At 42.4% G+C, this 115,343-nt stretch carries 110 protein-coding genes, 2 tRNA genes and 5 pseudogenes (2 of these 117 running past the window's edge); 60 read left to right on the top strand and 57 right to left on the bottom strand.

The window, feature by feature from the left end; translation table 11 throughout:
• From IHE35_RS10115 to IHE35_RS10105, 3 genes are all read left to right on the top strand, one after another.
• Positions 1-13 carry the end of a hypothetical protein gene (locus IHE35_RS10115; RefSeq protein WP_180129916.1) on the top strand. Its footprint begins 368 nt before the window's first position, so 13 of the gene's 381 nt are visible here — the last part of the coding sequence; the start codon falls outside the window, past its left edge; it ends in the stop codon at positions 11-13.
• A gap of 481 nt (positions 14-494) precedes the next feature.
• Positions 495-3,470, top strand: a complete 2,976-nt coding sequence (gene gyrA / locus IHE35_RS10110; RefSeq protein ID WP_242787264.1) for a DNA gyrase subunit A — start codon at positions 495-497, stop codon at positions 3,468-3,470.
• 67 nt (positions 3,471-3,537) lie between these two features.
• A complete protein-coding gene (locus IHE35_RS10105; RefSeq protein WP_242789994.1) occupies positions 3,538-3,954 on the top strand; it encodes a DUF4878 domain-containing protein in 417 nt (138 codons plus the stop codon).
• Positions 3,955-3,979: 25 nt separating this feature from the next.
• On the opposite strand, the gene IHE35_RS10100 is transcribed toward IHE35_RS10105, so the two are convergent.
• Genes IHE35_RS10100 through IHE35_RS10085 form a run of 4 tightly spaced genes read right to left on the bottom strand, consistent with a single transcriptional unit; the run spans position 3,980 to position 8,761 of the window.
• Positions 3,980-5,074 (bottom strand): ABC transporter permease, encoded by a 1,095-nt coding sequence (locus IHE35_RS10100; protein ID WP_242787263.1) that lies wholly within the window; start codon positions 5,072-5,074, stop codon positions 3,980-3,982.
• Positions 5,071-6,201 (bottom strand): ABC transporter permease, encoded by a 1,131-nt coding sequence (locus tag IHE35_RS10095; RefSeq protein WP_242787262.1) that lies wholly within the window; start codon positions 6,199-6,201, stop codon positions 5,071-5,073. Before IHE35_RS10095 ends, IHE35_RS10100 begins: the two co-directional genes overlap by 4 nt.
• Complete coding sequence (locus tag IHE35_RS10090) at positions 6,201-7,286, bottom strand: biotin/lipoyl-binding protein (RefSeq protein WP_242787261.1); 1,086 nt, start codon at positions 7,284-7,286, stop codon at positions 6,201-6,203. Before IHE35_RS10090 ends, IHE35_RS10095 begins: the two co-directional genes overlap by 1 nt.
• Before the next feature lie 11 nt (positions 7,287-7,297).
• Complete coding sequence (locus IHE35_RS10085) at positions 7,298-8,761, bottom strand: TolC family protein (RefSeq protein ID WP_242787260.1); 1,464 nt, start codon at positions 8,759-8,761, stop codon at positions 7,298-7,300.
• A 108-nt stretch (positions 8,762-8,869) separates the two neighbouring features.
• Between IHE35_RS10085 and IHE35_RS10080 the strand changes: the two are divergent.
• The 3 genes and pseudogenes from IHE35_RS10080 (at position 8,870) to serC (ending at position 11,306) form a co-directional block, all read left to right on the top strand.
• Positions 8,870-9,806 (top strand): annotated as a pseudogene (locus tag IHE35_RS10080) (IS5 family transposase).
• A 39-nt stretch (positions 9,807-9,845) separates the two neighbouring features.
• Positions 9,846-10,091 carry a hypothetical protein gene (locus IHE35_RS10075; protein WP_242787259.1) on the top strand — a complete coding sequence of 82 codons (246 nt, stop codon included), beginning with the start codon at positions 9,846-9,848 and terminating at the stop codon, positions 10,089-10,091.
• Positions 10,092-10,223: 132 nt separating this feature from the next.
• Complete coding sequence (gene serC / locus IHE35_RS10070; RefSeq protein WP_242787258.1) at positions 10,224-11,306, top strand: 3-phosphoserine/phosphohydroxythreonine transaminase; 1,083 nt, start codon at positions 10,224-10,226, stop codon at positions 11,304-11,306.
• Positions 11,307-11,363: 57 nt separating this feature from the next.
• Here the strand turns inward: serC and IHE35_RS10065 are convergent, their stop codons facing one another.
• Together IHE35_RS10065 and IHE35_RS10060 are read right to left on the bottom strand one after the other, a co-directional pair.
• Complete coding sequence (locus IHE35_RS10065; RefSeq protein ID WP_242787257.1) at positions 11,364-11,504, bottom strand: hypothetical protein; 141 nt, start codon at positions 11,502-11,504, stop codon at positions 11,364-11,366.
• A gap of 409 nt (positions 11,505-11,913) precedes the next feature.
• A complete protein-coding gene (locus IHE35_RS10060) occupies positions 11,914-12,843 on the bottom strand; it encodes a hypothetical protein (RefSeq protein ID WP_242787256.1) in 930 nt (309 codons plus the stop codon).
• 259 nt (positions 12,844-13,102) lie between these two features.
• Here IHE35_RS10060 and IHE35_RS10055 point away from each other — a divergent pair, with 259 nt between their 5' ends.
• A complete protein-coding gene (locus tag IHE35_RS10055; protein WP_242787255.1) occupies positions 13,103-13,576 on the top strand; it encodes a YaiI/YqxD family protein in 474 nt (157 codons plus the stop codon).
• Positions 13,577-13,591: 15 nt separating this feature from the next.
• Positions 13,592-14,494 (top strand): EamA family transporter, encoded by a 903-nt coding sequence (locus IHE35_RS10050; RefSeq protein WP_242787254.1) that lies wholly within the window; start codon positions 13,592-13,594, stop codon positions 14,492-14,494.
• 10 nt (positions 14,495-14,504) lie between these two features.
• Here the strand turns inward: IHE35_RS10050 and IHE35_RS10045 are convergent, their stop codons facing one another.
• Positions 14,505-15,071: a PilZ domain-containing protein gene (locus IHE35_RS10045; RefSeq protein WP_242787253.1), complete on the bottom strand. Its 567-nt coding sequence runs from the start codon at positions 15,069-15,071 to the stop codon at positions 14,505-14,507.
• A gap of 26 nt (positions 15,072-15,097) precedes the next feature.
• Here IHE35_RS10045 and IHE35_RS10040 point away from each other — a divergent pair, with 26 nt between their 5' ends.
• The 3 genes from IHE35_RS10040 to IHE35_RS10030 all read left to right on the top strand — a co-directional run bounded on the left by IHE35_RS10040 (position 15,098) and on the right by IHE35_RS10030 (position 19,559).
• Entirely contained in the window at positions 15,098-16,333 is a 1,236-nt protein-coding gene (locus IHE35_RS10040; protein ID WP_242787252.1) for a lipoprotein-releasing ABC transporter permease subunit, read from the top strand.
• A complete protein-coding gene (gene lolD / locus IHE35_RS10035; RefSeq protein WP_004815072.1) occupies positions 16,326-17,009 on the top strand; it encodes a lipoprotein-releasing ABC transporter ATP-binding protein LolD in 684 nt (227 codons plus the stop codon). Before IHE35_RS10040 ends, lolD begins: the two co-directional genes overlap by 8 nt.
• Before the next feature lie 96 nt (positions 17,010-17,105).
• Positions 17,106-19,559: a DNA internalization-related competence protein ComEC/Rec2 gene (locus IHE35_RS10030; protein WP_242787251.1), complete on the top strand. Its 2,454-nt coding sequence runs from the start codon at positions 17,106-17,108 to the stop codon at positions 19,557-19,559.
• Here the strand turns inward: IHE35_RS10030 and IHE35_RS10025 are convergent.
• Positions 19,546-20,556 carry a lysophospholipid acyltransferase family protein gene (locus IHE35_RS10025; protein WP_242787250.1) on the bottom strand — a complete coding sequence of 337 codons (1,011 nt, stop codon included), beginning with the start codon at positions 20,554-20,556 and terminating at the stop codon, positions 19,546-19,548. The genes IHE35_RS10030 and IHE35_RS10025 overlap by 14 nt on opposite strands.
• A 128-nt stretch (positions 20,557-20,684) precedes the next feature.
• Between IHE35_RS10025 and sppA the strand changes: the two genes are divergently transcribed.
• Both sppA and IHE35_RS10015 read left to right on the top strand, forming a co-directional pair.
• Positions 20,685-21,707, top strand: coding sequence for a signal peptide peptidase SppA (sppA, locus tag IHE35_RS10020; RefSeq protein WP_242787249.1), 1,023 nt, complete (start codon positions 20,685-20,687; stop codon positions 21,705-21,707).
• On the top strand, positions 21,704-22,510 hold the full coding sequence (locus tag IHE35_RS10015) for an alpha/beta hydrolase (RefSeq protein ID WP_242787248.1): 807 nt from the start codon (positions 21,704-21,706) through the stop codon (positions 22,508-22,510). Before sppA ends, IHE35_RS10015 begins: the two co-directional genes overlap by 4 nt.
• Before the next feature lie 57 nt (positions 22,511-22,567).
• Here IHE35_RS10015 and purN read toward each other — a convergent pair whose 3' ends face one another.
• Positions 22,568-23,197: a phosphoribosylglycinamide formyltransferase gene (gene purN / locus IHE35_RS10010; protein ID WP_242787247.1), complete on the bottom strand. Its 630-nt coding sequence runs from the start codon at positions 23,195-23,197 to the stop codon at positions 22,568-22,570.
• Positions 23,198-23,201: 4 nt separating this feature from the next.
• The gene (purM, locus tag IHE35_RS10005) at positions 23,202-24,272 is read right to left on the bottom strand and encodes a phosphoribosylformylglycinamidine cyclo-ligase (RefSeq protein ID WP_242787246.1); all 1,071 of its coding nucleotides are present in this window, start codon (positions 24,270-24,272) and stop codon (positions 23,202-23,204) included.
• A gap of 134 nt (positions 24,273-24,406) precedes the next feature.
• Between purM and cxpE the strand changes: the two genes are divergently transcribed.
• The 4 genes from cxpE (at position 24,407) to IHE35_RS09985 (ending at position 30,798) form a co-directional block, all read left to right on the top strand.
• A complete protein-coding gene (gene cxpE, locus IHE35_RS10000) occupies positions 24,407-25,627 on the top strand; it encodes a chloramphenicol efflux transporter CxpE (RefSeq protein ID WP_242787245.1) in 1,221 nt (406 codons plus the stop codon).
• Positions 25,628-25,641: 14 nt separating this feature from the next.
• On the top strand, positions 25,642-26,346 hold the full coding sequence (gene hda / locus IHE35_RS09995) for a DnaA regulatory inactivator Hda (RefSeq protein WP_242787244.1): 705 nt from the start codon (positions 25,642-25,644) through the stop codon (positions 26,344-26,346).
• Positions 26,347-26,467: 121 nt separating this feature from the next.
• On the top strand, positions 26,468-28,336 hold the full coding sequence (gene rbtA / locus IHE35_RS09990) for a rhombotarget A (RefSeq protein WP_242787243.1): 1,869 nt from the start codon (positions 26,468-26,470) through the stop codon (positions 28,334-28,336).
• A gap of 14 nt (positions 28,337-28,350) precedes the next feature.
• Positions 28,351-30,798: a CSLREA domain-containing protein gene (locus IHE35_RS09985; protein ID WP_242787242.1), complete on the top strand. Its 2,448-nt coding sequence runs from the start codon at positions 28,351-28,353 to the stop codon at positions 30,796-30,798.
• A gap of 91 nt (positions 30,799-30,889) precedes the next feature.
• Here the strand turns inward: IHE35_RS09985 and IHE35_RS09980 are convergent, their stop codons facing one another.
• The 5 genes from IHE35_RS09980 to IHE35_RS09960 all read right to left on the bottom strand — a co-directional run bounded on the left by IHE35_RS09980 (position 30,890) and on the right by IHE35_RS09960 (position 34,177).
• Entirely contained in the window at positions 30,890-31,288 is a 399-nt protein-coding gene (locus tag IHE35_RS09980) for a DUF3106 domain-containing protein (protein WP_242787241.1), read from the bottom strand.
• Positions 31,278-31,595, bottom strand: a complete 318-nt coding sequence (locus IHE35_RS09975) for a hypothetical protein (protein WP_242787240.1) — start codon at positions 31,593-31,595, stop codon at positions 31,278-31,280. The genes IHE35_RS09980 and IHE35_RS09975 overlap by 11 nt, the downstream gene beginning before the upstream one ends.
• A complete protein-coding gene (locus IHE35_RS09970; protein ID WP_242789993.1) occupies positions 31,592-32,206 on the bottom strand; it encodes an RNA polymerase sigma factor in 615 nt (204 codons plus the stop codon). Before IHE35_RS09970 ends, IHE35_RS09975 begins: the two co-directional genes overlap by 4 nt.
• A 168-nt stretch (positions 32,207-32,374) precedes the next feature.
• Positions 32,375-33,151, bottom strand: a complete 777-nt coding sequence (locus IHE35_RS09965; protein WP_242787239.1) for a TrmH family RNA methyltransferase — start codon at positions 33,149-33,151, stop codon at positions 32,375-32,377.
• Between the two features lie 51 nt (positions 33,152-33,202).
• The gene (locus tag IHE35_RS09960; RefSeq protein WP_242787238.1) at positions 33,203-34,177 is read right to left on the bottom strand and encodes a class 1 fructose-bisphosphatase; all 975 of its coding nucleotides are present in this window, start codon (positions 34,175-34,177) and stop codon (positions 33,203-33,205) included.
• Positions 34,178-34,358: 181 nt separating this feature from the next.
• Between IHE35_RS09960 and IHE35_RS09955 the strand changes: the two genes are divergently transcribed.
• Complete coding sequence (locus IHE35_RS09955; protein WP_004815102.1) at positions 34,359-34,544, top strand: NF038105 family protein; 186 nt, start codon at positions 34,359-34,361, stop codon at positions 34,542-34,544.
• A gap of 76 nt (positions 34,545-34,620) precedes the next feature.
• Here the strand turns inward: IHE35_RS09955 and pal are convergent, their stop codons facing one another.
• The 9 genes from pal to IHE35_RS09910 form a co-directional block, all read right to left on the bottom strand.
• The gene (pal, locus tag IHE35_RS09950; protein ID WP_242787237.1) at positions 34,621-35,193 is read right to left on the bottom strand and encodes a peptidoglycan-associated lipoprotein Pal; all 573 of its coding nucleotides are present in this window, start codon (positions 35,191-35,193) and stop codon (positions 34,621-34,623) included.
• Between the two features lie 40 nt (positions 35,194-35,233).
• Complete coding sequence (gene tolB / locus IHE35_RS09945) at positions 35,234-36,517, bottom strand: Tol-Pal system beta propeller repeat protein TolB (RefSeq protein WP_242789992.1); 1,284 nt, start codon at positions 36,515-36,517, stop codon at positions 35,234-35,236.
• Between the two features lie 204 nt (positions 36,518-36,721).
• The gene (tolA, locus tag IHE35_RS09940) at positions 36,722-37,927 is read right to left on the bottom strand and encodes a cell envelope integrity protein TolA (RefSeq protein ID WP_242787236.1); all 1,206 of its coding nucleotides are present in this window, start codon (positions 37,925-37,927) and stop codon (positions 36,722-36,724) included.
• Positions 37,928-37,930: 3 nt separating this feature from the next.
• Positions 37,931-38,380: a protein TolR gene (gene tolR / locus IHE35_RS09935; protein WP_242787235.1), complete on the bottom strand. Its 450-nt coding sequence runs from the start codon at positions 38,378-38,380 to the stop codon at positions 37,931-37,933.
• The gene (gene tolQ / locus IHE35_RS09930; protein ID WP_242787234.1) at positions 38,380-39,078 is read right to left on the bottom strand and encodes a protein TolQ; all 699 of its coding nucleotides are present in this window, start codon (positions 39,076-39,078) and stop codon (positions 38,380-38,382) included. Before tolQ ends, tolR begins: the two co-directional genes overlap by 1 nt.
• A 27-nt stretch (positions 39,079-39,105) precedes the next feature.
• Complete coding sequence (gene ybgC / locus IHE35_RS09925) at positions 39,106-39,513, bottom strand: tol-pal system-associated acyl-CoA thioesterase (protein WP_004892182.1); 408 nt, start codon at positions 39,511-39,513, stop codon at positions 39,106-39,108.
• 575 nt (positions 39,514-40,088) lie between these two features.
• Positions 40,089-41,090: a Holliday junction branch migration DNA helicase RuvB gene (gene ruvB / locus IHE35_RS09920; RefSeq protein WP_242787233.1), complete on the bottom strand. Its 1,002-nt coding sequence runs from the start codon at positions 41,088-41,090 to the stop codon at positions 40,089-40,091.
• Between the two features lie 219 nt (positions 41,091-41,309).
• Positions 41,310-41,912: a Holliday junction branch migration protein RuvA gene (gene ruvA, locus IHE35_RS09915; protein WP_242787232.1), complete on the bottom strand. Its 603-nt coding sequence runs from the start codon at positions 41,910-41,912 to the stop codon at positions 41,310-41,312.
• A gap of 117 nt (positions 41,913-42,029) precedes the next feature.
• Positions 42,030-43,370 carry a deoxyguanosinetriphosphate triphosphohydrolase gene (locus IHE35_RS09910; protein ID WP_242787231.1) on the bottom strand — a complete coding sequence of 447 codons (1,341 nt, stop codon included), beginning with the start codon at positions 43,368-43,370 and terminating at the stop codon, positions 42,030-42,032.
• A 502-nt stretch (positions 43,371-43,872) separates the two neighbouring features.
• Here IHE35_RS09910 and purL point away from each other — a divergent pair.
• The 3 genes from purL to IHE35_RS14675 all read left to right on the top strand — a co-directional run bounded on the left by purL (position 43,873) and on the right by IHE35_RS14675 (position 48,743).
• Entirely contained in the window at positions 43,873-47,706 is a 3,834-nt protein-coding gene (gene purL / locus IHE35_RS09905; RefSeq protein ID WP_242787230.1) for a phosphoribosylformylglycinamidine synthase, read from the top strand.
• A 173-nt stretch (positions 47,707-47,879) separates the two neighbouring features.
• Complete coding sequence (locus IHE35_RS09900) at positions 47,880-48,350, top strand: hypothetical protein (RefSeq protein ID WP_242787229.1); 471 nt, start codon at positions 47,880-47,882, stop codon at positions 48,348-48,350.
• 267 nt (positions 48,351-48,617) lie between these two features.
• Positions 48,618-48,743, top strand: a complete 126-nt coding sequence (locus tag IHE35_RS14675) for a KGW motif small protein (RefSeq protein WP_275975166.1) — start codon at positions 48,618-48,620, stop codon at positions 48,741-48,743.
• A gap of 488 nt (positions 48,744-49,231) precedes the next feature.
• Here the strand turns inward: IHE35_RS14675 and IHE35_RS09895 are convergent, their stop codons facing one another.
• A complete protein-coding gene (locus tag IHE35_RS09895) occupies positions 49,232-50,977 on the bottom strand; it encodes an FAD-dependent monooxygenase (RefSeq protein WP_242787228.1) in 1,746 nt (581 codons plus the stop codon).
• A gap of 170 nt (positions 50,978-51,147) precedes the next feature.
• On the opposite strand from IHE35_RS09895, the gene IHE35_RS09890 reads away from it, so the two are divergent.
• The 3 genes from IHE35_RS09890 (at position 51,148) to IHE35_RS09880 (ending at position 53,981) form a co-directional block, all read left to right on the top strand.
• Positions 51,148-52,029 carry a LysR substrate-binding domain-containing protein gene (locus IHE35_RS09890; RefSeq protein ID WP_242787227.1) on the top strand — a complete coding sequence of 294 codons (882 nt, stop codon included), beginning with the start codon at positions 51,148-51,150 and terminating at the stop codon, positions 52,027-52,029.
• Positions 52,030-52,046: 17 nt separating this feature from the next.
• Positions 52,047-52,364, top strand: a complete 318-nt coding sequence (locus IHE35_RS09885; protein WP_242787226.1) for an NGG1p interacting factor NIF3 — start codon at positions 52,047-52,049, stop codon at positions 52,362-52,364.
• A 147-nt stretch (positions 52,365-52,511) separates the two neighbouring features.
• The gene (locus IHE35_RS09880) at positions 52,512-53,981 is read left to right on the top strand and encodes a carotenoid oxygenase family protein (protein WP_242787225.1); all 1,470 of its coding nucleotides are present in this window, start codon (positions 52,512-52,514) and stop codon (positions 53,979-53,981) included.
• 223 nt (positions 53,982-54,204) lie between these two features.
• Here the strand turns inward: IHE35_RS09880 and IHE35_RS09875 are convergent, their stop codons facing one another.
• Positions 54,205-54,966: a nitroreductase family protein gene (locus tag IHE35_RS09875; RefSeq protein ID WP_242787224.1), complete on the bottom strand. Its 762-nt coding sequence runs from the start codon at positions 54,964-54,966 to the stop codon at positions 54,205-54,207.
• Positions 54,967-55,042: 76 nt separating this feature from the next.
• Entirely contained in the window at positions 55,043-55,843 is an 801-nt protein-coding gene (locus IHE35_RS09870; protein WP_242787223.1) for an enoyl-CoA hydratase, read from the bottom strand.
• Between the two features lie 102 nt (positions 55,844-55,945).
• Between IHE35_RS09870 and IHE35_RS09865 the strand changes: the two genes are divergently transcribed.
• A complete protein-coding gene (locus IHE35_RS09865; protein ID WP_242787222.1) occupies positions 55,946-56,518 on the top strand; it encodes a nicotinate-nicotinamide nucleotide adenylyltransferase in 573 nt (190 codons plus the stop codon).
• Positions 56,519-56,554: 36 nt separating this feature from the next.
• Here the strand turns inward: IHE35_RS09865 and IHE35_RS09860 are convergent, their stop codons facing one another.
• Entirely contained in the window at positions 56,555-57,451 is an 897-nt protein-coding gene (locus IHE35_RS09860; RefSeq protein ID WP_242787221.1) for a LysR family transcriptional regulator ArgP, read from the bottom strand.
• 105 nt (positions 57,452-57,556) lie between these two features.
• On the opposite strand from IHE35_RS09860, the gene IHE35_RS09855 reads away from it, so the two are divergent.
• Positions 57,557-58,156 carry a LysE/ArgO family amino acid transporter gene (locus tag IHE35_RS09855; protein WP_242787220.1) on the top strand — a complete coding sequence of 200 codons (600 nt, stop codon included), beginning with the start codon at positions 57,557-57,559 and terminating at the stop codon, positions 58,154-58,156.
• Positions 58,157-58,209: 53 nt separating this feature from the next.
• Here the strand turns inward: IHE35_RS09855 and IHE35_RS09850 are convergent, their stop codons facing one another.
• The 5 genes from IHE35_RS09850 to dapD form a co-directional block, all read right to left on the bottom strand.
• Complete coding sequence (locus tag IHE35_RS09850) at positions 58,210-58,671, bottom strand: peroxiredoxin (RefSeq protein ID WP_242787219.1); 462 nt, start codon at positions 58,669-58,671, stop codon at positions 58,210-58,212.
• A gap of 82 nt (positions 58,672-58,753) precedes the next feature.
• A complete protein-coding gene (locus tag IHE35_RS09845; protein WP_004892225.1) occupies positions 58,754-59,161 on the bottom strand; it encodes a hypothetical protein in 408 nt (135 codons plus the stop codon).
• Between the two features lie 16 nt (positions 59,162-59,177).
• A complete protein-coding gene (gene queC / locus IHE35_RS09840) occupies positions 59,178-59,846 on the bottom strand; it encodes a 7-cyano-7-deazaguanine synthase QueC (protein WP_242787218.1) in 669 nt (222 codons plus the stop codon).
• Positions 59,847-59,876: 30 nt separating this feature from the next.
• Entirely contained in the window at positions 59,877-60,587 is a 711-nt protein-coding gene (gene queE / locus IHE35_RS09835; RefSeq protein ID WP_242787217.1) for a 7-carboxy-7-deazaguanine synthase QueE, read from the bottom strand.
• A 124-nt stretch (positions 60,588-60,711) separates the two neighbouring features.
• Complete coding sequence (gene dapD, locus IHE35_RS09830) at positions 60,712-61,533, bottom strand: 2,3,4,5-tetrahydropyridine-2,6-dicarboxylate N-succinyltransferase (RefSeq protein ID WP_004815162.1); 822 nt, start codon at positions 61,531-61,533, stop codon at positions 60,712-60,714.
• 376 nt (positions 61,534-61,909) lie between these two features.
• On the opposite strand from dapD, the gene carO reads away from it, so the two are divergent.
• Positions 61,910-62,647 (top strand): ornithine uptake porin CarO, encoded by a 738-nt coding sequence (gene carO, locus IHE35_RS09825; protein WP_242787216.1) that lies wholly within the window; start codon positions 61,910-61,912, stop codon positions 62,645-62,647.
• Between the two features lie 113 nt (positions 62,648-62,760).
• Here carO and IHE35_RS09820 read toward each other — a convergent pair whose 3' ends face one another.
• From IHE35_RS09820 to IHE35_RS09790, 7 genes are all read right to left on the bottom strand, one after another.
• Entirely contained in the window at positions 62,761-63,684 is a 924-nt protein-coding gene (locus tag IHE35_RS09820; protein WP_242787215.1) for a CysB family HTH-type transcriptional regulator, read from the bottom strand.
• Between the two features lie 54 nt (positions 63,685-63,738).
• A complete protein-coding gene (locus tag IHE35_RS09815; RefSeq protein ID WP_242787214.1) occupies positions 63,739-64,800 on the bottom strand; it encodes a sulfate ABC transporter ATP-binding protein in 1,062 nt (353 codons plus the stop codon).
• 11 nt (positions 64,801-64,811) lie between these two features.
• Positions 64,812-65,705 (bottom strand): sulfate ABC transporter permease subunit CysW, encoded by an 894-nt coding sequence (gene cysW / locus IHE35_RS09810; RefSeq protein ID WP_004892240.1) that lies wholly within the window; start codon positions 65,703-65,705, stop codon positions 64,812-64,814.
• Positions 65,702-66,535 carry a sulfate ABC transporter permease subunit CysT gene (gene cysT / locus IHE35_RS09805; RefSeq protein WP_242787213.1) on the bottom strand — a complete coding sequence of 278 codons (834 nt, stop codon included), beginning with the start codon at positions 66,533-66,535 and terminating at the stop codon, positions 65,702-65,704. Before cysT ends, cysW begins: the two co-directional genes overlap by 4 nt.
• 86 nt (positions 66,536-66,621) lie before the next feature.
• On the bottom strand, positions 66,622-67,227 hold the full coding sequence (locus tag IHE35_RS09800; protein WP_242787212.1) for an alpha/beta hydrolase: 606 nt from the start codon (positions 67,225-67,227) through the stop codon (positions 66,622-66,624).
• A gap of 31 nt (positions 67,228-67,258) precedes the next feature.
• Positions 67,259-68,272 (bottom strand): sulfate ABC transporter substrate-binding protein, encoded by a 1,014-nt coding sequence (locus IHE35_RS09795; RefSeq protein WP_242787211.1) that lies wholly within the window; start codon positions 68,270-68,272, stop codon positions 67,259-67,261.
• A gap of 178 nt (positions 68,273-68,450) precedes the next feature.
• A complete protein-coding gene (locus IHE35_RS09790; protein WP_242787210.1) occupies positions 68,451-69,458 on the bottom strand; it encodes a sulfate ABC transporter substrate-binding protein in 1,008 nt (335 codons plus the stop codon).
• Between the two features lie 159 nt (positions 69,459-69,617).
• Between IHE35_RS09790 and pabC the strand changes: the two genes are divergently transcribed.
• The 6 genes and pseudogenes from pabC to IHE35_RS09760 all read left to right on the top strand — a co-directional run bounded on the left by pabC (position 69,618) and on the right by IHE35_RS09760 (position 74,608).
• On the top strand, positions 69,618-70,430 hold the full coding sequence (pabC, locus tag IHE35_RS09785) for an aminodeoxychorismate lyase (RefSeq protein WP_242787209.1): 813 nt from the start codon (positions 69,618-69,620) through the stop codon (positions 70,428-70,430).
• A gap of 3 nt (positions 70,431-70,433) precedes the next feature.
• Positions 70,434-71,486, top strand: a complete 1,053-nt coding sequence (gene mltG, locus IHE35_RS09780; protein ID WP_242787208.1) for an endolytic transglycosylase MltG — start codon at positions 70,434-70,436, stop codon at positions 71,484-71,486.
• 9 nt (positions 71,487-71,495) lie between these two features.
• Entirely contained in the window at positions 71,496-72,101 is a 606-nt protein-coding gene (gene tmk, locus IHE35_RS09775) for a dTMP kinase (protein ID WP_242787207.1), read from the top strand.
• Between the two features lie 70 nt (positions 72,102-72,171).
• Positions 72,172-72,593: pseudogene (locus IHE35_RS09770) on the top strand (PaaI family thioesterase).
• Positions 72,594-72,761: 168 nt separating this feature from the next.
• The gene (locus IHE35_RS09765) at positions 72,762-73,727 is read left to right on the top strand and encodes a hypothetical protein (RefSeq protein ID WP_242787206.1); all 966 of its coding nucleotides are present in this window, start codon (positions 72,762-72,764) and stop codon (positions 73,725-73,727) included.
• Positions 73,728-73,738: 11 nt separating this feature from the next.
• The gene (locus IHE35_RS09760; protein WP_242787205.1) at positions 73,739-74,608 is read left to right on the top strand and encodes a histone deacetylase; all 870 of its coding nucleotides are present in this window, start codon (positions 73,739-73,741) and stop codon (positions 74,606-74,608) included.
• Between the two features lie 42 nt (positions 74,609-74,650).
• Here the strand turns inward: IHE35_RS09760 and nadB are convergent, their stop codons facing one another.
• The gene (nadB, locus tag IHE35_RS09755) at positions 74,651-76,294 is read right to left on the bottom strand and encodes an L-aspartate oxidase (protein WP_242789991.1); all 1,644 of its coding nucleotides are present in this window, start codon (positions 76,292-76,294) and stop codon (positions 74,651-74,653) included.
• 228 nt (positions 76,295-76,522) lie between these two features.
• On the opposite strand from nadB, the gene IHE35_RS09750 reads away from it, so the two are divergent.
• The 11 genes from IHE35_RS09750 to IHE35_RS09700 all read left to right on the top strand — a co-directional run bounded on the left by IHE35_RS09750 (position 76,523) and on the right by IHE35_RS09700 (position 85,827).
• Positions 76,523-77,908 (top strand): Do family serine endopeptidase, encoded by a 1,386-nt coding sequence (locus IHE35_RS09750; RefSeq protein WP_242787204.1) that lies wholly within the window; start codon positions 76,523-76,525, stop codon positions 77,906-77,908.
• 121 nt (positions 77,909-78,029) lie between these two features.
• Complete coding sequence (locus IHE35_RS09745; protein ID WP_242787203.1) at positions 78,030-78,485, top strand: thioesterase family protein; 456 nt, start codon at positions 78,030-78,032, stop codon at positions 78,483-78,485.
• A 234-nt stretch (positions 78,486-78,719) separates the two neighbouring features.
• On the top strand, positions 78,720-80,537 hold the full coding sequence (gene lepA, locus IHE35_RS09740) for a translation elongation factor 4 (RefSeq protein WP_242787202.1): 1,818 nt from the start codon (positions 78,720-78,722) through the stop codon (positions 80,535-80,537).
• A gap of 20 nt (positions 80,538-80,557) precedes the next feature.
• Complete coding sequence (gene lepB, locus IHE35_RS09735; RefSeq protein WP_242787201.1) at positions 80,558-81,385, top strand: signal peptidase I; 828 nt, start codon at positions 80,558-80,560, stop codon at positions 81,383-81,385.
• Positions 81,386-81,412: 27 nt separating this feature from the next.
• On the top strand, positions 81,413-81,784 hold the full coding sequence (locus IHE35_RS09730; protein ID WP_242787200.1) for a DUF4845 domain-containing protein: 372 nt from the start codon (positions 81,413-81,415) through the stop codon (positions 81,782-81,784).
• The gene (gene rnc / locus IHE35_RS09725; protein WP_242787199.1) at positions 81,744-82,454 is read left to right on the top strand and encodes a ribonuclease III; all 711 of its coding nucleotides are present in this window, start codon (positions 81,744-81,746) and stop codon (positions 82,452-82,454) included. The genes IHE35_RS09730 and rnc overlap by 41 nt, the downstream gene beginning before the upstream one ends.
• Positions 82,454-83,482, top strand: a complete 1,029-nt coding sequence (gene era, locus IHE35_RS09720) for a GTPase Era (protein ID WP_242787198.1) — start codon at positions 82,454-82,456, stop codon at positions 83,480-83,482. The genes rnc and era overlap by 1 nt, the downstream gene beginning before the upstream one ends.
• 17 nt (positions 83,483-83,499) lie before the next feature.
• Positions 83,500-83,697, top strand: a complete 198-nt coding sequence (locus IHE35_RS09715) for an NF038104 family lipoprotein (protein ID WP_163165494.1) — start codon at positions 83,500-83,502, stop codon at positions 83,695-83,697.
• 11 nt (positions 83,698-83,708) lie between these two features.
• Positions 83,709-84,419 (top strand): DNA repair protein RecO C-terminal domain-containing protein, encoded by a 711-nt coding sequence (locus IHE35_RS09710; protein WP_242787197.1) that lies wholly within the window; start codon positions 83,709-83,711, stop codon positions 84,417-84,419.
• 13 nt (positions 84,420-84,432) lie between these two features.
• Positions 84,433-85,158, top strand: a complete 726-nt coding sequence (gene pdxJ, locus IHE35_RS09705) for a pyridoxine 5'-phosphate synthase (RefSeq protein WP_242787196.1) — start codon at positions 84,433-84,435, stop codon at positions 85,156-85,158.
• Between the two features lie 15 nt (positions 85,159-85,173).
• Positions 85,174-85,827, top strand: a complete 654-nt coding sequence (locus IHE35_RS09700) for a tRNA-(ms[2]io[6]A)-hydroxylase (protein WP_242787195.1) — start codon at positions 85,174-85,176, stop codon at positions 85,825-85,827.
• Between the two features lie 323 nt (positions 85,828-86,150).
• Here the strand turns inward: IHE35_RS09700 and IHE35_RS09695 are convergent.
• Positions 86,151-86,226 (bottom strand) — tRNA-Asn (locus IHE35_RS09695).
• Between the two features lie 236 nt (positions 86,227-86,462).
• Between IHE35_RS09695 and IHE35_RS09690 the strand changes: the two genes are divergently transcribed.
• Entirely contained in the window at positions 86,463-86,906 is a 444-nt protein-coding gene (locus IHE35_RS09690) for a hypothetical protein (protein ID WP_242787194.1), read from the top strand.
• A gap of 22 nt (positions 86,907-86,928) precedes the next feature.
• On the opposite strand, the gene IHE35_RS09685 is transcribed toward IHE35_RS09690, so the two are convergent.
• Positions 86,929-87,360, bottom strand: a complete 432-nt coding sequence (locus IHE35_RS09685) for a PaaI family thioesterase (RefSeq protein ID WP_242787193.1) — start codon at positions 87,358-87,360, stop codon at positions 86,929-86,931.
• A gap of 144 nt (positions 87,361-87,504) precedes the next feature.
• Between IHE35_RS09685 and IHE35_RS09680 the strand changes: the two genes are divergently transcribed.
• Entirely contained in the window at positions 87,505-87,915 is a 411-nt protein-coding gene (locus IHE35_RS09680; RefSeq protein ID WP_242787192.1) for a GFA family protein, read from the top strand.
• A 110-nt stretch (positions 87,916-88,025) separates the two neighbouring features.
• Here the strand turns inward: IHE35_RS09680 and IHE35_RS09675 are convergent, their stop codons facing one another.
• Positions 88,026-89,261: a pyridoxal phosphate-dependent aminotransferase gene (locus tag IHE35_RS09675; protein WP_242787191.1), complete on the bottom strand. Its 1,236-nt coding sequence runs from the start codon at positions 89,259-89,261 to the stop codon at positions 88,026-88,028.
• 254 nt (positions 89,262-89,515) lie between these two features.
• Positions 89,516-90,343, bottom strand: coding sequence for a type I methionyl aminopeptidase (gene map, locus IHE35_RS09670; protein ID WP_242787190.1), 828 nt, complete (start codon positions 90,341-90,343; stop codon positions 89,516-89,518).
• 207 nt (positions 90,344-90,550) lie between these two features.
• Here map and rpsB point away from each other — a divergent pair, with 207 nt between their 5' ends.
• From rpsB to IHE35_RS09655, 3 genes are all read left to right on the top strand, one after another.
• Positions 90,551-91,297: a 30S ribosomal protein S2 gene (gene rpsB, locus IHE35_RS09665; protein ID WP_004892292.1), complete on the top strand. Its 747-nt coding sequence runs from the start codon at positions 90,551-90,553 to the stop codon at positions 91,295-91,297.
• 141 nt (positions 91,298-91,438) lie between these two features.
• Positions 91,439-92,317 carry a translation elongation factor Ts gene (tsf, locus tag IHE35_RS09660; RefSeq protein WP_242787189.1) on the top strand — a complete coding sequence of 293 codons (879 nt, stop codon included), beginning with the start codon at positions 91,439-91,441 and terminating at the stop codon, positions 92,315-92,317.
• Between the two features lie 87 nt (positions 92,318-92,404).
• Positions 92,405-92,914 carry a DUF3465 domain-containing protein gene (locus tag IHE35_RS09655; RefSeq protein ID WP_242787188.1) on the top strand — a complete coding sequence of 170 codons (510 nt, stop codon included), beginning with the start codon at positions 92,405-92,407 and terminating at the stop codon, positions 92,912-92,914.
• A gap of 32 nt (positions 92,915-92,946) precedes the next feature.
• Here the strand turns inward: IHE35_RS09655 and IHE35_RS09650 are convergent, their stop codons facing one another.
• From IHE35_RS09650 to IHE35_RS09620, 7 genes are all read right to left on the bottom strand, one after another.
• Positions 92,947-93,402 carry an Mpo1-like protein gene (locus IHE35_RS09650; protein WP_242787187.1) on the bottom strand — a complete coding sequence of 152 codons (456 nt, stop codon included), beginning with the start codon at positions 93,400-93,402 and terminating at the stop codon, positions 92,947-92,949.
• A 240-nt stretch (positions 93,403-93,642) separates the two neighbouring features.
• Entirely contained in the window at positions 93,643-94,254 is a 612-nt protein-coding gene (locus tag IHE35_RS09645) for a septal ring lytic transglycosylase RlpA family protein (RefSeq protein WP_242787186.1), read from the bottom strand.
• Positions 94,255-94,542: 288 nt separating this feature from the next.
• On the bottom strand, positions 94,543-95,544 hold the full coding sequence (gene mltB / locus IHE35_RS09640; RefSeq protein WP_242787185.1) for a lytic murein transglycosylase B: 1,002 nt from the start codon (positions 95,542-95,544) through the stop codon (positions 94,543-94,545).
• A gap of 294 nt (positions 95,545-95,838) precedes the next feature.
• Positions 95,839-96,489, bottom strand: a complete 651-nt coding sequence (locus IHE35_RS09635) for a hypothetical protein (RefSeq protein ID WP_242787184.1) — start codon at positions 96,487-96,489, stop codon at positions 95,839-95,841.
• Positions 96,490-96,508: 19 nt separating this feature from the next.
• Entirely contained in the window at positions 96,509-97,324 is an 816-nt protein-coding gene (queF, locus tag IHE35_RS09630) for an NADPH-dependent 7-cyano-7-deazaguanine reductase QueF (protein ID WP_242787183.1), read from the bottom strand.
• Positions 97,324-98,097 carry an ABC transporter permease gene (locus IHE35_RS09625; protein WP_242787182.1) on the bottom strand — a complete coding sequence of 258 codons (774 nt, stop codon included), beginning with the start codon at positions 98,095-98,097 and terminating at the stop codon, positions 97,324-97,326. The genes queF and IHE35_RS09625 overlap by 1 nt, the downstream gene beginning before the upstream one ends.
• Positions 98,094-99,029 carry an ABC transporter ATP-binding protein gene (locus tag IHE35_RS09620; RefSeq protein WP_242787181.1) on the bottom strand — a complete coding sequence of 312 codons (936 nt, stop codon included), beginning with the start codon at positions 99,027-99,029 and terminating at the stop codon, positions 98,094-98,096. Before IHE35_RS09620 ends, IHE35_RS09625 begins: the two co-directional genes overlap by 4 nt.
• A 180-nt stretch (positions 99,030-99,209) precedes the next feature.
• Here IHE35_RS09620 and IHE35_RS09615 point away from each other — a divergent pair.
• The 3 genes and pseudogenes from IHE35_RS09615 (at position 99,210) to IHE35_RS09605 (ending at position 102,063) form a co-directional block, all read left to right on the top strand.
• A tRNA-Arg gene (locus IHE35_RS09615) sits at positions 99,210-99,285 on the top strand.
• Between the two features lie 162 nt (positions 99,286-99,447).
• Positions 99,448-100,680, top strand: coding sequence for an integrase arm-type DNA-binding domain-containing protein (locus IHE35_RS09610; protein WP_242789990.1), 1,233 nt, complete (start codon positions 99,448-99,450; stop codon positions 100,678-100,680).
• Positions 100,681-100,913: 233 nt separating this feature from the next.
• Positions 100,914-102,063: pseudogene (locus IHE35_RS09605) on the top strand (tyrosine-type recombinase/integrase).
• 162 nt (positions 102,064-102,225) lie between these two features.
• On the opposite strand, the gene IHE35_RS09600 reads toward IHE35_RS09605, so the two are convergent.
• A complete protein-coding gene (locus IHE35_RS09600; protein WP_242787180.1) occupies positions 102,226-103,137 on the bottom strand; it encodes a hypothetical protein in 912 nt (303 codons plus the stop codon).
• A gap of 178 nt (positions 103,138-103,315) precedes the next feature.
• Here IHE35_RS09600 and IHE35_RS09595 point away from each other — a divergent pair, with 178 nt between their 5' ends.
• On the top strand, positions 103,316-104,572 hold the full coding sequence (locus IHE35_RS09595; protein WP_242787179.1) for a hypothetical protein: 1,257 nt from the start codon (positions 103,316-103,318) through the stop codon (positions 104,570-104,572).
• On the opposite strand, the gene IHE35_RS09590 is transcribed toward IHE35_RS09595, so the two are convergent.
• Positions 104,534-105,624, bottom strand: a protein-coding gene (locus IHE35_RS09590; RefSeq protein WP_085940648.1) for an IS4-like element ISAba1 family transposase whose coding sequence is annotated in 2 segments (ribosomal slippage) — positions 104,534-105,084 and positions 105,084-105,624 — 1,092 coding nt in all. Because the reading frame shifts where the segments join, the coding sequence is not laid out codon by codon here. The genes IHE35_RS09595 and IHE35_RS09590 overlap by 39 nt on opposite strands.
• 78 nt (positions 105,625-105,702) lie before the next feature.
• Here IHE35_RS09590 and tet(X) point away from each other — a divergent pair.
• The 4 genes and pseudogenes from tet(X) (at position 105,703) to IHE35_RS09570 (ending at position 109,544) form a co-directional block, all read left to right on the top strand.
• The gene (gene tet(X) / locus IHE35_RS09585) at positions 105,703-106,839 is read left to right on the top strand and encodes a tetracycline-inactivating monooxygenase Tet(X) (RefSeq protein WP_031944380.1); all 1,137 of its coding nucleotides are present in this window, start codon (positions 105,703-105,705) and stop codon (positions 106,837-106,839) included.
• Positions 106,840-106,987: 148 nt separating this feature from the next.
• A complete protein-coding gene (locus IHE35_RS09580) occupies positions 106,988-107,725 on the top strand; it encodes a recombinase family protein (protein ID WP_001366550.1) in 738 nt (245 codons plus the stop codon).
• Positions 107,722-107,946 (top strand): hypothetical protein, encoded by a 225-nt coding sequence (locus tag IHE35_RS09575; protein WP_000743213.1) that lies wholly within the window; start codon positions 107,722-107,724, stop codon positions 107,944-107,946. Before IHE35_RS09580 ends, IHE35_RS09575 begins: the two co-directional genes overlap by 4 nt.
• 210 nt (positions 107,947-108,156) lie before the next feature.
• A pseudogene (locus tag IHE35_RS09570) lies at positions 108,157-109,544 on the top strand (IS91 family transposase).
• Positions 109,545-109,719: 175 nt separating this feature from the next.
• Here IHE35_RS09570 and IHE35_RS09565 read toward each other — a convergent pair.
• The gene (locus IHE35_RS09565) at positions 109,720-110,022 is read right to left on the bottom strand and encodes a phosphoglucosamine mutase (protein ID WP_000251875.1); all 303 of its coding nucleotides are present in this window, start codon (positions 110,020-110,022) and stop codon (positions 109,720-109,722) included.
• An 86-nt stretch (positions 110,023-110,108) separates the two neighbouring features.
• Complete coding sequence (gene sul2, locus IHE35_RS09560) at positions 110,109-110,924, bottom strand: sulfonamide-resistant dihydropteroate synthase Sul2 (protein WP_001043260.1); 816 nt, start codon at positions 110,922-110,924, stop codon at positions 110,109-110,111.
• 89 nt (positions 110,925-111,013) lie between these two features.
• On the opposite strand from sul2, the gene IHE35_RS09555 reads away from it, so the two are divergent.
• A protein-coding gene (locus tag IHE35_RS09555; protein WP_085940648.1) for an IS4-like element ISAba1 family transposase occupies positions 111,014-112,104 on the top strand; the annotation gives its coding sequence in 2 pieces (ribosomal slippage) (positions 111,014-111,554 and positions 111,554-112,104; 1,092 coding nt in all).
• Positions 112,105-112,121: 17 nt separating this feature from the next.
• On the opposite strand, the pseudogene IHE35_RS09550 reads toward IHE35_RS09555, so the two are convergent.
• Positions 112,122-112,199, bottom strand: a pseudogene (locus tag IHE35_RS09550) (Fic family protein); the annotation flags it as partial.
• Between the two features lie 853 nt (positions 112,200-113,052).
• On the opposite strand from IHE35_RS09550, the gene IHE35_RS09545 reads away from it, so the two are divergent.
• Positions 113,053-114,519 (top strand): cytosine permease, encoded by a 1,467-nt coding sequence (locus IHE35_RS09545; RefSeq protein ID WP_242787178.1) that lies wholly within the window; start codon positions 113,053-113,055, stop codon positions 114,517-114,519.
• A 203-nt stretch (positions 114,520-114,722) separates the two neighbouring features.
• Positions 114,723-115,343: the beginning of a 4-hydroxyphenylacetate 3-hydroxylase family protein gene (locus IHE35_RS09540; RefSeq protein ID WP_242787177.1), read on the top strand. The gene runs 939 nt beyond the window's last position; 621 of the gene's 1,560 nt are visible here — the first part of the coding sequence; it begins with the start codon at positions 114,723-114,725; the stop codon falls past the right edge of the window.

Below are 115,343 nucleotides of genomic sequence, written 5' to 3'. Positions count from 1 at the left end.
AATGCATAATTAAGATTTTATTTAAAAAAAATAAAATTCTGTTTGATTGTTTGTTGAGGTGTCTAAGTTGAAATTCTGATTGATCAATCAAGGTCTAATCAGATATCCCTGTTTTAAGCGAGCGAAATCATAATCTTCGATGACATTCATTTCGCTATTAAAGATTCGAAATATCCCTGTAACGATCACTTATTCATCATGCATATGTTAAAGCGTTCACACTTTAGTCAGGGTTTTTAAATGGCATAAAAATGGTGCAAAAAAAGACATCTAGAGAAAGCATCTTTTTGGACATTAAAAAGTGAAGAAGTGATTAAAATTCCTGCGAAATTCCTAGGTGAGATTCAGTCTAAAACAGGTTAATTTGGGTGCTTTTATGCTATACTGTCTGACTGAATTTTAAATATTGGTTCAGCATTTTTTGGACCAATTTATAGCTGGATTTACGACATATAAATACAGGCTAAACAGAGCCTGTAGAATAAGGAGTATGCATGAGCGTATCGGAAATTAGACCGATTGCCATTGAGGATGAACTTAAAAGCTCATATCTCGATTATGCAATGAGCGTGATTGTGTCACGTGCATTGCCAGATGTACGAGATGGTTTAAAACCGGTTCATCGTCGTGTGCTTTTCGCAATGCACGAATTAGGCAATGACTATAACAAAGCATATAAAAAATCTGCACGTGTAGTCGGTGACGTGATCGGTAAATATCACCCGCATGGTGATTTTGCCGTTTATGAAACGATTGTCCGTATGGCACAAGAATTTAGCTTGCGTTACCAGTTGGTAGATGGCCAGGGTAACTTCGGTTCTGTCGATGGTGATAGTGCAGCGGCAATGCGTTATACCGAAGTGCGTATGCGTAAGCTGACCCATGAGCTCCTTGCTGATCTTGAAAAAGATACAGTGGAATGGGAAGACAACTACGACGGTTCTGAGCGCATTCCGCAAGTAATGCCTACGCGTATTCCTAACCTGTTGATTAATGGTGTTGCTGGTATTGCCGTAGGTATGGCGACCAATATGGCACCGCATAACATGACAGAAGTCATCAATGCCTGCCTGGCCTATGCCAATGATCCAAATATCAGCATTGAAGGGCTGATGGAACATATCTCAGGTCCAGACTTCCCTACAGGCGGTATTATTTACGGTAAATCTGGCATTGTAGACGCTTACCGTACCGGTAAAGGCCGTTTGCATATCCGTGGTAAATACCACATCGAAGAAGATGCAAAATCTGGCCGTAGCACGATTGTATTCACTGAAATTCCTTATCAGGTCAACAAAGCGAGAACCATTGAGCGTATCGCTGAGCTGGTGAAAGAAAAAAAACTCGAAGGGATCTCTGAACTTCGTGATGAGTCAGATAAAGAAGGCATGCGTATTGCGATTGACCTGAAGCGTGGTGAAAACGCTGAAGTGATCGTGAATAACCTGTTCCAGAATACACAGTTAGAAAACTCATTTAGCATCAACATGGTTTGTCTGGACAATGGCCAACCGAAGTTGATGAACCTGAAAGACATCATTGCGGCGTTTATCCGTCACCGTCAAGAAGTCGTGACACGTCGTACCATGTTTGAGTTACGAAAAGCGCGTGAACGTGGTCATATCTTGGAAGGTCTGACAGTTGCACTTGCAAATATCGATCAGATTATTGAAACCATCAAAACATCTGCAAACCCACAAGAAGCGCGTGAGCGTTTACAAGCGGGCGAGTGGGCAGCAGGCGGTGTAGCAGCATTACTTGAAAAAGCAGGTGCTGTTTCTGTACGTCCTGACGAAATTGAAGGCGAAGATCCTAGCCGTCCATTCGGTATTGATGGCGATGTATATCGCTTATCACCGACGCAAGTTAATGCGATCATGGAACTGCGTTTGCATCGCTTGACTGGTCTTGAGCAAGATAAACTTCAAGCTGAATATTCTGAAATTCTTGCGCAGATTGCTGAATACACAGCTATCTTAAATGACTTCAACCTATTGATGAACGTGATTCGTGAAGAGCTTGCACTGATCCTTCAGCAATATGGTGATGCACGTAAAACCGATATCGTTGAATCGCGTATCGACTTCTCGCGTGAAGATTTGATTCCTGAAGAACAAATGGTACTGACGGTTTCTAAAGCGGGTTATGCGAAAACTCAACCACTGTCTGACTATGCAGCACAGCGTCGTGGTGGTCGTGGTAAATCAGCAACCAGCATGAAAGAAGACGATTACATCCAGCATATGGTGGTCACGTCGAACCATGCAACAGTACTGTGCTTTACCAACGTGGGTAAAGTGTATCGTCTGAAAGTGTATGAAGTGCCTCAAGCATCACGTGGTGCCAAAGGTCGTCCAATGGTCAACTTGTTGCCACTTGATGACAACGAAACAATTACTGCAATCTTGCCAGTGATTGATGCGCCGAAGAAATTCAAAGAACGTTTGGCAGACTTCAAGGCATTTGTAAAAGCAAATGCAGCACAATTGCAAAGTAATGAAGTGATCAACAGTCATTTTGCTGCGCTAGAAGCTGCACTGGCTGAATCTGAAGATGGTGCAGATGACATTTCTGATGCACTCCGTGTTCAGTTAAAAGAATTGGGTCTAGAACTTTCTGCTACAGATCTTGATGATGACATCATCAATGATTTTGCTCAGCAGGCAGAAGCTGTTCGTAAAAACTTCTATGTGTTTATGGCAACCGAATACGGTACGATTAAACGTGTAGAGCTTGAACAGTTCTCGAATGTTCGCTCAAACGGTTTACGTGCACTTGAATTGGTAGATGGTGATACCTTAATTGGTGTGGCAATTACTGACGGTGAACAGCAAATTATGTTGTTCTCGAACGAAGGTAAGGCAATTCGCTTCGCAGAAACTGACGTGCGTTCAATGGGTCGTTCGGCCAAAGGTGTACGCGGTATGCGCGTGACCATCGGTGCAGCAGCACAGCTTGAAGATCAAGACGATACTGACGTTGATTCTGATGATGAAGATGGTTCGGATTCAGCAATGGTCAGCCGTATTGTGTCGTTAGTCGTTGTGCCTGAAACAGGTGAAGTCCTTTGTGCTTCTGAAAATGGTTATGGTAAACGTACTCCTGTAGATGACTTCCCAACCAAGAAACGTGGTGGTAAAGGTGTCATTGCCATTAAAACCTCTGAACGTAATGGACAGTTGGTGGGTGCAGTTGCTATTGATGAAACCAAAGAGTTAATGTTGATTTCTGATGGTGGTACTTTGGTTCGTACACGTGCGTCTGAAGTAGCACAAACCGGTCGTAATGCACAAGGTGTTCGTCTGATTCGTTTGGGTAATGAAGAGCTTCTTGTTGGTGTAGTGTCAATTGAAGCTGTTGAAGAAGATGAGTTTGTTGAAGAACTTGATGCTGCAACAGTGAGTATTGAACAGGCAGAAACTGATGCATCAGCGCCTTCGGAATCATCAGACAACACAACTGAAGAATAAGTAAATCGAAATATAAAAAAGGGCGCTTCGGCGTCCTTTTTTACAGACTTTACTGGAAATGACCATGATGAAAACTAAATTGATGTTACTTGCTGGGCTAACAGTTCTTGCTGGTTGTAGTACTACCGAGCAGGTAGCAGATCCAAGTGTAGCCCAAGCTCAAGCAGCAGAAACTGCCTATAACGACTTGCGTGATGGTAAATATGAAGAATTTCTAAGTTATCTGGATCCGAAATTACAGCAGTATTTTCAGGAAAATCAGAAAACCATGAAGAAGTTTTCGCATTCCATTCCTGAAGGTGAATATAAGTCTAAAACCTTGATGGTAAAAACTTTTGTGGAAAATTCAGGTCAGCCAAGTGAATACAAGATCAGCTATGAAATTGCTTATCCTAATAATCTAGTGCAATACGATGTCAGCTTTGATAAGCCCAATGGCAGCAGCAAAATCCAGAACTTTTATATCCGCGTATATGGGGAATAAGCTTTTAGCTTAACATGGTTCAAGCTTATTTAATGCGTGGACATAGACGATAATAGCCTAAGCTAAAACAAAAAAATCCAACAATCAGCAGATAGGCGAGTTTCCCCAAAATCATGCTGGTCGGTACGCCCATCTGATTCAGTTGAATAAACATCTGTACGATCTGTGTGGAAGGCAAGGCCTGTCCAAACATTTGCATCCAGACGGGCATCGCAGCATGTGGCCAGGCGACCCCGGACAGTATAAACAAGGGAATTGAGGTAAAGACAATAACATGTCCGGCACGTTCTGGCATATCCAGAAAACTGGCGAACAGGGTCGTGATACCGATCATGCAGAATACAAAAACCGGAACAGCCAGCAGCATGCCCCAGAAATTCCCGCCACGTGGATAGTCAAACAACCAGAAGGTGAAACCAAACAGGTAGTAGCACCCCAGACAGCCAATGGTCAAAATTGCCAGACTGATTCCACATAAGGTCGTCAAATTGATCACCTGTTTATTTTCACGATACAGCGCAATTAACATGCTCAGTCCCAGAAAAATCGTCTGATGAATAATCAGTGGGGCAACCGCTGGAAATATATAGCTTCCATAGCCAGAAAGTGGATTAAATAGTGGAATCTGGTGAATCGATAGGACAGGAGAGAAATGCGAAATTTCGCTAAAGCGTTCTGCATATTCACTTAAGGTATTTTCGACAGAACCAACTAGGCCTAAACCGATCTGTTTGGTAATCAGGAAATTCGCTGCACTTAAATACAGCCCAATCCCGCCATTCTCACCATGTCGAATGGATTGTGAAAGGTTGTCTGGTAATAACAAAATCCCGTCAGCCTTTTGAGCCTCTACCCACTGTTTGGCCTCCGCAAAATTTCCGGTGACTGCCTTGATCTGTACATTCGGGCTTTGGCTGACATGACTGATAATAGTAGTGGTTAAGTCGCTTTGCTCTTCATCGACAATAATAATGGGTAAGGCTTCTGCGTGTTCAGCCTTATATGCCATTGGATAGAAAAAGCTGTAAAACAGTACAGATAGGATTAACGTAGTAAAAATACTGGTATTGCTAACAATATCTTTAAAAGTTTTGCAGTAAGCGGCCCAGAGTGCTTTCATGTGGACACTCCTTTCGCTATTTTCTTTAAAAATACATAGGCCAATACAGCATAAAGTACCACATAGGCAGTCAGTATGAACATTGGTTGAGCTGAGAGAGATAAGGGACTACCAATCACCCATTGTTCAGTCTGTAATTTGGCATAGGGTGTATAGGGAATAATATTGGCCCAGAGCTGGGTAAACAGTGGCGCATTATTGAGAGGCAACGTTACACCGGCGAAGCTGAGCGATGAGCCACCATAGACTGCCAGCAAACCAAAAGATTTGCTTAGATCCTGCGTTGCCAGTACGACCGCGCTACTGATAAAGGCATAGGCACTATAGAATAGGACTTGTGCCAATAAAATCAGCCATAATGAACCAGCAATAAACCAGCCACGAAACTCCACCATCCACAGCATCCAGACCCAGGTCCAGAAACAGAAAATTGCGATATAGACCAGATTTTTAGACAGTAATGCTGACCAGAGATTTTGTCCATTAATCCAATGATTAAAAGTATGACGCTTGATTTCCTGTCCTACAGCAAATGCTACACAGCAGCACAATAATAGATGCAAAATTGCCGGAACCATATAAGGTTCCAGATAAAATTCATAATTTAATTGCGGGTTATACAGCGGGGAAATTTTAATATTAGGTGTCGGTGCATCCAGATAAGGTAGGGTATTACCCAGATACTGCCTGCCAGTAAATTCCGCTATTGCCTGAAGCGTGCTCAATAACATAGCCGAAGAAATGGTATTGCCAATACTAAAATAGCTCTGATTATAGGTAATACTAATTTCAGCATCCTGAGCTTTAACTAATCGTTGTTCTGCGCCCGTAGGAATATGGATATAACCCCAGATTTTATTCTGATTCAGCAGTTTTTCTACTTCAACGGTCTGATCAGAAACAATATATATCTGTAGGGTATGATTTAGAGATAAATGATTATAAATCTGGGTACTCAGGCGGCTTTGATCCTGATCAATAATCGCAATCGCTAAATGATCGGGCTTGCCTTGAGCAAACATGCTACCGAGTAAAATCAAAATGCAGGCAGGGGCAAGTACAACCAAGGCCAGATCCCATTTTTCCCTGAGTAAATAGCACAGTTCGCGCCGGATACCTGCCCACATTATTTTGAAGACTCTTGCAGCTTAAACAGCACACTCATGCCAACTTTCAGTTCAGGAATTGTAGTCGCTGGTACAAGGTGGACTTTGAAGCTGCGAACATCATAGCCACCAGTCTGACGTGTGGTTTTAATGGTGGCAAATTCACCTTCAGCACTAATACTTTTTACTTTAAATATTGCGTTTTTATTGAGTGCCGGGATAAAACCTTCGAGCTGCTTTTGTTCACCTAGGGAAGCATATTGGTCTTCACGAATATTCACACTGACCCAGCGTTCTGCCGAAATCAGACTGACCACAGGTACTGCGGTTGCAACCAGCTCAGAGAGATTGCCATAGGTTTTAGATACTGTACCATCAATAGGCGCCAGTAGTTCGGTCTCTGCTTCCAGGGCATTGGCTTCAGCGACTGCTGCACGGGCAATGTCGACCTGTGCATCTGCTGAACTCTTCTGTTCTGGTGTGCTGCCACGTTTAGCGCGAATATATTGCTGATAAGCAGCTTCGGTCATCTGGGAGGCAGACTGTGAAGCAGCAAATAGCTCATCTCGGCGTTGACGGGAAATTACACCTTCTTGAAACAGGTTTGCACCGCGCTGATAAGAGGTTTTTGCCAGCTGTTCCTGTGCTTTGAGAGATTGCCAGTTGGCATACAGTGAAGCGATATTTTCTTCTTGTGATCCGCGTTCGGCTGTCGATTGTAAGGCTAAGGCAGATTGCAAGCTTGCTAATGCCTGCTGTTTTTTCGCTTCTATTTCAGGACTATGCAACTTAACTAATACCTGACCTTGCTTGACGTCATCACCTTCCTGCACATAAATTTTTTCAATCCGGCTTGGAACTTTGGTCGCGACCTGTACGGTTTCAGCCTCAACCCGACCTTGCAGTTCGATGTCTTTAGGCTGATAAGTTTTCCACAAGCCAAAGCCAATTAGAACCAGGATGACTGGAATCAGACCTAACAGCAGGTATTTTTTGGTAGATTTGTCCTGTTTAGTTTCAGCAGGACTTTGTTTTGGTGAATCGATATGATTCATTTCTGAAGCCGGTTCATCAACAGGAAATTCTGGCTTTTGCTCATCAGTCATGTTTGGCTCCATTAACGAATATAGTGGGTATTGGCATGTTGCATATAGTCAGGAAATTCAGTAATTGAGCCATGGCTTTGCAATAAAGTGGCAAGTGACATGATGTATTTATAGGCATTTAGGGCCATTTCAGCTTTCAGGCCACTCAACATATTTTGCGCATCAATTACCTGAATCGCGGTGCCAACATCTTCCTTAAAAGACAGTTGCTGAATACGCAGATTTTCTTGTGCTGCTTTCAGGTTTCGTTGTAATAACAGATCACTTTGCTGGGCGCTGACCGCTTCACTAAATGATTTATAAATCAGATTCTCAATTTCCTGTTGGGTACGTGCCGTCATCAATTCTGCTGCATGACGCTTCAGTTCGGCAGCCTGAATATTCTTATTTTTATCAATGCCGGAAAATAAGTTATAACGTGCTGCAACGCCTACAATCCAGTTCTGGTTTTCATCCAGACTATATTCACCAAAGGCAAATACATTGGGTCTTTTTGTTGCCTGCTGGGCTTTAACATTGGCTTTGGCCAGCTCAGTATCCATTTTCACCTTTTTAATAAGAGGGGAGTTCTGGCTAAAACTGCTGAGCAGAATATTTACATTTTGAGGTTCAGCACGATTTACAAATAAAGGTGTGCTTAGCTCGGTAATATTGCTATCCTGTAGCAGATTATTCAGCTGGAATAGGGCAGCAGTCAGATTGGCTTGAACATTTTGTTGTGTGCGTTCAGCATTGTTGTGTGCCACTTCGAACTGCATGCGCTGACCCTTACTGATGAATCCCTGCTGTTCCATTTTCAGCGCATTACGGTAATGTTGCTGCATGGCATTTGAATTAAAACGTGCGGCTTCCCATAACTGTTTTTGCAGTTGCACATTAAAATAAGCCTGAATCAGTTCAAAGCGTTGTGTATCCTGCTGTTGCTGGTTGCTCAATTCACTGCGTCCCGCCTGAATACTGGCTATTTCTTTGGCACTACGGGTAAGTCCGCCGGTATAAAGTGGCATCATCACTGAAATAGTCGGGCGAATAACTTCATCTCTAAGTACAACATTGGATGAATCTGGAAGTAAACCAACACCATCCTGAATAGGTTGCTTCAGGCTTTCTTTAAGCGGGTCGGCAATAGCCTGGTCTAAATTAAACTCATCAATTTTATTATTTAAGCCATTGGTAAGTGACTGCTCAAGGTTATTTTTAACAGCACCTAAAGGAATGTCTAATTCATTACGAAAGGCATAAGCACGGACATTCAGATCAACCCGTGGCAAACCAATGCCTTTAACCGCTTCTGCTTCAAGTTTTGCAGCCTGTTCCAGATTCTGGAAAGCCTGACTGGTATAGGAACGTTGCAGTAGTTGTCGTTCTGCATCCTGAAAGCTGATAGTTTGTGCATAGGCAAAGCCGCCATACATCATGGATGCAAGTACAGACAGACCCCAGTAAACACATCGTTTATTTTTCTTCATATTCATAAAGTAGAAATGCAAAATCATATTAAATCAGTTTTATGGGTATTATAAATGAAGGGCTTTGTTGCACAAACCTAGCCTAGAAGATTTATTCAGTCCTATAATTTCAAAATGAATAAACCTACTCCTGAAATCTATCGTACCACTAACTGGTCTTCCTACAATCGTGCCCTTATTAATTAACCGAGGAAATATTTCAATCTGGTTTGATCCAAACACTCAGTGGTATGCACAACCACAAGCCCAGCAAGGTCGAAGTCAAACTTACTCAGACACCGCTATTCAATGCTGTTTAATGATCAAATCTTTATTCAGACTCTCTTTACGCATGGTCACAGGTTTTGTTCAAAGCTTGATTAAACTCTCTGGATTAAATTGGATAGCGCCAGATTATTCGACCATATGCAGAAGGCAAAAGTATATTGATATTGCGATTAGCTATCAAAAAAGTAGCGATGGGCTACATCTACTCGTAGACTCAACTGGCTTGAAGTTTCTAGGTGAGGGTGAGTGGAAACGTAAGAAACATGGACCTGAATATCGTCGCCAATGGCGTAAGCTTCATATTGGTATTGATGCTAAAACCCTACAAATACGTGCAGTACAACTCACTACAAACAATGTCAGCGATTCGCAAGTACTCGGTGATTTACTTTCTCAAATTCCCTTAGATGAACGAATTGATTCGGTCTATACCGATGGTGCTTATGACACGAAGCACTGCAGACAAGTCATTTTAGATCGAGATGCACATGCGGTCATTCCGCCAAGGAAAAATGCAAAACCATGGAAAGATCAGAAATTGAGATCTTTAGAACGGAATGAATTACTGAAAACAGTTAAACTTCTAGGAAGAACGCTTTGGAAAAAGTGGTCTGGTTATCATCGTCGAAGTTTGATAGAAACCAAAATGCATTGCATCAAACTATTAGGCGATAAATTAACATCAAGGAGTTTTCCTAGTCAGGTAAATGAGATTCATGCACGCGTAGCAGTACTCAACCGGTTCACAGAATTAGGTCGCCCTCATACCCAAGTTATCTCTTAAATTTAGCTCACTTAGAGGAGCTCAGCCTTTCAAATCTTTATGCAACAAAGCCATTGGCTTGAACAAAACAATGCTGTATCAAAAGATCATCAGTGGACTAAAGATGGTGAAAAATTTGAAAGTGTAACTTTAATGCATTTTATTAGAAATCATATTCACCATCCTGAAAACCAATATATGAAATCTAATATGTATGATATAAACGATTTGGAATTATCTATAGCTCAAATGATTAAAATTATAAAAAATTATAGTAATAAAACTGAGCTTGATCGTGCGAGTTAAATTTATCCCTCGAATCTACATTGATTTTTTGACTCTATCTTCATTCATGGATTGAAATAATTTTGTGCAAGCTAAGCCCAGATATGGTTAAATGCCATCATTTTATTGTGTTTCACTCTGAAAGGAAAAATCATGCGCGCGTACAACTTCTGTGCTGGTCCTGCTGCATTACCTACTGCCGTTCTTGAAAAAGCTCAAGCTGAAATGCTTAACTGGCAGGGCAAGGGTCTTTCGATCATGGAAATGAGCCACCGTAGTGCAGACTACGTCGCGGTTGCTGAAAAAGCAGAAGCGGACCTACGCAAACTCATGAACATTCCTGAGAACTATAAAGTATTATTCTTACAGGGTGGTGCATCGCTACAGTTCTCTGCAATTCCATTGAACTTGTTGGGTAAAAACAACAAAGCTGACTATATCCATACTGGCATCTGGTCTGAAAAAGCGCTGAAAGAAGCAAAACGCTATGGCGACATCAATGTCATTGAAGCGGGTACTAAAACTGCTGATGGTAAATTAGCGATTACTGAACAAAGTACCTGGAACTTGTCTGATGATGCGGCTTATGTGCACTATGCAGATAACGAAACCATCGGCGGTCTGCAATTTGCTCATATTCCTGAAACTGACAAGCCATTGGTGTGTGACTTCTCTTCAAGCATTTTATCTGCGCCAATCGATGTATCTAAATTTGGCTTGATCTATGCGGGTGCGCAAAAGAATATTGGTCCTGCTGGTTTGACGCTAGTGATTATCCGTGATGATCTACTAGATCAAGCGAAACCGGAAATTCCAAGCATCTTGAAATATGCAGATCAGGCGAAAAATGATTCTATGGTGAATACACCATCAACTTATGCCTGGTACTTATCAGGTTTAGTGTTTGAATGGTTGCTTGAGCAGGGCGGTGTCGATGCAATTTACAAAGCCAACCTTGCAAAAGCTGAACTGCTGTATGGTTATATTGATTCTAGTGACTTCTATGCAAACCCGATTGCCAAAGAAAACCGTTCAATCATGAACGTGCCATTTACTTTGGCTAAACCAGAACTGGAAAAACAGTTCCTGAAAGAAGCTGAAGAAAATCATCTGTTAAATCTTGCGGGTCACCGTTCAGTAGGTGGTATGCGTGCAAGTATCTACAATGCTGTTCCGCTTGAAGGTGTTCAGGCACTGGTAAAATTCATGGATGAGTTTGCAAAACGCAACGCTTAAATCCAGAATGCAAAAAACCCAGCTCAGGCTGGGTTTTTTATCATTCAATTCTGAAAATTAAAACACAAAAAGATGGAGTAGAAAGCCGCAGATCAGCATGCCCAAGGCAAAGAACAAGCATGACATCATATCAATGTGATAGCCAGAGCTGAGATGATGCTCGACTTGATGTAAGTTTTCTTCCTGTACGATTTTCATAGATATTATGGTCCGATCTATTTATCGTTAATTACTATTTGTTATGAGCATTTTTATCATAAAAAATTGGTTAAATAAAGTACATTCTTAATTTAACTGCATAAAGTTATTATTTTTTTAAATTAATTTAATAAATCCTTTTATTAATCCTTTCAAAGTAAAAAGCACTGTTTGCAGGGTATTCATAATATCAGTGATCATATGAGCTATTTAAAAAATGAATTTATTTGAATTTGAAATTGTGGATAAGTGATTAATTTATGAATTTATAAACTGTATTTAGTAGATTAAATTGTGGATAAAATAACCAGTTTAATAAAATCATCAATGAAAATATTCATTTAAAAAAACAGGAGATACTCAGCAAATGTGAATATCTCCTGTTTTTTGAATTTAAACTGTGGAAAATTTAGGCTTTGCTATAAATGTTAGCCTGAATCCAAAGATTGCCACGGATATATTGACCAATGCTGAAGTCTTTATGTGCTGTATTGCGCGTAGCAACACGGATCAGGGTCGCAGGACGACCTTCATCATGAATCAGGGTTACATCATAAAGTGTGTATTCCTGATCCATAAACTGCATTGAAGTTTTACCGACAATATTACCCTGGAACCAGGCTTCATCTTCCTGACCAATGGTTTCGCCATACAAGTAAGCAACCATTTTAGAGAAATCCACAGTCACTGGCGCTTTATCATCTTCAGATTTTGGTTCCCAGGCATCAATCTGTTCCTGCAGATTGTCAGGCGCAACACCATTATTTGCTGCCAGAATATCATTCAGCGCACGGTGATGCTTGATTGAAGCCGGATCATCGACAATCAGATGTTCATGTTCCGCTACAGGCTCGAGTTCATAAGCCCAGGCATTCAAATTCACCAGATAATTTTGGTCTTTATCGTATTGTGTATGATTGACGCTATACAGGCTGTCAAACGCATACACAATATTGTTCAGACCCAGATTCAGGCGTAATACGGCTTGAGTATTAGACTTGCAGCTGATAATCCGTTCAATTTGTGCCTTCACTTTATAAGGACTGTCGAAGCATGGAAAGGCAGTTTTCACAGCTTTGGGTTTATTGCTTTCCACCTCAATGATCTGGCTTAACTGCACAGTGGCCTTGCTCGGACCCTGAATCAGCCAGGTGTTTTCATCCATATCGCATTCTTGTTTGCAGAGACCCATCGGCATGACCGGGGCATCAAGTGCCTGAGTTAACCACTTCGGTACATCGGTACCCGGATCGTCTGTAAGGAGATTCCAGTGTTCAACATGACTACCGAAGTTTTGATCATCAATGGTGATGATCTCAGGACTGTTTGAATTTTTCATATGCACAATTGATCTGGGATTGCTTATTTATAGTTAATCGAGGGTTATTCTGATTTTTCAAGTCAATCAGATGAATTTTAAAATTAAATTGCCACCGGATTCTTGTCAATTCTTATTCGCAGTCCAGAGATCAGCATAATTGTAATTGCCAGAAGTGTGTGCGAAACGTGAGCATATCAAAAGGGTATGAAGAAAACCGGAATGATGAGCGCTGCATTTGCTAGAATAGACGGCATTCATTTCCATACCGGATCCATGCGTGTTGCCATTTAAACTTTGGGTAGATGCCGATGCATTACCTCGTATTCTTAAAGATGTCATTATTCGCGCTTCAGACCGCTATCGGCTTGAAGTAACTTTTGTAGCAAACCAGCCTGTAGGCGTCACACCTTCAATTCGTATTAATTCGATTCAGGCACTTAGTGGTGCCGATGCGGCAGATCAGGAAATTGTAGATCGCATGAAGGAACATGATATCGTGATTACCCAAGACATTCCGCTGGCGGCACAAGTGATTGAAAAGGGTGGTATTGCCATTCATCCACGAGGTGAAATCTATACCACGGCCAATGTCAAAGCGCGTCTGCATTTACGTGACTTTATGGATACGCTGCGTGGAGCCGGGGTACAAACTGGTGGACCGCCACCAATTTCTGAGCGTGATAAACGCGAGTTTTCCAGTTCACTTGATCAAACCATTCAAAAGCAAAAGCGCAAAACAGCTATAAAATAACGAGAACATCTTTAAATGCCCAAACAAAGTAACCTGATGGTGACCTATGCCTTACTGATTTTCATCTGGTCGACCACACCACTGGCAATTGTCTGGAGTGTGGAAGATCTGCATCCGATGTGGGCATTGGTAATCCGGTTCTTTCTGGCTCTGCCTTTGGCTTTGGGGTTGCTTTGGCTGTTTAAGACCCGGTTGCCATTAGACGGTATTTCCTTACATAGCTATCTGGCAGGTGCCTGCAGTTTTATCGGCTCGCAGACCTTTACCTATTGGTCTACAGACTATCTTAGCTCCGGTATTATCGCCTTAATGTTTGGTCTTTCACCGGTGATTTCCGGCCTGATTGGCCGCTTCATGTTTGGGATGCATCTTTCCCTCAATCAATGGCTGGGGATGGCAATTGCCTTGGGAGGTCTTTCCATCATTTGTCTAGGGGATGCAGATCAGCATATTCAACCCGTGGGCATTGTGATTGCGCTGATGGGTGTACTGGTCTATTGCATGTCCATGTATTGGGTGAAAAAGATCAATGCACCGGTTGATCCGATGGCACAGGCAGCAGGATCGATCGGATTGTCGGTAATTTTTTCTATCTGTATGCTGCCATTCATCTGGCAATATGCACCCACTGCCATGCCACATGCCAAGAGTCTATTTGGATTAGGTTATGCGGTGGTGATGGCTTCGCTGATCGCAATGTTCTGTTATTTTAAACTGGTGCAGAAGATCAAACCGACGACCTTGTCGCTCACCAATGTTTTGACACCAATGTTGGCCTTGATGATTGGGGCTTTATTAAATAATGAAAAATTGCCGCTGATTGCTTTGGTCGGCGTCGTGATTTTGTTGTCTGGTCTGGTTGTATATTTCCTGAAAGAAATTCGGGCAAGTATTCAGGCCCGCCATAAAACTCAATAATTGAACTAAATTATTGAGTCTCGTAAGATTTCACACATTCGCCAATTTTTGCACGGTCTTGTGGGTGTAGCGTAATGAAATAAGCACCAGTGCGGAATTGGCCATTTTCTTCTGCACGGCTATAAACGACTTGCGCCGTAGCTGCGATATGAAAGAAGTTTTCCGGATGACTCAAAGTCAGGTGAATATAGCTACCTTCTTTGATCGGATGTGTACTGAAAAAGCTTAAACCAGACTCGGAAAAGTTCACATCTTCAGGTACAGGTAACATGCTCTGTACAATTGAATCGTATAAAGACCCGGTGATCAGGTTTAATTTTTGGTTAAATAAGGATAAGATTCGAGCAATTTGTTGATCTTTTTCAGCTAATTGTTCTAATTCGTAGTTGAGCGCATGATCAAATTGATCTAACTCGGCAAGTAGTAGAAAATAGCGGGGCAAAACGAAATTAGCATCGTAAGGATCATTTAAGGCAACATCATCGGAAATAATCTGATAATTAATTCGTAAGGCAGCATCGATGCGTGACATGACACGTCTTTCAGTAACTCCATGCTGATGCTGTAAATTTTCCATAATTTATTACCTCGGACTAGATGGTTATGTTCAAACCAATCTCGCTGTATATAGGGTTGAAATATACTCGCGCACGGCGCAGTAACCACTTTATTTCTTTTATCGCTTTAGTCTCTATGATCGGCCTCACGCTCGGTGTGGCAGTCCTCATTACAGTACTGTCTGTAATGAACGGTTTTGATCGAGAATTAAAAAACCGTGTCTTAGGAATGATACCTCAAGCCACTGTTTCTTCAACACAAATTTTAACAAATTGGCCTGAACTTGCAAAAAAAATTGAACAACATGAGCATGTTCAAGGTGTTGCTCCATTTACCCAGTTACAGGGAATGCTGACTGCGCAAGGGCAGGTTGCGGGGATCATGGTCACGGGGATTGAACCCGATTATGAGAAAAATGTTTCTATCATTCAAAATCATATGGTGGAAGGCAGTATCGATCAGCTGAAAAAAGGCGAGTTCGGGATTGTTTTGGGCAAGCAGATGGCAGACTCAATGGGGGTCGGTTTAAACGACAGCATTACCTTGGTATTACCGGAAGCTACGCCGTCACCTGCTGGTGTAGTGCCACGCTTTAAACGCTTTAATGTGGTCGGGATCTTTAGTATCGGTGCAGAAGTGGACTCAATGATGGGCTATATCGCCCTGAATGATGCTGCAACGTTGCTACGTCTGCCAGATGGTGCACAGGGGATCCGCATGAAGCTGGATGATATCTTCCTGGCACCGCAAGTTTCACGTGATATTGTCATGAATTTGCCTGCAAACTTCTATGCATCTGACTGGACTTATACTCACGGTAACCTGTTTAGTGCCATTCAGATGGAAAAGGCAATGGTGAGTTTGCTACTGTTCCTGATTGTCTTGGTCGCAGCGTTTAATATTGTCTCCTCTCTGGTGATGGTGGTAACTGACAAGAAATCAGATATTGCCATTTTACGTACTTTAGGTGCTTCCCCTGCGACTATTACCAAAATCTTTATGGTGCAGGGCACTGTTATTGGTGTGATTGGTACATGTGCTGGCGCAATTCTAGGTATTATTGCTGCAACCAGTATCAGTAGCCTGGTGGGCTGGCTGAACAATACTTTGGGTCTGCATATGTTTGATGCTTATTTCATTAACTACTTGCCGTCTTATCTGCGCTGGCAGGATGTAGTACTGATTGTCGTGTTGTCATTGATCTTAAGTTTTGTAGCAACAATCTATCCTGCGTTACGTGCAGCGAAGATTCAGCCTGCGGAGGCATTGCGTTATGAGTAATATCATTCTAGATGCCCAGAATATTCAAAAATCTTTTACCGATGGTAAATCTACAGTTGAAGTGATCCGTGGTCTGTCTTTGCAGGTACAGGCCGGCGAGTTTGTTTCAATTGTCGGTTCAAGTGGTTCAGGTAAAAGTACTTTACTGCATGTGCTCGGTGGTTTGGATCGTCCAACTTCGGGTCACGTGATGGTGAACGGCCAGCGTTTTGATACGCTGTCTGAAGCTGAGCGTGGTTATGTGCGTAATGAACACTTGGGCTTTGTTTATCAGTTCCACCATCTTCTGCCGGAGTTTACCGCGCTTGAAAATGTCGCGATGCCACTGATGCTACGTAAGGGCAGCAAATTCAAGGAAGTAAAACAGCAAGCCGAATATCTGCTGGAACGTGTGGGCTTAAGTCATCGTTTAACCCATAAACCGGGTGAGCTGTCTGGTGGTGAACGCCAGCGTGTAGCTATGGCACGTGCCTTGGTGGGGAAACCAAAACTGATGATGGCCGATGAACCGACCGGGAATCTGGATCGTAAAACTGCAGTGAAAATTTTTGAGCTACTGACCGAATTACGTCAGGAATTCAATATGGCCATGCTGATCGTAACCCATGATGAGCAGCTGGCGCAGTCAGCAGATCGTATTCTGCATATGCAGGATGGTTTATGGGTGAATGACTGATATTTTCCTAAAAATATTGGAATAATCCTCTTTGATTGAAGCTCACTCCGGTGGGCTTTATTATTGCGTCATAAAATAACAATAAAAAGAAAAATCATGCTGCAATGGCTAGGTGTAGGCTGGATTCTTGGCTTGACAACAATGGGGTGGAGTAAAGCTGAATACCAGTTATCAGCAGGATCAGTCTGCCTGATCATGCTGGTATGGGTGCTTATCTACCGGGTCATCCATTTAAGGCTGCATCATGTTTATCTACGTTCTCTTTCTATTTTCCTTTCCTTAAGTCTGAGCTTTTTATTAGGGCAGGGCTTTGCCAATCATGCTCTTGATCAGCGTTTGCAATTCATCGAGAAAGAAGTCGAGCAGCGAGAAGCCATCGTTTATATTTCTCGGCTCAATAAAATAAATACCCACAGTATTCAGCAACCCTTACAGGTATTACAGCCGAATGGGATGATCGTGCAGTGGCTAGGTTCTGTTAAACAGGAAGGACCAGTGCAGGCTGCGTTTAATATGTCAAATCAACTCCAGCTGGGACAGTATTATCGACTGAATGGGGAAGTACGACCGGTACATGCCTATGCCACGCCCGGTGCATTCGATGTAGAGAAATGGCACCTTGAGCAGAACCTGATGGCAGGATTTCGTATTCAACAGATTCAGCCTTTAACCCAGCAAGAAGTTTATGCACTCGGTTTTAGCCAGCATTTACGCCAACAGCAAAGTTTAAGATCCCAGCTACTTCTCTGGATTGAACAAAAACGATTAGAGTTAAGAGTATTTATTTACCAACAGCCAATACGAAACAAAGGGTTGATGCTGGCTCTGCTAACGGGAGATGAGAGTTTACTGGATCCAGCAATTGAACAGCAGTTTCGCCGTTTTGGTATGAGTCACCTGCTGGCAATTTCTGGGCCGCATGTAGTGATTTTTGCACTGATATTCTGTGCGAGTTTACAGTTTTTGACAGCCGGGCTTTTTCCAGCTCTCTATCTGAAATGGCCCAGACAATATTACCTGAGTATACCTTTTTTACTTTGTGTCTTGCTGTACTGCGCCTTTGTTGGTTTTGAAATTCCGGCCCTACGTACCTTGTTGATCTGTGTAATGATCACGGCCAGTATCTGGTTGAGGCAGTATGTGCAACCTTTAAAGTTACTGATCTTAAGTGCAGCAATATTACTGTTAATGGATCCTTTTAGTATTTTGTCCGCAGCTTTCTGGTTGTCTTATGGTGCCTGTTTTGTCTTGCTGCGAATTTATCAGACCATACAGCGACAACCACGAGATGTAATCCAAAGTCCAGGACAACGTCTATATTTTGCAGTAAAAGTTTTAGTCGAATCTCAGTGGAAAATTTTTGTCGCCTTATTTCCCTTAATGATTATTTTCTTTAAACAGCTGGCCTGGATCGCACCATTGAGTAATTTTTTCGCGATTCCCTGGATTGGTCTACTTATTGTGCCACTGGATATTATTGCTGCTCTATTTTTCTTCATTGTGGAACCATTCGCGGCACTGATCTTTCAAATGAACGATCTGATGATCAGTATGTTACTTGGCCTTTTAAATCTACTGGATCATCTGTTTTCACCTGAACTGATCCCGGTCGCTATGACACCATGGCTACTGATATTGAGTGTAGTTATTCTTGTAATTCTTTTTATACCGCGTGGAGCGGTACCTAAGTCATGGGCAGCGTGTGGACTGGTCCCCATCATTGCAATACCGCTTTATCATTCGCCATTTCAATTGCATGTGCTGGATGTGGGGCAGGGTCAAAGCATCTTTATCCGTCAAGGCCAACATAACATGATGGTGGATACTGGTGGTAATTATGATGAAAGCCGTTTTAGTGTCGGTGAGCAGATTATTCTTCCATTTCTATCCGTGCAAGGTGTTTCAAAGCTTGATCAGCTCATATTAACCCATTTGGATCAGGATCATAGCGGAGCTTATATGCATATCCGTGATCAACTGAAAGTTTCAGAGCTTATGGCCAGTGAACAGTCTGAACTGCATGAAAGTATTCAATTTAAATTATGTCAGCAGGGACAATCCTGGAACTGGAATGAACAGGTTTATTTTCAGGTATTGTCACCGCGGTTAGACTCACTTCATCAGATTAAACCTGATAAAAATGAAAATTCCTGTGTTATCCATATACAAGTTAAAGATGCCTGGCCTTATCAGCATTTCTTACTGATGGGCGATACAGGCTGGGAAACAGAGTTCCAGCTACTGAGAGATTACCCGGATTTAAAAGTCGATGTGTTGGTCTTGGGACATCATGGTAGCCAGCATAGTTCGGCTTATCAGTTTTTGCAGCATTATCGCCCTAAAATCGCGATTGCTTCTGCTGGAAGGTTTAATCGTTATGGTCATCCAAGTCGGTTGACTCAAGCACGATTACAAGACTTAAATATTCCATTACTGAGCACGCCAGAACATGGTAGCCTTGAATTTTTCTTTAAAGACAGACAAATGTATTTTGAGTCTTATCGAGCAAAATATAGATGGTTACAGAGAGATGCTCTTAAGATTCAATAGCAATATGAGTATTTGAGGTCTGTAAAGCGTCTGCTGCAAGTTTTGCCTGTTCGTCCTGATAAGCCTGACGCAAATCATTAATTTTAGCCAGTGCTTCATCCTGTGGAATATTATAAATAGTGCCACCAAGAGATTTGTGCGCTTTAAAGCGTTTATAGCTCCAATGGTAATGCGCTGGGTAGCGATGGATCAGTTCTTCCATTTTATTGAAAATGATCTCGGTTCCCTGATTCGGGGTAGAGCTATAGATTTGCTCATCGAGGGGCTCGAAAAATATATCAAAGCCTCCTTTAGTATTACGCATGGCATAGAGGAATAGACATTTTGCCTTGGTCTTTTGAATCAGCTTGGCGCTGAGGTTACTGGAGCTGAGGGGCACACCAAAAAAAGGAATATATTCACCGCCAGCAGTTGGGGTGTGATCTGGCAGGATTACTGTCGTACCACCTTGTTTCAATGCTTTAAAAATCTGACGAACGCCGGTTTCATCGGTAGGTAATAAGGTGGCCTGCTCACGGCTGCGGGCCTCACGAACAAAGTCATCCACAGCAGGATCTTTGACTGGCTTATACATGATGCTCATTTGAGTAAATTGAGCGATATAAGCATTCATGATTTCCCAGGTACCAAAATGCGGCACAATCAGCACAAGCCCTTTATTGGCTGCAAGTGCTTCCTTGAGTAAATGTTCGCCTTCTACATGGTGGACACGTTGAAGATTTTTTTCATTGCTTGAACCCCAAATACTAAAAAACTCAAAATAAGACATCAATTCATTACGGATGGAGGCACGCGTAATTGCTTCGCGTTGCTGCTTTGAAAGCTCCGGAAGCGCAATTTTCAGATTAAAGCGAATGGTTTCTGAGGTCTTGGAAGTCTTCAATAGATTTACAATGCCTGCAAGACTGCTTGCCATGAATCTTGTGATTGGAAGCGGAAGTCGGCTGACGAATTTAAGCAAACCGTAGGTTGAATTCTTTGAGCTTTGTGCAGTCATTGAATTGATATTAATAGCAATGGGAAGGAATAATTGAAATTTATTATAGGATAAAACTGTTGGTTTAGACAGAAATACTCAAATCGGTGTATATAATGGGCACAATATAATTATGTGTTGGATTGTTTATGTCCGATTGGCCACCAAAACCTGAAAATCAAATACAAAATACACCACAACCTCAGCAACCCACAGGACTTGAGTGGAAACTGCTTGAAAAAGCGGTACTTGCCTCTGTAGAAGAACAGCGTCGTGCACGTCGTTGGGGAATTTTCTTTAAATTCCTGACTTTTGCTTATTTGCTGTTTATTATCCTAGCTATGGGCAAAAGCTGCAGTACAGCATCTACCGATGCCACTAAAACTTCAGAGGGTCATCTGGCGGTGGTTGATATTATTGGCACGATTGCATCAGACAAGCAAAGTGTGAACAGTAACAATACGATTAAGTCACTAAAGAAAGCCTATGCAAGTAAGCCGGCGAAAGCTGTCGTCCTGAATATCAATTCTCCTGGTGGTTCACCAGTGCAATCGGATGAAATCTGGCAGGAAATCCAGTACCTGAAAAAACAGTATCCGCAGAAAAAGCTGTATGCTGTAATTGGTGATACCGGTGCTTCGGGTGCGTATTATATTGCTTCTGCTGCAGATGAAATTATTGTCAATCCATCGAGCCTGGTCGGTTCAATTGGGGTAATCATGCCGAACTATGGTGTTAGTAACCTGATGCAGAAACTGGGCGTGGAAGACCGTACCATGACTTCGGGTGAAAATAAGGCACTGCTTTCGATGACCCAGCCGGTTGATGCTGCACAGAAAGCCCATGTTCAAGGTGTATTGGATAATGTACATGCTCACTTTATCAATGCAGTGAAACAAGGGCGTGGTGCAAAGCTTAAATCAACGGATCCTGCAATTTTCTCTGGTCTGTTCTGGACGGGTGAACAGGCAGTGCAATTAGGTATTGCTGACCGTACTGGTAGCCTGCAAACTCTGAAACGTGAACTGAAAACTGATAAGGCCTTGAACTACACCGTTGAATACAGCCCATTTGAGTCTATCCTGGGCCGTATGGGGGCTTCCTTGGGTGAAGGGATTGCAAGCTCGGTCGCGCAGAAACTCAGTACTGAAAGTCAGACCAAACTGCAATGAAGCCAGTGATTCATTTTGCGCACGCCAATGGCGTGCCTTCTCGCGTTTATCAGAAACTGTTTGATGGGCTAAAAGATGAGTATGACATCATCTATGTGCCATTGCTGGGTCCAGATAAACGTTATCCAATCGATAATCATTGGAATAGCCTGACCCAGCAAGTGATTGACAGTATCGTACGTCAAGCGCAAGGTCGTAAGGTGATCGGGCTCGGGCATTCACTGGGTGGAGCCTTAACCATGATGGCTGCTCGTCAACGGCCTGAATTGTTTGAGCAGGTGATCATGCTGGATCCGCCTTTGATCATGGGACCATCTTCATTCATGCTGCATATGGCAAAGGTATTCAAGCTAAAGGCTGTAGATACCATGTCACCCGCTGCTTTATCTCTACGCCGTCGCGATCATTGGGAATCGCGTCAACAGGCAGCAGAATTATTACGACCTAAGGGCTTTTATAAAGACTTTGATGAGGATTGTTTTCAAGCCTATATTGATCATGCCTTGAAAGATGACCCCATACGGGGAGGGGTTGAGTTGACCATTCCTAAAATGAATGAAGTGAATATCTTCCGTACCAATCCGTCCTTATGGTGGTTGCCGCAAGCTACAGTTAAGCTGCCGATGCATCTTGTTGTGGGTGCTGAAAGCTTGTTTCATAAAAAGCAGTTTCCCAAACTGGTCCAGAAGAAATTTGGTATTCCCTTTACGGTAACGCCGGGTGGACATATGTTCCCCTTAGAAAGACCGGATGAAGTTGTTGGTCTGATTAAGCAAATTATCGTAGAGCAATCTTTAAAGTAAAAAAGAGAACTATAAAAAAACGCATCCGAGGATGCGTTTTTTTATGCAATGTATTCTTTAGAATTTGCAGAACTGAACCGGTTGCTGTATCAACTGACCGCGATACATAACACCAGCGGTAGTATGCTGAATTGTACCTGTACAGATCCACTCCACCACTTGCGGGTAAATCAGATGTTCCAGTACATGAACGCGTTGAGCTAAAGAGTGTGTGGTATCTTGATGAGATACTTTTAAAACACCTTGAGCTAAGGCCTGACCAGCATCCAGTTCAGCTGTCACATAATGTACAGTACAACCATGCAAGGTATCGCCAGTATTCAGCACCCGTTGATGCGTGTGCATACCTTTGTAATTTGGCAGTAGTGAAGGATGAATGTTTACCATTTTTCCTTCCCAGGCTTTAACAAATTTTTCACTTAAAATTCGCATAAAACCTGCAAGTACCACCAGATCTGCATCCCAATCCAGCAGTTGCTGATGCATAACATCATCAAAGGCTTCGCGATTCGGATACTGCTTGTGTTCAATCACCGCAGTCGGAATTCCAGCTTTTTGCGCACGCGCCAAAGCATAGGCTTCACGCTTGTTGGAAATTACCCCGACAATTTGCCCTGACAGATTGGCATCAATCAAGGCTTGCAGGTTAGATCCACTGCCTGAAACAAGAACAGCAATTTTAATCATGCGATTATGCGAAGATCACACGGATTTTTTCATCTGCGCCTTCTACAGACTCAGCATTGTCCACGATTGAACCCATTGCCCATGCTTTTTCGCCAAGGCTGTTAAGTACTTCTACAGTTTTGTCTGCATCGTTTGCATCAACAGCAAGAACCATACCGACGCCACAGTTAAATGTACGGTACATTTCGAATTGTTCTACACCACCTTTGCGTTGAAGAAGTTTGAACAGTTCCGGCCATTCCCATGAAGATTCATTGATGACTGCTTGCGCACCGTTAGGTAATACACGTGGAAGGTTACCTGGTAAGCCACCACCTGTAATATGTGCCATTGCATGTACATCAACTTCTTTCAATAATTGAAGAATTGATTTTACGTAAATACGTGTTGGTTCCATTGCAACATCTGCAAGTGGGCGACCATCGATGATTTGAGTCAAATCAACGTTTTTCACGTCAAGAATCTTACGAAGTAGAGAGTAACCGTTTGAGTGAGCACCACTTGATGCAACACCAATTAAAACGTCACCCGCTTTAACTTTAGAGCCATCAATAATTTTACTTTGCTCAACAACACCTACACAGAAACCTGCAAGGTCGTAGTCTTCACCTTCATACATGCCAGGCATTTCGGCAGTTTCACCACCAACCAATGCACAACCAGCAAGTTCACAGCCAGTACCGATACCAGTGACAACATTTGCTGCGACATCAACATTCAAGTGACCAGTTGCATAGTAATCCAGGAAGAATAGTGGTTCAGCACCACAAACGAGAAGGTCGTTTACACACATTGCAACCAGATCCTGACCAATCGTGTCATGACGGTTTAAATTTAATGCTAAACGTAATTTTGTACCAACACCATCAGTGCCAGATACGAGAACAGGTTCTTCATAACCTTTAGGGATTTTACAAAGTGCACCAAAGCCACCAAGACCGCCCATGACTTCAGGACGTTTAGTGCGCTTAGCGACGGACTTGATTCGGTCGACTAACGCGTCTCCCGCTTCAATGTCGACACCTGCATCTTTGTAGCTTAAACCAGTGTTTGGGGTAGAAGTTGAGTTGCTCATAATGAAGTCTCCGCATTCGCGGCGCTGATTATACCCGAATATACGAAACTCTTATGTTATTTATGTCCTAAAATGCTATCTTTATTCAAATATTTTACTTTTTATAATGATTAATAGAGAAAAGGCAAGACTTTATGGTAGATCGTACCTTACGTCGTATTTTTATATTGGCTGGTATCGCCTTGATTCTTTGGGCGTTATATCTGCTTAAGCCTGTTGTTGTTCCATTTGTCGGCGCATTTTTTATCGCCTATCTTTTTAGTCCTTTAGTTGATCGTTTTCATCTTATTGGTCTGCCACGCTGGCTCTCTATCAGTATTGTTTTTATCGGGATCGGGGTAGTGCTGACTTTGGCCATGTGGTACCTGGTACCACTCGTCTGGAAACAGTTAATGTATGCCCGTGACAGTATTCCTGCTGGAATTCACTGGGTTAATTACACCTTTCTGCCTTGGCTGTCTGATACCTTTAATCTCGTGCCGATGGAAATTGATACCAATCAGATTTCCAGTGTGGTCATGGATTATGTCCAGACTAATTATAGTGCAGACAGCATTCAGGCAATGGCCTTAAAATTGGCACAATCCGGGATCAGTTTTATTCAGATTGGTGGAACAATTGTTCTGGTTCCCATTATTGCTTTTTATTTTTTGCTCGACTGGGAGCGCATGCTCGACAGCCTGCGCCGACTGATTCCACGTCCGTATGAACGTAGTACTTTGAAAATTGTAGGAGAATGTCACGAAGTTTTGGGGGCATTTGTGAAAGGACAATTTCTGGTAATGATACTGCTAGGCGTTGTCTATGCAGTTGGGTTGCAGCTGATTGGTCTGGAAGTCGGTCTGATCATTGGGATGGTGGCAGGCCTGTGCAGTATTATTCCGTATCTGGGATTTGCAGTTGGTATCATTGCCGCAGTAATCGCTACTTTATTCCAGTTTGGAATTGACTGGTGGCAGCTGGTTCTAGTCGGTATTGTATTTATGGTGGGTCAGGCTGTAGAAGGTTATATCCTGCAACCATTCCTGCTTGGCGATAAAATTGGTCTGTCACCAGTCGCTGTGGTATTTGCTGTATTGGCAGGCGCACAATTAGCAGGATTCTTGGGTATGCTGATTGCCTTGCCTGTGGCTGCAGTGATTGTTGTCTTGTTGCGTCATGCGCGAGAATTCTATGAAAAAAGTGCACTCTATGGCAATAAAACACTCATCATTCAAGAAGCCTCTACAGGCTCTATCAATATTGAAACCCCTGATGTAGATGTAGATATTGACCTGAAGTCGCCGCATGAGAAAGCACTGCAAGCGGATGAAAAATCGAGTAAGATTGAACAAACCCAGCTTAAAGATGGATAGGCAAAAAAATAGATATGCGTCAATTGCAACTTGATATTGAACCCCAGCTCGATGCCCGAATCAGTGATTTTTCAGGTCCGGGATGGGGGCATGTCATTGATGCGGTTCGCCAGCTCCATGCGGGATTAATTAATCGTTTCTATGTCTATGGCAGTGCTGGAACAGGTAAGAGCCATTTGCTTTCTGCAATCTGTGACTCTTATCTGGAAGTGGGGAAGACTGCTATTCAGGTTTCTCTATTGGAACTTTTGGATGCACCTACAGAAGCGATTACCTCACTCGATCGCTATGATCTTGTGGCCTTGGATGATATTGAAGCGATTAGTGGAGTCCCACACTGGCAAAAGGCGGTTTTTCACTTAATTAATTATAATAATGAAGGTGGCGGTCAACTGGTCTTTTCTTCACGCTTTGCCCCGATTGAACTTAAGCTGGAATTACCCGATTTACAGTCTCGTTTGACTCAGGCGGTCAGTACTCGTGTTCCAAACGGTAGTCTTTATGCTGACCGTTTTGCTTTAGTGTCATCAGTATTGGACAGACGGGGGATTCATCTGGATCAGCAAATTTTTGATTACCTGTTGAGTCATGGCCCACATCAGACTTCAGTACTTTTACAGACACTTGAACAGATTATTCAGCTTTTAAAGGGGGAGAAACTTAAAGTAAGTAATGCCAATTTAAGGCAGATTTACGCATTGATTGACGAATATCGATAAATAATAAAAATTCTTGAGTAATTACTCAAGTTATGACAGATTAGAGCAAAATAATTCAAATATCGCTAGGATGATGCGATTTTAGAATAAAAAAAAGAATATAAGAAATTAGGAGAAGGTCATGCTCAAGAAGAGCTTCGGCATTGGTTTGCTGTGTATTATGGGGCAGGCATACAGTGCTGAAATTGTCGTCACCACTACTGAAGACATTGTCAGGGATGATAAGGAATGTTCCCTGCGTGAGGCCGTGGAATATATTAATCAGGGGATGGAACGGCCTTATATGGGCTGTGGGGATGACAAGCCTGTTCCTGTTATTAAGTTAAAAGAGAAAGAAACTTATAAGCTAAATTCTCCATTACAAATAATACGCTCTATGTATATCCATACTACTTATGAGAAGAAGATGGGGGAGAATCTGGATGATGGTTTGAGCAATGCAACTATAAGAGTTATGGATAATTTGCCTGCTAATACCTTGGGCGGAATTTTTAATATTGCTAACTCTGAAACAGTTTTAGAAAAAAATCAGACCGTATCTGTCAGACTGCGTGAAGTTACACTAGAAGGATGTGGTGGTAGTAGTTGTAAAGTGAGTAAAGGAGGCTTAATTTATAACCAAGGTAATCTCACACTAGAGTATGTGAAATTACATCGTGGTATGGCCACTGAGGGAGGCGCAATTTATATCGCTGGTAAAGACAAGACCGATCAAACTAAAAATGGTGGTCTGACTGTTCAAAACTCTTTACTTGAAAACAATACAGCGGATGAAGGTGGAGCTATTTATAATGAATTACCAAAATTCCATATCAGACAATCTGTCATTAGCAAGAATATAACAACAGCTACAAGCTCTCGTTCATCCAATATTTATACTGAGGATGTGTTATCCAATACAGAAACTAATGTCCTTACTCTACCACAAGCTTCGATTTACAGTTCCACTCTGTATGGAAATACAGGAGCAGCAGTAACCATTCTTGATGCTATTGCTGTTAATAACACTACAATTGTAGGCAATTCAATTGGGGTCAAGTTTGATACAGTAAACAAACCTGGTTATCTAGCAAATAGTATTGTATTGAATAATCCAGCGAGTACCTCCGCTAGTAATGAGCAGAACTGCCAATTTAGTTCTGAGCAGGTAAAAGTAAGTTCTATTTTGCAGAATAACTTGGTAGGAAACTCCTGTGGTACGGGGTCTTCTATTTATGCCAATGAAATTTTGAATGATGCTTATACGGTTCTTGCTGGTGATCAGTTAGAAGGCAAATGTCCGAATATTATCACTTCATCAAATGCGATTTTATGTCCCTATTCTAAAACTGAAAAACAATTTCTGGGATATTTCAGGCCAAGAATCCTGATGACATATACAAGTTTGAATAGCACTCCGATATTGAATAAGGGTGAACAGAATACTGATGCAACTAAAGCAGCATGTGCTGGTTATGACCAGCGTAGTAAGTCACCGTTTGGTAAATGTGATCGAGGGGCTATTGAAATCCAGGATTCCAGAGATACGAGTCTGGTGGGGCAGGATTTACTGATTGGTAATTTAAATAATCAGGTTGCCCGAATTTCTATAATAGAAGCATTAGGTGATAGTGATCTCTTGCCTAAAGAGAAATGTAAGGAAATTGTACTGGATCATCCTCAGGGTGAAGAGTGGCAAGATGGTTGTTTGTTGATTGAACAGCAGCCTCATGTAAGCTCTAAGGGGACTGTTTTTTTAGATCTGGATGGAAATTTAATTTATACCCCAAGAAATTCTAAAGCTGGCGCAGATCTATTTACTCTACGCGTAATTACTACGATGAATCGTTTTGATTCAAATGCCGCTTATCTTCCAATTCGAGTAAATATCGTAATGGAAGCGGAAAATAATATGAAAAGCGATAAAGTCAAAACATCAGGTGGCGCAACCAGTATATTCTGGCTGGTACTATTGATGGGTGGCTTGACCTGGCGAAAACTAAAAAAATAATTTGGAAATACGTGATGAAGAATTATAAAAAAGGACTTTTCACAGCTGCCTTTTTGTCGACTATGTCATTGATGGCAGCTGAAAGCAGAATTATTCAAGTAACTACGACTTTGGATACAGATGATCGTAATTCATGTTCACTGCGACAAGCGATCAGAACAGCTTATGAAAATAAAAGTTATGGAAGCTGTAATGTAGGCAATCGTTTGCCTGGACAGCCAGATTATATACAGTTAGAAAAAGGTGAATATGTCCTGACTCGAGGTGAACTCAAACTGAATTCACCCATATCTTTATATGGGGCATTACCGTTTGATGAGCAAGCTAAAGATCCATTAAAAGGAAATTTCCCGGCCCAACTGGACATTCAAACCAGTATTAATGCACAAGGGCAGTCACGAATTTTTAATACGGTTACTTCTGGAACTACTCTTGAAATCAATAATATTAGTTTAAAGAATGGGTATGCCAAGGCATCTACTATAGATCGTGGCAATGGTGGGGCTTTATTTATTGGTGGAATACTCAACATCTATAATTCCGCTATTACAGATTCTAAAGCGGATAATGAGGGGGGAGCTATTTACTTTGCCGGAAGTGATAGCGAAAAAACAGTATCTATCATTAAAACCCTGATTACGCGTAATCATGCACCATTGGGTAGTGTTTGGGCAATGGATTGCGAGCGCAAAGGATTACCAACGACCTCACCAACCAGTATCAGCCATAGTAGTATTGTCGAGAATGGTAATTATCGAACAGGAATGAATTCCAGCACCAGTATTATTGATTACTGTGGTGCAGGGAGTATTGATATTCATGCTTCTACAATTGCTAAAAATATTGTAGATGACGCAGAGGGTGCAATTATTCAGTTTAGCTCTCGTGCTGGAAAGCCTCTTAATGGTTTAGCTTTATTAGGTCTGGTGAGTAATACGATTGTAGAAAATGAAGCTGCGACAACCCTCTTATATGATGACCAGGGCATGAAAGCATTTAACTCCAATATTGTGGCATTTAATACAGGTGAATCCTGTAGCTATGCCTTAAATGGAGGGGATACAGCAGATCAGCCAATTAATATGATTTTGACGAATAATGCATTAGATAGTACATGTACTGTTCCGACGCTAAAACTAACAGATGCGGCGAAAAACATTATTATCCCTGCAGCTGTAGACCGTTCAGAATTGCTCTCGGATTATAAGCCTGCTTCTCCATATAATATGTATTTGCCGCTGTATTACCCTATAGATAAAAACAGTAATACAGATTTTGTAAATGCTGGACATCTCAACTGTAGTGAAAGTGATCAGCGTGAAATTTTCCGTGTTTCGAATGGAACATTATTACTTAACCCGGAAAACGCAAATACTTGCGATATTGGTTCTGTTGAACTGATGCGCTTAACTGCGGCTGACATACAGTCTTTAACCAATATGGCATATAGTGAAATGATTGCTGTTTATGAGGGTCGAATCCAACAGCTGAAAGCTATGCTCAATAATCCTGAAAATGCACCAAGAAAATTACAAATTCAGGCTGAACTCGATGATTTCAACTCCTTATTAACGAATACCAAAAAATTTGCAAAATACCGTGCAATTTATATCGATCCATTTGAATTGGCATTACCTATGCAAACTGAAATAGATGGTGAACTACGAAATAAACCATTTGATGTCGATCAGTATGCGATAAGTACTCAAGCCAAAGGTGTAGGAAAGTTGGATGCCAGTACTACAGGTGGAACTAACTTATTTCCTTTTGGTCCAGATGAGCAACAAGTATGTGAATGGGTGCCTGAACTCAAGCGTATTATGTTTTACCGTAATGATGGTGCTATCACACCGCCTGGCGTGAGTGAATATTGTATTTATACTATTACAGAGAATCTTTCCGATGAGGAAAGAGCGAGTGGTCTAGTAGCAGAAAGTTCGTCAGGTATATTAGCTGCAACCTTTAATAATATTGCACCAGTAGCTAAAAATGATATTTATACCATCCGTTCAGAAAATGATTTAAGAGTAGAGGTCAATCCATTAAGTAATGACTTGGATGATGATGGACCAATGGATAATTTAGCACCACAATACAGGAAAACTCCAACCCATTTGGATAATACTGCGACACCTATTCGATTTGAAGATATTGATCCTTCATTAATCAATATGTATGCGGAACGTGAGGGATTATGTCTAGATGGCACTACGAGTGAGAAATGTTATGGTGGCAAAATTACGTTCGAGATTAGAAATAATTTAAGTCAGTTTGATTATCCAATTAAGTATTATTATTATGATACAGAAGGTATAAAGTCGAATACTGCAACTATTATTTTAAGGAATAGTGCGAAAAATACCAATAGCGATAGCAGCGGTGGCGGTGCCATGAGTATTATTGGTTTGTTTGGCCTATTTGGCATAGCAGCTTACCGTTCACGCCGTTTCTTCAAGAGTTAAAGCGTGGCAGAAACAATTAAAAAAGCCTCAATTGAGGCTTTTTTAATATCTTTTATTTTTGGCAATGACTTTAATAGTTGAGCTGGGAGTGTTAGTTTTCAGCAACGATCAAATGTTTATTGAAATATTCTTCACGAATGGCAGGGCGTTGTTCAGGCGTAGCTTTTTGCATACGTGAAGCCAACTCTTTGCGTTCATGAGAACTCATTTTCTGCCAGGTTTCGCGCATCTTTTCTTTTTCAGCTTCAGGCAATTGGGTAAACCAGTCCATACGCTGTTGTAAGCTTACACTTTGCTCTGCAGGAATTTCTTTTAAGCTCTGATAACGCTTAATTAAAGCGACCTGTTCTGCATCTGACAGACTATTCCAGGTTTCATTGACCTGTGTATCTGCATCTTTGGAAAAAATCCAAAAGCGCTCAAAGCCGGCAAAGCTGGTTTGTAGAAAGCCGAATGCACAAAATACGAGTGCTAGTTTTTTAGCTGCCATGTGGAACCTGGTCCTCACCTAAAACCATTAACATTTCCAAATCTTCGACCATTTGTGGTGAAAGCTTAGGTACGGAAACTACCTGGGTTTGAGGCTCATCTTGGGTAGTAACATTCGGTAAAACCACAATTCCTGCAATGGCAGCTGCAAGTGCAAAGCCTGACATTTTGAGAAAGGCAAAACGTGAATGTTTAGATTCCTGAATTTCTTCAAGAACACGGTTCATCACAACAGGTTTGTCCTTATGCTGCTGTGCAATACCATCAAGTTTGGAAGTTACTTTTTTTAAGAAATCATCTTGATTCATTCGGATGACCCTCCCAGAAATGGATTTAAATGTGCAAGTGAGGTACGTAGACCCTGGATTGCACGGTGATAGTGAGTTTTTACACTGCCTTCGCTGCAGTTCATAATTTGTGCTGTGGTATGAGTGTCAAAACCTTCCCAGGCACGAAGCATGAAAGCCTGTTGCTGACGGACAGGCAATTGGGCAATCGCGTGTTGAATTTCTTCAGCAGTAACGGCCTGATCCAGAAACTCTAATGGTGATGGTGTCGCTTCATCGACCACATCATTGAGTTCCGAGTCATCGTCATCGAGTTGAACTTTTTTAAAGAATGAAAATGGCTGATTACGACGCATTTCTTTACGTCGCCAGTCCTGTAACTTGTTATTTAAAATGGTGTAGAACAGGGGATACCATTCTTCAGTGGATCGATCTGCATAGGATTTATGCAGGGAAATAAACGCTTCCTGGACCAGATCCATAGCAATGCCATGCTGGCCTTGGGTTGCACTTTCCATCATCACCAATGCACGACCCGTCACGTCTTGCATAAAATTCTTCAGACGTGACTCAGCTGTACTCTTTAAAGTACCGGCATCTTGCGACTGAAGCTGTTTTGGCGCTAAATCCATAGAGATGGAAAATCCTGTCATTGGATACCCACCATTATTTTCAAGTACATATCTATATAACGTTGAAAATAATGGTTTGGTTGACATTACACTTGATTATTTTTTCTAGTGTAATCTATTTTTTATGCAGGTCGCTGAGAAATAAAATAAAGTAACTTAAATGTGTGATCAGATCCGTTGACGGACCATTTCAAAGAAACAGATTGAACCTGCAATGGCTACATTTAGAGATTCCTGACCTCCTGGTTGAGGGATAGTGACTGCTTCGGCGTGTTCCAGTGCATAGTCAGAAACGCCTTGGCCTTCATTGCCCAGAATCCATACACAGGCCTTACGCAAATCTTTGCTATATAAGCTGCTAGAACGATGAGAGCTGGTCACATAAACAGGGATCTTAAAGTTATTCAGCACTTCTTCTAGCGTGACATTTTCAAAACACTGAAGAGAAAAATGCGCACCCATACCGGCACGTAATACCCGTGGAGACCAGAGAGATGCAGAACCTTTGGTGCAAATGATCTGATCAATACCTGCAGCAGCTGCTGAACGGAGCAGAGTGCCGACATTACCCGGATCTTGAACATTTTCAAGAATCAGGGTGTCTGCTGTGTAGTCTAATGCTTGGCTTGAGCTTGGAATATCCACAATTGCCATGCAGGCAATCGAAGTTCCTAAAGTACTTAAGTCTTTATATAAAGATTCACCAATCACAAAAACGATACCGGTGTATTTCTTTAAGATGATCTCAAAGTCAGGATGTTGCAGGGCATGTTCGGTGGTGAAAATAGAATTAATTTTCTTGCTTTCATGAAGCCATGCAAGACACAGGTGTGTGCCTTCAAGCACAGTTTGTCCTTGCTTTTTTCGATACGAATTCTGTTCAATCAAGCCACGCAGGTGCTTAATTTTAGGATTATCTTTGGATTCAAGGAAGATGGTTGGCATGGGAGAGGAGTCCACGGCAGTCAGTCGAACGCCAACTGCCGTTTTTAAATATTAGTTATGGTAGCTAGTGACAAGATCAACTTCGTTTTTCGAACCGATGATCACTGGAACACGCTGATGCAAGTCAGTTGGCTGGATGTCAAGAATGCGAACACGACCAGTTGTAGAAGTACCACCTGCCTGTTCCATTAACATACTCATTGGATTTGCTTCATACATCAGACGTAAGCGGCCAGCTTTTTTCGGGTCTTTCAGGTCATATGGATACATGAAGATACCGCTACGGCACAGGATACGGTGAATATCACCTACCATACATGCAACCCAGCGCATGTTAAAGTCTTTTTCACGAGGGCCAGTTTTGCCTGCAAGAAGTTCATCGATATAACGCTTTACAGGTTCTTCCCAATGACGTTGGTTTGAGGCATTGATTGCATATTCTTTGGTATCTGCAGCAACCTGAATATCTTCAGAAGTAAGCAGGAATTCTTGAGTTTCTGGATCAAATGTGAAGAAGAAAGTACCAGCACCTACAGTCAGCGCCATCATGGTAGATGGGCCATACAATACATAACCTGCAGCAACCTGATTTACACCCGCTTGCATAAAGTCTTCTGCCTGAGTCACGGCATTTTTAGCAGGTAGAATCGAGAAGATGGTGCCGACACACATATTGATGTCGATATTGCTTGAGCCATCAAGTGGATCGAACAATACCAGGAACTGACCATTTTCCTGCGCAGGAGTGAACTCATCCAGTTCTTCAGATGCCAGGCCACCCACATTTGGATGAACTTTTAAGGCATCGATCAAATAGTCATTAGAAATGACATCCAGTTTCTTTTGTTCTTCGCCCTGAACGTTTTCATGCTGAGCACTGCCTAATACGCCAGCCAATGCACCTTTTTGCAGTGCTTGATCAATTGTCTTACATGTATTTGCAATTGTTTCAATCACTTGTGCAAGTTCAGGTGTGAGATTCCCCGTTTTTTTCTGTAAAAATTGGGAAAGGCTTAGGTAAGACATGTCAGGAAAACTCCGAATAAAAATTTATCAGAATGATAAAAATGTAATTGGTCTATATTTTAGATGAGAACGAGCTAAAAGAAAAATTAAACTGAGACTATTTGCTATGATTTTACACTTGCAAGTCCGCTAGAAAATGCTATGTTGATTACAAGGAAAACATAGGCTCAGGAGCACAAATATGACAACATTAAAGTTTGATGCGACTCCTACGCCGAGCGAAGCCATTAATTTAGATGAAATTTCTGAAGATAAGATGAAGGAAGCCTGGAAGGCTTATGAGGCTAAGCCGGAGTATAAAGAGTTCAATAAACACGATATGATTGAGTCGATGCAACATCCCGAGGATGAAGAAGCTCAGCACTAAAATATTTTCCTCATTCAAAAAAGCACTCATTGATGAGTGCTTTTTTATTTGTAGAACTGAGAACAGTTCAGGCAGTTTATCTTAGTAGTGGTGGAACCGCTTCGTAGTTAATTTCTACACGACGGTTTTCTTTCCAGGCATTTTCATCATGACCTGGATTTACCGGCATTTCTTTACCATAGCTCACTGCTTCAAGCTGACCAGCATTCACGCCAGAAGTGACCAGGAAGCTTTCTACCGCTTTGGCACGACGTTCGCCAAGTGCCATGTTGTATTCACGTGTACCACGTTCATCGGTATGACCTGTCAGAGCAACACGTGAATTAGCATTTGCCATCAGGAATTGGGCATGAGCTTGTAAGGTAAGGATATCGTCATTTGACAGTTCGCTGCTGTCATAGTCGAAGTGCACCACACGTTTTGCCAAGTAAGCTTTATTTTCAGCAGTTACACCTTTAGAAGATGCACCAGCCATGCTTTGTGCGTTAAGTGCCGCATCTTCACTCAAACCTTGAGTGTCGACAGTCGTCGCTGAACCTGCACCCAGATCACCTGTTTGCGTTTGTGTAGCAGGTTTGCGGTTGGCACAGCCAGTCATGACCAGTGCAGCGGCCAATAAAGGAAGTGCGAATAATTGTACTTTTTTCATCTTCATCTCCATGAAGTTTTGAGTATGTTGAAGCAATGGATTATTTAGGTGCCCAAGCTGGTTCACGAACTTCACCCTGTTCACTTGGCAGGTTCATACGGAAACGACCGTCCAGTGACATGATCGATAGCAATCCACGTGAACCTTCACGCGTTGCATAGACTACCATCTGACCATTTGGTGAGAAGCTTGGTGATTCATCCAGACTGGTAGGCGTGAGGATATTATTCACACCTGAATTCAAGTCTTGAATGGCAACTTTGTAATTGCTGCCACTTGGACGGTGAACTAATGCCAGTTTTTTGCCATCTGCACTTAAAGTGCCTCGGGCATTGAAGGCGCCACGGAAGGTCAGACGCTTGGTTGCACTATTTGAAAAATCATAACGATAGATTTGTGGTGAACCACCGCGGTCAGAGGTAAAAATGAAAGATTTACCATCTGGTGCATAACGTGCTTCAGTATCAATCGCTGAGTCATTGGTCATGCGTTTTAGCTGGCGAGTTTCCAGATTCATTTCATAGATTTCAGGATTGCCATGCATAGAGGCTGTAAACAGCATGCTCTTGCCATCTGGTGAGAAACTTGGCGCACCATTCAGACCACGGAAGCTGGCCAGTTTTTCACGTTGACCAGTTGCCAGATTCTGCAGGTAAATTGCTGGACGTTTGGTTTCAAAAGAAACATAGGCAATCTTTTTCGCATCTGGTGTCCAGGCTGGAGACAGAATTGGATCACGTGAAGTCAGGATAGTTTTTGGTTGTTCACCATCAGTATCAGCAATCTGCAGGGTATAACGCTGATCAGGTGTTGCAGGATTGCGGAGGACATAGGCAATACGGCCGCTGAAATCACCAGGAATACCGGTTAATGCCTGGAAGATGGCATCACTGATCATATGTGCAGCTTGACGGGTACGTGTAGCGGGTACTGTCAACAGTTCATTCAATAGATACTGTTTTTTCTCAATATCATAAAGCTGATATTGAATTTCATAAGAACCATCTGCATTGGTTTTGGATGAGCCTGTTACCACATAAGGCACACCCGCAGAAGCCCAGGCATCCGCATTCGGATTATTCAGGGTTGCTGTTGCCGGCAGGTTTTTTGAGCTACTTGTAAATTTACCTGAACGGTTCAGGTCATTTTCTACAATCGGGTAAATGCTCTGGTCTTGACTGAATGGCACAATCGCAATCTTTGGAGCTGCTTCAGGTGCTTTGGTAATTTCAAGATGCAGTTGCGCCTGTGATTGTGTTGCAGTTATAGCGCCCAGTGCAGTGAATATGGCAAGACAGAGTAGGTGTTTTCGCGTTTTTCCCATCATTCGTTATTTACTCAAATCAACGGATTTATTGTGAATATGATTGCGTTACATCATCGCATGAATTTGGCTGAATGAAACCATCTAGCAACAATCAAACTGTTATAACACTGTGAAAAGTGAATATTATTTAGTCGCTTTTTCCTGAAGTTTAACTTAAAAAAATAAAAGCCATAACTGTTTTTCAGATTATGGCTTAAATTTTTATTGTGAAGTGAAGGTGGAGGTGAAACTCCGGGCTTCACGGCGTGCATCCGGATCGGATGGCATCGGGTATGGTGCAGCAGAACGAACTGCGGCTTCTACACTGGCTTTCATGTCCGGGTCGTTTGCATTTACGATGACGGAAACCACGGAACCGCTATCACTCAGGCTAACTCGGGCAGTCGCTTTCTGACCGGAAGAACCAGCAGGCGTATCCCAGGCACGCTTGATCTTATTCTCAAAGTCACGTTTTGCTGTAGAGGCAATCCGTTTTGATTCTGCTTTTTTCTGAGCCGCTTCTTCAGCAGCCCGTTTAGCAGCGGAAGCTTTTGCTTCAGCTTCTGCCTGTGCTTTGGCTTCGGCATCAGCCTTACGTTTTGCCTCGGAATCTGCTTTCGCTTTTGCATCGGCAGCAGCTTTATTTTTCGCAGCAGCATCCGCTTTTGCTTTGGCATCTGCTTCGGCTTTAGCTTTCGCGGCAGCATCAGCCTTACGTTTTGCTTCAGCATCCGCTTTAGCTTTCGCATCAGCGGCTGCTTTATTCTTTGCAGCGGCATCTGCTTTTGCCTTGGCAGCAGCTTCTGCTTTGGCTTTTGCCTGTGCATCCGCTTGCTGTTTGGCAGCTAAATCGGCTTTCTTTTGTGCTTCAAGTCGTGCCTTTTCTGCAGTTGCCGCTTTTTGTTGGGCTTGCTGTTCTGCACGACGTGCTGCTTCCTGTTCAGCTTTAGATTTTTGTGCAGCTTCAGCCTTTGCTCGAATAGCTGCAGCCTTGGCCTGTTCTGCAGCCTCTGCACGTTTTGCTGCTTCAGCCGCCTGCTGTTCAGCCGCCTGCTGTTCAGCCTTACGCTGTGCTGCTTCTGCGGCTTTCGCTTCTTGTGCCGCCTTTTGAGTATCTACTTTTGGTGTTGGTGACGTCACTGGCGGGGCAGCAGTTGGTATTACTGGGGCTGCTTCGGTAGGCTCTGCTGTTTGTGTGATCTGTTCTGCCACATTTTCATGAGCAGTTTCATCAAACTCAGTTTCTTCACGTGTGACCGGTTTTAAGTCTTCAGGATTCACCAGTACAGTTTTAATCTGTTTTGGCGCTTCCGGCGGTTTACTCATACCCAGATAAAGTAATCCCACCAAAGCGACTGCATGGACTCCAATCGTGAATCCAATTGCAAGCGCTTTTTGTTTAGCTGGTGGCTTTTTGAAATTTTTCATAAATTACTTTATAGGAGCGGTAAGCAAGCCGACTTGTGCGAGACCGGCATCTTGTAGGGCGGACATCAGCTGCATGACTTCGCCATAAGGGCGTGTCTCACTACCATTAATCAAGACACTGAGCTGTTTATTTGCAGTCTGTGCTTCATTTTGTGCATTGGTCAGGACTGTTTTTAGTTCATCAAGTGTCAAGACATCATTTGCGTGATTTTTATCTTCTAATTTAATCGTACCATCAGCTTCTAAAGTAACGATGGCAGGGCGGTCTTCAGCTTGAATCGGGTTGCTGTTGGCTTGTGGCAGATCAACCTTAATACCAGTGGTAATCATGGGTGCCGTCACCATAAAAATCACCAAAAGCACCAACATCACGTCAATATAAGGCACGACGTTCATGTCACTTTTCAGTGGTTTTTTAATACGCTCAAAGCGTCCTGAACGTTGAATTGCCATTAGTCATTGTCCTGAGGCTGGTCAAGTGACTGACGTTGTAACAGGGCAACCATTTCTTCTGCGAACAGGGCACGATCAGAATAAACGGTTTCACCTTTAGCGGTGTAATGGTTAAACGCCAGTACTGCTGGAATGGCAGCAAATAAACCAATTGCAGTTGCAATTAAGGCTTCAGCAATACCGGGAGCTACAGTCGCTAGCGTGACCTGATCCACATCTGCCAGGCCAATGAAAGCATTCATGATGCCCCAGACTGTACCGAACAGACCGACATAAGGTGCCACTGAACCGATACTTGCCAAGGCACCTAAACCATGTTCCAGACCACTTTGATCACGGCTTAAACCAACGCGCAGAATACGTTCAGTACCTTCAATTGACTGGACGGTAGAGGCGTTACGTTTTTTCAGTTTAAGAAATTCACCCAAGCCTTGATAGAAAATATCTTCCAGCCCGGTACGTTTAGAGTTCAGCTGAGCATTGTTATAAAGCGTATTCAGTTCAGCACCAGACCAGAAGATTTTCTGAAAATGTTCATCTTCAGCCTGGGCCTTTTTATAACCCATGTAGAGCTTGGCAATCAGATACCAGCTATACAGGGATGCCAGTACAAGAGACAGCATAACCAGTTGTACAACAGGGCTTGCTTGTAAAATAAGATCTGATACTTGTAGGGATGATGCTAACTCGGTTGCCATAGTATTTACATGTGCCAATTCATTTTTTTAATCTTGTTCCAATTCTTTTCGAATCAGGTCGCGTATTTCATCAGGTAGGCGACGTGGACGCATATCAGCGCCGATACAGGCCAGCTCAACCTCACCCGATGCAAGCATGATTTCACCACGATAAATATTTTGTTGCAATACAAAAGATGAAGCTTTAAGTGAAACTACACTTGCAGTGACGGTAATTAAGTCATCCATCATAATAGGACGCGAATATTTCACGTTAATTTTATGTACGACAAAATTGTAATCTTTTTGATGCCAGTAGTGGCTGATGCCTGATGCACGCAGCCATTCGGTACGTGTACGTTCCATAAAGCGAATATGATTGGCGTGATAGACAATGCCGCCTGCATCTGTGTCTTCAATATAAACGCGGATATTGAATTCAAATTTATTCGCCATAATGCTTTTCCATTGGTTTTACATGCAGATTAATGCTGCTTTCTGCACCTAATTTTGAGCTTAGAATTTGCCAAAATTAGGCTACAAGTCAAGTGATATCAGGCTGGGCAGTTTAGCATACTGACTTTTTTGACCAATGGCACAAGATTTCAAAGACGGGAGAAATTTTATCTATAGGGCGGAACCAGAAAGAGAGCTTGCAATAAAAACTGATCATTTTATTTTAAACAGCTTGGCATTGAGCTGGGTAATTGTCATGGTCGCCTTTAAAGAAAATGGATTGCGTGTCGCGGTTAATGAATAGTACGTAACTGGGATTTTAATTCCTTGTATGTATTTGGAATAGGATTGATAAATTTAGCTGTAGATCGAGATAGCTTTAAGGGTGATGAGTCTGATTTTAATAAATTAAAAAGTGTCTTGGATAGGTCAGCTCCAACTAAGAATGAATATATTAGAGATAAAAAAATCTATGAAATTTTTGTTGGTACGGTCGAGTTAGACATCAAATTAAAATTATTAAGGCTATTAAAAGTAATAAAAAAAAGCAGCTTAAGCTGCTTTTTTTTATTACTTTATTTCGGCTCAGGCGGTGTCATCCCAAACTGCAAATACGCCATATTGGTAGCAATACGACCACGTGCAGTACGCATCACATAACCTTGCTGAATCAGGTAAGGCTCAATGACATCTTCCAACGTGCCTGAATCTTCCGCCATCGCAGCAGCCAAAGCTTCAACACCAGCAGGACCGCCATCAAAACGTTCAAGAAGCATGGATAAATAACGGCGGTCGAGGGTATCTAAACCATCTTTATCGACATTCAGCATATCAAGTGCACGTTGTGCCATGTCTTGGGTCACTTCGCCTGTACCTTTTACTTGTGCATAGTCACGTACACGACGTAATAAACGGTTGGCGATACGCGGAGTGCCACGTGAACGACGCGCAACTTCTAATGCACCTTCATGCGTCATTGGAACATCCATCAGGCTGGCAGAGCGTTTCACGATATGGGTCAGGTCATCAACAGAGTAGAATTCCAGACGTTGTACAATTCCAAAACGGTCACGCAGCGGAGAGGTCAGCAGACCGGCACGTGTAGTTGCAGCTACCAAGGTAAATGGCGGTAAATCCAGTTTAATCGAGCGGGCAGCAGGGCCCTCACCAATCATGATGTCGAGCTGATAATCCTCCATCGCCGGATAAAGGATCTCTTCAATCACTGGGGAAAGACGGTGAATTTCATCAATAAATAAAACGTCACCTTCTTCAAGATTAGTCAGCATTGCCGCCAGATCACCAGCACGTTCCAGTACCGGACCTGAAGTAGATTTTAGATTGCCACCCATTTCACGGGCAATAATATTGGCCAGCGTGGTTTTACCCAGACCTGGAGGACCAAAGATCAGGGTGTGGTCAAGGGCTTCTTCACGGCCACGTGCTGCACCGATAAAGATTTCCATCTGTTCTCGAACCACGGGTTGACCAATATAGTCATCGAGGGAAGTCGGGCGGATGGCGCGATCAAAGTGATCTTCGGGTTTTTCAGAACCACTGATGAGACGGTCTTGCATATCTTTTGAGTCTTTCTCTATGGTTTATTTGAGGTGAATAAAGTCATAGCCTCAAAATGCGCTTGGAATTTCTATGCCATTGTGCAGGCATGCTCTTACTTTTGACAGGGCAAAAGTAACAAAACCCTTTGCAGAAATAATGGCACATCCTATGCCATATTTCTGCGGCAGCATCCATGCTGCCTAACGTGTAGCGATAATAGTGATGTGTTTTAACATTTAACGATTCATCGACTTTAACGCAGCGCGTATAATGTCGCTGGCTTCGGTAAAGTCGCCTTTGGCGGCATTCACCAGTTTCTGTGCCTCAGCGGGTTTATAGCCGAGAGACTGTAATGCTGCTTCCGCTTCCGCTACGGCTGAATTGCCCATAAACTGGATTTGTGACGTAGTAGAGTTGGCTGGTGTGCTGCCAGAAGCCATGGCTTTAAAGCGGTCACGCAGTTCAATCATCAGACGTTCTGCAGTTTTCTTGCCTACGCCGGGCACTTTCACCAAGGTATTCACATCTTCATTTTCTACAGTATGAATCAGCATTTCTACACTTAGTGTAGATAGAATGCCAAGTGCCATTTTTGGGCCAACACCATTCACCTTTAATAAAGTGCGGAAAATAGTTTTTTCCTGGGCATTCAAGAAACCATACAGCAACTGGGCATCTTCACGCACGGCTAGATGCGTCCACAGGGTAATTTTCTGGCCTTTTTGCAACTGGCAGAAAGTGGTCAGTGGCGTATCAATTTCATAACCCACCCCATTTACATTCAACAAAACAGTCGGTGCTTCCAGCGCCAGCACTTCACCAATCAGACATCCAATCATTTTTTATAAATACTCAATTTCAATACAGGCATAGTAGTCAGCATTTAGGCTAAAGGCAAAATACTGCAAATCAAAAAGTTGCGATTTGCCGAGATTATCAGCAAATCGTGTAAATCATTAAATTAATCCAGCTTTATTGCCATGAAGTTCCTGTGCCAGATTGTAGGCCTGATGATCCGAGAACTTGGAAATAATATCCAGTACCTGCATGATATTGTCATAATGATCGGCATGGAACTGCGCACCCGAACGTTTAAGAATTGCCATCAAACGCTGTTCCTTGAAACTCAGGTTTTTATGTGGCGTGGTCAGTGGAATAAAGGCATCCAGAATGGTTTGCAGACTCTGATGGGCAATGATTTCCAGACCTGCTTTCTGCGGGTGCTCAAAAATTCTGTCCCGCGCCAGTTCTTTGGCTCGATTAATCCCGATTTCAATATCTGCACTGCAGTAAGCAAGCAATGAACCTTTGAGCTGACCCATCAGGATTTCCTGCTGGTGATGGGCAAATGCCGTCGTGACTTCAGCTACCAGACGTTTCATCACCCGGCCACGCAGGGCAGCAATCCTTTGCTGCCAGGTCGTCCCCGGCATGCTGATCTCGGAAGGTGTACCATAATCACCTAATAGGTTTAAAAATACCGGTTCTACTTCAGCATAGCTGAGCATGTTCAGGCTGATGCCATCTTCCAGATCAATCAGTGCATAGCAGATATCATCAGCAGCTTCGAGCAGATAGGTTAGAGGATGACGGCAATAGCGATATTCACCGAGCTGAATCAAACCGAGCTGTTCGGCGATTTCCTTTAAAATCTCTTTTTCAGACTGATAGCAACCAAACTTTGGACGATGGCTGGCTGGGGTATTGCCCGTAGGATCGATGGTCTGCGATAACCATGGATATTTCAAATAAGCACCCAGGGTGGCATAGGTCAGACGCATACCGCCATCATTGGGATGATAGTCAATCTTGGTCAGCAGGCGCAGACCTTGGGCATTACCCTCGAACTGACGGACATCAGCTTCCTGTTCCGGACTCAGGTTTTTCAGGAAGTCAGTATGGGAAGCATCATCAAACCATTCACGAATGGCGTATTCACCGGCATGGCCAAAAGGTGGATTGCCAATATCATGCGCCAGACAGGCAGCCTGAATGATGGCTCCGACATCGGCAGGAGAAATCCACGGGGGTAACTGATCCCTGATTTTTTCCGCAGCCAGCATACCCAGTGAACGGCCAATACAGGACACTTCCAGTGAATGGGTCAAACGGGTATGAATACCATCATGCTGGGTCAGGGGGTGGACCTGGGTTTTACGGTTTAGCTGGCGGAAACTTTGCGAAAAAATAATACGGTCATAGTCTTTATGGAACGGGCTGCGAGCCAGTTCAGAACTTTGTTTTTTGCTGCCAATACGGACAGTGGAGAGTAATTCCAGCCAACGCATTTGAGTCATTTATCATTATTCAATCAATTGTTTAATGCATCATGCCAAAAATGCAGATAAAAATATATGGAGTTGCGACATAAGTTGCCGCCTTAAACTGAGCTAAGGGTAAAGCGCTGTTTAAAAGATAATTTTAATATTGAGATACCTAAACAGGTGACAAAAAATATTTATTTTCAACTATGGGGGAAGGTGTGAAGGTATTCGACACACTGAAACGAGTAGATGGTTTAAACCAAGATAAATTTATTGTTGAAAAATAATACAATTTTGCGAATCAAAATAAAACTTTAATCGTTTTGATTTTTCTGCCAGAAAATGTGTTAATCTAATCGACTACATTAATTTTTTAACTAAAAATAAAAGTATTATTTTAAAAATCCTGACAGTTTAGCGGTCAGATTTATCAATTCCTCACTAGCTGATTCCAGTATTTCACAGTAGAATATGCGCTCTCTCAAGTCACATTGTGGCATGGTTCAAAAGACCATCCCGTGGAGCCAAAATCAGCATGTTTATCGTTGCCGGTGCACCTGCACACTCTTCTTTTAAGAAAACTCAACTACTCTCGCGCTTAACGCCAATTAGTTCTGTTCAATCACTAGAAAGTCAATTTGTCTATCTTTTTGACCAAGCGCTAGGTGAGCAACAACAGCAATCCGCTTTACAGCTTCTCAATGATGGTCAATCTTTTGAACTCCGCCAAGCGGCAGAAGATGAAATCCAAATTTTAGTGACTCCACGTGTCGGTACAATTTCTCCGTGGTCATCGAAAGCAACGGACATTTTTGCTAACTGTAATACGCCGGTTCACCGCCTTGAACGCGGCGTTTTATTTACTCTAAAAGGGGTAAAAGAGCTTTCTAAAGAAGCATTACAAGTGCTGCATGACCGCATGACTGAAAGTGTTTTCAATGCGATTGAAGATGCGGCTGTACTGTTTGTTGAAACTGCACCAAAACCTTTAAATAGCATTGATATTTTAGGTCAAGGTAAAGAAGCGCTTGTTAAAGCCAACAACGAATTTGGTTTCGCGTTATCTGCTGAAGAAATCGATTACTTGACTGAAGCATTTACCAAGCTTGGTCGTAACCCGAATGACATCGAACTGATGATGTTTGCGCAAGCAAACTCTGAACACTGCCGTCATAAAATCTTCGGTTCAGAATGGACAATCGATGGTGAAGTTCAACCATTGTCATTGTTCCAGATGATTAAAAATACCTATAAAGAATCACCAACAGATGTATTGTCTGCATATAAAGACAATGCATCGGTGATTGTTGGTTTTGATACGCAACGTTTCTACCCAACTCAAGAAGATAACGGTCATCAGGTTTATAAATACAAGAGCCAGGCTGCTCACATCCTGATGAAAGTGGAAACCCATAACCACCCAACAGCGATTGCACCATTTGCTGGTGCTGCGACTGGTTCAGGCGGTGAAATCCGTGATGAAGGCGCAACAGGTCGTGGTGGTAAACCGAAAGCTGGTTTAACTGGTTTCACCGTATCGAACCTGAACATTCCTGGCTTCGAACAGCCTTGGGAAGAAAACTACGGCAAACCATCACGTATGGCATCCCCACTTCAAATTATGATTGAAGGTCCATTGGGTGGTGCTGCGTTCAACAATGAATTCGGTCGTCCTGCCTTAAATGGTTACTTCCGTACTTTTGAACAAAATGTAAATGGCGAAGTAAAAGGTTTCCATAAGCCAATTATGATTGCCGGTGGTTACGGTAACATCCGTCCAGATCACGTTGAAAAAGATCCAATCCAACCAGGTGATTTATTGATCGTGTTGGGTGGTCCTGCGATGCTGATCGGTCTTGGCGGTGGTGCTGCATCTTCTGTAGACAGCGGTACTATGGGCGAGAACTTAGACTTCGCTTCTGTACAGCGTGAAAACCCGGAAATGGAACGTCGTTGCCAAGAAGTCATCGATACCTGCTGGCGTATGGAAGATCACAACCCAATCGTATCTGTACACGATGTCGGTGCGGGCGGTATTTCAAACGCAATGCCTGAATTGGTAAACGATCACGAATTAGGTGCAGTCCTTGATCTTCGTAAGATTCCATCGCTTGAGCCAGGTATGTCTCCAATGGAAATCTGGTCAAACGAAGCACAAGAGCGTTATGTACTTGCGATTCGTCCATCTTCATTAGAGTTATTTGAATCGATCTGTGCACGTGAGCGTTGTCCGTTTGCGGTATTGGGTGAAGCGACTGAAGCACGTCACTTAACCGTTGAAGATCCATTGTTCGGCAACAAGCCTGTGGATATGCCAATGCAAGTGATGCTTGGCGGTACACCACGTATGAGCCGTTCTTATGAGACTGCTGAACGTAAAGGCGACGACTTCGACGCATCTAAAGTGACTGATCTTAAAGATGCGATTTATCGTGTGATTAAGAACCCAACAGTTGCATCTAAATCGTTCTTGATCACCATCGGTGACCGTTCGATTACTGGTATGGTTGCGCGTGACCAAATGGTAGGTCCATGGCAAGTGCCAGTGGCTGATGCTGCTGTAACCACAACAAGCCTTGTAGGTTACACAGGTGAAGCGATGGCAATGGGTGAACGTCCACCAGTTGCATTGTTAAATCCTGCTGCATCTGCACGTTTATCAGTTGCTGAATCAATCTCGAACATTATGTCTGCGAAGATTGAAAAGATCAGCGACATTAAATTGTCTGCAAACTGGATGGCTGCTGCGGGTCAACCGGGCGAAGACCAAGCGTTATTCGAAGGCGTAAAAGCCATCGGTATGGAAATGTGTCCTGCATTGGGCATCGCAATTCCAGTCGGTAAAGATTCGCTTTCTATGCGTACGACTTGGAATGACGAAGGCATCGATAAATCTGTGACTTCTCCAATGTCAGGCGTGATCACTGCGTTCGCACCTGTAACAGATGTTCGTAAGACATTGACACCAGAATTGAAAAACCTTGAGTCTGTACTGGTACGTATCGACTTGTCTAAAGGTCAATTCCGTTTAGGTGGTTCGATTCTTGCTCAGGTTTATAAGGCAATCGGTTCAGTAACGCCTGATGTCGACAGCTTTGATGATTTCAAAGCATTCTTTGCATTGGTTCAAGACTGGAACAACCGTGGCTTAATCAAAGCTTACCATGACATCGGTGATGGTGGTTTGGTTGCTACTGTTGCGGAAATGATGTTCGCTTCACGTCTAGGTGTAGCACTTGAAGATCAATCTGTTGCAGGTCTGTTTGCAGAAGAAATTGGTGCAGTGCTGCAAATCGCGAAAGCGGATTGGGAAGCATTACAAGCTGAAATTGCAGCGTCTACATTGAAAGATGCAATTTCAGTGGTTGGTACTGTGAACAATACAGATCAATTGACTGTAAATGGTCTAGTCCTTGAGCGTGCTGACTTGCAAGTGGCTTGGACTGAAGTATCACATCAAATTCAACGTTTACGTGACAACGTCGAAACTGCTGATCAAGAATTTGCATTAGTTACAGACAAAGCGCACAAAGGTTTGATCGCTCAACCGACATTCGATCTGAATGAGCAAATTGAAGCACCGTTCATTAACTCACGTCGTCCAAGCATGGCTATTCTGCGTGAGCAGGGTGTCAATGGTCATATTGAAATGGCAGCTGCGTTCGACAAAGTTGGCTTTAATACAGTTGACGTACACATGAGTGATCTGTTGGCAGGTCGTATCAGTCTGGAAGATTTCGAAGGTCTGGTGACTTGTGGTGGCTTCTCTTACGGCGACGTATTGGGTGCAGGTGGCGGCTGGGCAAAATCAGTATTGTTCAATCAGCAACTGCGTGACCAGTTCGAAAAATTCTTTAACCGTCAGGAAACCTTCTCTCTAGGGATCTGTAACGGTTGTCAAATGTTGTCTCAATTGGCTCCACTGATTCCAGGTGCAGATGCATGGCCGCGTTTCCACCGCAACAAGTCAGAAGTATTTGAAGCACGTAGCGTTAACGTTCGTGTAGAAAAATCTCACTCTGTATTGTTAGAAGGTATGGAAGGTTCGATTCTGCCAATCGCTGTGGCGCATGGCGAAGGTCGTGTCGTTGCATCAGCTGAAAACATTGCTGCATTGAATGCCAATAATCAGGTAATCATGCGCTATGTCGACAGCCAAGGTAATGCAACTGAGCAATATCCATTGAACCCGAACGGTTCGCCTGAAGGTATTTCTGGTGTGACGTCTAAAGATGGTCGTGCAACAATCCTGATGCCACATCCTGAGCGTAACTTCCGTGCGATCCAGCACTCTTGGAAACCTGAAGATTGGGATCAAGACGGTGCTTGGTTACGTATGTTCCGTAATGCACGTAAATTTATTGGTTAATTGACCAGAGATTAAAAAAGCCACCTTCGGGTGGCTTTTTTATGTCTTAAATATCTATTTGCTATACTTTTCATATTTCAGTTGAACTCGGTGAAGTTGTATTAAGATACTTGATATAAAATTTATGAACATTTTTTATGCAGAAAATTATTATAAAAATCATCACAGTGTTTATGTTCACACTTTTAGCGGGCTGTGAATGGTATATGTGGCGGATGAACCTAGACCGTATTGATCTTGCACAAGGGCAATTGCCAAAGCTCAATCGTGATCAAGATTTAGCAGGTCCAGATCTGAATCAAAATGGAATTCGTGATGATATTGATGCCTATATTCAGCAGACTTTTCATCAGCATGAGCAACGAAAGGCAGTTCAGCAATATGCCTTGCATTCACAAGCTGTGTTATTAGTGGATAAAACGGACATGATTCGTGTACGAAGATTGAATTTTGAAATCGCACGAGCAATCTCATGTATATATGATGTATTTCCTGTCGAAAATTTTGTTGCAGCAAATGTTGTGAAAAGTATTGGTGCGATCACGAGCAATACTAAGCAGCGCTTTCGCGAAAAATTAGAATTTTCTAAAGCATTAGATGGTACGTCCATGACTATGCCGAGAGATGACTATTGTAATAAATAATATTTAAAAACAATTATTAAAATTTATCATATGGAAAAATATATTTAAATTCGCTAACATGTTGATATTCAGCCGCCATAGGGTGGCTTTTTGCTTTTTAAGCATTTTGAAATATTTATTTAATTTTCTCCCGCTGAACTGGTTTGGATTTTGCTTTTATATTTGCATAGAGGTGGTATTGTGTAATTAATGCACAATAGATATGCACTTTAAAGGAAAGATGGTATAGATCATTTCAGTATCAACACTCATGTATGAGGTGATGACATGGCTAAAACACTCAGAATAATGGATAGAACGGAATTGCGTCAGAAAGGTTGGTGGTTATTTGGTTTTGTTGTTGGCCTACAAGTATTGTTTCTGGTCGGTAGTTATTTTCTGCAGGGTTCTTGATCATCAGATTTGAAAAAGTCACTGTTGAAGTGGCTTTTTATATTTATAGGATATGAAGTTTTACTTTTGACGGGGTATGAGGAGCACTACTCCGCAAGACAAAACCCCTGTGTCAGACGTGATAGCACGTCCTTTCCATAGTCTGACGGGCGAAATCTATGTCGCAGGGCATGTGACTTAACTGAGACTAAAGAAAATAGTTAATTGAAATTCTTAACAATTAATACTGAATGAAGGTATTTGATACGCGCAAATGTCATCCGCAACTGTTCGAGGCAGAACACCATTAAATAGTAAATGTTTCTGCGAACTATTAATGAGTTGATAGTAATGAACGAGTTTTGCGGATGGCAAATGGTTTTGGCTACTTTTCCCGAAAGAAAAGTAGCATATGAGCTCCAAGTATTGGATTTCACTCGGTAAGACTCCGTTACGAATTAACCAGTATTAGAGTTAATTCTATGAGCTCATCGAGGCTAGATTTTTTATCATTCAACAATTAACTGAATCTGTTTTAACACTGCCTTTAGTGTATTCGCATAATCAAACTGATCATTGGTACTATCCTGATAACGCCAAGCGACATAACCATCTGGACGAACCAGCACAGCACCAGATTCATGAATTTCAGACTTGGCATTCCAGGTACCATATACATCACGATAGTTACGTGAACCAATTTGAATTACGTCCAGATATGGCAGATTCAATGCTTCAGCTGCCTGTTTCCAGCCTTTGCCTGATAATCCAGTCAACAAAGTAAAACGACCTTTACCAGTAATATCTAAAGTCGATTGCTTTTGACCATTTGCATTGATCAACCAGGTATGTGGCACTTTGGCACCTGGACGTGTCGTTGCTTGCAGATAAAGCTGCTGATCACGCTCAAATCTTTCAGGCTCAGATTCGTTCATGATTGCATTAGATGTATAGCGTTGATTCAGTTCTACACCTTGGGCATTAAACTCGTAGTTTTTAACAGCAAGTGCTTTAAATAGTTTTTGACGGATTTCAGCACCTTGCTCATCTTCCGCAAAAATACGTTCCAGCATTTGTTTTTGTGTAGTCATACCTTGATCAAAACCAAAGACTTCTTTCAGGTATTTATAGTCAAAACGTGATTGATTGGCACGCGCTACAATCTGCTTACCCACCGGTGCACGTTCAGTGGTATAGGAATCCAGCAGGGAAGGTGCAGCCCAACCTTTGACTGCATATGCTAATTTCCAGCCCAGGTTAAAGGCATCCTGCATACAGGTATTCGAACCTAAACCACTTGATGGTGGATGGCGGTGTACCGCATCACCACCACAGAACACACGGCCTTTAGAATATTCAGTTGCCCAGGTCTGGTTCACATACCAGTACGACAGTTTCTGAATTTCGACTTCTTCAACTTTGGCACCGACAAAGGCATTCAGGCGGGCACGAACCTGTTCTTCAGTCACTTGTGGCTCGCCTTTGGAAATGTCAAAGCCCCAGCCCATAATCCATTCATTCCATGGCGTAATGGCACGTAATAAGCCCATACCGAGGTCGCCAAAGCTCGCTTCCGGATTAACGATCCATTGCAGAATGGCAGGGCGGTGCTGTACATATTTAGTCAAATCAGCTTTAAAGGTCACATACACTGTACCGGCACGTGCCATGATACCTTCTAGTGGTAAAGCAAGCTGTTCCAATACACGAGACTTAGCACCATCCATACCTACCAGATATTTCGCTCTTAAGCTAAATTCAGTATTGGTAATACGATTCAAAAAAGTAGCAGTCACGCCATCTTCATCTTGTACGTGTGACAGGTATTCAGTATTAAAATTAAAAATCGCACCACGTTCACCAGCATTCTGCACCAGTAAAGCTTCCATTTTTGGCTGAATCAGATCGACCAATGGGCATGGACTACCTTTGATGTAATCACCATGACGTTCATCACCTGTTCCCCAGGCACTCATGCGGGCGATTTCTTCGCCGACCAGACTGGTGGTAATCAGGCTTTCACCCATCTGATCCCAAGGTGTAGCGATTTCTTTGACCTGTTCTTCAACACCAAGATCACGTAATACTTCCATGGCACGTTGATTGGTGATATGTGCACGTGGACTATTGGCCAGCCAGCTAAACTGGGTAAACAGTTGTACTTTGATACCATAATTGGCCAAAGCCAAACCCAATGTTGAACCTGCAGGACCGGTACCAATGATCAGAACATCAGTGTCATAATGCTGCGTCATACAAGACTCCATGTATATGCGTGAAGAACAAGCCATCTAGATGGTCATGCAGTCTAGTAAAACAGGATCTGTTCATATACCGATATTCATATAAACTATCGACCTATTCTTATTTGCAATGCGCAGGTCATCATCTTAAGATGCTGACCTGATCAGACATCGGGCAGCTTATGGAACTTCGACATTTACGCTATTTTATGACTGTGGCGCAGCAACAAAGTTTTACCAAGGCTGCCGAAAAGCTGTTTACCGCCCAGCCGTCGTTAAGCCAGCAAATTAAGGATCTGGAACAGGAAGTTGGTGTAAATCTGTTTGATCGTTCATCCAGAAAAGTTAAACTTACCGATGAAGGGCAGGCATTTCAGATCTATGCTGAAAAAGCACTGGAAAATGCCAAGCTGGCAGTGGCAGCAGCACGCCAGGTTGCACAGCAGAAAAATAATCAGATCCATATTGGTTTTTTGAATGTGGCAGAAATCAAAGTGATGCCACAGATTCTGGCACAGCTTAAAAAAACCATGCCGAACTTAAAAATTAACTTGCATAGCCTGACCTGTATGGAACAGATTCAGCGGCTAAAAAATGCTGAACTGGATTTATGTATTACCCGTTTTCATCTGGATCATCCAGATTTTGACAATATTCATTTATTGACCGAACAAATTTATCTGGTTGCCGCTCAGCATTTGCATCCTACAGATCGCATCCTGAAATTACAGGAACTGAAAAATCACAATCTGATTATGTGTGAGCAGAATACATCATCCGTGTTTTATGGAAAGTTGGATCAGTTGCTCGGTATTGATCAGCTCGATCATGAGCAGGTGCTGTGGGTGACCAATGTGTTGCAACATATCAATCTGACCAATATGGGGATGGGTTTTAGTTTTGCTCCGGAATATTTACTTCGTTATTTAAATGATCATGTGAAGATCATCCGGGCGGATGAGGTGCTGCCAAAACTGGATTTATATGCAACATTTAACAAGAATTCTCAAAATCCTGCATTGAAGATGATTACCCAAGCCCTTAACAATACGATAAATATCTGAATTTCAGGAAGGAATACATGTTAAAGCTGATTTATTACGTGCCGGACGAAAATCTGGAAGACACTAAAAATGCAGTGTTTGCAGCAGGAGCGGGCGGTATTGGTGAGTATACGAACTGCGCCTGGCAGGTTTTGGGAACAGGACAGTTTAAGCCGCAGGATGGAGCAGATCCTCATATCGGTGAAGTCGGTAAACTGGAACAGGTAGCAGAATGGCGGGTAGAAATTCTGGTGCCAGATGAAAAGGCAGTCGAGGTCGCTAAAGCCTTAAAAAAAAGCCATCCTTATGAAGAGCCGGCTTTTGAGTTTATCCAGTTGCTGGATATCAAAGTCTAAACTCAAAGTATTATTCATATTTGATTCATTACGGCGCGTTTACCTTAGCGCGCCGTCAGTCTACATTTAAAAAACAGTCAAACTGCTTTTGTTATTATAAGATTTGCCATAACGCTCCAGATAAAAAATACAATAAGGAAAATAACAATGCAGTGGCCAAAACCGCTGAGCAGTATGCTCAAAAATACGCTCAGTAAATCTATTCAATACGGTGCAGAAATTCTGCATAGCCGCATTCCATATTCCAATGATAATCCTTATCTGGATGGTATATTTGCCCCGCAACGGCAGGAGCATTTTTCTGCCCAACTCACGGTAGAGGGACAGATTCCGGCAGAACTCGATGGTGCGCTCATGCGGATTGGCCCAAATCCAATTCTGGTCAAAAATCCCAAAAATTATCATTGGTTTACTGGCGATGGCATGCTGCATGCGCTCAGACTGAAAGACGGTAATGCACATTGGTATAAAAGCAGTTATGTCGGGGCTGCCAGTGTACAGAAGAAACTTCACCGGCCACTGATTCCAGGTAAAACGCGAGGTGTTGCTGATGCTGTGAATACCAACGTCATTAACTTCGCCGGAAAAATCTGGGCTTTAGTTGAAGCTGGGGCTTATCCAATTGAAGTCAATAGTGAGCTGGAATCCAAACGACATCATTTTTTTGAAAATGCAAAGGATTTACCATTTACAGCTCATCCACATGTTGATCCTGAAACAGGGAAAATTCATGCGATTTGCTATGATGCTTTAAGCCAAAATAAAGTTTTTTATCTGCATATAGATTCGAACGGTAAATTGAAACATCAGGTCGAGATTCCAGTGAAACATGGTCCGATGATTCATGATTGTGCCATTACCAAATCTCAGGTGTTGATTCTGGACCTGAATTTGAATTTCTCGGTTCGCAGTGCTTTAAAAGGTTCAATGCTGCCTTATCAATGGAATCCAAAACGACAGGCGCGTATAGGTGTATTACCTTTTGGTGGTAAAGTCACTGACATTCGCTGGTATGAGATTGATCCCTGTTTTATTTTTCATACCGTAAACGCCTATGACCTGAATACTGGCGATATTGTGATGGATGCGGTAGTGCATTCCAAAGCATTGATCAGCTCGATTCAGGGACCGATTGAAGATCAGGATATACGACTAGAGCGTTTTATTTTTGAGCAAGGGACAGGGAAAGTTACGCGTACGGTATTATCGGATGTTAAGCAGGAATTTCCACGGATTAATGAGGCTTTTACCGGACGACAGTATCGTTATATCTATAGTATTTCTTTTGGCGAGTTTGATGATCCTTCCCATGTCAGCAGCAATACAGTGATGTGTTTTAATTTAAGAACCAGAACCACAGAAAGTTATTGCTTTGGAGAAAACTGGGTCACTGGTGAGGCTGTCTTTGTTGCACGGGAAGATGCTCAGGTAGAAAATGATGGCTTGTTAATGTCTTATATCCATGCTTTAGATTGTGGTCCTTCGAAAGTTGTAATCTTGGATGCCCAGCATATTACACAAGGACCAATTGCAACGATTCATTTACCGGTTCGGGTACCGGTTGGCTTTCATTGTAACTGGATTGATTATCGGAAATTAAGAGCTAACTATTCTTAAATTAAGGCTATCTGCATTCTAAGGTAGGAATTTTAAAAATTCTCGTAGTTATTAAGATGGCACAGCCTCATAAAGTATGAGAAGTTTTAATATTAGCTCGTAGGCTGAGGTTACTTTGAGAGATCAAAGTAACCAAAATCTTTTGTTAGGCAGAAGATTCGTCCCTGAATCTCTGCCTAACGGCGACATCCATGTCGCCAATCGTGTAAGCTGATTAGGAGAATTAAACCTTCTGAATAAACAGCTCACGATCAAAACGGTATTGCGGGAAGAACACGCCATCTTTAGCTCGTTCACCTGCACCAATCACCATGACCGGATACTGTTCATCATTGAGTTCCAGAATTTCACGAACCATTGGTTCATCAAAGCCTTCCATCATACAGCTATCAAAACCATAAGCGCGTAAAGCTAACACCAGATTTTCACAAGCCAGCGCCGTTGTTTTGGTTGCCCACAATTTTGCATCAGCCGGGCTGAAAGCAGAAACAGGCATCTGTTTATCCAGAGTACGGGCTACTTTGAAAGCGACTTTCTTAAAGTTACCAAAGGCATTCAGATAACCTGTCTTGTAGTTATATGGAATGTACTTATAGTACTTTTTGATTGCTGGAGGTGCCTCAGGAAAGGGAAACTCACTAATATTCAGTTTCGCCATTTCATCAATGCGGTCGGTTCGTGCCACACAGACAATCAGTTCAGATGCAGTCTTAGCAGCCAACTGACCTAAACAAGCTTTGACCAATTTCTTTTTCTTGACTGTGTCTTGCACCACATAAAACGTCCAAGGTTGTAAATTCGATGAGTTTGGCGCAATCAACGCTAAATCCAAGCAAGCATCTAAGACCTCAGCAGGAATTGGCTTTTCAGTAAACTTACGCACTGAACGGCGGCTTTCGACTACTTTACGGAAATTGTCGATATCAATATCGGTTGGTGCTGCTTCAAAATAACGTTTTTTTTCAGTTTTAGACTGTTCTGACATGGTAATAAATCTCAAAAGGGGAGAATGGAAAATAGGCAACCGAAGTCGCCTATTTGAGCACACATCATGTGATAAATTAGTTAAATTGCGTAAAATCAGGCTTACGTTTTTGCATAAAGGCTTGTACTGCTTCCATCATTTCAGGTGAACCGACGCGTGACATAAAGATCACAGCTTCATGGTCAATCCATTCCACAATTTCATCAACATTATGTTTCATCAATGCTTTAGATTGCTTTAATGATGCCAAAGGTAGAGCTGCTAAGGTCTGAGCTTGTTTGTTTGCAGTCGCATATACATCTTCTTCAATGCTATTCACTAAACCAGCACTCAGCGCTTTTTCAGCATTGAATTTTTGTGCAGTGAGCAGTAACTCAGCGGCTTTATGATAACCCGCTTGTTGAATCAGTAATTTGCTCGAAGCGCCTTCAGGCGATAAACCTAGGCTTACAAACGGAATTTGGAACAACGCTGTATTGTCGGTATACACAAGATCGGCATGAAGTAAAATCGTTACCCCAATACCAATCGCTACACCACGAACGGCTGCAATCAGTGGTTTGGAAAAACGTGCAGAAGATTTGAGTAGGATAAACGGAGGGCCGTCTTGTGGGCGAATTTGATCTTTTTGTGCTGCTGACTTCATAAAGTCCTGCATGTCATTGCCTGCACTAAAGTCAGCATCTTGACCACGTAAAATCACCACGCGAACAGCATTGTCTTGGTCTGCTTCATCTAAGGCTTTGGCAATGGTGAGATAAAGTTCGCCGTATAAGGCATTTTTCGCTTCAGGGCGATTGATGGCTAAGGTCAGTACGCCTTGTTCTAAATTTGCGTTCAAATGTGGATGTGGTTGTTGAATACAGCTCAGTGTCATCGTACTATCCTTGCTTTATTAATTTGAATTTATGCTCGCTATTATGTCGCAAAAAGTCGTCGACTGGCATAACTGATGCGTTCATAAAAAGAATGTTGTGCTATGAAATATACATTTGATTATTTAGTTTTTATTGGACGTTTTCAACCATTTCACTTGGCACATTTGCAAACGATTCAAATTGCACTTCAGCATAGCCAACAGGTGATTTTGGCACTCGGTTCAGCGCAACATGAACGTAATATTAAAAATCCATTTTTGGCCAGTGAACGTGAACAAATGATCTTGTCGAATTTCTCGAAAGATGATCAAGCACGGATTAAATTTGTGCATGTGATTGATGTCTATAACGATGAAAAATGGCAAAAATTGGTCAAATCTTTAGTCAATGATGTGACTGAAACCGATGCGACAGTTGGCCTGATTGGACACTTTAAAGACGATTCATCCTATTATTTAAAATTCTTCCCAGAATGGCAGATGGTTGAACTAGAAAGTTTGAAAGGGGCGATGTCTGCAACACCGATGCGTGAAGCCTATTATCGTGGTGAGATTCAATCGGATAAATTCCCGCAAGGAACGATTCAATTTCTGCAAGATTTTCAAAAAAATGAAATTTACGTCAAGTTACAGCAGAAATTTGAGCAACAAGATAAAACCAATATCGAGTTGTGAAAGTGATCTTAGATAGCCATCCTCAGGATGGCTTTTTTAGTCGTGTAGAAAATGTTGTTGTGTGTATTGCAAAATAATATCGGTGAGCTTTTTTAAAGGCTCAGATTGCTGCTTCCAATGATGCCAATACAAGTGCACAGGTGTAGTCGCTTCAGGCATGAGTTCAATCAGTGAACCAGTTTCGAGTTCTTTAAGGATTTGCATTTCAGGCACCATCCCATAGCCTAAGCCTAACTGAATGGCTTCTACAAATGCAGTCGAGGATGGAATGAAATGGTAGGGATAGCTGTGCATGTTTAAACCAAATAAACGCAAAATAAAGTCCGAATGCAGTTGATCTTTCGCGCCAAAAATTACCGCAGGTGCTTGTCTTAGAGCTTCACGATGGATGCCATGTGCAAACCACTGTTGTTTAAATGCTGGTGTTGCCACCATCACATAGCGTATTGCCCCTAAAGCATGGCTCGTACATCCTTTTACATTTATCGGCTCAGAACTAATACAGGCATTCACCACGCCAGCTTCCATCAATTCATGGGTTTTAGATTGATCATCGATACTGAGTTGTAAACTAATCCGTTCTTCAATCAGGATCGACTGTAAGGTGGGCAACAACCAAGTTGCAAGTGAATCAGCATTGGTCGCAATATTTAATTTATAAAATGAAGATGTTTCAGATTTTCCTTGAAGCTGCTGTAATAAGTTTTGCTCCATCAAACGTTGATGCTGTAAGTGTTCAAGCAATAGCTGACCTGTTGCCGTTACTCTGCATGGGCGCTCACGCAGAATCAAAGTATTGCCCAAAACCTTCTCTAAATTTTGTACTCTTAAAGTGACTGCGGAAGCTGTAATACATAAAGACAAGGCAGCATGTTCAAAACTACCTGTCTCAGCAACTGCTAAGAAGGCTTCACAATATTTATGAGGGAGCATTACATTCCTAAGAAAAATTTAGTTATCTTGATATTTTCTTAATAATACTTATTTTAAAAACAATTAGGACATAATTCAGTACAAATAATATAGATGGAATAGGTCATGTTTCATACGCTGATCCATGGTTTTTTAGTCAGTATTGGTTTAATTGTCGCAATTGGGGCACAAAATGCCTTTGTACTGAAGCAGGGCTTGAAACAAGAACATGTCTTTTGGATCTGCCTCATCTGTGCAGTTTCAGATGCTATCTTGATTTTTGCGGGGGTGCTGGGTTTTGGACAGATGGTCAACAGCCACCCACTTTGGATCGATATTGCAAAATATATGGGTGCAATTTTCTTATTTATATATGGTTCACAGCATTTCTATCAGGCGTGGAAAAAGAAACAATCACTAGAAGCCAAAGGGCAGGATGAAAGCCAATTACTCAAACTGATCCTTATTTGTTTGGCATTCACATGGCTAAATCCGCATGTCTATTTGGATACTGTGATTCTGATTGGCTCGATTTCGACACAAATTGAAGGCAATTCCATTCATTTTGCACTCGGAGCTGCATCTGCTTCTTTTATATTTTTCTTTGGTTTAGGTTATAGTGCAAAATATTTACAACCCATTTTCCAGGATTATCGAGCATGGAAAATGTTGGATTTTGCTGTGGGTTGTTTAATGTGGTGGATTGCGTATTCACTTTTGGCTTAAAAAAGCAGGAGTCGAACTCCTGCTCATCTTTTCTTTAACTCTTGAAAACTGATTTATACAGCAGCTTGTAGTGCTTTTAAATCTTCTAAAACCTGTTCAGCATGACCGGCTGCTTTTACTTTACGGTATTCTTTCAACAGTTTGCCATTATGGAAAATGAAAGTAGAGCGCTCAATGCCCATAACCTTTTTACCATACATGTTCTTTTCTTTGATCACGTCAAAGTGATTGCACAGGACTTCTTCTTTATCGCTGATCAGGTTGATGCTCAGGTTCTGCTTTTCCGTAAAGTTCTGGTGAGCTTTAACTGAATCGCGTGATACCCCCAGAATTGTTGTATTTAGTGCATCAAACTGGTCTTTTAGGCAGGAAAAACTTACAGCTTGCGTGGTACAGCCTGGGGTGGAGTCTTTTGGATAAAAATAGATAATCAACCACACTGCATCTAATTGAGCCAGGTTGATTTCACCAGTCGTAGTAGGAAAAGTATGGTCAAGCAAGCTGATCTCAGACATAAAAAACTCCATTGCTGTTGTAATTTTCACAAAAAAATAAGCCACATTATAGTGGCTTATTTCTGCAAAGAATAATCAGAAATTATTTCTTGGCAGCAGCAGCTTTTTGAGCCTGTTCAGTTAAAGTTTTTAACTTTCCAGTTAACTGTGGACCAAAACATGCCTGCAAATCTTTATTTTGTTTTTGTACAAAAGCTAAAGTTGCTGGACTTTTTTTCTGATTAATTGTGCTTTGAATTTCCCATTTTTGTGCATTGGTCAATTTGCCATCTGCCTCAACCGCACAAGTACAATATTTGCTCACTTCAGCACTGGTCAGCTGTTTGCCTTTACCAGTTTCATCTTTACAAACATTGATCAAAGCAGCTTTAACATTGGTGCTTTTGTAAGCATTTTGCAGCTTGCTGTCATCTGCTTGAGCAGTAGTTGCAAACATCGCAGCGGCTGAAACTAAAGCTGAAAGAACAATATTTGATTTAAAATTTTTCATAAACTCTACCTTGTTATTACGGTATATAACGTGTCGGGTCTTCAACACCTGCATCTGCAAAACCTTGTTTACGCAGACGGCAGCTGTCACATGTACCACAGGCACGTCCTTGGTCATCTGCCTGGTAGCAAGATACCGTTTGGCTATAGTCTACGCCATGATCAAGTCCTAAGCGAATGATATTTGCTTTGGATAAATGTAACAGAGGTGTTTCAAATTTAAGCGGCTTACCTTCCACGCCCACCTTGGTAGCAAGGCGCGCCATATTGGCAAAGGCTTCAATAAATTCAGGACGACAGTCAGGATAACCGGAATAATCGACGGCATTAATCCCGATCACAATCGCTTCTGCATCGAAAACTTCAGCTGCAGCCAGTGCATAAGACAGGAAAATGGTGTTACGTGCAGGGACATACGTAATCGGAATACCGGCTTGTTCATGATCCGGTACATCAATACTATGATCGGTCAGAGCAGAGCCACCCAGGTTACCTAGATCAATATTAATCACGCGATGTTCCACACCTGCACGTGCAGTTAAAGCTCGTGCAGCATCAAGTTCAGTCGTGGAACGCTGACCATACATAAAACTTAAGGCAATACATTCGTAGCGTGCCTGCGCCCAGGCTAAACAGGTGGTCGAGTCTAATCCGCCAGATAACAATACAATGGCACGAGGGCGCATAGCTGAATCTCCAAAATACTTGATAAATAATTAACGACCAGTTTCGTCATTCCATAACAGCTTATGCAACTGTAGCTGGAAGCGAACAGGGAGATGGTCTTCTAAAATCCATTGGGCCAGATCACGTGCCAGTTGCGGCATACGCGCTGTACCTTTTTCAACTTCAAAAGCAGGTGAGAACCAAACAGTACTGACTTTTTCATTAAGCTGGTACTGTGCAACCTGCTGTTTGGACCATTCATAATCTTCACGGTTACAGATCACGAACTTGATCTGATCGTGCTGGGTTAAATGGTCGAGATTGGAAAGCAAATTTCGTGCAACTTCACCCGAAGTTGGTGTTTTTAAGTCTAATACTTTTGATACACGAGGGTCTACCTTAGACACATCCAGCGCACCGCTGGTTTCTAGGGAAACTTCACAACCTGCATCGGCCAGGCGCTGCATTAACGGCAAGGCATTCGGCTGCGCCAGTGGTTCACCACCAGTCACGCAGATATAAGGCGTCTTAAAATCGAGTGTTGTTTGAATAATATCTTCTAGAGATTTACGTTCACCACCTTCGAAAGAATAGGTGGTATCGCAATAGGTACAACGTAAGGGACAACCGGTCAGACGGATAAAGACCGTTGGTAGACCTGCAGTATTGGCTTCACCTTGTAATGAATAAAAGATCTCCGTAATGCGTAAACCCGCAGACGGATCAGAAACAGGGATAGCAGAAGATCGAAGCGTACTCATAACAAAATTAACCAGGGAAGAAAGAACAATGTATAAAAATAAAAATCCCTACGATCATTACTGACCGTAGAGACGAAGAGCGACTAAAGCTCTGAGGAACATTAAGTTCCTAAAAAATTAAGACTTAGTCTTCACGCAGTAAATCGTTCAAGCTAGTTTTTGCACGAGTTTTCGCATCAACTTTTTTCACGATCACAGCAGCGTACAGGCTGTATTTACCACATTTAGAAGGAAGGCTACCAGATACAACAACTGAGCCTGCAGGTACACGGCCGTAATGGATTTCGCCAGTTTCACGGTCATAAATCTTGGTAGATTGACCAATGAACACGCCCATAGAAATGACAGAACCTTCTTCTACGATTACGCCTTCTACGATTTCAGAACGTGCACCGATGAAGCAGTTGTCTTCAATAATGGTTGGGTTTGCTTGAAGTGGCTCAAGAACACCGCCGATCCCTACACCACCTGAGAGGTGAACATTTTTACCGATTTGTGCGCATGAGCCTACAGTTGCCCATGTATCAACCATCGTACCTTCGTCAACATAAGCACCGATGTTTACATAAGAAGGCATCAATACCACGTTTTTCGCCTGGTAAGAACCTTTACGCGCTACAGCAGGTGGTACTACACGTACGCCAGCCGCTTTGAACTGTTCTTCAGTCCAGTCGCCAAATTTAGTATCTACTTTGTCATAGAAGCGAAGATCACATGCTTCCATTGGTTTGTTGTCATTCAGTTTGAAAGACAACAATACAGCTTTCTTAATCCATTGATGAACAACCCATTCACCATCGATTTTTTCAGCTACGCGTAGAGAGCCATTGTCCAGGCCAGCAATTACTTCCTCAACTGCTTGACGAACTTCAGCAGGACAATCCGCTGCTGTGAAATTCGCACGGTCTTCAAACGCTTGTTCAATGATTGTTGAAAGCTGAGACATGATCTTCCTTCCAGAAAAAAATTTCCAAGATTTTACACTATATTGAGCAAAGATTAGATGGAAAACACGACTTATATCAAAATTAATTCGTCCGAATTATGGAGAAAATTAATGTGTCAAGTTTCATTAAAAAATTAATGAATATTATATTTATATAGCTCATGATTTAACCAATACACAGAAAATTTCCAGTAAAAGCATCTAATTAAGGTGGATGTGCAAAAAACCTCATGAAAATCATATAAAAGGCATCAAATGTATCAAAAGTTTACATAAACTCAGCAAAACTTGAATAAAGAGTGATCAGATTGTGAATTAAGATGCAGACATAACGAAGAGTAAAAACGTTAAAAATAATTTTTTTGAGGAGACATAGATGAAAACTTTTGCTAAATATTTTGCGCTGTCTGTACTTGCTGCAGCAACCACTTCTGTCATGGCAGCTGATGAAGTCATTGTAACCGATGAAGGCGTTGCTGAATTCTCTTTCTTTAAGCCAGCATCTGTACGTGCTGAAGTCGGTACTACTGGTTACGGTGGTGCAATCTCCTGGAGTGCCAACCCATATGTAGGTGTAACCTTGGGTTATAACGGTGGTGATATCTCTTGGTCGGATGATTTGTCGATTAATGGTTCGAAATATGACCTAGATATGGACAACAATTTAACCTACTTAAATGCTGAAATTCGACCTTGGGCGAACTGGTTCTATATGGCTGCCGGTGTAGCTTATATTGATAATGATTATGGTCTAGAACGTCGTCCAGGTACTAATGCGTCATTCACAGTTGATGGGGCACGTTTTAATGCAGGCGATACAGATGTTCGCATTAATGGTGACCTTTCTTATAAAAATAATATTGCACCTTATGTAGGGATTGGTTTCTCACCAGCCATTACCAATCGTTGGGGGGTCTTCGGCGAGGTAGGGGCCTATTATAATGGGAATCCTACTGTAAGTTTAACTGCTAATCCAGAAGCATATACAATTGACCCTGCTGACGATGGTCGTTCTTTAGAGCAAGCATTAGCTGATGAGCGAGATGCACTTCGTAACGATAATAAATATGAATGGTTACCAGTAGCGAAACTGGGTGTAAGCTTCCGCTTCTAATATTTTACTTAATAAAAAAAACGGGCTTCGGCCCGTTTTTTATTGAAAGTATCTACCATTAAAATTAAAAAAGAGGAAGTTTTGCCTCTTCAATTTAGAATTATAGACGGAGTTCAATCATCCGGATAAGCCACTTTTTTGAGTGCTCGAATGTCTGCATCTGGAGAGCAAAGCGAGATAAATTCGTAGCCATACCCACGTAATAAATGACCTTTACGCACAGCTATCCAAGTCGTATTTACACCAAAAATATCAGTTTTGATCTGTTTTAAGCGATAGTCACGTTCTGGGTCGTATGCCACATCGTTGACAATACCGACCCCCATATTCAGTTCAACATAGGTCTTGATGACATCGGCATCCAGTGCCGACATAACGATATCAACGTCAAAACCTGCTTCTTCAAATGCAGTATCAATTTTAGAACGGCCTGTGAAACCACCGTGATAAGTGATGATGGGATAATTTGCCAGATCTTCAATACGGATATGATCTTTCTTGGTTAACGGGTGGTTTTGAGGCGTGATAATGCTGTGTTGCCAGTTATAGTACGGCACACTGGCCAGGTTATCTTCAGTAGTTAAGGCTTCAGTCGCAATGCCAATATCTGCTTCACCTTGTAGCAGCATTTCGGTAATTTCAACCGGACTAGCCTGTTGCAGAATCAGATGAACTTTTGGAAATTCTTTTTTGAACTGATTTACGATAGGCGGTAGCACATAACGCGCCTGAGTATGCGTCGTCGCAATGGTTAATGTCCCTTCATCCACCTTGTTAAAGTCATCGGCAAGGCGTTTGATATTGTCAGCATCGACCAGCATGCGTTCCACAATTCCGAGCAGTGCCTGACCTGGTTCAGTCAGACCCAACAAGCGCTTACCTTTACGGATAAACAACTGTACACCAAGCTCATCTTCCAGATCTTTAATGTGCTTACTTACACCCGATTGTGAGGTATAAAGTGCTGCAGACGCTTCAGTTAAATTAAAGTTTTGACGAACAGTTTCTCGAATAATTCTTAATTGTTGGAAATTCATAATTCTATACACCCTATAAGCGGATGGGGCTAAATGGCCCCATCTGAATGTGTCTTAAGCGACCTGATTTGCAAATAAATGCAGGTTAAGTGGACTTAACCATACAGTCTGATTCGGTCGGAATTGATGTGCGCGAGCTTCTTCCGGTGTCAGAGAAATTTCAATCAGGTTGCCCTGACGGTCATTTAATTCTGCAACCACTTTACCGGCAATCCATAATTCACGAATGAAAGTTGCCTGGATTGCATTGTCTTGTGGCTGCGCTGAGATCCGCAGTTCATCAGGGCGGGCGAATACAATCACGTCACCTTGTGGATGTTTTTGGGCCCCATCAAATTGGATACGATCTTCACCCAACTGAATGATGCCACCATTATTCTGACCTTCGAAACGGTTGGCCTGACCAAGGAAGTCGAATACAAATGGTGTTTTCGGCGTCTCATACACTTCACGTGGTGAACCGATCTGTTCGACATTACCTTTGTTCATGACGACGATCTGGTCTGCAACTTCAAGTGCTTCTTCCTGATCGTGAGTTACGAAGATCGACGTAATGTGCAGTTCATCATGCAGGGTACGTAACCAGCGACGCAGTTCTTTACGCACTTTAGCATCCAGCGCACCGAATGGTTCATCCAGTAACAGTACGCGTGGTTCAACTGCCAGGGCGCGTGCAAGTGCAATACGCTGACGCTGACCACCCGACAATTGGGCAGGATAACGATCTGCCAGGAAACCCAGTTGAACCAGATCCAGTAAACGGGTGACACGTTTCTTGATTTCAGCTTCTGATGGACGGGTTGAGCGTGGGCGAACACGTAAACCAAATGCCACGTTGTCATACACTGTCATATGACGGAACAGGGCATAGTGCTGGAATACGAAACCGACTTCACGTTCACGGACATGCACGTTGGTTGCATCCTGGCCTTCCAGAATGACCTGACCACCATCTGCAGATTCCAGACCAGCAATAATACGTAGTAGGGTAGTTTTACCACAGCCTGAAGGACCCAAAAGAGCTACTAACTGGCCATCCGGGAAATCCAGGGAAATATTATTCAGTGCATGGAATGCACCAAAGTGTTTTTCAATATTTTTAACTTGAATACTCATGTGGGCATTCCTTAAGAAACTGTTAAATCGTCATTACGTTTGTTTTGTTTTTCCTGGCGCATTTCTACCCAGGTTTTAAGCACCAGGGTCACAATTGCGAGGAGAGCCAGGAGCGAAGACACAGCAAACGCAGCACTAAAGGTATATTCGTTATAGAGAATTTCGACATGTAGTGGCAAAGTATTGGTTTCACCGCGGATATGACCGGATACTACCGATACCGCGCCGAACTCACCCATGGCACGTGCATTACATAGAATCACACCATAGATTAGACCCCATTTAATATTTGGCAGGGTCACTTTCCAGAAGGTTTTCCAGCCTGATGCACCGAGTACAATTGCAGCTTCTTCCTCTTCAGTGCCTTGAGCTTCCATTAAAGGAATCAATTCACGCGCTACGAAAGGTACGGTAATAAAGATGGTGGCCAAAACAATTGCGGGTACGGCATACAGGATCTTAATGTCATTATCCATTAACCAGCTGCCCATCCAGCCTTGGGTACCGAAAATTAGCACCAGCATCATACCGGCGATGACCGGGGATACCGAGAAGGGTATATCAATAATGGTGGTCAGAATGGACTTGCCCGGGAAGTTAAACTTCGCCACTGACCAGGCAGCAGCCACACCAAATACCACGTTTAACGGTACTGCAATTGCAGCAGTTAATAGCGTTAGTTTTACCGCAGATAATGTGTCTGGATGAACGAGGGCTTGCGTATATACGCCAACGCCTTGCTTGAACGCTTCAACAAAGACCAATACCAGCGGCAGAATCAGGCAGCTTAAAAAGAAGATTAGCGCAATTGTGAGCAGGGTATAACGTACCCATTTTGGCTCGCGAGTTGCATCACGGGATTGCAGCTTTTCAGCAAGTGCATTGCTGTTGGTATTTAAACTCATCGTGCAGTTCTCCCTGTGCGACGGCTAGCCCAAGCTTGTAACAAGTTAATCAGGAACAGCATCACAAATGAAATCAATAGCATTACGACAGCAATCGTGGTTGCGCCCGCATAGTCATATTCTTCCAGACGGGAGATAATCATCAGCGGAGCAATTTCCGTTTTAAACGGCTGGTTACCGGCAATAAAGATGACCGAACCGTATTCACCCACGCCACGTGCAAATGCCAGGGCAAAGCCTGTGATCAATGCTGGTAATAAAATCGGGAAAATAATTTTGGTCACGATTTGGAAGCGGTTTGCCCCGAGCGCAGAAGCAGCCTCCTCAAGTTCAGTTTCCAGGTCAGACAATACCGGCTGAACCGTACGCACCACAAAAGGAATCCCGATAAAGATCAGCGCTAGCGTAATACCTATAGGGGTATAAGCCACTTGAACACCTAATGGTTCCAGATACTGACCGATCCAGCCTGTAGGTGCATACAGTGAAGTTAATGCAATACCAGCTACGGCAGTTGGCAGGGCAAATGGTAAATCTACCAGAGCATCAATAATACGTTTACCTGGGAAGCTATAACGGACCAGACACCAAGCCAGTAACAGACCAAAAACAACATTGATCAGGGCTGCGATAATGGCAGCACTAAAACTCAGCTGAAGTGATTTGAGAATACGTTCAGAGCTTAGGATTTCCCATAAACCATCCCAGCCAATGCCGAGCGACTTGATGAATACGGCAGACAGTGGAATAAGAACGATTAATGACAAATACGCTAGGGTAAAGCCTAGAGATAGACCAAATCCTGGCAGCACTCGGGATCGCTGCGACATGATTACTCCTCAAAAGAGAGAATACTGATTGAAGACAACCAGCGAATATTAAAAATGAAATTTGCGACAAGCATAATTTGCAACACCTAAAATGCAAATTTAAAAAAATACTTGCCTTCATCAGCATTACTGATATGTTGCATCGACATCTCTGAATTCAGGTATTGTTTAATTTCAGGGAAGGGGCCAAAGCCCGAAGCAACATTGACATGACCGACTGCACCTAGATTAACCGGCTGGATTTTCCAGGATCTGGCAAAATCATGTGCATCTTCGAAACTGAGCCAAGGATCATTTTCACTGATCAACATTATGGTTGGAACCTGAAGCTTGAGCTGATGGAAATAAGCGCTGTAATCTGTTTGGCTATCACGTGCAAAGCCATTTTCACCAAAACGGGCTGGATTGGCCGGAGCCACCAGAACCAACTTTTTAATTTTGCGACAAAGTTCCGGATGCTGGTCCAGCGCTGCAAGACTGGTCAGGCAGCCAAAGCTGTGCGCCACGATTTCAATATCATCTTCAATCTGCTGTACAGATTTGACAAACTGCGCTACCCAGATGCTGAGTACCGGATGGTTCCAATCCTTCTGCTGAACACGGGAGCATTGCATCAGGCCACGTTGCAACCAGGATTGCCAGTGAGCATGTTCACTGCCACCAACACCTGGAACAATGAGGGTATGTATCATGCGAATGCTCCTTGTCTATTGAATGCAAAACTTATTTTGCTGTATTGGCTTTGACGATTTGATCGAAAATGCCACCATTTTCAAAGTGAGCTTTTTGCACTTTGTCCCAACCACCAAATTCCTGATCAATGGTCACCAGTTTTAATGGCTTGAATACCTGGCTGTACTTCGCCAGTACTTTTTCATTACGTGGACGGTAGAAGTTACGTGCTGAAATTTCTTGACCCAGTGGTGAGTACAGGAAGTTCAAGTAACCTTGTGCCAGGTATTTGTTGCCTTTTTTCGCTACCGTTTTTTCTACGATCGCTACAGGTGGCTCAGCCAGAATAGATAGAGAAGGCGTTACGATTTCGAATTTACCAGGTTGTTCACGAAGTGCCAGATGCGCTTCATTTTCCCAAGCCAGTAATACGTCTCCAATACCGCGTTCAGCAAATGTCGTGGTTGAACCACGTGCACCTGAATCCAAGACTTTAGTCTGTTTATAGATTTTGCGAACAAATTCTTGTGCTTTGGCATCATTACCGCCTGGTAGATGTTTTGCGTAAGCCCACGCTGCCAGATAGTTCCAACGTGCCCCACCAGAGGTTTTTGGATTTGGTGTAATGATTGCGACATTCGGTTTAACCAGATCGCCCCAGTCTTTAATATTCTTTGGATTGCCTTTACGCACCAGGAATACGATGGTTGATGTATATGGTGTAGAATTGTGAGGCAATTTTTTTTGCCAATCCGCAGGGAGTAATTTGGCTTTTTCTGCAATCACATCGATATCAGCAGCCAGTGCTAATGTCACGACATCAGCTTCCAGGCCATCAATCACGGCACGAGCCTGTTTACCAGAACCCCCATGTGACTGTTTAAAGTTAATAGTTTGGCCAGTCCGACTTTTCCAGTATTTGCCGAATTCTTTGTTAACATCTTCGTAGAGTTCACGCGTCGGATCATAAGAAACATTTAGAAAGTCGCGCGCTGCTGCACCAAAAGAAGTTGCTGAAATAACAGCAGCCACAACCCCAATTTTTAATTTTGTTGAAATGCTCATGTGAACCTCAAACTCTTACACGTTCTGTAACATGAGTGAAGAATAAACTTATTCTTTATGCATAAAAAATAATTAAAAATGAATTTTATATGAAAATAAAAGATAAGTAATTAAGTAAGTATTTAAAAATAATAATGGCCTTATTGAATAAGGCCATTATTGCTGCATTTATAAGACGTTATTTTGTGTTATTCGCTTTTACGATCTGATCAAAGATGCCCCCATTGTCAAAGTGTTGTTTCTGAACTTTGCTCCAGCCACCAAATTCTTTATCAATCGTGACCAGTTTTAGTGATTTAAATACATGACTGTATTGCTTTAACACTGCTGCATTACGAGGACGGTAGAAATTCTTCGCTGCCACAGTCTGACCGGCAGGTGAGTACAGATAGTTCAGGTAGGCTTTAGCCAGATTTTCATTACCATCTTTCTTGGCATTCTTTTCTACAATTGCCACGGGTGGTTCAGCCAGAATAGACAGAGAAGGCGTGATGATCTCAAATTTACCGGGTTGTTCACGAATGGCGAGATGCGCTTCATTTTCCCAAGCCAGCAGTACATCACCAATGCCACGTTCAGTAAAGGTTGTTGTAGAACCACGTGCACCAGAATCCAGTACTTTGGTTTGTTTGTAGATCTGACGGACAAAGTCTTGTGCCTTGGTATCATTACCACCTGGTTGGTGTTTTGCCCATGCCCAAGCTGCCAGATAGTTCCAGCGCGCGCCACCTGAGGTTTTCGGGTTTGGCGTAATGATATCTACCCCAGGTTTCACCAGATCACCCCAGTCCTTAATGCCTTTCGGATTGCCTTTTTTGACTAAGAAAACAATTGTTGAGGTATAGGGTGTCGAGTTTTGTGGAAATTTCTTCTGCCAGTCTGTTGGTAAAAGGCCACGTTTAGCAATTTCATCGATATCTGCTGCCAAAGCTAGTGTAACTACGTCTGCATCCAGACCATCAATCACGGCACGTGCCTGTTTGCCTGAACCCCCATGTGACTGTTTAAAATTAATATCCTGGCCCGTAGATTTTTTCCAGTAAGCACTGAATTCTTTGTTAAAGTTGTCGTACAATTCGCGAGTTGGGTCATAGGATACATTTAGGAAATCCTTCGCAGAAACGCTAAATGCAGTTGCTGAAAGCAGTGCTGCAAGTACCCCAATTTTTAATTTATGGATATTCATATTTGCCTCAAGTGTTTTTGGTTTTTGTTGAATGAGGCAAGAATAGCTGGAGTTTTTTTGCATAAAAAATAATTAAAAGAGAATTTTATGTGAGTAAAACAGATATGTGGCTGCTGTATAGCTTCGCATGCCCTGACATTGACCTGAGAGGTGAAAATCATGCTGTGTTTTAAAAATGCACAACAAGTCAATCAGATAGATTTGCTTGATCGCGCCTTTCATTATGGCGATGGCTGTTTTACGACAGCCCGGATTCGAAATAACCGTATTGAGCTGCAGGAACGGCATTTATCGCGCCTACGTATAAGCAGCCAGAAAATGCAGTTACAAGCAGACTTAAGCCTGATTGATGAAACCTTAGAACAATTACGTGAATTAAACTCTACCTTAAACGGTACTCTGAAAATTATTCTGAGTCGGGGCATTGGTCAGCGTGGCTATAGCTTGCCAGATCATCCAGCAGATGTTTGGGTATATTACTATCCGCAAACGCTTCAGGAGCATCAGTTTGAACAGATTAAAAGCGGTGTATTAAATACTGCACTTGGCCTGTGTATGCCGCAATTAGTCGGCTTAAAAACACTGAATCGCTTAGAGCAGGTTATGCTAAAGCAGGAAGCAGACCAGCAGGGTTGGAGCGAAGCGCTGGTCTGTGATGTGCAGGGTGAAATTGTTGAAGGGGTGAGCAGTAATTGTTTTTTAAGGATAAACAATACATGGGTTACGCCGGAACTTCGCTATAATGGCGTCACTGGGGTAATGCGTGCCGAGATTCTGGAGCGTATGCTACAGCAAGGTATTATTTGTGAACAGCGTAGTCTGGCTTTGAATGAAATTGCTTCCATTCAAAGCCTATTCTTCTGCAATGCACTGAGCCCTATGAAAATTGTTACTCAATTTGAACAAAAAACACTGGATACAGAAGTCTGTATTGAGTTATTTCATCGTCTTCATTTACATCAGATCATTTAAAATATGTCCGCCAGCAAATCCACACGAAAAAAGAAAAATAAAGCGAAATCGGCCTTTCCAATTAAAGGTGTATTGGTCGTTCTTCTAGGTCTTGTATTGATCCTGGCCGTGATTCTCAAAAGCAGCTTGTTTAGAGATTATCCAGTTGAAGGTAAAACACAGATGCTGGCGATCAGTGCTGGGGATACCTATTCTGGGTTTATCGACCGTCTGGTCAAAGAAGGTTATGTCAGCTTTCCGATCATGCTGAAAGTCTATCAGCGCTTTATCATTCATGACACGATGAAAGCAGGTGTGTATGAAGTGCGCGATGGCATGAGTGTCCGTCAGGTGCTGGAAATGATTTCCAATTCTGAAAATGCCCAGATGAACCGTATTCTGGTAATTGAAGGTACTACTTTTAAACAGCTGATCGATACTTTAAAGAAAGATGATTTAGTCACGAAAGAAGTAGTGAATCTGCCAACTGATCAATTGCTGAAAGAGTTAAATATTCCGTTTAATCATCCTGAGGGTTTGTTTGCACCAAATACCTATTTCTTTGCCAAAGGTGAAACCGACCGTAAGATTCTGACAGATTTGTATCGTCATCAGATGCAGGCACTAGATCAAGCCTGGAACAACCGTGCCAATGATCTTCCATATCAGAATAAATATGAAGCACTGATCATGGCATCGATTATTGAAAAAGAAACCAGTCTGGATAGTGAACTGGAGCAGGTGTCAGGTGTATTTGTACGCCGTCTGAAAATGGGGATGCGCCTGCAAACTGACCCAACCGTGATTTATGGTATGGGGGATAAATATCAGGGCAATATTACCCGTAAAGATCTGCGTACCCCGACGCCATACAATACCTATACGATTTCTGGCTTACCACCAACACCAATTGCTTTGCCGGGCAAAAAAGCCATTGAAGCAGCAATGCATCCGGATAATTCACAAAATATTTACTTTGTCGCAACGGGAAATGGCGGGCACAAGTTCAGCACGAATCTACAAGATCACAATAGAGCAGTGCAGGAATATCTCACTGTTTTACGTTCAAAAAATTAAGGAGTGAGCATGTTTATCAGCTTTGAAGGCACTGAAGGTGTAGGAAAAACCACGCTCATTCGTCGTATCTATGATGACTTTGTTGCACAGGGCAAAGAGGTGGTATTAACCCGTGAACCGGGTGGCACGCCAATGGCCGAACAGATCCGTTCACTCTTGCTGGCTGTAAATCATGAAGAAGCGATGTGTAATGACACTGAGTTGTTACTGATGTATGCCGCACGTGCCCAGCATCTGGCACAGGTGATTCTGCCTGCACTGGAAGCCGGTAAGATTGTCTTATGTGACCGTTTTACTGATGCCAGTTTTGCCTATCAATGTGCAGGACGTGGACTTAGTGAAGCCAAGCTGAATTTGCTGAATGATAACTTTGTTTCACGTATGCCAGATGTTACTTTCTGGCTGGATGCGCCAATTGAACTGGGTATGAACCGTGCCCGTGAACGTGGTGCGCTGGACCGTTTTGAACAGGAGAAAGTCTCTTTCTTTGAGAAAGTCAGAAGCGGTTATGAAACTTTGTGGCAGCGTCATCCGCAACGTATGAAGCGTCTTGATGCGACGCAAGCGCCAGAACAGGTGTTCGCTCAAGCCATGGCAGAATTACAGGCTGTCTGAGCAGTCAGATTTAAATCTCTGTAATGCTCTAAAAATCTTCTATATTGCTTTCAATATGGAAGATTTTTTTATGAACAGTACACTGGAACAGATTCAGCAGTTTTAGCAGCAGAGTTTCCGCAAAGCCTTGAGCATTGTGAAGTCATTGAGGTACAGCCTCAAACCTCAACTGTTCGTTACTATGTTAGTGAGAGTCAGTTGCGCCCGGGTGGGACTATTTCTGGGCCAACCATAATGACGATCGCGGACTTTGCGCTGTATGTCGCGATTCTGGGAGAGATTGGTCTGGTGGGATTGGCTGTCACTACCAATATCAATATTAATTTTTTGCGTAAGCCAGATGGAAAGCATGATCTGATTGGAAAATGCCGCCTGATGAAAGTCGGAAAATCGCTCATTGTCGGAGAAGTTTGGGTCTATTCAGAAGGCATGGAAGAGCCTGTTGCACATGTCACCGGAACTTACGCGATTCCGGCTAAATTAGTATCTTAATCACATAAATTAAAAAATCTGTATGATGTATCAATAATCATGAAAAATTTGTGAATTCAAATATTTGTCGTTTAGTTATAATTTGTTCTATTGATTTTAGAATCGCTATACAAAACTACTTCTTGCACAAATAATGAGGCAAAATTTGCCAGAAGATTGGGGGAATCAATGGCGACCGCAGATCATGAAATTGTGCAACTGTTTCAGCAGAAGCTACATCCACTTGCTATAAAACTGGTAGAAATGCTTAATGAGCATTATTCCCATCAGACTGAACGCCGTGGTTGTGGTTATACCCAAGCCACACGTGTACTCGCAGAATATATCAATAGCCCACGAGATCCACAGGAATTTCAGGATCTTAAATTATTCGATGACTTTAATTACAAATCACTGAAATCTATTCTCGATCAGCAGGCTTCATATGGTCTGCAGCTTGACTCTTGGCGTAATCTGGATCTGAATAATTCGCTTCATCAGTTTATCGGTGCAGCTACAGATAGCGATTTCAAGCAATCTATAGTTCAGGTACAAGAACAGCAACAGATTTTGCGTAGTCTGCAAGAGCAGGCACAACTGGAAGAAAGCAAACTGCTCTGTAGCATGATTGAAGATGTGATTTTGCCAAAAACGGCAGCTGCTACGGACTTGGTAGAACTATGTACGCGTGTAGAGAAGCCTAAAGTAGGCTCATGTCCGATGGCAGAAAACTTCTTTTTGAAAATTGCCCACCATCGGGTGCTTCGTGGTGGTGAGATCAATATTTTTGTAGATCATCAAAATCGCCCATTACTGCTGGAAAAGCTGAATATGGGCGATAACCATTCCTGTATCAGTCTGGTACCTCTCTTAATGAATGGCGTACGTCTGCCCGCAGGATCATTATTCTCGGTGGATTATGACCGTGATGCTATCCAGAATAAACAGCCGAATAAGCAATATAAGGGTTTCGTGATTCCTTATGATGAGATTCCGGGATTCTGGTTCCTGCGTCTGACGACACTGGCTGTGTCACCACAGAACCGTAAACGGGCCTTCAGTACCCATTTCCAGCAACAGGTAGACAATGGCTTGTACAGTCCAGGTACTACTGAGTTGCAACAATTGCTTGAAGTCGCGCAAGCGCAGCTCTAAGGCCACTCTATATGCTTGATGTCTGTTATTCACCTGACTATTTTGCGCATACACATACCAATAGTATGGAAAAACTTACTGCGGTGGCTGAAGCTTTAAAATCCTGGCCGGACATCCGCTTCCATGAGCCTGAGGATCTAGATTTGAACCTGCTCAGGCAATTGCATGATCCAAACTATGTTGAAGCTTTCCTGACTGGAACTCCGGAAAAACTGGCGACTTTTGCCGGTTTTAAACCTTGGAATGAACAGCTTCGGGATGCGGTACTGAAAATAAATTCCGGTCAGATTCTCGCGGCTGAATTGGCCTGGAAACACGGTATTTCTGCCAATATTGCTCAAGGCTTCCATCATGCAGTATATGAATATGGTGGTGCTTTTTGTAGCTTGAATGGTCTGGCTTTGGTGGCTCAGAAGTTTCCAGACAAACGTATCTTTGTGCTGGATTGTGATCAGCATGGCGGTAATGGCACTGCAGAATTTACCCGCCGTTTAGATAACCTGTTTAGCTTCAGTATTTTTGGCTTGCCTTTTGGCTGTCCCAGTTATGAACGTGCAATGACGCGGCATATTCATAAGGACCAAGGTAGTTTTACGGAATACAGTCAGGCGATCCATGAAGGCTTTGAACAAGCCTTGGCATGGAAGGCGGATCTGATTATTTATCAGGCGGGAATGGATTGCCATCAGCATGATCCATTTGGATCTTCCTGGCTAACAACTGAGTTGCTACAACAGCGTGAAGAACTGGTATTTAATCTAGCCAGAAAGCATCAAATCCCAATGATGTTTGTACTGGCAGGTGGTTATCAAAACCTGGAGCAGCTGGTTCAGATTCACCTGAAAACCTTTGAAGCTGCCATAAAGATATATAGCAAATAAAAAAACCGGATCATGAGATCCGGTTTTTTTATGATTAAGTGTTTAAACTTCTGCTGTATTCACCAATGGCTGTTCCACTTTAAAACTTGGTGGAATCAGTACGGTTTTACGTAACTCCGGCAACTGTTCTGGATAATCCAGCGTATAGTGTAGGCCACGGGATTCTTTACGTTGCATGGCACAGCGTACAATCATCTCTGATACCATTACCAGATTACGCAGTTCAATCAGGTTTTTGCTGACCTGATAGTCCTGATAATATTCGGTAATCTCTTTTTTCAGCATTTCAATACGGTGCAGGGCACGTTCCAGACGTTTGGTGGTACGTACAATACCCACATAGTTCCACATGGTCTGACGCAGTTCATCCCAGTTTTGCAGGATCACTACATCTTCATCAGGATTCGTCACCTGTGAATCATCCCAAGCAGGAACTTCAGACACGGATTGATCCGATTTAAAATTTTCCTGAATATGCTTGGCTGCACTCATACCATAAACAAAGCATTCCAGTAGTGAGTTACTGGCCATACGATTGGCGCCATGCAGGCCAGTATAAGAAGTCTCACCGATGGCATATAGACCCGCAATATCAGTCTGACTATTCTCATCTACCACTACACCGCCACAGGTATAGTGTGCTGCTGGTACGACAGGAATCATTTCCTTGGTGATATCAATTCCCAACTCGAATAGACGTGCATACAGGGTCGGGAAGTGCTCTTTAATAAAGTCTTCATCTTTATGGGTAATGTCCAGCCAGACATGGCGGATACCCAGGCGTTTGATTTCATAGTCAATCGCACGCGCAACAATATCACGCGGTGCCAGTTCAGCACGTTCATCAAAACGCAACATGAAGCGCTCACCATCTGGTAAGCGTAAGTACGCACCTTCACCACGCATGGCTTCTGTAATCAGAAATGAACGCGCTTGCGGGTGGTATAAACAGGTGGGATGGAACTGGTTGAATTCCATGTTGGCGACACGACAACCGGCACGATAAGCCATCGCAATACCATCACCAGTCGCAATATCTGGATTGGAAGTGTATAGATAAGCCTTCATTGCGCCACCACAGGCTAGGGCAGTAAATGGTGCCAGGAAAGTATGTACCTGCTCTGTATTTTCATCTAATGCATACAGACCGAGCGCCCGGTTTTCACCTGCATGACCAAGTTTCTTGGAGCAGATCAGATCAATCGCAATATAATTTTCAAAGATATGAATATTCTGCTTTTCTTGAGCACGCTGTACCAAAGTAGTGGAAATCGCACGTCCTGTAGCATCTGCTGCATGAATAATGCGGCGCTGAGAATGGCCCCCTTCACGGGTCAAATGCAGCTGTTCCTGTTCATCTAGTGTGAACTGCACACCATGTTTGAGCAGGAAGTCGACAGAAGGCTTGCCACCTTCAACAGTCTGCTTGACAGCATCCATTTCACAAAGCTGCGCCCCGGCAACCATGGTGTCATCAATATGCTGTTCGAGAGAATCCATTTCATCAAGTACGGCTGCCACACCCCCTTGGGCATAAAATGTACTTGCATCCGTAAGTGTTGATTTGGCTAAAACCGCGATATTAAAATGTTCTGGTAGAGATAAGGCTAAACTTAAGCCGGCGCCGCCGCTGCCCACAATAATCACATCAAAATGATGTGTCGTGTGTAAATTAGACATGACTATTCAGCTAACTGAAAAAAAGTCCGGTTATCACAGCGCTTTTTTATCCAAAAGGCAAGCATTTATCTACTTATGAATTTATGAAAAAAAGTAATGAAAGCTGAAACTTAAGTCTTTAAAAATGGCATAATGTCAGTAAATAGAAGAAGAACATTTTGTTACTTAAACTTTGTATAGTTTATGATAAAACTGATTTAAATAGGTTTATCAATCATTTGAGTGAATGAAAACATGAAAATCTTGGATGTTAAACATGGAATATTTGCTGCAACGTTGACCATGACAGCATTGCAGGCAGAGGCAGCCACTCCAGTTGATTTTTCAAATCTGGTTGCACAAGTCAGTCCGGCAGTGGTAAGTGTCAATGTTGTTAAAAAAATGTCCGAACAAGAGTTATTACAACAACAGATTCCAGATATTTTACGCCGTTTCTTTGGCAATCAGGTCATCATTCCTCAGCCGCGTGCACCTCAGGAAAAGACGGGATATGGCAGCGCTTTCTTTATCAGTAAAGATGGCTATTTGCTGACCAATCACCATGTTATTGAAAATGCGTCCAAGGTGACTATTACCTTAAATGACCGTCGTGAAATTGATGCAACTGTGGTAGGGAGCGATGAACGTACTGATGTAGCTTTGCTCAAAGTAACTGGAGCAGGTTTCCCGGAATTACGCACGGGTGATGTCGGACGTTTACGTGTCGGTGAGCCTGTACTCGCCATTGGGTCACCCTTTGGTTTTGACTATTCGGCTTCTGCCGGAATTGTCAGTGCCAAGATGCGTAATATGATGGGTGAAACTGCAGTGCCATTCATTCAGACTGACGTCGCCTTAAACCCGGGGAACTCTGGTGGACCGTTATTTAACCAGCAGGGTGAAGTGGTTGGAGTGAATTCACGTATCTTCAGTGGTACTGGTGGTTATATGGGCTTATCGTTCTCCATTCCAATTGATGTGGCAATGGAAGTGGCTGACCAGTTGAAACGTAATGGTAAAGTTACCCGTTCTTATCTGGGCGTAAGCTTGCAGGATATTGACCGTAACCTGGCGGAATCTTATAAGCTGTCTAAGCCGGAAGGTTCTTTAGTGACTCAGATTGCACCAAACTCGCCAGCGGCCAAAGCAGGCTTACAGGCGGGAGATGTGATTCTTAAATATAACGGGACTGATATTTCCCGTACCAGCGAATTATTGAACTACCTAAACCGCTCTGCACCAAAACAGCAGATTCAGTTAGAAGTACTGCGTGATGACAAGCGTCGTAATATCAATGCGACATTAAGTACAGCACCGGACGATACGCCAGCAAATGCCAGTAATCAGGCGCAACCTAACAAAGGACCAATCATCGGGGTAACTATCCGTAACCTGACACCAAATGAAATGAGTAGTCTGGATGTCAAAGGTGGTGTAGTGATTCAGGATGTGCGTCCAGGTGGTGTCGCGGCACAGGCACGTATCATGCCGAATGATGTGGTGACCAATATTAATGGCAAGACTGTTCTGAACAGCAACCAGTTTGTGGAAACTGTATCTGAATTAAACAAAGGTAGCGTCGCGCGGGTAACACTCATCCGTCAGGGACAGCGCGTGATCGTAGGGATGCGAGTCTCATAAATGCATCATTTGTTCGTAAAAACCGTCTGTACTCAGGCGGTTTTTTAATATTTGGCAATTTACCCTGCAAATAAATTCTGTAGACTCTTAGACGCTAAATGATCTAAAGGATAAGAAACGCGTGAAGGGTATTTTTGACCTGAAGTTAACGGTAAAACCAGAACATATTGATATCTTGGGGCATGTAAATAATGTGATCTATGTGCAATGGATGCAGGATGTTGCAACCGCACATATTGAACAGATCGGATTGGGTTTAAAGCAGTATCTGGAACTAAAGCATGCCATGGTCGCGGTAGAACATCATGTGCAGTATCGCAAGGCTGCATTTGAAGGCGATGAGCTGATTCTGCGTACCTGGCTGAATGATATCAATGCACTTTACTCATTCCGCCAGTATGCCTTCTATCGCCCCGTAGATCAGGGTTTACTCTTTACCGGTAGTACGCAATGGGCCTGTGTAGAAATTGCCACTGGCCGTCCGAAGCGGATGTCACCGACATTTACCCAAGCCTATCAACCCTTATCAGCAGATATCAATCCTTTGGATTTTAGCCAGTTGTATTTTGCAGATTAAATATGAGTAAAAAACAGATTTAAGTTTGGTGGTCTGTATTTAAATCATAATCGCTCTGATGTTGCCAAAACATGGCCAGAGCGATTTCTTTGCAAGCAAAGTAGTGGATTGAGCTACGAAAATATAATTCTTTTTCTGGAACTGCATTCTGCTATAATCCTCGGCAATTTCTATTCGGCTTTTGTTGTGCAATCTCTTTATATTGCATGGCGCGTTTTTTTCTCAAGGTAGCCCATGGCGCAAGCTAAAAAATCTGTTGATATTAAAAACATTCGTAACTTCTCGATTATTGCGCATATTGACCACGGTAAATCGACCCTGGCGGATCGATTCATTCAAACCTGTGGTGGTTTGCAGGATCGTGAAATGCAGGCTCAGGTTCTTGATTCTATGGAACTTGAACGCGAACGTGGGATTACCATTAAAGCGGCATCGGTGACTTTGTACTACACACACCCGAATGGTCAGGAATATCAGTTGAACTTCATTGATACGCCGGGACACGTGGACTTCTCTTATGAAGTATCACGTTCGCTTGCTGCGTGTGAAGGTGCATTATTAGTTGTGGACGCAGCACAGGGTGTAGAAGCACAGTCTGTTGCCAACTGCTATACCGCAATTGAGCAAGGTCTGGAAGTACTCCCGGTTCTCAACAAGATTGACTTGCCTCAGGCTGAACCTGAACGTGTAATTCAGGAAATCGAAGATATCATTGGTATTGAAGCTACTGAAGCACCGACCTGTTCTGCAAAAACAGGCCTAGGTATTGAAGGTGTGCTAGAAACTTTGGTGAATGTGATTCCTGCGCCAACAGGTGACCGTGATGCACCCCTACAAGCGCTGATTATCGACTCATGGTTCGATAACTACCTCGGCGTTGTGTCTTTGGTTCGTGTGAAACAGGGTTGTGTGCGTAAAGGCGACAAGATGTTGATGAAATCAACTGGTCAGACGCACATCATTACGTCAGTCGGTATCTTTAATCCAAAACATACAGAAACCGATATTCTTGAAGCGGGTGAAGTAGGTTTTGTGATCGCGGGCATTAAAGACATCTTTGGTGCGCCAGTAGGTGATACGATCACACTTGCATCCACGCCAGAGGTTGAAGTATTGCCAGGTTTCAAGAAGGTAAAACCTCAGGTTTATGCAGGTCTGTTCCCGATTGATGCCAGTGACTTTGAACCTTTCCGTGAAGCGCTGCAAAAATTACAGATTAACGACTCTGCCTTGTTCTTTGAACCTGAAAGTTCAGATGCACTCGGTTTTGGTTTCCGTTGTGGCTTCCTTGGTATGCTGCATATGGAGATTGTGCAGGAGCGCTTAGAACGTGAATATGATCTGGATCTGATTTCATCTGCACCGACTGTAATTTATGAAGCGGTGATGAAAAATGGTCAAACGATCTATGTCGACAGTCCATCAAAAATGCCAGATGGTTCAACTGTAGAAGATCTGCGTGAACCGATTGCAGAATGTCATATTCTGGTACCACAAGAATACCTGGGTAATGTGATGACTTTGTGTGTGGAGCGCCGTGGTGTGCAAAAAGACATGAAGTTCATGAGTAATCAGGTTTCAATTACCTTCGAAATTCCGATGGCTGAAGTGGTCATGGATTTCTTCGATAAACTGAAGTCTTGCTCACGCGGTTTTGCATCACTGGACTATAACTTTGTGCGCTTTGAAAGCTCATCATTGGTTAAAGTTGATGTCCTGATCAATGGTGACAAAGTGGATGCCTTGGCAATGATCTGCCACCGTCAGGATGCACGTCACCGTGGTATTGCCCTGGTTGAAAAAATGAAAGACCTGATTCCACGTCAAATGTTCGATGTGGCGATTCAGGCAGCCATTGGTGCGCAAATTATTGCCCGTTCTACTGTAAAAGCGATGCGTAAAAACGTATTGGCCAAGTGTTATGGTGGTGACGTGTCACGTAAGAAGAAACTTCTTGCGAAACAGAAAGAAGGTAAGAAACGTATGAAACAGGTGGGTAGTGTTGAAATCCCACAAGAAGCGTTCTTAGCTGTATTAAAAGTCGAACGCTAAAATAATAAGGATATAAGCCCATGGATTTTGATTTTAATTTAATTCTTGTTCCTGCCACGTTGTTTTTTATTGCAATCTGGCTGCTTGATAAGTTTGTTCTGAAACAGCGACAGACCAAAGGCAAGGGCAATGAAAATTTTATCATTACTTGGGCTTATGACTTTTGGCCAGTTCTGACTGTTGTGCTGGTACTGCGTTCATTCTTGTACGAACCTTTTAATATTCCATCTGATTCCATGGTGCCAACTTTGGAAACAGGTGACTTCATTCTGGTCAATAAATTCGATTATGGCGTGCGCCTGCCCATCATAAATAGCAAAATTATTGATACTGGAAGTCCAGAACGTGGTGAAGTAGCGGTATTCCGTTATCCACCACAACCTGGCATTAGCTATATCAAGCGTATCGTAGGTTTGCCAGGCGATCATATTGTCTATGACCATGGTCAACTGATTATTAATGGTGAAAAAGTCACTAAAGTTCCTGTTGAATTTAGCCGTGAAAAAGACCGTTTAGATACTCCTGAATCGGTTTATCACAAAGAGACTTTAGGTGAGCATACCTTTACCATGCGTGAGCTTGAAGGGGTAAATGTGGCGCGTCAGGCACCATTTATCAACTTTGTGGAAAATGGTAAATATTCAGGTGAAAATGGTTTATATTGGGAAGTGAAAGTTCCAGAGGGTCAGTACTTTGCGATGGGGGATAATCGTGATCAGAGTGCTGACAGTCGCTTTTGGGGATTTGTTCCGGAAGAAAATTTAACCGGTCGCGCATTCTATGTGTGGATGCATAAAGAACCTGGCTTCAAATTACCTTCATTCAGTCGAAACGGAGCAATTGATTAATCCATTGTTTCAACTAGGAAAATAAAAATGAGACATCAACAAGGTGCATCGTATATTGCAATATTATTTGCAATTACGGGGTTTGCTTTTTTAGCAAAAATCGCAATTGCGGTATGGGGACCGTATTTCGATGATCGTCTGGTAGATAATCAGATTGAAGAGTTATTGAAAACAGCTCCTGCAAATATCACGCCGGAGAAATTTAATTCGGATCTGTCTAAGCGTTTAGAGATGAATAATATTCGTGATTTTGACATTAAGCAGAATATTATTCTCGACAATGCGCAAGCGATGGTCGTAAGAAAGAATTACGAAGTTCGCAAGAACTTCCTAATGAATATCGATTTAGTGATGAAGTTTGAGAAAGAGTTTGATCAAAGCACAGTCAAAGCTAAATGATGAACGTCTTGCCAAGCGAATCGGCTATCAGTTCAAACAGGCTGATTTGCTGAAACTGGCATTGACCCATCGTTCAGTCAGTCATAAACACAACTACGAGCGCCTGGAATTTCTGGGCGATTCACTTTTAGGGATGATTATTGCCAATTATCTCTTCACTGCTTACCCACACGAAAACGAAGGTCGGTTGACACGTATGCGTGCGACTTTAGTACGTCAGGAAGCATTGGGGAAAATTGCCAATGATCTAAAACTCAGTCAGAACCTGATCCTCAGTACGGGTGAGTTGAAGTCGGGCGGACATCATCGTGAGTCTATTCTGGCGGATACAGTTGAGGCGATTATTGGTGCAATCTATGTCGATTGTAGCGATCTCAAAGTTCTGGAAGCCATTGTGCTAAAATGGTATGAGCCATATTTAGACCATATTGAGCCGACGGATCAGTTGAAAGATCCAAAATCACGTCTGCAAGAGTATTTACAAGCACGTAAAAAGCCTCTCCCGGTTTACGAGGTTGTAGATATTCAGGGTGATGCCCCAAACCAGCACTTCAAGGTGGAGTGCCGGATTGAGGACTTACCTATCCTGATTGGCGAAGGTTCAAGTCGCCGTTTCGCTGAACAAGCAGTTGCAGCGGAAATTTTAAAACTATTGGAGCATAAGTCTTAATGACTACTCATTCCGATCACATTGATGCTGATCACGAGTCGCAAAGCGACAGCAATGACTTAATTAGTCAATTTTTTAGCCAACAAGGCACTGAAATTCCATCGGATTACCGCAGTGGTTTTGTTGCTATTGTGGGTCGTCCAAATGTGGGTAAATCCACATTGATGAACCATATTTTGGGACAGAAACTTTCGATTACTTCACGTAAGCCACAAACAACACGTCACAAGATTGTGGGGATTGATTCGCGTGAAAAATCTCAGGCAGTATTTGTCGATACCCCAGGGATGCACAAGAAAGAAGTACGTGCCATCAATAAAATGATGAACCGCGCTGCGCACTCTGCATTACGTGATGTAAACCTGGTTTTATTTGTTGTCGATGCAGATAAGTGGACACCAAACGACGACCTGGTTTTAGAAAAGCTGAAAAATGCGGATATGCCGGTCATTCTAGTGATCAATAAGATTGATACACTGGAAAATAAAAACCATGCATTACCATTGATTCAAGAACGCGCCAAACTGATGAACTTTGCGGAAATCGTACCGGTTTCTGCGCTTCGTGGTGCTAACCTTGAACACTTACGCGATACGATTGCTAAGTATCTGCCATTCCAGCCACCGCTATATTCACTGGATCAGCTTACCGATCGTTCAGAGCGTTTCCTGGCGTCTGAAATTATCCGTGAAAAGATCATGCGTCAGTTGGGTGAAGAGCTGCCATACGATTTAACTGTTCAGATCGAATCTTTTAAAACTGAAGAGCCGACTTTGAATGAGAAAACCGGTCGTATGAAGCCGGCATGTACCTATATCGATGCGACTATTTTTGTTGATCGCCCTGGTCAGAAAGCCATTGTGATTGGTGAAAAAGGCTCTAAGCTGAAAAAAATCGGCATGGATGCGCGTGTTGATATGGAAAAAATGTTCGAACAGAAAATCATGCTGACGCTTTGGGTGAAAGTTAAAGGCGGTTGGTCTGATGATGAGCGAGCATTGAAAAGCTTAGGTTATAGCGATATTTAATTTTGCAGGAACGGATCATGATGAAATTGTTGGCGATTACTGCATGTGTTTTATTCTTGCAGGGTTGTATTCATAAAGTTGTGACCGTTCCAGTGAAAGTTGCTTATAAAACCACAAAAGTCGCAGTCAAAGGCACTGCGGCTGTTGTGGGCGCCGCCATTCCGGATGGGGATGACGAAGAAGATGAGAAAAATTCAAAGAAGAATAAAGATTAAAGAAGCAGCCTATGCGTAATGAAGTGCTGCATGGATATCTGATCCATCATCGAAAATATCGTGATCGTAGCCATATTGTGCATTTATTTACCCAGGAATATGGTCGTATCGATGGGATTTTAAGACAGACGCCACCTCCGCAATATCAACCGATCAGCTTGCAAGCATCCGGTAAATCGGAACTCAAAAATTTTACTAAACTCGAAATTGTCAATCAGCCCATTTTCTTTTTTGGGGATGCATTCTTTTCAGGATTTTATCTGAATGAGATTTTGTTGCGACTGTGCCCACTTGAGGTAGAAATGCCACAGACTTATGCCAAATATGGCGAAACTTTAGTGGCTTTGCAGCAGCTTTCTAATCAAAGCGATCCGAATACTTATCTCAAGCAGATCTTGCGTCAGTTTGAACATGTCTTGCTGGAAGAACTCGGCTATGGTCTGGATTTTTCGGTCGATGCCAATCAGGCGGTTATCGATCCTCAACAACATTACTATTTTCAGCTCAATGATGGCTTTATGCCGACCGCCAAAGAAAGTCGTACAACTTTATCTGGACAGCAGATTTTAACTATGCTGAGCCATGAAAATGGTAGGGATTTTAATCCAGAACAGTTACAATTACTGACGAAGCTTTATCGACAGGTGATTACTGCCTTATTGGGTGACCGACCACTGAAAAGTCGACAATTGTGGATCCAAAATTCAAACTCTCAATCGTAGTTAGGAAAATATTATGGCTGCATTACTTGGTGTCAATATTGACCATGTCGCAACTTTAAGACAAGCACGTGGTACGACGTACCCAGACCCAGTCAATGCTGCATTGATCTGCGAACAGGCGGGGGCGGAGGGCATTACCCTGCATTTGCGTGAAGACCGTCGTCATATTCAGGATAATGATGTACGTCGTATGCGTCCGGTATTGACCACGCAGATGAATCTGGAAATGGCAGTGACGGATGAAATGGTCGCTTTTGCTAAAGAAATTCAACCGCAGCATGTCTGTTTCGTGCCTGAGAAACGTCAGGAAGTCACTACAGAAGGTGGTCTGGATGTAGTTGGTCATTTTGAAGATGTAAAAAAAGCCACTCAAGAGCTGACTGCGATTGGCTGTGATGTGTCGCTATTTATTGATGCTGACTTTGCTCAGATCGATGCTGCAGTTGCTTGTGGTGCGCCAACGATTGAAATCCATACCGGTGCTTATGCGGATGCTGAAACGCCTGAAGCACAACAGGCTGAACTAGAGCGCATTATTAAAGGTGCTGAATACGCTGCATCGAAAGGTCTAGTGGTGAATGCAGGGCATGGCTTGAATTTGGATAATGTTACGCCGATTGCGGCTATTCCTCAGATTCACGAACTTAATATTGGTCACTCGATTATTGCAGATGCAGTATTTGTGGGGCTGGCGCAAGCTGTACAGCAAATGAAAGCTGCCATTAAAGCTGCACGTTAAGATTGAAAGAAATTTATGTCAAATACTGATTATGATGATCTCATGAAGCCAGTCATTGGTTTCCTGGGTTGTGAAACACCAAAAGCCTGGGTGGATGAAGCATTAAAAAATTTAGAAATTTTGATGCAAGATCATGCCAATTGTGAAAAGAAAGCCGCCAGTACGGCGATGAACTTAATGTTCCGCTATAGCTACTTTGTTGATTTACAAGTCAAGCTGGCACAGCTGGTGCGTGAAGAAATGCTGCACTATGAGCAGGTACTTGAACTGATGGCAAAACGTGGTCAGGAGTGGACTGGTCTCAGTGCAGGGCGTTATGCAGGTGGTTTACGTAAAGAAATTCGTACCTATGAGCCTGAAGCGCTGATTGATGTATTGGTTGTGGGCGCATTTGTAGAAGCACGTTCTTGTGAGCGTTTCTACTCGCTTGCACCGCATGTTGATGAAGAGCTAGGGCGCTATTACCGTTACCTGCTCAAGTCCGAGTCTCGCCATTTTGAGGACTATCTGGCCTTGGCGATGGATGTGGCAAAAACTGCAAAACTGAAAAACCCGAAAGAAGATATTCAGGCGCGCATTGAGCATATCCGTGAAGTAGAAAAGAATCTGATTTTAAGTCCAGATGAGATGTTCCGCTTCCATAGCGGCGTGCCAGTGCAAGCTGCTTAAAGTATCTTTTAAAAAATCCTCCACATTGGGGGATTTTTTTTATGTGTTAAATAAAAATAGCCTAAGCATTTTTCTTCATTTTTTACCTCGTTTTTAATCAACTTATTAACTAGGAATCAAATTAATATAAAGAAATTGCGCAAAAGGATGAGGAGGGAATTTACTTTTTAAAAATGATGCAACTTACTAAATTTAAAAACGGGTTTAACTTTATTTGCTGAAAAGTGATTTACGATAAAGCCTCTCTTGGACTTTCTAATATTAATTCTTAAATTTAGGCAATAAAAAAGCCCAAGTCTTAAATGCTTGGGCTTTCTTGAATTTGGCTCTCCCACCTGGGCTCGAACCAGGGACCTGCGGATTAACAGTCCGTCGCTCTACCGACTGAGCTATGGGAGAATCTGAATGCGATTATAGAGAGATTTTGACAGGGGTCAAGCAAAAACTCTCATATTTATTGCAAATATGGTTTGTCTGATTTTAATTTAGACAATCAAATGTAAATTTAAAAAAAAGCTTGTCAGCCCATAAGCGAATTGCTAAATTGAAAAAATAAAGTCGTTTGACCAGATGGTCAAACAGTGTGGATTTAAACCTACTTGCCAGCACAAAAATGGCTAAACCGGAGAAAGCGAATGAATACGCTCACTATCCCTCTAATTTTCTCGCAGCTGTCTTTTTATCAAGAAAACTACCTTGATATTATTCAAGATTCTACTCAATATTTTACTCCTGTTACTGGCGCTGAAATCCGTTTATGGCCCTTAGCTGCAAAACAGTTGTATTTGGGTGACTTGCTACAATTGTGGTTTGCAGAAAAATGGCTGGTTGAAAAGGAACGTCAATTTAGCTTTGAACTATTTCTGAATGCGCCTGAAACACCACCAAAAGATCTGTTTATTTATGCTATTTCGGGTAATCTCCTCACAGGCTCAAATCAGTCTAAAGTTTGGCAGACATCGACTGCACAGGCTCAAGAACTGAGTCTGGCGAATGTCTCTAAGCATTATTTTGAGTATCAAGCTTTGACTCAGCCCAAAGCTGCGCAAGCACCACAGACCAAGTGGGGCGTGCTTTAAGCCTTTCTTAAGCTAAGATGATTTAACGAAAAATCATGCAGGTCGCGGTTGCATGAGCATACAGCTTGCCATCTTCATCGATAATTTTTCCTTCCGAGATTGCAAGATTTTTGCTGGTATTAATGACCAGACCAACAGCAGTCAACGGTTTGTTTTGTGGAATGGGGCGACACATTTTAATATTGAGATCAATCGTGCCATACCCTACACCTGCTTCTAAAACGGTATGAATAGCACAGCCTGTTACGGTATCTAGTACTGTTGCAGCAAAGCCTCCATGTACACCGCCTAAAGGGTTTAAATGGCGTTGATCTGCCTGCACCTCAAACGTAACCTGACCACTTTCAACTAAAGTGGGTTTCATTGGAATGGTTGCTGCCATAGAAGGCATCGGCAGGTTGCCATTACACATTTCTTGCATAATCTGTAAGCCGGAAAGATTTTTGATATTCATTAGCTGTCCTTATTGTTTTGGATTCTGAGTGGATTCCTAAATTCTAGATGGATGGAGATTCAAGTAGCCATTAAAAATTATATGATCGAAGTATGCAGGGTTTTTACCCTGGTTTAAAAATATATATAAAAATGAGAAATAGTCATGAAAGCAAGATGTCTATGTGGTGCAACACAATTTGAAGTGCAACTCAGGAACCATGAAGTTGCTGCCTGCCATTGCTCGATGTGCCGCCGCCAAACGGGTGGGCCATTGATGTCTATCGATATCGAAGATATCAATTTTATCGATCAGCAGCATTTATCTGTTTTTAACTCTTCAGAATGGGCGGAGCGAGGCTTTTGTAGTATTTGTGGTACTTTTATTTTTTGGCGAACTAAAGATCATTCATTTACCAATATCAATGTGTTTACATTGGAGGAGTTACCTGAGGATCTGGATTTTAATCTGGAGATTTATGTGGATCAGCAGCCAACCTTTTATTCATTTAATAGCCAAACCCAAAAAATGACTGAAGCTGAAGTCATCGAGAGGTTTAATTCAGATCACCCATAATTTTAATTTTGAAAGTACAGAATTTAAGATAAATAATTTAAAGGAAACTAAATAAAAAACCCGCGATAAACGCGGGTTTTTTTATTTAAAAACTTAAGAAAGTCTTTAAATTATTGAGCAGCTTTTTCAGCTTCGATAGAAGCGATCGCAGCATCTACGCCTTCGATTGAATCAGCGGCTTTCTTGATGCGTGCAAGCGCATCTACAAGAACTTCGTCAGCAGTTGCGTAAGAGATACGCATGAAACCGCCTAGACCGAATGCATCACCAGGAACAACTGCAACACCAGTTTCTTCCAGTAACCAGGCAGAGAATTCTGTGCAAGATTTAAGACCTTTTGCACGAATCAATGGTTTGATGTTCGCGTATGCGTAGAATGCACCGTCAGCAGGTAGGCAAGAAATACCATTGATGTCATTCAAGCCTTTCATAACCAGGTCATGACGACGTTTGAATGCTTCAATCATTGGCTCAAGTACGTCTTGAGGACCATTTAATGCAGCTTCTGCAGCAACTTGTGAAATAGAAGTTGGGTTAGAAGTTGATTGAGATTGAATTTTCTTCATTGCGCCAATCAGTTTTGCAGGACCCGCTGCGTAGCCGATACGCCAGCCAGTCATTGCATAGGCTTTAGACACACCATTCAATACGATTGTACGGTCGTAAAGGTCTGGAGCAACAGTTGCGATGTTGTAGAACTCGTCATCCCAACGGATTGGTTCGTACATGTCGTCAGACGCGATATACACTTCTGGATATTTACGCAGTACTGCAGCTAAAGCTTCTAATTCAGCTTTAGTGTAGATCATGCCTGTAGGGTTAGAAGGGCTGTTCAATACCACTAGACGAGTTTTGTCAGTGATCGCAGCTTCTAATTGTTCAGGAGTAATTTTGAAACGTTGTTCTTCACCACATTTCACAATAACTGGAACACCTTCAGCAATGATCACCATATCAGGGTAGCTTACCCAGAATGGTGCAGGGATGATGACTTCATCACCTTTGTTTAACAAAGCAAGTGCCAAGTTAAAGAATGATTGTTTACCACCACAAGAAACCAGGATCTGGTTTGCTGCATAGTCAAGGTTATTGTCACGTTTGAATTTGGCAATAATGGCTTTTTTAAGGCCTGGCGTACCGTCAACAGCGGTGTATTTGGTGAAACCGTTGTTAATCGCTGCAATTGCTGCATCTTTGATGTGTTGTGGTGTATCAAAATCTGGTTCACCTGCACCCAAGCCAATTACGTTATGACCTGCAGCTTTAAGTTCAGCAGCTTTGTTAGTCACAGCTAGCGTTGGGGACGGTTTGATGGCATTTACACGATCAGAGAGACGTACGTCCACGGCAGTATTCCTTCTTATAGGGATTAAAAAATAAAAAGCACAATATCTTAGCCTATATTGGTGCATATTAGGCAAAAGAATTTATAAAACTTTACGGAAAAAGTGTTGTAATGGCCGAAGTTTATCTTGAACTTCGATGCTAAGTTGCAGCAACTGAAGTCTTTCAGGCTAAACTTGAGATTTATAAAATATGTGAAATATAAAATAAAAAAGGCTACCTAAGGGTAACCTTTTTTGTGCACTTTCTGTAAGGATTATGCAGTAAAACGTGACAAATTTTCTTCAGGACGAGCAGTCAGGATTTCTACGCCATTTTTTGTTACTAAAAGGGTGTGCTCATACTGGGCAGATAATTTGTGATCTTTAGTCACTACCGTCCACTTGTCACCAAGCAATTTGGTTTGCCAAACACCGGCATTGACCATTGGTTCAATAGTAAAGGTCATACCTTCTTCTAAGATCATACCGGTATTTGGCTGGCCATAATGCAATACCTGTGGTTCGTCATGGAAAGTTGTGCCGATACCATGACCGCAGTATTCACGTACTACGCTAAAACGTTCAGATTCCACATATTTTTGGATCGCATGGCCGATATCACCCATGGTTGCACCTGGCTTAACCACTGCGATACCACGATACATGGCTTCTTGCGCGACTTTACATAGACGGTTCGCCAGAATAGAAGTTTCACCCCCCACGATGTACATCATGTTGGTATCGCCATGGAAACCATCTTTGATCACAGTCACGTCAATGTTCAGAATATCGCCTTTTTTCAGGATCTTGCCTTCAGAGGGAATACCGTGACAGACCACATGGTTGACTGATGTACAAATGGTGTGCTGGAAAGCAGGGCGGCCTGGCGCTGCACCATAGCCCAGACATGCTGGAATCGCATTCTGTACATTTACAATATAGTCATGACAAATCGTATCCAATTCAAGCGTTGATACACCTGGTTTGATATGCGGTTTGATCATATCCAAAACTTCTGCCGCCAGTCGTCCAGCTACACGCATCTTTTCGATATCTTCAGCGGATTTGATTAAACGACGGGGAGCTTGATAAGTAGTGTTCATGATCTCTAAAAACTTTTGGAAATTTGTGTGCGACTATGGTATAAATAGCCGCCCATTTTATCAAATGCTTTTTCGTGAATATATTTGCGTAGCTTGATGAATGGTGTATTAAAAATCCGCACATATATCGTCACATTACTCTGGGTGCCCGTAAGGGTGGAGAATGCGGATATATGGAGGCCTAACCCAAACTTTAAGGTAAAGAAAATGGCAGATTACAACGTAAGCATGCGCGACCTTCTACAAGCTGGCGCGCACTTTGGTCACCAAACTCGTTTCTGGAACCCAAAAATGCGTCAATACATCTTTGGCGCGCGTAACAAAATTCACATCATCAACCTTGAGCACACTGTTCCTGCGTTAAATGATGCTTTGAACTTCGCTAACCAGTTGGCTAGCAAAAAGAACAAAGTTTTGTTCGTTGGTACTAAACGTGCAGCTTCTGCAATCATCCGTGAGCAAGCTCAACGCGCTGGTCAACCATACGTTGATCACCGTTGGTTAGGTGGTATGTTGACTAACTGGAAAACTCTTCGTCAGTCAATCAACCGTCTAAAAGACCTTCAAACTCAATCTCAAGACGGTACTTTCGCTAAGCTTACTAAACGTGAAGCTCTTGAGCGTACTCGTGAGATGGAAAAACTTGAACGCGGTCTTGGCGGCGTTAAAAACATGGGTGGTTTACCTGATGCATTATTCGTAATCGATGTTGATCACGAAGCAATTGCAATCAAAGAAGCTAAAAACCTTGGTATTCCTGTAATCGGTATCGTTGATACAAACTCTAACCCAGACAACGTAGATTACGTTATTCCGGGTAACGACGATGCGATCCGTGCAGTTACTCTTTATGCTTCTGCTATGGCTGACGCGATTCTTGCTGGTAAAGAATATGCTCAATCACAAGCAAATGCACAAGCTAAAGCAGAAGAAGCTCCAGCTTCTGAGGCTTAATGCGTTAGACGCTAGCTTGTCATTTTTGCGACACGTGATGGTGGCAAAGTAAGCGTCGTGTATGCAGGCGGCCCATGAGAATCCTCTGGGCCGTTTCTGTTCTATAAAGAATTCATTTTCTACCGAATTTAGGAGATAAACATGACTGCAGTTACAGCAAGCATGGTTAAAGAATTGCGTGATCGTACAGGTCTTGCAATGATGGAATGTAAAAAAGCTTTGACAGAAGCGGGTGGTGACATCGAACTTGCGATCGATAACCTTCGTAAATCTGGTCAAGCAAAAGCAGCTAAAAAAGCTGGTAACATTGCTGCTGACGGCGCGATCACGATTGTTCAGGAAGGCAACAAAGCAATCCTTTTAGAAGTAAACTGTCAAACTGACTTCGTTGCTAAAGACGAAAACTTTGCTGGTTTCTCTGCTAAAGTTGCTGCTGCTGCTCTTGCTGCTGGCGAAACTGATGTTGCTAAAATCGCTGAACTTAAACTTGAAGATGGCGCTACTGTTGAAGAAGCTCGTATCGCGCTTGTTCAAAAAATCGGTGAAAACATCCAAGTACGTCGTGCGAAAATTGTTGAAGGCGAAAACCTTGCAGTTTACAAACACGGTCTTAAGATCGGTGTTGTTGTGTCTTACGCAGGTGACAACGCGACTGGTAAAGGTATTGCAATGCACGTTGCTGCGTTCAACCCGGTTGCAGTTTCTGCTGAACAAGTTCCAGCTGAGCTAATCGCGAAAGAAAAAGAAATCGCTGAAGCGAAAGCGCTTGAATCTGGCAAGCCAGCAAACATCGTTGAGAAGATGGTTGTAGGTTCTGTTGAGAAATACCTGAACGAAGTTGTTCTTGAGCGTCAACAATACGTTATCGACAACGACAAAAAAGTTGCTGAAATCCTTAAAGCAACTGGTACTACAGTTGCTCAATTCACTCGCTTTGAAGTGGGTGAAGGCATCGAGAAGAAAGCTGAAATGAGCTTTGCTGACGAAGTTGCTGCTGCTCAAGCTGCTGCTGCTCAATAATTTTTACCTAAAGGTAAAAGTTAGAAAAAAAGCCCCATTTAATGGGGCTTTTTTTATGATTAAATCATTACTTCTCAGGGAGGAATTATGGCAAATAAAACAAATATAGGGATTGGAGCAGTAATCGCACTTTTGGTTGCTGCTTATTTAGGGCTTGATCTATCTGAATCCAAGCAACAGACCCATACATTTACACCTGTACAGGAAGCTACTGAACAACATAAACAGCAGCCTGGTCGTGCAAATATGAATACGGTAGATTCGGGTGCTGCACGTATACAACAGGCTTATCAGCAAAGACAAAGTGATATTCAGGTTCAAGGTGCTGGTGAGGTGATTGCGGTATTAAAAGATGATAATGAAGGGTCTCGTCATCAGAAGTTTATTTTGGAACTGAACAATGGCCATACCGTGCTGGTCGCTCATAATATTGATCTGGCACCGCGTATTTCAAATATACAAAAAGGCGACGTGGTGGAATTTTTTGGTGAATATGAATATAGCGAAAAGGGTGGGGTCATTCATTGGACGCATCATGATCCAAGCCGAAAACATGTTGATGGCTGGCTAAAACACCAAGGAAGAACCTATCAATAAGGTTCTTCCGATTGAAATAACCGAATATAGCGTTAGATGCTCACTATTTCGCTTTTCTGGCGTTTTTTCCAGGAGGGTATAAGTTTATCTAAATAAGCATCCATACACCAAATAGGGCCAATGAGAAGGAATTGGAGGTCTTTAAAGAAAGAAGGTTTTTTGCCTTCGATTTTATGACCATAAAATTGACCAATCCACGCGAAAACAAATAATGCGACAAAAAAGCCTTTACCTACAGGCAAGATCAAAATCAGCCAAGCCATGACCAAGGTGAGTGCGGCCATCGCAACTGCAAGTACAATGTCTAAGCGAGCATAAAAAATAAAAGATAAGACTAGTAATAGGGTAGTCAGTAATGCGCTGAAATGTGCCAAGATGCCAATAATCGAAAAATAGATCGTTGGTACGCATACCCAATGAATCAGTTTGTTGGTTTTATTTTGATGACTTTCACTATATTCATCGAACCATTCAGAGATGCTTTTCATTTTTATTTTTCCTAGACTTTCAAATTACTCTAAAAATATAGTCTAGATTAAGTGTATGGTCAAAACATAGACCGTTGTTGCGTACTATCCGTAAAAGGACCAGCAGACTAAAGCAGTAAATAAGCAGAGTAGGATAATTGCAGTAGTGAGTTCGAATCGAAGCATGATGGCTCTATAAATAAAAGGTATTAAAAAAGCCACATTGTATGTGGCTTTTAAGTCAAATATGTGCAGCGTTAATTAAGAGTTTGGACCGTCTACGCGTTCAATACTTACTTTAGCAACGCCAGCATTGGTAATACCAAGACGTTTAGCAGCACCGTAAGATAAATCTACAACACGGTTGCCATGGAATGGACCGCGGTCATTTACTTTCACTACCACGCTCTTACCATTGTTCTTATTTGTCACGCGAATGTAACAGTTCAATGGCAGGCTGCGGTGAGCCGCAGTCATTGCATTCATGTCGAAAGTTTCACCGCTCGCTGTTTTACGACCATGGAACTGACGACCATACCAAGACGCTGTACCAGTCTGGCTAAATTTACGAACTGTGTTGGAAGCAACGGTGTTCAGTTTTTCAATCACTGAAGGCTCATCTTCAGGGATTTCAATTTTTGCTGCAATCGTTTCACGACGAACTTTATCGCCAGAACGCTCAGTGATTGAAAGGCTGTTTAAGTTTGTAAAGTTTGAATTGAAGCTTTGAGCTTCACGATTCAAAACACGTGTCGCAACACGCGAACGGTCATGATCATTATTTAATGATGATGACTGGACCAATTCTGCCTGCGACTGCGTCAGCGTCACGGTCGTGGCAATGGCCATTAAGTATTTGATTGAAGAATGCATCGAATCAACTCCTAGCAGCGGGTTCAAAAGGTTAGTCTAAAGTACTGAAAAACCAAGTAAACGAGCCTGATATTTAACTTATGCAACTACATTTGACGAAATGGATGATATTCATGCCAGCAATAGCCTGTCTAGTCTTTAATTAAAATAGTCTTGGAAAGAACGTAAAATAAACAATAAATGGTTAAAAAATGATCAAAATTGTAACAAGGTATGAGAAAAGCCCATAATTTGAACTATTTCTCATAAAAATTTGTTGACTTTTGTGTCTTGCGGTAAAGAAGAGTCTTATCTGCTCACGATTTCTGTACCTAATAACCACAAGGCAGTGGCGTACATTCGGCTGCGATTATAGGTGGTAATCACCTGAAAATTTGGATAAGTAATGTAGTAAATCGATCCATAATTTTCTTGCAATTGAATGACATTGACCAAATCCAGATCGTCGATTTTTACGATCGGATTCATAGGACTGATTCCTTGGTTTTTCAATACACCATAGGGTGTTGGTTGGGTCAGGTCCTTGGCAATGACCATCTCTGGATTTGAACCGGTATAACGTGCAGGGAAAGCAATTGGCTGGTTGCGTTGCCAGCCATGTTGAGCCAGATAATTGGCAATCGAACCAATAGCATCCACAGCAGAGTTACGAAGGTCAATATGACCATTGCCATCATAGTCCACACCAAACTTCGGAATATTGCTTGGCATAAACTGGGGATAACCGATCGCACCGGCATAAGAACCGACTACAGAATTGGTTGGCACTCCATCTTTATACGACCAGGCAATCAGAGCAGAAAGCTCATCCTGAAAGTATTCATTGCGGCGGTCACCATTAAATCCAAGAGTGGCTAAAGCATCACGGGTAATAAAAGAGCCTTTATTGCTACCAAAACCGGTTTCTACTCCAAGAATCCCAAGAATAATCGCCTGTGGTACACCAAACTGTTGTTCAGCGCGATTCAGGGTATCGGCATACTGCTGTTTAAAGCGTACACCACGCTGAATCGTACTCTCAGCCAGAAAATTGGTTTTATAGCTATACCACGGTTTACTTTCACCTGGACGGCTCATGATGCTCAGCACATTGGGTAAATTGCGTGTGCCATTCATGGCCCAGTCAATCTGCTCATTACTTAAACCATACTGTTGCATGGTTTTGATTTTAAAAGCGGAATAAGACGGATGCGTTTGGAAATCATTGGCTTGGCTAAAACTACTAAAACTAAATGCAGCGAGTACCAGAGAAAGTTGTTTAAGTTTTTTATAAAAATGTGGTTTTAACATCTGACAGTGATTTCCAATTTCATGAATGAGTTGGCAATAGGAGCATCCTGTAATTCTATTTATGCCTGAAAAAAAGAGGCAAAAAATCGATAAAATCTTGTAAACAGAACACAATTGCTCAGAACCATTAAAGATAACATTGACTGGATAATGACATCCAACCGCTTTGACAAAAAGAGACAAAGTATGGTTATTTTTAAGGCATTTTTCTTGTGAAAAGGCATTTACTGTAACAAGTTATTTCATCGGTAATAATAAAGCCCGACATCGGTCAGGCTTTTTTATCAATTGATATTAAGAATAGAACAAAGTATCGTGGTATTCCGCCATGGCTTTCAGTTCATCCTTGGTTAATTTCAGGATGATTTTATCAGCAGCAATGTTGATTGCCTTGATCACTGCAGAAGCGCCGATATCCGCTGCTTTGCGTTTGATCATGCCCAGATCCAGGGTTTTGTTGAAATCCACCATAAAATGACGCACAGTCGCTTCACCAAACTCCTTGTAGAGGTTGCTCAAGGTCTGTTTGTCGATTTCATTGCCTGCTTTCACTTCAGCAAACTGATACTTCAGGTTAGTAACCAGGTTGGCATCCAGAGATTCGCCGATGCGGAAGTTACCTTTAGGATCCTTAAACAGACTGCGTTCAGAAAAGGCAATGGATTCACGTACCACATCATTGGGAGCTTTGCCCAATAACTGCTTGAGCAAGACTGCTACCGTGGACTTGATATATCCTGCCAGTTTTTCCGCAGTATCACGCTTATCACTTGCCGGGAACTTGCGTACAAGTTCAGTCAGAATGGCATCAATGATTTCATCATTAATCATTAATGCGGTCTTGTCACGAAATGGATACAGCGGTTCGCTGGAGTTTTTATTTTTCTGTGCAGTCTGAATTGTATTTAAAAGTTCTGCTGAAGGAACAAATCCAAAAAAAGGCATCGTTAAACCTCAATGTTTCTTATTGTCGCGCTAAACGAATAGGGCGAGGCATCCATGTAGAGTCCGATACACGACAAGGGTTGATATCCAATCCACCACGGCGTGTATAGGTCGCATATACCATCAGCTTTTCTGGTTTTAGATTTTGCCAGATATCGGCAAACATCTGTTCCACACATTGTTCGTGGAAACCGTTGTGCTGACGATAAGAAATAATATAAGCCAAAATACTCTTATAACAAGGTTTTTGACCTTGATAGCGTATAAATACTGTACCCCAGTCCGGTTGTCCAGTGACTGGGCAGTTACTTCTTAATAAATGTGAATACAGCTGAACTTCGACATTTTCATCGCTTTGATCATCCAGAGCCAATAACGTCGCATCAGGATGATTTTCCAGACGCTCTGGAGTTAGTTCATCCAGGCAGACTCCTTCAAGCTTGGCAATTTCCAGCTCATCTACATGGAACAGGTCCAGTTTCACGTCCGCTTCAGCGGCTTTGGAAAGATCCTGTTCAACTGTCGCAATAAAAGCTGCTTTAGACTCAAACTTGGCAAAATTCAGGCTATTGAAATACAACTTAAGCGATTTGGATTCGATCAAATTAGGAGAAGACGCGGGTAAAGTCATTCGGCCAATGGCAACTTGCGGTACACCGGCAGCATTTAACCAGGATATTTCAAAAATATGCCACCAGTCTTTGCCCTGTTGAATGGCTTGCACATGGGCATATTTTTCACGCGCAGGCGCACGTGAAATCGGGTACAGAATCTCCGGTTGATATTCTGTTGGATAGTTGGTGTCTTTACCAAGAAGAGAATGTTCTACACTCATTATTCACGCATTCCTGAACCACGAGACAATAAATAGTAAGCAATACCGTATAACACAGCACACCAGAAGGTAATCACAACCAATGAAATGGAAACATTGACATCGCTATGACCTAAAATGCCGAAACGGAATGCATTTACCATATAAACGATCGGGTTAATTAAAGAGAGATTTTGCCAAAAAGGGCTTAAAACACTGATGGCATAGAATACACCACCTAAATAAGTCAGGGGAGTCAGCACAAAAGTGGGGATAATCGAGATATCATCAAAGGATTTGGCATAAACTGCATTAATAAAGCCACCCAATGAAAACAGTAGTGAAGTAACCAGTACGGTATATATAGTGACGAACCAGTTAGTAATATATAAGTCTGTAAAGAACAGACTCATGCTGGTTACAATAATTGCCACCAAAATACCACGAGCCACGCCGCCTAGAACATAGCCCCAGAGGATTGCATGGAGTGGAACCGGACTCATAATCAGTTCTTCAATGCTCTTCTGAAACTTGGAGCTAAAGAAACTGGAAGATACGTTGGCATAGCTGTTGGTAATTACGGCCATCATAATCAAACCAGGTACAATGAACTGCATATAGCTAAAGCCGCCCATTTCTCCAATCCGCGAACCCACCAGATTACCAAAAATGACGAAATATAAAGTCATGGTAATGGCAGGCGGAAGCAAGGTTTGTGGCCAGATCCGCATAAAGCGGCGGATTTCTTTATAAATGATGGTATAGAGGGCAACGCTAAGTTGATTTAAATTCATTGCGCAGCTCCATTGAGGTTTTTCTCAACCATTTTCACAAACAATTCTTCAAGACGATTGGATTTGTTACGCATACTACGTACTTGGATATTTTGTGATTCGAGTAATTGGAATAGCTCATTCATGCTATGTGCTTTATCTAAGGTAACTTCCAATGTCATTGGATCAACCAGATTAAACTTCACCCCTATAATGTCGAGATGGAAAGGTTCAATTGGCTCAGCCAGATCGAAGATAAAGGATTCTTCATTCAGCTGATTGAGGAAGTTCTTCATGGTGGTGTCTTCTTTAATGACACCACGGTCAATGATTGCGATCCGGCGACACAGCATCTCTGCTTCTTCTAAGTAGTGTGTGGTCAAAATGATTGATGTGCCTTTATTGTTCATCTCATTCAGGAAGTCCCACATTGAGCGACGCAGTTCAATATCGACACCCGCAGTTGGTTCATCCAGAATTAACAGTTTTGGTTCATGCATCATGGCACGGGCGATCATCAGACGACGTTTCATCCCGCCTGAAAGCATACGTGCTTGTGTAGCGCGTTTTTCCCACAAACCCAGTTTGTTTAAATATTCTTCGGCACGTTCTTGCGCGATTTTCTTTGGAATACCGTAATAGCCTGCCTGCGTGACAAGGATGTCAAACGTTTTCTCAAACTGGGAGAAGTTGAATTCTTGGGGTACTACGCCTAAACACTGTTTCGCTTCAGAAGGATGGGTATCTAGGTTGTGACCAAAAATCTCAACAGTCCCTGAGGTTTTTCTTGTTAAGGAACTAATGATGCCGATGGTTGTAGATTTACCTGCACCATTCGGGCCGAGCAGGGCATAAAACTCACCCTCTGGTACATCCAGATTAATACCTTTTAATGCTTGAAAGCCATTGCGATAGGTCTTTGACAAATCCCTTAAGGTCAATGCATCAGTCATGGAGATCTCAAATGGTGAAAAATTGAGATATTGTGAGTGATCTGTATAAATAAGCCAAGTGATTGAGTGGGAATTCTTTTATAAAGGTGTGAGAGGATTGTTCAAAGCGTAGTCACTAAAGTCACTGACTTATATATAGTTGCTTTACCTTACGGTTTTTTTTGTTATGATGTGCATCGCGCGCTCATAGCTCAACTGGATAGAGTACAGGTCTCCGAAGCCTGTGGCGTGGGTTCGAGTCCCGCTGAGCGCACCATTTTCTTGTCTGATCACATCCGAATTAATCCTAATATTATTAAAAATTAATAACTTATATCTGCCTATTGTCCGATAATGTCCGAAGGCGTTTTAGGATACCGCAAGTTTTTACGGTATTTTTTACGGTACATTCTGTTTCTTGAAAAAATATACCGTAAAAATGCCTAAACTCGTTATTAGTCTTACAGACTCAAAAATTAAATCTGCAATATCAATGCAAAAGAAATCATTTGAAAAAAATATTAAGCTTTCAGATGGTGGTGGCCTTTATCTGTTATTAGATAAAAAAGGCGGGGCATACTGGCGTTTTGATTATATTCGCCCAATTACAAAGAAAAGAGCCACTATAGCTATTGGTGTATATCCAAGCTGTACATTGGCATCAGCACGTGCAAAAAGAAGTGAGTTCAGAGAGCAGCTTGCTCAGAATATTGATCCTACCATTCAGAAAAAGCGTGAAAATGAAACAACCCAATATAAAAAAAATACTTTCAAGGTGATTGCAGATGAATACCGTAAAACTGAAGAGTTAGAGCCGAGTACTCAGCGAAGAAATCAATTTGTTTGGGATAAATTATATGCTGCTCTTGGTGATCAAGTTATTACTGAAATAACGCCTACACAAGTTTTGGAAGTATGTCGTATTTACGAGCGTCAAGGCAAAACAGATTCTGCAAAGCGAATGAGAAGTAAAGCATCTCAAGTCTTTCGTTATGCAATCTCTTTAAGTTTGTGTCAATTTAATGTCGCTGATCAAATTAGTGGTGTTTTGAAAGTAGGCAAAACTAAGCATAGAGCTGCTATCACTGACGAACAGCAGTTAGGGCAGCTACTCAACAATATAAATAAAAATGTAGGGCGTGGTGATATCGTCATTGATTACGCTGTGAAAATCTTACCTCATGTATTTGTGCGTCCTGGAGAATTGCGAGCAGCAAAATGGGCTGATATCGATTTTGAAAATAAAACATGGAGTTATACACCATCCAAAACAAAGAATCAGACCGCTTTACAACATATAGTTCCTTTGTCTGATCAAGTGTTAAAGATGTTTCAAGAGCTATATTACATTACCGGACATGCAGAATATTGTTTTGTATCTATGCGCGATAAAACTAAAACTATCAGTGAATCGACAATTAATAAGCGTTTGAAACAATATGGCTTTGAAAATGGAGAGACGACTGGGCACGGATTCCGAGCAACTGCCAGAACCTTATTGGATGAAGTTTTAAAATTTCCTATTGAGCGTATAGAGCAGCAGCTTGCTCATCAGGTTAGGGATATGCACGGAAGGGCATACAACCGTACAAAGTATTTGGAAGAGCGCAAAGGCATGATGCAAGCATGGTCTGATTATTTAGATCAATTGGTCTGTAAATCTAAAGACTGATCAGTGAGTTTTGGAGTACAAGCGAATTCAGTTTCCGCCATCTCCACCAAAATTCAATTCAGAGATGTTCGACTGAATGTAAAAAAGCCCTTAAATTCAATGTTTAAGGGCTTTTTTATTGGCTGTATTGTCCGATCCTGTCCTAAGCTGTGTGACCCAATTTTTGCCTTCTGCGGGTAATAATTGGGAAAATTTACCCAATTATTTTTAGTCTAGATAAAGGGTGAATACAGATGAAACTCACAGATACAGAATGCAGAAAAGCGCAACCACAAGATAAAAGATATCGTCTTTCGGATGAGAATGGGCTGTCGCTTCTGGTGATGCCGGCAGGGCAAAAATATTGGAATGTACGCTATACCGTTCATGGTGAGCGCAAGTCAGAGTCACTGGGTCCATATCCTGATATGAGCTTAAAGAAAGCAAGAGAGCTTGCCCTTGACCTGAAATACAAGCATTCTAAGTCAGTCTTATACGAAGACATCAAGCCATTTTTTAAAGAGGTGGCAGAAGATTGGTTTGATAATCAAAGAGAGACTTGGTCATCTAAACATATTAGTAATGTACGAGCTTCTTTGGACGAGCTTTACTGTACACTTGCAAATAAACGAATCAATCAGATTCAAGCACCTGAGATCTTGCAGGTTATTAAAAAAAATTGAAGCTAGAGGTTCTACTGAAGTAGCTAAACGTACGCTATCTCGATGCGGTATGGTGATGAAATATGCCATAGCCCACGGCTACCGATATGACAATCCAGCCAGTGATTTGGTTTATGCGCTTAAGAATAAAAAAGTGAAGAATTTAGCGTCATTACCTGAAAGTGAAATGCCTGAATTTCTTAGAAGGATTAAAGCCTATCCAGCAGATGCTCAGACTCACCATGCAATCATTCTTGTTATGTTGACTGGCGTTCGAGTAAGTGAGTTGTTGCAAGCACGTTGGGAAGAATTTGATCTTGAAGAACGTAAGTGGGATATCCCTGCTGAGCGTATGAAGAACGGTTTACCCCATCGTGTACCTTTAACAGATATGATGATTGATGAGCTTCAGGCGCTACGTTTGACACACAACCAAGATCTATTATTCCCACACAGATTAAATAATAAAGAACCTATGCGTAGTGAATCAATTTTAGCTGTCATTAAGCGTTCTGGTTATACAGGTCGAATGACAACTCATGGGTTTAGATCTTTGTTTAGTACTGTGCTAAATGAATCAAATTTGTTTAATTCGGATGCAATTGAACGTCAGCTTGCCCATGTGCCACAGAACCGCATTCGTTCTGCATATAACCGAGCACAGTATTGGGATGAGCGTGTAAAGATTATGGAGTGGTATAGTGAAGTAGTTAATAAATGGACTACCGGTGGGTGTAATTAAACGTAATTGGTGTGATTCTATAAGTGCAAGACTTTATAGTGCTAGTTTTTGCCTAGTTTACAGGTTTCTGATTTTATTCTTGGTAATTTGGGGTATTAAAGATTTTCGATAATATTTGTTTTATCTAATCTATTAATACCCTTTAATAATTATAATAATTTTTTATTCTTCTTTATAAAAAGCAACGTGTTGATCAAAGCCTAAATCTTCATTTAAATTTGACTGATTTTTCATTATCAAAAGTTGTTTTTGTTTCTCACATTCGTTTCTAAATTGATTTTCAATCTGACTAATTACCTCGGGTGTAAGAGTTTTATCTATGGACTGTTGATCTTCTTCGGAAATCTCACCCAAAGAAACCTTAATTTTTTGCAATTCAAGAGTTTTGCTTACTGCTATTTGTATTAAGTATTCCTCATATTCTTTTGCAGATCGGCTCATATTTTCTTGGATGGTGTTTTTTTGCTGCTCAAGCTTGGTTTTAATTTGAGAAATTTCTTCATCCTTTAATTCGAGCTGTTTCCTTAAAATAGAATCATTACTTTTGCTTTTCTCCTTTTTGAGAGTTGATATTATTTTATTTTTATCTGTTAATTGTGAGTTTTGCCTATCAATTAAAAACTCTAAACAGTTTTTAAGGCTTTTAAATTTATATTTTTCTTTAATTTCATCAAGTTCTTTTAATGTCTTTTGATCGAGTGTGATTTGTTTAATGACACAATTATTTTCTTTGTTTTTGTGGTTGTATTTAAATAAAAGGAACTTCTTTTTTAAAATTTGAAAATGTTCATCATTGGTTTCAACAATATATTTCTCAGTTTCAAATTTTAGAAGATTTGGTAATAGTTGATTTATATGAACTGACTGAGATTGGCTATGTTGAGAAGAAAGGTCTTTATTACTATTTGGTCTAGTCTGTTGATAATTTGTAGATTGGTAACAATCCTTTTTTCCTGGCGACACAGTCTTTCTTATTTGATCTGGATTTAGGCTGTGTTCCATATCTAAGAATTCTTTTTTTAAATCTGTGTAAGAAGATAACCATTTCTCTAGAGTTAAATGCGGTCGTGCCATTGTTAATTTTCATTAATATTTACTTAATATTAATGTATAGCATAAATAAAAATTAAGTAAATATTAATTAAATGATAATTATAAAAACACCGATTATCAATTATTATTTTGTGCCTATCACGTTTAGTGTATGATACCTATGCCTGAGATATAGGTTAATTAAGTAGAGAATTTTATTGTGGATCGTAAGATTTCTGAGCAGCATTTCTTAACCCTATTTATGGCTTTCTATCAGAGGGTGGAAGGGCAACTTTCAGTCTACGCCGTTTGGGCGTTAATTAATTTTATAAGAAATTTTGGAGCTGAGAGTACATCATTACCGCTTGCCCAATTGGCTAAAGCCACTGGCATACAGACTAAAAAATTACGGGTTGTATTGAATGAATTGGAACAGCATGGAATATTAAAAATAGATTTCCCTGAGGCGGGGAAACGTGCCAAAGTCCGTCACTTACAGCTTAATCTTGCTTATATTAGCGATGATTTAATAATGCCTGTTGATAGCATTGATAATATTATTAAAAGAATGTCAAAAAAAATTCCTTTATTAAAGTTTCTTAAATTTTTATTTATAAAAAGTGCTCAGATAAAAATCAGCAATTTACCTAAAAAAACAGAGGCTGATTGCAATCTTGATTATCGAAGTTATCTTGTTTTATTGCGGTTAATTTATGGTGCAGATTCGTTTGGGATTGTTGTAGGGTGTGGAATTGGTGAAATCGAGCGGGCAACGGGTTTAAACAAACAATCTATTTATCGGGCTATACAGCAGCTTAAACAATTCGGATTTATTCGATGTCAGGCAAATGGAGCAATTCGAAATAGTTTTATTCAGACAGAGTCTCCAATTTACGCTTTGAACCTTTCACATACATTTTGGGGTGATGCTGCAATTTACGGCAGATTTTATATTTTAAAATACCCACAGCCACATGTTTTTGAAGTTCAGAAGGTAGCCTCTATTTTTACTCTACTTGATCAAAAGGGTGACTTATTTTTAAACAATGAAAGCGAACATTCAGATACTGGTTTTAATATTCTAAAATATAAAAATAACTATTTGCTGTGTGATCCTTTATGTTGGATGAAGCCTGTTTTACACGAAAAGAATAATAATTTTAATGTAATACAGAGAGCGCAAGTCATGAAATTCTTCGATCATTATTTAGAATTAAAGCAATTGCATCCTGAGAATTCATTATCCACTACTTTTAATTTAAAGCCTCATGAAAATATTCTGGATGATGAGGTGGCTTTAGACAGTTTAGAATCTACCAAGTCTATAAAACTCAGTGGAATGCATAACCGCTTAGGTCTTTTTCAAAGTTTACTTGAGCAATGGTGCTGTCAGATCTATAGCCAGAATAAATCTTTTTTTCTCTGTACACGACAAATTTCACAGAACCCTTATCCTATCAGGATTCTGCTTTCTTAAAATTGCCAAAATTTCCTTAAACTCTTCTTTTTTCCCAAAACCAATTAAACGCTGAATCGCCATTTGAACATAGTCTAAACCATAGCGAAATAAACTCATTGAGAGTCGTCCATGCTTCTTTATTTTTATCGCTTTTTTTTGATTATGTTGCCATTCACCCGTTAAGTAACACCAACAGAAGCTTATAGCTAACACCGCAATCAATTTTTTCACTCGTCTAGGGTCTGTCAAGCGCGTATTTTCAAGATTAAACCCGCGTCCTTTGAGACAACTGAATAAGGTTTCAATTTCCCAGCGTAATGCATAATCCTGAATAGCATTGGCATTAAACTGAGGAGAAACGACGAGTAAAAGCTCTCCATTTTCTAACTGTAGTGCACTTATATATAGTTTCACCCGACCAACCAAAATCCGTCGTTTACGACATTCAATTTGACCAACTTTAAGATGGCGAAATAAATCACTAATTTTATGATTCTTTCCTAAATGATTGGTGACAATGAAGTTTTTTTAACACGAATGCAGAAGTTGATGTCTTGTTCAATTAACCATGTAAACCACTGCTCACCGATAAACTCTCTGTCTGCGAACACATTCACAATACGGTCTTTACCAAAAATGGCTATAAAGCGTTGAATCAAAGCAATACGCTCTTTCGTATCTGAATTTCCACGTTTATTAAGCAATGTCCAAAGGATAGGTATCGCTATTCCACGATAAACGATTGCGAGCATCAGGATATTAATATTTCGTTTTCCCCATTTCCAATTGGTTCTATCTAAAGTCAGTTGCACTTGGTCGAATGAAAACATATTGAAAATCAACTGAGAAATTTGACGATAATCAAAATACTGACCTGCAAAGAAGCGCTGCATACGTCGATAAAATGATTGTGGTAAACACTTGATGGGCAAGGCTTTAGATGCAGAAGAAAGATTACATGTTTGCTTTAAAATAATCACAAGCATGATGAGCGCAAAGCACTTTAAATGTGACTTGTTCCATTTTAGAGATTTGTTTAAGATAAGATATAACTCATTGAGATGTGTCATAGTATTCGTCGTTAGAAAACAATTATTGTGACATTATTTCAATGAGTTATCTATTTTTGTCGTGTACAGAGCAAACAAATGAATTTACTTAGTGATAAGAACGTTGCAATAATTGGTGGTGGACCCGTTGGACTGACTATGGCAAAATTATTACAGCAAAACGGCATAGACGTTTCAGTTTACGAAAGAGACAACGACCGAGAGGCAAGAATTTTTGGTGGAACCCTTGACCTACACAAAGGTTCAGGTCAGGAAGCAATGAAAAAAGCGGGATTGTTACAAACTTATTATGACTTAGCCTTACCAATGGGTGTAAATATTGCTGATGAAAAAGGCAATATTTTATCCACAAAAAATGTAAAGCCCGAAAATCGATTTGACAATCCTGAAATAAACAGAAATGACTTAAGGGCTATCTTGTTGAATAGTTTAGAAAACGACACGGTTATTTGGGATAGAAAACTTGTTATGCTTGAACCTGGTAAGAAGAAGTGGACACTAACTTTTGAGAATAAACCGAGTGAAACAGCAGATTTGGTTATTCTTGCCAATGGTGGAATGTCGAAAATAAGGAGCTTTGTTACCGACACGCAAGTTGAAGAAACCGGTACTTTCAACATCCAAGCTGATATTCTTCAACCGGAAATAAACTGTCCCGGATTTTTTCAGCTATGCAACGGCAACCGATTAATGGCGGGACATCAGGGCATTTTATTGTTTGCCAATCCCAATAATAATGGTGCATTGTATTTAGGAATTAGTTTTAAAACGCCCGATGAATGGAAAAATAAAATTCCCTTAGATTTTCAGGACAGAAACAGCGTTGCCGATTTTTTATTGAAAAGATTTTCCAAATGGAGTGAAGTTTACAAACAATTAATACGTTCGGTATCAACATTTCAATGCTTGCCCACAAGGAAATTTCCTTTGAACAATGATTGGAAAAGTAACCGTCCATTACCCATAACAATGATTGGCGATGCTGCTCATTTGATGTCGCCTTTTGCAGGACAGGGTGTAAATACGGGATTATTGGATGCTTTGATATTGTCTGAAAACCTTACAAACGGAGAATTTACAAGTATTGAAAATGCCATCGAAAACTACGAACAACAAATGTTTGTTTATGCAAAAGATACGCAGGACGAATCGACAGAAAACGAAACCGAAATGTTTAGTCCCAATTTTTCGTTTCAAAAATTATTGAATCTATAAACAGTAAGAAAAAACGGCTACTAACAAGCAGTTTTGCAATAGTGGGGCAGAAGTGCAAAATTGAACTTGTGTGCTTCTATCAACTTTTGTACATTAGCTGCCAGTTTAAGATGGGTGCATTTGAGTATGCCCAAAGGAGCCCGCAAGTATGCGCAGGACGAAGCCAGTAGCCGCGCCGATGGTGGCGCGGGTCTATCTGCGCGTCAGCACCGACGCGCAGGACTTGGAACGCCAAGAGGCGATCACTACGGCCGCGAAGGCCGCCGGCTACTACGTCGCCGGCATCTACCGTGAGAAGGCATCCGGCGCACGCGCCGACCGGCCTGAGCTGCTGCGCATGATCGGCGACCTACAGCCCGGCGAGGTGGTCATTGCCGAGAAGATCGACCGCATCAGCCGCCTACCTTTGCCCGAGGCCGAGCGCCTGGTGGCCTCGATACAGGCCAAAGGCGCACGCCTGGCCGTCCCTGGCGTGGTCGATCTATCCGACCTGGCGGCCGAGGCCCAGGGCGTCGCCAAGATCGTGCTGGAAGCCGTGCAGATCATGCTTTTTCGCCTGGCCTTGCAGATGGCCCGCGACGACTACGAGGACAGGCGCGAACGCCAGCGCCAAGGCATTGAGTTGGCCCGCCAGGCCGGGCGGTACAAGGGCCGCCGTGCTGATCCGAAGCGCCGCGCCCAAGTTGTCGCGCTGCGCAAGTCCGGCTACAGCATCAACAAGACCGCCGAGCTGGCCGGGTACAGTGCGGCCCAGGTGAAACGGATATGGGCCGAGGTCAGCCAGGCCGAAGCGAAGCAGCACGGCGCGTTCGTGGAGGACGCATTGACGGAAGCCGATGCCCTGGCCGCTGTCGGCCAGGATGAGCGCCAGGAGGAAAGGGCATGAAGAAGCCGAACCAAGACGACGAGCCGTTTTTCATCACCGAGGAGATTGCGGCCGAAATGATCGCCGGCGGCTATGAGTTCGAGCTGCCGCCCATTCCTTGCACCATCCGCCTACGCGACGTGCTGGAGCGCATGACCGATGCTGAGCTAGCATTGCAGCCGGGCGAGATCGCCGACCAGGAGCGTGAACGCTGCCGGCGCAAGCCGTGTTCAACCTCATGATCTGGTCATGGTATTTTTCATGGCACTGAGCCTGATAGTTCTTGCAAATTGTTGTCACTAAAGGGTTTTGTGTGCTTGTTTACAATCGAGTGGGAGTGACGGGCACTGGCTGGCAATGTCTAGCAACGGCAGGCATTTCGGCTGAGGGTAAAAGAACTTTCCGCTAAGCGATAGACTGTATGTAAACACAGTATTGCAAGGACGCGGAACATGCCTCATGTGGCGGCCAGGACGGCCAGCCGGGATCGGGATACTGGTCGTTACCAGAGCCACCGACCCGAGCAAACCCTTCTCTATCAGATCGTTGACGAGTATTACCCGGCATTCGCTGCGAGTCTTGCCACGCCGAGCACCTGGTCGCTTTCAGCTGTAAGCGTCGCGGTTTCTGCCCGAGCTGTGGGGCGCGGCGGATGGCCGAAAGTGCCGCCTTGCTGGTTGATGAAGTACTGCCTGAACAACCCATGCGTCAGTGGGTGTTGAGCTTCCCGTTTCAGCTGCGTTTCCTGTTTGCCAGCCGGCCCGAGATCATGGGGTGGGTGCTGGGCATCGTTTACCGCGTCATTGCCACGCACCTGGTCAAGAAAGCGGGCCATACCCACCAAGTGGCCAAGACGGGCGCGGTCACCCTGATCCAGCGTTTTGGATCGGCGCTCAATCTGAATGTTCACTTCCACATGCTGTTTCTCGACGGTGTGTATGTCGAGCAATCCCACGGCTCAGCGCGTTTCCGCTGGGTCAAGGCGCCGACCAGCCCAGAGCTCACCCAGCTGACGCACACCATCGCCCACCGGGTGGGTCGCTATCTGGAACGGCAAGGCCTGCTGGAACGGGATGTCGAAAACAGCTATCTGGCCTCGGATGCGGTGGATGACGACCCGATGACACCCCTGCTGGGGCACTCGATCACTTACCGTATCGCTGTCGGTTCACAGGCGGGGCGAAAGGTGTTCACTTTGCAAACTCTGCCGACCAGTGGTGATCCGTTCGGTGACGGGATTGGCAAGGTAGCCGGGTCCAGCCTGCACGCCGGCGTGGCGGCCAGGGCCGATGAACGCAAGAAGCTCGAACGGCTGTGCCGGTACATCAGCCGCCCGGCGGTATCCGAGAAGCGGCTGTCGTTAACACGAGGCGGCAACGTGCGCTACCAGCTCAAGACGCCGTACCGGGACGGCACCACGCACGTCATTTTCGAACCATTGGATTTCATTGCAAGGCTGGCCGCCCTGGTACCGAAGCCCAGAGTCAACCTAACCCGCTTCCACGGGGTGTTCGCACCCAACAGTCGGCACCGGGCGTTGGTCACGCCGGCAAAACGGGGCAGGGGCAACAAGGTCAGGGTGGCTGATGAACCGGCAACACCAGCACAACGGCGAGCGTCGATGACATGGGCGCAACGGCTCAAGCGTGTTTTCAATATCGACATCGAGACCTGCAGCGGCTGCGGCGGCGCCATGAAAGTCATCGCCTGCATTGAAGACCCTATAGTGATCAAGCAGATCCTTGATCACCTGAAGCACAAAGCCGAAACCAGCGGGACCAGGGCGTTACCCGAAAGCCGGGCGCCACCGGCTGAGCTGCTCCTGGGTCTGTTTGACTGACGAGCCTGAAGGCCAACGATACCAATCAAAATGCTGCGTTCACAGCGCCGCGGCAGGGATCCGCCGTGCTGGTTGTCGGAAAAGGAGCCGCTAGTGGGAAAGAGGAGGGTAAATTTTCAGCGTTGCTGGCTCCCCGTCAGCCGGATTGGGTTGCATCGCAGGGGTGTCGAAAGAGTCAACTGCGGTCCAAAGCTGTTGGACTTGGGTGAAAAGGGCGTTTATTCTTCCTATACGTTGTCGGCAGCGGGCCAAAAAGGAATACGTCCATGCCCATCGAGGTGAAACCGGCTGTGAGCGCGGGTTCAAGCATATAGCCCGACAGGCGCGTATCCTTGCCGATCACGACACGATGGCGGTGGTCACCGCGACGAAAGACACGGCCAGCCGCCATGCCGACGCGCAAGGCGGTTTCCGCCGTCATCGCGCCTTCGTTGGCTTTGCCACGAATACCGTCTGTGCCGAAATATTTGCGCACCATAAGGTCGATTATCCTGTCGTCGGGTCGCCCTCAAAGGGGACATGCCTGCTGAACCGCGAATATAGAGAAATATCCCGAATGTGCAGTTAACGAATTCTTGCGGTTTCTTTCAGCGCCGCCAATACCGCCAGCCCGTCGCGCAAGGGGCGCGGCTCGTGTGTGCGGATGAAGTCAGCTCCACCTGCGGCGGCGGCAAGCTCTGCAGCGAGTGTCGCGGCCCCGACATCCCCCGGACCACGGCCTGTGAGCGCGCGCAGAAAGGATTTGCGCGAAACAGACAGAAGCACCGGCAAATCGAAGCGCAGCCGCAATTCATCGAACCGCGCCAGCACCGAGAGCGAGGTTTCGGGAGCAGCCCCCAGAAAAAACCCCATGCCGGGATCAAGGACAAGGCGGTTGCGTTTGATACCGGCACCCGTCAGCGCCGCGATGCGCGCGTCAAAGAACGCCGCAATGTGATCCATGATGTCGCCAGCGGGTGCCTCGCGCCGATCTGCCTGCCCGTCTTGCACCGAATGCATAACGACGAGTTTGGCAGATGATTTCGCCAATTGCGGATAGAACGCAGCGTCTGGAAAACCGCGAATATCATTGAGATAGGCCACACCACGCGACAAGGCATAGGCTTGCGTCGCGGGTTGATAACTGTCGAGCGAGACGGGAATGCCATCTGCCTTGAGCGCGTCCAGCACCGGCGCGATACGCGCGATTTCTGTGTCGGACGAAACAGGCGCGGCGTCGGGATTGCTGGATGCCGGACCGAGGTCGATCACATCTGCCCCCTCGGCCATCAGCTTACGCGCCTGCGCAATGGCTGCGTCTGGCGCCAGATACCGGCCTCCATCGGAGAAACTGTCCGAGGTTATGTTGACGATGCCGAAAATGATGAGCGATTTATTCATGGGGGCTTCTATAATAATCTCTGTACACGACAAAAATAGATAACTCATTGAAATAATGTCACAATAATTGTTTTCTAACGACGAATACTATGACACATCTCAATGAGTTATATCTTATCTTAAACAAATCTCTAAAATGGAACAAGTCACATTTAAAGTGCTTTGCGCTCATCATGCTTGTGATTATTTTAAAGCAAACATGTAATCTTTCTTCTGCATCTAAAGCCTTGCCCATCAAGTGTTTACCACAATCATTTTATCGACGTATGCAGCGCTTCTTTGCAGGTCAGTATTTTGATTATCGTCAAATTTCTCAGTTGATTTTCAATATGTTTTCATTCGACCAAGTGCAACTGACTTTAGATAGAACCAATTGGAAATGGGGAAAACGAAATATTAATATCCTGATGCTCGCAATCGTTTATCGTGGAATAGCGATACCTATCCTTTGGACATTGCTTAATAAACGTGGAAATTCAGATACGAAAGAGCGTATTGCTTTGATTCAACGCTTTATAGCCATTTTTGGTAAAGACCGTATTGTGAATGTGTTCGCAGACAGAGAGTTTATCGGTGAGCAGTGGTTTACATGGTTAATTGAACAAGACATCAACTTCTGCATTCGTGTTAAAAAAACTTCATTGTCACCAATCATTTAGGAAAGAATCATAAAATTAGTGATTTATTTCGCCATCTTAAAGTTGGTCAAATTGAATGTCGTAAACGACGGATTTTGGTTGGTCGGGTGAAACTATATATAAGTGCACTACAGTTAGAAAATGGAGAGCTTTTACTCGTCGTTTCTCCTCAGTTTAATGCCAATGCTATTCAGGATTATGCATTACGCTGGGAAATTGAAACCTTATTCAGTTGTCTCAAAGGACGCGGGTTTAATCTTGAAAATACGCGCTTGACAGACCCTAGACGAGTGAAAAAATTGATTGCGGTGTTAGCTATAAGCTTCTGTTGGTGTTACTTAACGGGTGAATGGCAACATAATCAAAAAAAAGCGATAAAAATAAAGAAGCATGGACGACTCTCAATGAGTTTATTTCGCTATGGTTTAGACTATGTTCAAATGGCGATTCAGCGTTTAATTGGTTTTGGGAAAAAAGAAGAGTTTAAGGAAATTTTGGCAATTTTAAGAAAGCAGAATCCTGATAGGATAAGGGTTCTGTGAAATTTGTCGTGTACAGAGAGATTTTTTACAATTGCAGGAGAAAGAGGACGATGCTGATCTAATTTTGTTTTTAAGGCATCTATATTGTCAAACATAACTTTCACCCTGAAGTTGTACTCTTGAATGATACATGAAAAAAACAAATATAAAAAAGTAATGTTATAACATATCTTTTAATATTGAATGCATACGTGTTAAAATCGGGACACCATTTCAAATCCTGTTAATGGATTTGAACAAAATAAATTTTGTGATTCAATGCGCTAAATCTAATTTGGGTAAAAAGTGGGTACAGGTAAAACGCTATTGACTTTATGGTTCACTAAATCAATAGCTTAGGAGTTGAGTTCAATTGACGCCATCTCCAAATTCCTCTCAAAAGAAGGAAGAACATGCCAATTTTAAAATTAGAGCCATGAGTATAAAGAAAATAAAGCCTTTTTTATGAAAAAATGCATCACTGTTTGAAACCGATATTATGTAGCCCAACTTGTACCTTTTAAGATGAACTGACCTCACGGGTGTAGACATTTAATTTTTCGAATTTTTATTCACGTTGATTTTATTTTTCATTATTGTACTGATGCATCCAACCAAAACAATACCACCATACGTACACGACTTTGTGGAATATCTCTAACATTATCTGCGTATACCAACTATAAGAGATAAGTTGATGGAATTTTCATCATTTAATTTTTTGATTGATCCGACTAGAGTATCAGAAGGTTGTTACTCTAGTTTATCTATTTACCTTTGTTTTTAATGATATTTTTTTCATAAAAAAGGACTTATGTATAAAAGGTTATCAATTGTCCAGAAAACATAATTAGACAGTTATTTTATTTCCTTTAAAAAATAAAGAAGTTTTATAAAAGCACTGAAAGTGTGTTGATCGGTGTTTTTAATAAATCTATGGAATAAAAACTTGAAAGATAAGGACAAAAAATGAATGCAAATAAAGTTGATATAGATCATGGAAAGAAGGGAAGTTCTTCATTGGCGCAGGCAGCGGAAGATCATGCTTTAGTCAGCGTTCCAATGTCCGAGAGACAAAGTGGTTTTAATTTGGCAATGAGCCCAGTTGGTGTTGCAACTGCACTAGTCATCTTTGCGATTGGTGGTTTTACTGTACTGTTGGCTGGGTTTTGGATCGGGTTATTGTCTGGGGTGATTGCAACCGTTATCGGTTTTACGTTGAGTTATTACTTAGGGAAAATGACATTTCAAACCGGTATGTCGAGTACAGTAACATCGCGATTTTTTGGTTTTGGTGTTAAAGGATCATCATTAGGCGCAGCTATTTTTGCTTTTATGATCCTTGGATTTTTAGCTTTAGAAAGTGCTTTGCTTTATGAAGGCACATTACTGATGTTTAATTTACAAGATACATGGCCCACTAGAATCAGTTTATATGCTCTTTTGACCTTGGCTTGGATTTTATTAGCAATTTTTGGTTTAAAAATTGCACTGAAAGCATCCAAATTCATGATCGTGATTACCTTAATTGTCGCATTTTATATGATTTATCAATTATATGGCGTAAAAGGCATGGATCCGATGGCTGTCTTTAACTCTACAGGAGTAATTCAGGGCGGTTTTTGGGAGAAGTTAACGGCGGCTTTGGTTTTAATGGGAGCTACGGCAGGTACGATTTCTTTAGTCACAACCGATTTTGCTCGTTATTGTCGTAATCATCAAGATGTTAAAGTATTGGCTATTGCTGGACCATTGACTCAAAACATTTTGATGATTGTTTTAGGTGGTTTGGTAATTTTAGGGGGTATTCCTGAAGTTGCAGAATATCTATTACAAAGAAATAGCGGTATGACGCCACAACAGGCAGCAGAAGCAGCAGGTGGTTATTCAATGAGTAATACAGGTGCTTTCTTTGTGGTTTTAGCTGGATGGTTAGGTTTCATCACCATTTATGCGGCGCAAGCAAAAGCTCAAGCGGTGAATGCTTATTCAGGGTCATTGGCATTGGTAAATTTATGGGATGCACTCACAGGGAGAAAACCAGGCCGTGCGTTCATGGTTGTCGTTGGGAATATTATTGCACTGTTAATGATTGGCGGGGGAATCCTCGGTCAGTTTGTTGCATGGTTGTCTTATTTAGGATGTATGACTATGGCGCTGTGCGGCATTATGCTGTCTGACTATTACTTTGTTCGAAAAGGTCAGTTCTCTTTAGGAGATGCAAAAGTCGAGAATTGTAATTGGGCGGGTATGATCACGTTAGTTGTAGCTTCCGCTATAGGTATTTATTTAATCTCATCTCAAATTTTTGCTTTGGGCTTCTTTGTATCTTTAGCACTGACTTTCCTTATGTATCCTATGTTGAGAAAATTGTTACCAGAGGGTACTGGGACTATCTATGCAAATAAAAATGTTGCTTTAGATGCTGCTGATTAAAATAAAACATTGATTTATTAAGTGAAAGCTACTGTAATCAAGCAGTAGCTTTTTTTTATTTGCTTGGTTATAAATAGCAAAAAGGTTATGAATAGGCCTTAATTTCATCATTGGACGGATATAAATAGGCTTGTTAAATTGAAGTTAATTAGAAGTAAATGTGTAAAGGATACACAACAAATAAACTAATTCGAGGATTAATTATGAATAGTAAATTAGAGACAGGAAGTAACGTAATGAATAAAGATTATATTCCATTTACGGGCAAAGAGTACTTAGAAAGTTTAAATGATGGACGTGAAGTATGGATTTACGGTGAGCGGGTAAAAAATATTGCAGAGCATCCAGCTTTTCGTAACTCTGCACGTATGATTGCTCGTATGTACGATGCGCTTCATGATCCAAAAACCAAAGATATTTTAACCACACCTACAGAGTGGGGTGGATTTACTCATCGCTTTTTCCGAGCAGCAAATAATGTAGAAGAACAAGTTGCATCACGTGATGCGATTGCAGAATGGCAGCGTATTTCATGGGGGTGGATGGGACGTTCACCTGACTATAAAGGGTGTTTCTTGGGTACTCTAGGTGCAAATGCCGAGTTTTACAAAGGTTATGAAGAAAACGCACGTCGCTGGTATCGTAAAGCCCAAGAGAAAACTTGGTTTATTAATCATGCCATTATGAATCCACCAGTTGACCGCGGATTGGGTCCAGATGCAGGAAAAGATGTCTTTGTTCGTGTTGTTAAAGAAGATGATAAAGGTATCTATGTATCTGGTGCCAAGGTTGTGGCAACAGGTTCAGCATTAACACATTATACA

This window comes from Acinetobacter sp. ASP199, assembly GCF_022700675.1.
GTDB lineage: Bacteria > Pseudomonadota > Gammaproteobacteria > Pseudomonadales > Moraxellaceae > Acinetobacter.
Note: the sequence above shows the minus strand (reverse complement) of the source record. Positions and strands in the feature narration are given on the sequence as shown.

Bases quoted from the DNA above. Each gene is read 5' to 3' on its own strand.
- tolR (WP_242787235.1), bottom strand. From the start codon at position 38,380: ATGGCAATTCAACGTTCAGGACGCTTTGAGCGTATTAAAAAACCACTG.
- rpsB (WP_004892292.1), top strand. From the start codon at position 90,551: ATGGCAGATTACAACGTAAGCATGCGCGACCTTCTACAAGCTGGCGCG.
- IHE35_RS09885 (WP_242787226.1), top strand. From the start codon at position 52,047: ATGTTAAAGCTGATTTATTACGTGCCGGACGAAAATCTGGAAGACACT.
- IHE35_RS09600 (WP_242787180.1), bottom strand. From the start codon at position 103,137: ATGGCACGACCGCATTTAACTCTAGAGAAATGGTTATCTTCTTACACA.
- cysW (WP_004892240.1), bottom strand. From the start codon at position 65,705: ATGAGTTTAAATACCAACAGCAATGCACTTGCTGAAAAGCTGCAATCC.
- IHE35_RS09700 (WP_242787195.1), top strand. From the start codon at position 85,174: ATGTCAAATACTGATTATGATGATCTCATGAAGCCAGTCATTGGTTTC.
- IHE35_RS09760 (WP_242787205.1), top strand. From the start codon at position 73,739: ATGCTTGATGTCTGTTATTCACCTGACTATTTTGCGCATACACATACC.
- IHE35_RS10095 (WP_242787262.1), bottom strand. From the start codon at position 6,201: ATGTGGGCAGGTATCCGGCGCGAACTGTGCTATTTACTCAGGGAAAAA.
- IHE35_RS09690 (WP_242787194.1), top strand. From the start codon at position 86,463: ATGAATACGCTCACTATCCCTCTAATTTTCTCGCAGCTGTCTTTTTAT.
- IHE35_RS10085 (WP_242787260.1), bottom strand. From the start codon at position 8,761: ATGAATATGAAGAAAAATAAACGATGTGTTTACTGGGGTCTGTCTGTA.
- IHE35_RS09890 (WP_242787227.1), top strand. From the start codon at position 51,148: ATGGAACTTCGACATTTACGCTATTTTATGACTGTGGCGCAGCAACAA.
- IHE35_RS10100 (WP_242787263.1), bottom strand. From the start codon at position 5,074: ATGAAAGCACTCTGGGCCGCTTACTGCAAAACTTTTAAAGATATTGTT.
- IHE35_RS09750 (WP_242787204.1), top strand. From the start codon at position 76,523: ATGAAAATCTTGGATGTTAAACATGGAATATTTGCTGCAACGTTGACC.
- mltB (WP_242787185.1), bottom strand. From the start codon at position 95,544: ATGTTAAAACCACATTTTTATAAAAAACTTAAACAACTTTCTCTGGTA.
- IHE35_RS09565 (WP_000251875.1), bottom strand. From the start codon at position 110,022: ATGGTGCGCAAATATTTCGGCACAGACGGTATTCGTGGCAAAGCCAAC.
- IHE35_RS09850 (WP_242787219.1), bottom strand. From the start codon at position 58,671: ATGTCTGAGATCAGCTTGCTTGACCATACTTTTCCTACTACGACTGGT.
- tolA (WP_242787236.1), bottom strand. From the start codon at position 37,927: ATGAAAAATTTCAAAAAGCCACCAGCTAAACAAAAAGCGCTTGCAATT.
- IHE35_RS09620 (WP_242787181.1), bottom strand. From the start codon at position 99,029: ATGACTGATGCATTGACCTTAAGGGATTTGTCAAAGACCTATCGCAAT.
- IHE35_RS09980 (WP_242787241.1), bottom strand. From the start codon at position 31,288: ATGGCAGCTAAAAAACTAGCACTCGTATTTTGTGCATTCGGCTTTCTA.
- hda (WP_242787244.1), top strand. From the start codon at position 25,642: ATGCGTCAATTGCAACTTGATATTGAACCCCAGCTCGATGCCCGAATC.
- queE (WP_242787217.1), bottom strand. From the start codon at position 60,587: ATGAGTACGCTTCGATCTTCTGCTATCCCTGTTTCTGATCCGTCTGCG.
- IHE35_RS09900 (WP_242787229.1), top strand. From the start codon at position 47,880: ATGTTCACACTTTTAGCGGGCTGTGAATGGTATATGTGGCGGATGAAC.
- IHE35_RS09710 (WP_242787197.1), top strand. From the start codon at position 83,709: ATGCGTAATGAAGTGCTGCATGGATATCTGATCCATCATCGAAAATAT.
- tolB (WP_242789992.1), bottom strand. From the start codon at position 36,517: ATGGGAAAAACGCGAAAACACCTACTCTGTCTTGCCATATTCACTGCA.
- IHE35_RS09715 (WP_163165494.1), top strand. From the start codon at position 83,500: ATGATGAAATTGTTGGCGATTACTGCATGTGTTTTATTCTTGCAGGGT.
- IHE35_RS09575 (WP_000743213.1), top strand. From the start codon at position 107,722: ATGAAGAAGCCGAACCAAGACGACGAGCCGTTTTTCATCACCGAGGAG.
- IHE35_RS09895 (WP_242787228.1), bottom strand. From the start codon at position 50,977: ATGACGCAGCATTATGACACTGATGTTCTGATCATTGGTACCGGTCCT.
- lolD (WP_004815072.1), top strand. From the start codon at position 16,326: ATGAGTAATATCATTCTAGATGCCCAGAATATTCAAAAATCTTTTACC.
- rbtA (WP_242787243.1), top strand. From the start codon at position 26,468: ATGCTCAAGAAGAGCTTCGGCATTGGTTTGCTGTGTATTATGGGGCAG.
- IHE35_RS09970 (WP_242789993.1), bottom strand. From the start codon at position 32,206: ATGGATTTAGCGCCAAAACAGCTTCAGTCGCAAGATGCCGGTACTTTA.
- IHE35_RS10105 (WP_242789994.1), top strand. From the start codon at position 3,538: ATGAAAACTAAATTGATGTTACTTGCTGGGCTAACAGTTCTTGCTGGT.
- sul2 (WP_001043260.1), bottom strand. From the start codon at position 110,924: ATGAATAAATCGCTCATCATTTTCGGCATCGTCAACATAACCTCGGAC.
- IHE35_RS09960 (WP_242787238.1), bottom strand. From the start codon at position 34,177: ATGTCTTACCTAAGCCTTTCCCAATTTTTACAGAAAAAAACGGGGAAT.
- IHE35_RS09855 (WP_242787220.1), top strand. From the start codon at position 57,557: ATGTTTCATACGCTGATCCATGGTTTTTTAGTCAGTATTGGTTTAATT.
- IHE35_RS10030 (WP_242787251.1), top strand. From the start codon at position 17,106: ATGCTGCAATGGCTAGGTGTAGGCTGGATTCTTGGCTTGACAACAATG.
- cxpE (WP_242787245.1), top strand. From the start codon at position 24,407: ATGGTAGATCGTACCTTACGTCGTATTTTTATATTGGCTGGTATCGCC.
- IHE35_RS09800 (WP_242787212.1), bottom strand. From the start codon at position 67,227: ATGATACATACCCTCATTGTTCCAGGTGTTGGTGGCAGTGAACATGCT.
- sppA (WP_242787249.1), top strand. From the start codon at position 20,685: ATGTCCGATTGGCCACCAAAACCTGAAAATCAAATACAAAATACACCA.
- carO (WP_242787216.1), top strand. From the start codon at position 61,910: ATGAAAACTTTTGCTAAATATTTTGCGCTGTCTGTACTTGCTGCAGCA.
- tmk (WP_242787207.1), top strand. From the start codon at position 71,496: ATGTTTATCAGCTTTGAAGGCACTGAAGGTGTAGGAAAAACCACGCTC.
- ruvA (WP_242787232.1), bottom strand. From the start codon at position 41,912: ATGATTGGATGTCTGATTGGTGAAGTGCTGGCGCTGGAAGCACCGACT.
- IHE35_RS09875 (WP_242787224.1), bottom strand. From the start codon at position 54,966: ATGTCAGAACAGTCTAAAACTGAAAAAAAACGTTATTTTGAAGCAGCA.
- cysT (WP_242787213.1), bottom strand. From the start codon at position 66,535: ATGTCGCAGCGATCCCGAGTGCTGCCAGGATTTGGTCTATCTCTAGGC.
- IHE35_RS09795 (WP_242787211.1), bottom strand. From the start codon at position 68,272: ATGAGCATTTCAACAAAATTAAAAATTGGGGTTGTGGCTGCTGTTATT.
- IHE35_RS09680 (WP_242787192.1), top strand. From the start codon at position 87,505: ATGAAAGCAAGATGTCTATGTGGTGCAACACAATTTGAAGTGCAACTC.
- purM (WP_242787246.1), bottom strand. From the start codon at position 24,272: ATGAGCAACTCAACTTCTACCCCAAACACTGGTTTAAGCTACAAAGAT.
- tsf (WP_242787189.1), top strand. From the start codon at position 91,439: ATGACTGCAGTTACAGCAAGCATGGTTAAAGAATTGCGTGATCGTACA.
- IHE35_RS09685 (WP_242787193.1), bottom strand. From the start codon at position 87,360: ATGAATATCAAAAATCTTTCCGGCTTACAGATTATGCAAGAAATGTGT.
- pabC (WP_242787209.1), top strand. From the start codon at position 69,618: ATGCTGTGTTTTAAAAATGCACAACAAGTCAATCAGATAGATTTGCTT.
- IHE35_RS10015 (WP_242787248.1), top strand. From the start codon at position 21,704: ATGAAGCCAGTGATTCATTTTGCGCACGCCAATGGCGTGCCTTCTCGC.
- pal (WP_242787237.1), bottom strand. From the start codon at position 35,193: ATGAAAAAAGTACAATTATTCGCACTTCCTTTATTGGCCGCTGCACTG.
- gyrA (WP_242787264.1), top strand. From the start codon at position 495: ATGAGCGTATCGGAAATTAGACCGATTGCCATTGAGGATGAACTTAAA.
- IHE35_RS09790 (WP_242787210.1), bottom strand. From the start codon at position 69,458: ATGAATATCCATAAATTAAAAATTGGGGTACTTGCAGCACTGCTTTCA.
- IHE35_RS09860 (WP_242787221.1), bottom strand. From the start codon at position 57,451: ATGCTCCCTCATAAATATTGTGAAGCCTTCTTAGCAGTTGCTGAGACA.
- dapD (WP_004815162.1), bottom strand. From the start codon at position 61,533: ATGTCTCAGCTTTCAACAATCATTGAACAAGCGTTTGAAGACCGTGCG.
- IHE35_RS09975 (WP_242787240.1), bottom strand. From the start codon at position 31,595: ATGAATCAAGATGATTTCTTAAAAAAAGTAACTTCCAAACTTGATGGT.
- IHE35_RS09965 (WP_242787239.1), bottom strand. From the start codon at position 33,151: ATGCCAACCATCTTCCTTGAATCCAAAGATAATCCTAAAATTAAGCAC.
- IHE35_RS09765 (WP_242787206.1), top strand. From the start codon at position 72,762: ATGGCGACCGCAGATCATGAAATTGTGCAACTGTTTCAGCAGAAGCTA.
- tolQ (WP_242787234.1), bottom strand. From the start codon at position 39,078: ATGGCAACCGAGTTAGCATCATCCCTACAAGTATCAGATCTTATTTTA.
- era (WP_242787198.1), top strand. From the start codon at position 82,454: ATGACTACTCATTCCGATCACATTGATGCTGATCACGAGTCGCAAAGC.
- IHE35_RS09865 (WP_242787222.1), top strand. From the start codon at position 55,946: ATGAAATATACATTTGATTATTTAGTTTTTATTGGACGTTTTCAACCA.
- IHE35_RS09730 (WP_242787200.1), top strand. From the start codon at position 81,413: ATGAGACATCAACAAGGTGCATCGTATATTGCAATATTATTTGCAATT.
- IHE35_RS10075 (WP_242787259.1), top strand. From the start codon at position 9,846: ATGCAACAAAGCCATTGGCTTGAACAAAACAATGCTGTATCAAAAGAT.
- IHE35_RS09955 (WP_004815102.1), top strand. From the start codon at position 34,359: ATGACAACATTAAAGTTTGATGCGACTCCTACGCCGAGCGAAGCCATT.
- IHE35_RS10050 (WP_242787254.1), top strand. From the start codon at position 13,592: ATGCCCAAACAAAGTAACCTGATGGTGACCTATGCCTTACTGATTTTC.
- IHE35_RS09650 (WP_242787187.1), bottom strand. From the start codon at position 93,402: ATGAAAAGCATCTCTGAATGGTTCGATGAATATAGTGAAAGTCATCAA.
- IHE35_RS09655 (WP_242787188.1), top strand. From the start codon at position 92,405: ATGGCAAATAAAACAAATATAGGGATTGGAGCAGTAATCGCACTTTTG.
- mltG (WP_242787208.1), top strand. From the start codon at position 70,434: ATGTCCGCCAGCAAATCCACACGAAAAAAGAAAAATAAAGCGAAATCG.
- IHE35_RS09820 (WP_242787215.1), bottom strand. From the start codon at position 63,684: ATGAATTTCCAACAATTAAGAATTATTCGAGAAACTGTTCGTCAAAAC.
- IHE35_RS09610 (WP_242789990.1), top strand. From the start codon at position 99,448: ATGCCTAAACTCGTTATTAGTCTTACAGACTCAAAAATTAAATCTGCA.
- queC (WP_242787218.1), bottom strand. From the start codon at position 59,846: ATGCGCCCTCGTGCCATTGTATTGTTATCTGGCGGATTAGACTCGACC.
- ruvB (WP_242787233.1), bottom strand. From the start codon at position 41,090: ATGCAAGACCGTCTCATCAGTGGTTCTGAAAAACCCGAAGATCACTTT.
- IHE35_RS09880 (WP_242787225.1), top strand. From the start codon at position 52,512: ATGCAGTGGCCAAAACCGCTGAGCAGTATGCTCAAAAATACGCTCAGT.
- IHE35_RS14675 (WP_275975166.1), top strand. From the start codon at position 48,618: ATGGCTAAAACACTCAGAATAATGGATAGAACGGAATTGCGTCAGAAA.
- IHE35_RS09545 (WP_242787178.1), top strand. From the start codon at position 113,053: ATGAATGCAAATAAAGTTGATATAGATCATGGAAAGAAGGGAAGTTCT.
- IHE35_RS10045 (WP_242787253.1), bottom strand. From the start codon at position 15,071: ATGGAAAATTTACAGCATCAGCATGGAGTTACTGAAAGACGTGTCATG.
- IHE35_RS09635 (WP_242787184.1), bottom strand. From the start codon at position 96,489: ATGCCTTTTTTTGGATTTGTTCCTTCAGCAGAACTTTTAAATACAATT.
- IHE35_RS09645 (WP_242787186.1), bottom strand. From the start codon at position 94,254: ATGCATTCTTCAATCAAATACTTAATGGCCATTGCCACGACCGTGACG.
- IHE35_RS10060 (WP_242787256.1), bottom strand. From the start codon at position 12,843: ATGAAAAATTCAAACAGTCCTGAGATCATCACCATTGATGATCAAAAC.
- IHE35_RS09985 (WP_242787242.1), top strand. From the start codon at position 28,351: ATGAAGAATTATAAAAAAGGACTTTTCACAGCTGCCTTTTTGTCGACT.
- IHE35_RS09580 (WP_001366550.1), top strand. From the start codon at position 106,988: ATGCGCAGGACGAAGCCAGTAGCCGCGCCGATGGTGGCGCGGGTCTAT.
- IHE35_RS09845 (WP_004892225.1), bottom strand. From the start codon at position 59,161: ATGAAAAATTTTAAATCAAATATTGTTCTTTCAGCTTTAGTTTCAGCC.
- IHE35_RS09910 (WP_242787231.1), bottom strand. From the start codon at position 43,370: ATGACTCAAATGCGTTGGCTGGAATTACTCTCCACTGTCCGTATTGGC.
- serC (WP_242787258.1), top strand. From the start codon at position 10,224: ATGCGCGCGTACAACTTCTGTGCTGGTCCTGCTGCATTACCTACTGCC.
- lepB (WP_242787201.1), top strand. From the start codon at position 80,558: ATGGATTTTGATTTTAATTTAATTCTTGTTCCTGCCACGTTGTTTTTT.
- IHE35_RS09870 (WP_242787223.1), bottom strand. From the start codon at position 55,843: ATGACACTGAGCTGTATTCAACAACCACATCCACATTTGAACGCAAAT.
- IHE35_RS10090 (WP_242787261.1), bottom strand. From the start codon at position 7,286: ATGACTGATGAGCAAAAGCCAGAATTTCCTGTTGATGAACCGGCTTCA.
- purL (WP_242787230.1), top strand. From the start codon at position 43,873: ATGTTTATCGTTGCCGGTGCACCTGCACACTCTTCTTTTAAGAAAACT.
- IHE35_RS10025 (WP_242787250.1), bottom strand. From the start codon at position 20,556: ATGACTGCACAAAGCTCAAAGAATTCAACCTACGGTTTGCTTAAATTC.
- purN (WP_242787247.1), bottom strand. From the start codon at position 23,197: ATGATTAAAATTGCTGTTCTTGTTTCAGGCAGTGGATCTAACCTGCAA.
- IHE35_RS10040 (WP_242787252.1), top strand. From the start codon at position 15,098: ATGTTCAAACCAATCTCGCTGTATATAGGGTTGAAATATACTCGCGCA.
- map (WP_242787190.1), bottom strand. From the start codon at position 90,343: ATGAACACTACTTATCAAGCTCCCCGTCGTTTAATCAAATCCGCTGAA.
- IHE35_RS10065 (WP_242787257.1), bottom strand. From the start codon at position 11,504: ATGAAAATCGTACAGGAAGAAAACTTACATCAAGTCGAGCATCATCTC.
- pdxJ (WP_242787196.1), top strand. From the start codon at position 84,433: ATGGCTGCATTACTTGGTGTCAATATTGACCATGTCGCAACTTTAAGA.
- IHE35_RS09625 (WP_242787182.1), bottom strand. From the start codon at position 98,097: ATGAATTTAAATCAACTTAGCGTTGCCCTCTATACCATCATTTATAAA.
- lepA (WP_242787202.1), top strand. From the start codon at position 78,720: ATGGCGCAAGCTAAAAAATCTGTTGATATTAAAAACATTCGTAACTTC.
- IHE35_RS09815 (WP_242787214.1), bottom strand. From the start codon at position 64,800: ATGAGTATTCAAGTTAAAAATATTGAAAAACACTTTGGTGCATTCCAT.
- queF (WP_242787183.1), bottom strand. From the start codon at position 97,324: ATGAGTGTAGAACATTCTCTTCTTGGTAAAGACACCAACTATCCAACA.
- ybgC (WP_004892182.1), bottom strand. From the start codon at position 39,513: ATGGCGAATAAATTTGAATTCAATATCCGCGTTTATATTGAAGACACA.